Here is a 114,238-nt window from a genome sequence, read left to right as displayed (position 1 = left end):
TGTTTTGCTTGCAGAACACGCGCGGGGTGGCGGCTCGCTGATCCGTATCGATATTGTCCGCGCGGCACCCGTCGGCACGATGACCGGCTGGCGACCTGCGATGCCGGTGACACAATGGTCCTGGGTCAAACCATCAGAATGAAAAACGAGGTAGCGGAATGACGGTTCATTTCATCGGGGCAGGGCCGGGGGCTGCGGATTTGATCACCGTGCGCGGCAGAGACCTGATCGGCAAATGCCAGGTGTGCCTCTATGCAGGCTCGATCGTCTCGCCGGAACTCCTGCAATATTGCCCGCCCGGCGCCCGTATCATTGATACCGCGCCGATGTCGCTGGATGAGATCGAGGCCGAATATCTGAAAGCCGCCGCATCCGGCGAGGATGTCGCCCGCCTGCATTCCGGAGACCTCTCTGTCTGGAGCGCCGTTGCCGAGCAGATCCGCCGTCTGGAAAAACACGGAATTGCCTATACCTTGACCCCGGGTGTTCCGTCCTTTGCAGCAGCCGCATCCGCCCTCGGGCGTGAGCTGACCATACCAGCAGTCGCGCAAAGCCTTGTGCTCACCCGCGTCTCCGGCCGCGCCTCGCCGATGCCGAACAATGAAAGCCTGGAAAAGTTCGGCGCCACGGGCGCGACACTCGCCATTCACTTGGCGATCCATGCGCTCGGGCAAGCGGTCGAGGAGTTGACACCGCTTTACGGTGCGGATTGCCCGGTCGCGATCGTCGTAAAGGCCTCCTGGCCGGATGAGCGCATTCTCCAGGCTACGCTCGGCACGGTCGAGGCAAAGGTGGCGGCCGAGCCGATCGAGCGCACAGCACTGATCTTCGTCGGCCCGTCGCTTGCCGCCAGCGATTTCCGCGAAAGCTCGCTCTACGATCCCGCCTACCAGCGTCGCTTCCGGGGCAGAGAATAATGGGCGGCGCTATCATTCCATCAGAGCGCGGCTGGCATAGTCATCAGCAGTACTTGCACGATTGACCAACGAGACTTGGTGGTCTCGTTGGTCAATCATTTGTCAAACATGCGCAGTCAGGTATGCCATGCTTTCCTTCAGCGCCTCAATGGGCTCCTTCAGCGCATGCACCTCCGGCGCAAAGGGCTCAAAGGAGAAGGGGCCGGTATAGCCGGCTGACAGCAGCGCCCGCATCTGTCCGGCATTGTCGAGGCGGTCGTTGGCGTCGACCAGAACGCGATGCGGATCGCGCATATCGGAAACGGACACGGCGGCATCGCTGACACCGGAGATGTGGACCAAGCCCGTGAGATCAGGGAAAGTCGCTGCCTCGCCGGCGAGATGATGATGGAAGGTGTCGTGAACAAGGCGGAAGGTCGATTGCGCGCCGAGCTTTTCGATCGCAGCGGCGGCTTCGGTCTTCGAGCGCAACGAGCAGATCTCGAAGCCAAGCGGTTCCACGAGGCCAATGATCCCGGCGGCATCCAGCATCGGCTTCAGCGCCGTCAACGCCGTTACGAGGTTCTGCTTGCGCACCTCCGGCTCGCGGCCGCTACCGTCATTGACGGGAACGAGCACCAGCGCCTTTGCACCGCAATCCCGCGCGTAACCGATGAGTTCCGCCGCCTCCTTGGCGCGCGCTTCATTCCACTCGTTGAAACGCTGCAGTGCGTTGATCGAAATGATCGTCAGCCCATAACGCGCTGCGAGCTCCTTGACCGCTGCCGCCGGCGTGCCGTCCAGGATCGCATTGCCGGCCAAATCATTGCGGATTTCGACGCTGTCGATGCCGAGACTTTTAGCTGCGGCGAAGAATGATTCCAGGCTCAGGGCCGGGGTACACATGTGATTGAGCGCGAAACGAATGGAACTCATCGCGGGGCATTCCTCCTCTTAGCGGCCGGCCCAACGGGATGTTGATCGGCTGTGCACATTTGCGAATGACTAGCGAGAATTAGGCTGCCGATCCACAGGCAAGCGCCGGCCTCTTCCATCATCCATGATAGAAATATCGCCCACGGTGATGTGATTCCATCACCGCTAAAGCTCGTCGCGATCTTTCAGATTCGCTCCCACGCTCCTTGTTTGTGCATGTCGTTTTCACAAAACCGCTGCACACTTTTGCGCGACATGCATTAAATGTTCTCCGAGACGAAAATGTCGAAGGGCAGGAAGGATTGTCCCGGCATTGCCGCCTCGCCGCGTTCGATGGCATCGATCATCAAGCCGAACAGCTCCTTGCAGAGCGAAGGAAGAGGGGTGCCGATGACCATGGTGACGACATCGTCGGCGAGTGCGGCCTTCGATTCCGGTGTCAGTTCATTGACGACGACGGTCAGTTTGCCGGCAAGCCCTTCTTCGCGAATGGCGGAAATCGCGCCTTCCATGCCGCCGCCGCAGACATAAAAGCCAATGAGATCGGGATGTTTCTGTAAAAGGTTGAGCGTCGCCTCATGGGTGATTTCCGCAGTGTCCAGATTGATCAGCGTATCCAGCACCTCGAAATCGGGAGCATTCTCGCGAAAATAGGAGCGAAAGCCGATCTCGCGCAGTTCATGGCCATGAAAGCGATGGCTTCCGACGAAGCAGGCGACCTTGCCTCGACGATGGGCGGATCTCGCGATCGTCCAGGCAGCGGTGCGCCCGACCTTGCGGTTATCGACGCCGACATAGGTTTCGCGCACATTTGCCGCGAAATCGGACAGCAGCGAAAAGACCGGAATGCCTTTATCCTTCAGCTCCTCCACCGCCGTTGTCACCGCGGGATAATCGGGGGCGACTAGGGCGATCGCCTGGTTCCGCGCCGCCATGGCTTTCAGCTTTTCGACGATTGCCGTCGGTGTCGACGCGGTGACGAAATCGATCTGCGTATGGACGCGCGCGGTTGCGACTGTCTGTGAAGCCGCGCCGATCTCCTTGGCAAAAGACTGATAGAAGGGTTGGAATGGTTTCTGCAGCAGGAAGCCCAATCGGTATTGCGGCAGATCCTCAAAAACGCGCTGTCGCAGCAAGCCAACCGCATGGTAGCCGATCGATTGCGCTGCCTCGTAGACACGCCTGGCCGTCTCTTCGCGTACGCGATGCCGCCCGTTCAGTACGCGATCGATGGTTGCAACGCTGACGCCGGATGCTTTTGCGAGATCGGAAATGGTTGGTCGGCGCATGGTTGGTCCTGAGGTATTCCATCATGAATGAGATGGAGGATTGATGGAATATGATAGATTCCATCATTGCCGCATTGAGGCAAGCGAAAACTCGACCTATCCTGCTGACATCTGAGGCGGTGCGGCACTTGCGCATCGCGGGAGGCAGGAACAGCAATGACCGAGATCATCAAGCGCGATTACAGCCTGCTCGGCCCGAGCAGCCGGCAGGCGGTCGAAACCGGGCTGGCGGCGGCCGAGTGGTATCATACCGACATTGCCCGCAAGGAGATGAAGGCGCTGATGCAGCGCTCCGACAAGGCCGCCATCCGCGACACGATCGTCTGGCTCGGCAGCATGGCGGTCTTGGCCGGCCTCGGCATCGCTTTCTGGGGCTCCTGGCTATCCATCCCCTTCTTCCTGGCGTATGGCGTGCTTTACGGTTCGGCCTCCGACAGCCGCTGGCATGAATGCGGCCACGGCACGGCGTTCAAGACCCGCTGGATGAACGATGCGGTCTATCAGATCGCCTGCTTCATGATCATGCGCAATCCGGTGACCTGGCGCTGGAGCCATACCCGCCACCACACCGACACCGTCATCGTCGGCCGCGATCCGGAGATCGCCGTCATGCGGCCGCCGGATCTATTGCGGCTCGTCCTGAACTTCTTCGGCATCGTCGATGTCTTCCATGCGATGCTCGACATGATCCGCAATGCCTTCGGCATCGTCAGCGCCGCTGAGAAGACCTTCATTCCCGAACAGGAGCAGCCGAAGGCGATCCGCATCGCCCGCATCTGGCTGGCGATCTATGTCGCCACCATCGCCGCCGCTTTTTATATGGGTTCGCTCCTGCCGCTGGTGCTGATCGGCCTGCCACGGCTTTATGGCGCCTGGCATCATGTCTTGACCGGCCTGCTGCAGCATGGCGGCTTGGCCGACAATGTCACCGACCACCGGCTGAACAGCCGCACGGTGCTGATGAACCCGATCAGCCGCTTCATCTATTGGAACATGAACTACCATGTCGAACACCACATGTTCCCGATGGTGCCTTATCATGCGCTGCCGAAGCTGCATGCGATGATCAAACACGATCTGCCGAAGCCCAATCCCTCGATCTGGTCGGGCTACCGCGAAATGATCCCGGCCTTCCTGCGGCAGTTGCGCAATGAAGATTATTTCCTGAAGCGGGAATTGCCGCCGACGGCGCGGCCCTATCGCGAGGAATTCCACAATACGCTGGCCGAAGCAGCGCAATAACGACAGGCAAGAACAGCAAACGATAACAACAGCCAGGAACGGCACATACAACGGCATATACAGGGAGGCAGGAATGAGCGGCAACTGGATCAGGGTCTGTGCGGCGGATGCGATCGACGAGGAGGACGTCCTGCGCTTCGACCATGGCGGCAGAACCTTCGCCGTCTATCGCAGCCCGGAAGACGACTATTTTGCCACCGACGGTCTTTGCACGCACGAGCAGGTCCATCTCGCCGACGGGCTGGTGATGGACAATATCATCGAATGTCCGAAGCACAACGGCCGCTTCGACTATCGCACCGGCGAAGCCAAGGGCGCCCCGGTCTGCGTCAATCTCAAAACCTATCCAGTCAAGGTCGAAGACGGCACCGTCTTCATTGCGGTCTGAGGGGAAAGCCATGCTGCATTTCGTCATTATCGGGGCAGGAGAGTGCGGCGCCCGCGCCGCCTTTGCGCTCAGGGAGAAGGGCTTTGACGGCGACATCACGCTGATCGGAGCCGAGCCGGTTGCGCCTTATGAACGTCCGCCGCTTTCAAAAGAAGGCCTTATCCTAGCGCATGAGCCGAAGTTCGTGGCCGTCTTGGAACGTTATGCCGACCAGCGCATCGACCTTCGGCTCGCCACGCATGCAACCGACATTGATCCGATCGGCAAGGTCGCCACACTCTCGGACGGGCAGACGCTCAGCTATGACAAACTGTTGCTGGCGACCGGTGCATCTGCGCGCAGCTTTCCCGGCATCGCGGGGGGAGAGCGCATTCGCATGCTCCGAACCCATGCCGATGCCCTCGCTCTGCGGCCAGCGCTTCTCCCCGGCCGGCACATCGCTGTCATCGGTGGCGGCTTTATCGGTCTCGAGTTGGCGGCGACGGCGCGCAAGCTCGGTGCCGATGTCACCGTGATCGAGGGGCTGCCGCGCGTCCTGAAGCGGGGTGTGCCGGAGGCGGTTGCCGAGGTGATAGCGCAACGCCATCGGGACGAAGGTGTCGACATCCGCTGCGGCGAGACCATTGCGTCAATCGAAGACGGCGCAGCCAATGCGATTGTCCGCCTGGCGGGTGGTGAGGAACTCTCCGCCGATCTCGTGCTCATCGGCATTGGGGCGCAGCCGAACGTCGCGCTTGCCGAGAAAGCGGGCCTTGCGATCGAGAACGGCATCGCCGTCAACGAGCGGCTAGAAACTTCTGCAGCCGATATCTACGCCGCCGGCGATTGCTGCTCCTTTCCGCTGGCACTTTATGGCGGGCGACGGGTTCGCCTGGAATCCTGGCGCAACGCGCAGGAGCAGGGGACGTTGGCCGCGGCCAACTTGCTTAGCGAAGGCAACAGCATCTCGGCCGTGCCGTGGTTCTGGTCCGATCAATATGATCTGACGCTGCAGATTGCCGGCCTTGCCGATGGCGCGACGACGATGCTGAGGCGTGACCTTGGCGAGGACGCATTCATTCTTTTCCATCTCGATGAGGCTGGCCGGTTGCTTGCAGCCAGCGGCATCGGTCGCGGCAATGCCGTTGCCCGCGATATCCGTCTCGCCGAAATGCTGATCGCAGCGCGTGCTCATCCCGATCCGGAAGCGCTGACGGCGAGCCATGTCAAACTCAAATCGCTTCTCGCTGCGTGATAGGCCCATACCTACGGAGTTTTCAATGAAGAAACATAATCGTGCAACGGTCGCCGATCTCCTGGCGCTCAAAGGACAGCGGCAGCTCACCATGTTGCGCGTCACCTCGCTGGAGGAAGCCGAAGCAGCGGAAAAGGCCGGTATCGACATGCTGTCAGTGCCGCCGGCGCTGCTGGGTCCGGCATTCCGCGAAGCTGCCCCGAGCCCCTTTGCCATTCCTGGGCTCGAATATGGCGATTACGTCTCGGCGGAAGAGTACATGCGCGAGGCATTTAAGGCATTGAAGGCCGGCGGCGATGCCGTTTATTGCGCCGCCGGGCTGCAAACGATCCGGCGGATGCGGGACGAAGGCATTCCGGTCTGCGGCCATCTCGGCCTTATTCCATCCAAGGCGACCTGGACGGGTGGCTTTCGCGCTGTCGGCAAGACCGCTGCAAGCGCCTTCGAGATCTGGCGCCAGACCAAGGCGCTGGAAGAGGCCGGCGCCTTTGCCGCCGAGATCGAGGTGGTGCCTGGCGATGTCGCCGCCGCGATCAGCAGGGCAACGTCGATGCTGATGATTTCCATGGGCGCTGGAAGCGGATGCGATGCTCAGTACCTATTTGCCGACGACGTGCTTGGCAGCAATCGCGGGCACCGGCCGCGTCATGCCAAGGTGTACCGCGATTTTGCCGCCGAATATGATCGGCTGCAGAATGAACGCACCGCCGCATTCAAGGAATTTGCCGAGGACGTTCGCTCGGGCGCCTATCCGGCAAAGGGGCATCTCGTCGCAATCGACGAAGGGGAACTGCAGACGTTTCTCCGGCTGCTTGCCGAAGGTGATGGCCGATAGCCGGCAAACCGCGGCGTTTCATGATTTTCAATCGGACCACATAAGATGAAACAATATGTTCTACGGGTATCCTGCAAATCGACGCGTGGGATCGTTGCGGCGATAGCGAATTATCTGGCCGATCAAGGCTGCACGCTGCTCGACTCCAGCCAGTTCGACGATCTCGATACCGGCAAGTTCTTCATGCGCGTCTCCTTCATCTCCGAGGAAGGCGTCAACCAGCAGAAGCTGGTCGAAGGCTTCAAGCCGGTCGCCGAGAAATTCGAGATGGATGCCGAGATCTATGATGCCCAGAAGCGCATGAAGGTGCTGTTGATGGTGTCGCGCTTCGGCCATTGCCTCAACGACCTGCTCTATCGCTGGAAGATCGGCGCACTGCCGATCGACATCGTCGGCGTCGTCTCCAACCATTTCGATTACCAGAAGGTGGTGGTCAACCACGACATCCCCTTCCACCACATCAAGGTGACGAAGGACAACAAGCCGCAGGCCGAAGCCCAGTTGATGGAGCTGGTCGAGCAGACCGGCACGGAGCTGATCGTGCTTGCCCGCTACATGCAGGTGCTGTCGGATGCGCTGTGCAAGAAGATGTCGGGCAAGATCATCAACATCCACCATTCCTTCCTGCCGAGCTTCAAGGGCGCCAATCCCTACAAGCAGGCCTATGAGCGCGGCGTCAAGCTGATCGGCGCGACGGCGCATTACGTCACCGGCGATCTCGACGAAGGTCCGATCATCGAGCAGGACACGGCCCGCATCACGCATGCGCAGTCGGCGGAAGACTATGTGTCGATCGGCCGCGATGTCGAAAGCCAGGTGCTGGCGCGGGCCATCCATGCCCATATCCATTACCGCACCTTCCTCAACGGCAACCGCACCATCGTCTTCCCGGCAAGCCCGGGAAGCTATGCCTCGGAGAGGATGGGGTAGGCGATGGTTGAGATCATCGATGGCAAGCAGGTGGCTGCTTCGGTAATTGATGCGGTGAAGACGGCGACCGCAGTATTGGAAAAGAACACGGGTGTGAAGACCGGCCTTGCGGTTGTCATCGTCGGTGATGATCCGGCGAGCCACACCTATGTCGGCGCCAAGGGCCGCATGGCCAAGGAATGCGGCTTTACCTCCATCCAGCACACGCTGCCGGCCGAGACGACTCAAGGTGAGCTCGCAAAGCTGGTTCAGTCCCTCAACGAGGATGCGTCCATCCACGGCATCCTGGTGCAACTGCCTTTGCCGAAGCATCTGAATGCCGAAGCGATCATCCAGTCGATCCGGCCGGACAAGGATGTCGATGGCCTGCATGTCGTCAATGCCGGCAAGCTGGCGACCGGCGATTTCGCCACCGGGCTGATCTCCTGCACGCCGGCCGGCGCCATGCTTTTGGTGCGCCGCATCCATGGCAAGGACCTGTCGGGATTGAATGCCGTCGTCATCGGCCGTTCCAACCTGTTCGGCAAGCCGATGGCGCAACTGCTGCTTGCTGCCAATGCGACGGTAACGACGGCGCATTCGCGGACGAAGGACTTGGCCACGGTGGCCCGCGGCGCCGATATTCTGGTGGCGGCCGTCGGCCGGCCGGAAATGGTGAAGGCGGATTGGGTGAAACCGGGTGCGACGGTGATCGATGTCGGCATCAACCGCATCGCCGCACCGGAACGCGGCGAGGGCAGGAGCCGCCTGGTCGGCGATGTCGCCTTTGCCGAAGCATCGGAAGTTGCCGCCGCCATCACCCCGGTTCCGGGCGGCGTCGGACCGATGACCATTGCCATGCTGATGGCCAATACCGCCATTGCCGCCCATCGTGCCGCCGGCCAGACGCCGCCGAAATTCTGAAGCCGTCGGCGCATAATTCCGAAACCGATCAAGCGGCTTTCAAACAGGTTGTGCCAATCAAACCATCTTACTCGGCCGGCGCCACGCCGGTCGAGGCACGCACGATCAGTTCGGCTTTCCAAAGCTCCTGCTCGGGAAATGTCTCGAGCTGCTTGATTTCGCCGATCAGCCGCGCGGCGATTGTCTTTCACAATGATGAAGGCTGGATGCTATAGCTCCTTGTTTTTGCATGTCATTCTCACAAAAACCGGCGCAAACTTTTGCGCGACATGCATTAGACGCCGAATCGCGCGTCTGGATCGTTTTATGACGATTTGAAATTCGTAAGCGCTGACACCAAATTCTGTTGAGTAAAATGCGCAACCCGCCGCATTTCGCGGAGTGCTCTGACGGCGATGAAGCTGACAGTTGCATATTGGCCACAGCGGGCGAAGCTTGTGAGAAGGGTACCTTCACATAATTGACAAACATACGGTTGGTTTGTAAATAAAGCTCAGGACATGAACATGTCTTGCGGTCGAAGCATCGGCCGTATCGGTAGGGCGTTTCAGGGCCGTGTCGCGGGGCTGATTGGGCGGAACGAGAGGGAGCTCAAGTCAGTATCAAGCAGGGCAATCGCAGATCTGTTCGATCGCGTTGATGCGAGGTCATTCTGCATGGGGTTGGTGGATAAACCTCCATGCGTGCGGAATCTTTGAAATGCATATTACAACCAGGAGTTTAAGATGAATTTGAAAAGCCTTCTGATCAGTTCTGCTGCATCGCTTGCCGCAGTTTCCGGCGCGCATTCCGCGGATGCTATCGTCGCCGCCGAACCGGAGCCTCTTCAGTATGTTCGCATTTGCGACGCCTATGGCACGGGATATTTCTTTATTCCGGGTACCGAAACTTGCTTGAAGATCGGCGGCCAGGTTCGTACCGAAGGCGAATGGTATGATGCCTATAGCCCGACGAACAAGACCGGTACTTTGTGGCACACCCGCGCCGAGCTCAATCTCGACACCGCAACGGATACCGAATACGGCCCCCTGAAGACCAATATGGTTCTGCGTTGGGACTGGAGCGAAGGCAATTCGACGAGCACCAAGCTGCTGTTTGCCAATATCAGCCTCGGCGGCTTCACGGTCGGCAAGCTCGATTCGCAGTATAACCTCTACGCAGGTTATGCCGGCGACGTCATCAACGACGACGTGGTCTATGACGGCCCATACGAACTCAACCAGATCACCTACAACTACGATGCCGGCAACGGCTTCACGGCTGTGATCTCGCTCGAAGATTCCAACTCCAGTGGCTCGGACGCATCTTACGGCGCAAGCTGGTGGAGCGATGACAAGGCAGATCACTACGCTCCTGACGTCGTCGCCGGTGCTGGCTTCAAGTCCGGCATCTGGGGTGTCAAGGTCGTCGGTGGCTATGACTCGATTGTCGAAGAAGGTGCTATCAAGGCCCGCGTCGACGCCGACTTCGGTGCCTTCTCGGCCTTCTTGATGGGCGGCTGGAACACGGACGGCGACAAGCTGAACAAGTATGCCGGTACGAACCTGGATCGTTCCGCTTGCCCGGCAGGCCGTCCTGATCTTTGCGGCTGGGGCGATTGGGCCGTTTGGGGCGGCGTTGGCGTTCCGATCAACGACAAGCTCAAGTGGAACCTGCAGCTCGCCTATACCGACTCCAAGATCTTCGCCGCTACGACGAACGTCAAGTGGAACCCGGTCAAGAACCTGCTGATCGAACCTGAAATCTCCTACACCGATTGGGATTCGGTCGATCAAGACCAGTGGGCCGGTATCCTGCGCTTCCAGCGTAGTTTCTAATTTAAAGTTATCCGGCTCGTGCCGGATAGGAGAAGCCTGGGGTTTCCAATCCCTCGGGCTTCTCACACTGATCGGTTGACCTCCGATCAAATAGGGAAAGGGTTCGGTTTTCCCTACCGAACCCTTTCTAACTATGCATTCATGTAGCCTCGACTATGCTCATCGCATTCTCAATGCGTCGGAAACCAGGCGGCGAGGATCATTTTGATCAGAGCTTGGCCGCAGGGAACCAATTGAAAATCGCCTCTATCGAGAGCCCATTCTCCGACCAACCCTCCAATGATCGCGGTCAAAGCGTTCGCCGCAGTATCTGCCGTCCAGGGGGGAGGCAACGGCTTAACGGCATCCATGGAATGAAAAATTCTTACGAAATGCTCCCGCATGTCATGCCTGAAAGAATCCGCACTGCTTCCGACCTCCTCACAAAATGCCATGTCGAGATACATGATGACTTTCAGTAACCCGCGTTTACGCGGCTCGTGCTGAAGCTCTGCGAACGTCGCCGAAATCGTCTCCGCCAGCAGTTCCAGTGGATTGGGCGCGTGTCCTTCTGCAATTCGCTCCGCAAGTTCCTTAAACGGCTGCTGCGCCTTGTCGCGGATCGCAAACAACAGGCCTTGCTTGTTCTTGAAGTGCCAATGGACTGCTCCGCGCGTAACCCCGGCTGTCGTTGCTATTTCGTCCAGCGTGACATTTTCATAGCCGTTGTCGAGAAACAACGCTTCCGCCGCGCGCAATATCTCGCGTCTGGTTTCAGCGGCTTCCTCCTTTGTACGTCTCATTTATTTGTTCCCCTCCGATTTCCGAGCTGCGCCCCTTCAGCCCTCCCACATAGTCATAACGTCGATTATCGTGCTTACAACACTATTGCCTGCGTGAAGCTTTTCCTTGGTTATTCTACGGCTGTTATTGCGCACGGTCACTGGCGGCCGCGAGAGCGGCTTTTTCTTGATCAAAACGGCCCGCTTGCTGAGGAGCAAGCTTGCAACTGCCACGTCGCGAGCCCTTCTGCAACAGGCGGACTACCCGGCGGATTTCTGCGTGCCGGTATAAGTCCGCCCAATGTCGGTAAAGCCGCTCGACGATTCGAAATCGAACATTTTTTGGGTGACCAGCGCGGCTGCGCCGCGGGCCCAGGAATTGTCTTCCCAATCCGGAAGTAGGGGAGGTGCTGTTCTGAAAGTCCTTGCGGCCAGGGCATCTCGTAGGGGTCCGAGAAAATGGTCGCCGAGCGAGACAGCTTCGCCGCCAGCAACGATGACTTCCGGATCGGTGATGTTGACGAGATTGGCGAGCGCTGTTCCTATGCTTTTACCGGAGTGTTGGACAAGCGCGACTGCCGCCGGGTCGCCTGCAGCCAACGCACCGCGGAGTTCGGCAGGGCCTTTATCCTCGCCATACCCGGTTGCCTCGCGCCACCGTCTCAAGATCGACACTTCGGAATGATATGCCATGAGACAGCCACGCTTGCCGCATTCGCATACGCGACCATTTTCTTCATAAAGCGTATGACCGAACTTGCCGGCCGCACCATTTGCGCCGCGGTAGAGCTTTCCCTCGATGACGAGCGCGCAGCTTATGCCGACACCCACCGCGAGGACGGCCATATTGTGATGTTGTCTTCCCAATCCAAAAAGCTGCTGAGCAATGGCATAGGCGTTGGAGTCGTCTTCCAGCCAGGCCGGGACGTTTGCGCGCGTTGCCACTAGCGAGGCGAGGGGAACATTGTCCCACTTGAAGCGATGACTGCGGACACACGCGGTCTGCTCATCATTGATGACGCCGGGCATGGAGATACCGATACCCGCAAGCTTGGCATGCGGGCGTCCGGCGAGCTTGACCATTTCGGGAACGGTGTTGGCCAAGAGGTCGGCGACATAGTCGGGCTCGCGACCGGCAAGGGGTATCCGCATGGCCGCCACGGGATTTGTCGCAAGGTCCGTTGCAACGCATTCGACCGAATCCGTCATCAGCTTGAACCCGACAGCGAGCCCATGCTCATAGTTGATCTGCACCGGGATCGGGCGTCTGCCGGTGAGGCCGGTCACGGCCTGGCCTTCCACAACGATGCCTTCCTCACACAGATCGCTGACAACGAAGGTCACGGCTGCGGGGCTTAGCCCTGTAATTGTTGCAATATCGGCGCGACTTCTCGGCCCCTCTCTGCGCAAAAGATTAAGGATCAGGCGTCGATTTAGCGCCCTTGCCGTGCTCTGGTCGCCCTTCAGCTTCACTTTTAGTTCCTTAATTTTGTAAATTAATTATTGCAGGCTCTATCGATCTATGCATAACTCCACCCGCCGATCAACTCCGGATGCGGTTTCCGTCCTGAGAATAAGCGACAAATCGGCGCGTTGAATGCCTGACATGCATCTCGAGGGGAGGGCTTGCCGGGCCGTGTTGATCGATCAACTGGGAGGAGGAACTCCATGGTGCATTTTAAGCAAATCTTTCCGGCCACTCGCCGTAACTTCCTGAAAGGCGCAGGTGCCGCATCGGCGGCAGCTCTGGCAGGCGGCCTATCCGCGCCAGCAATTGCTCAGGCGCAGAAAGTCACGGTGATCTCGGCGGAAAACAATGCCGAGGCGCTTGCGGCGCTGAAGACGATCGCCGAGAACTTCGGGAAGGAAGCGGGGGTCAGCGTCGTCATCAACAACATGGATCACGAGGCCCACAAGACGGCCATTCGCAACTACCTTGTCGCCGGCGCGCCCGACATTTGCACGTGGTTTTCGGGCAATCGCATGCGTGCTTTCGTAAAGCGCGGCCTCTTCGACGATATTTCCGATCTGTTCGAAAAGGAAAAATACAAGGATGTGCTCGGTGCGACGGCGGGAACGGTCACCGTCGACGGCAAGCAATATGGCCTGCCGACGGGCGGCACCCTTTGGGGGATGTTCTATCGTAAGGATGTATTCGATCAGCATGGCCTGACGGTGCCGACGACGGCAGAGGAATTTGTGGCTTACGGTGACAAGTGCAAAGCCGCCGGTCTCACTCCGATCGCCATGGGCACCAAGGAGCTTTGGCCGGCTGCCGGTTGGTTCGATCAGATGAACCTGCGTATCAATGGCCTCGACAAGCACATGGCGCTGATGAACGGCGAGATGAGCTATCTTGATCCATCCTTAAAGCCGGTTTTCGATCAATGGGAAGGGATGATCAAGAAGGAGTTCTTCACCGCCAACCATACGTCGTTCGGCTGGCAGGAGGCCGCAGCACTGCTTGCCCAGAAAAAGGCCGGCATGATGAATCTGGGCGCCTTCCTGAAGTCCGCCTTCACCGCCGAGGACCTGCCGCAACTGTCTTATGCCACCTTCCCGGTTCTGGACCCGAAGGTCGGTCACTTCGAAGAGTTCTCGGTCAATTCGATCCACATTCCTGCCAACGCGAAGAACAAGCAGGGCGCTCGCGAATTCCTCGCCTACTTCTACAAGCCGGAAAATCTCGCGTCCTATTTGGAGCCAGGCGGAAACGTGCCGCCGCGCAACGATCTTCCGCCGAGCAAGGATCCGCTCGTCAACGTGGCGGTCGAGACGTTGAAGAAGCTGCAGGGAGCTTCACAATATTACGATCGCGACAGCGACCCCGATATGGCCCAGGCCGGTCTCGTCGGCTTCCAGGAATTCATGGCGAAGCCAGATCGGCGCGACGCCATTCTTCAGCGCCTCGAGGGCACCCGCAAGCGCATCTACAAACTCTAGTTCTCCTCCCGGTGGCTAGGGAGCGGAAGCGCGCTTCCGCTCCCTCATAACTCCAATGAGGCTCTGGATATGTTGATGATTTGGCGCCGCCAACGTTGGTGGCTCACCCCTACTTTGCTTATTGCACCGGCGATCATACTCTTTTTCACGGTCATCCTGCTGTCAGCCGTGCGGAGCGTCTGGATCAGTTTTCACGAGTGGGACGGCTTCGGACCGATGAACTGGATCGGTTTTGGAAATTACATCGAGCTTTTCAACGACCCGCAATTTTACATTTCGCTGAAGAACAATCTGATCTGGCTGATCATGTTCATGGCCTCACCGCCGCTCGGGTTAGCCATAGCATTGCTGGTCAATCAGAAGATAAGGGGCATGCGCTTCCTGAAGTCCCTGTTCTTCATCCCGCTGGTCCTGGCTTCGGTCACGGTGGGGGTCGTGTTCACATGGGTCTACACGCCGGAGTTCGGACTGCTCGCCCTGATCTTCAAGGCATTCGGCGCAACCGCACCGGCCGTTCTTTCTGACGAGCATTTCGTGACATTTGCGATCGTCATCGCAGCGCTTTGGCCGCAGGTCACTTTCTGCATGGTTCTCTATCTCGCCGGGCTGAACAATCTGAGCGAGGAACTTATAGGTGCCGGCCGCGTGGACGGGGCGAGGGGATGGAACATGTTGTGGCACATCGTCCTGCCGCAACTGACGCAAGTAACCTTCATCGCCATAGCGGTGACGGTCGTCGGTGCGCTTCGATCCTTTGACATGATCTCGGTCATGACGGCCGGCGGCCCGTTCGGCTCGTCTTCGGTGCTTGCCTATCAGATGTACGAGCAGTCGATCTTCTCTTACCGCTTCGGCTACGGAGCGGCGATCGCATCCGTTCTTTTCGTGATCATGGCCGTCTTCATCACCTGGTACCTGTCACGCATCATTCGCACAGAAGAGAGAGGTGGCTGATGTATCCTCGTCCTATTCCGGAAACGGCCATCTGGCAGCGACGGTTTTATGTCCTGGCGGTGCTACTTGTTCTCCTGCTCTGGCTCTGCCCTCTGTTTGCGATCATCCTGACGTCGTTCCGTTCAACGACCGATGTCATGAGCGGCAATCTGTGGGGATGGCCGACCGAAATCGGCGTGGTCGACAACTACACGGCGGTCTTCACCCAGACCCCGATGGCCCAGTATTTCCTGAACAGCCTGACGATCACTATTCCCTCGGTAATCGGCGTCCTTGTCCTGAGCACGCTCGCGGGCTTCGTTCTCTCCCGCTACCGCTTTCCGGGCAATATGCTGATCTTTGCCCTCTTCGTTGGCGGCAATTTCCTGCCGCATCAGATCATGATGATCCCTGTGCGCGATCTTATGGTACGGCTCAATCTGATCGATACGACCGCGGCGCTGATCATCTTCCATGTTGCTTTCCAGACGGGATTTGCAACGCTCTTCATGCGGAACTTCATCGCTGCCTTGCCCGATGAACTCTTTCAGGCCGCGCGCGCCGAAGGCGCAACGCCTTTCCAGACACTGATCCACGTTGCCGTGCCGCTGGTCCGGCCAGCTCTCGCTGCGTTGGCCATTCTGATCTTCACCTTCATCTGGAACGATTATTTCTGGGCGGTGGTGCTGACGGTCAGCGACTCGGTGAAGCCTGTGACTGCCGGTCTTGCCAATCTGCGCGGAGAATGGGTTTCGGCATGGAACCTCATCTCGGCAGGCACGATCGTCGTCGCCGTACCGCCCGTCATCATGTTCTTCCTCATGCAACGGCATTTCATCGCCGGTCTCACTATGGGGGCGGTCAAAGGATGAGCGAAACGGGCATTTCCTTTCCCAAAACTCAAGAGTCCAACAGCAGAGAGCCAGGAAGCATGACCAGTCTCGAACTGCGACAGATCAACAAGAATTACGGCGGATACCATGCTTTGCGCGGGATCGACCTTACCGTCGAGCAGGGTGAGTTCATCGTCATGGTCGGGCCTTCCGGCTGCGGCAAGTCGACCTTGCTCAAGACGATCGCCGGCCTGGAAGGGATTTCGTCCGGCCAGATCCTGATCAATGGCCGCGACGTCAGCAAGGAAGAGCCGGGGGATCGCGGCATCGCCATGGTCTTCCAGTCCTATGCGCTTTACCCGCATATGACGGTGGCGGAGAACATGGGGTTTGGCCTGCGTATGGCCAAACGACCCAAGGCCGAAATCGATGCCGCCGTTGCACGCGCCGCCAAGATCCTGCGCATCACCGATCAGCTTGAAAAGCGGCCGAAGCAACTCTCCGGCGGTCAACGGCAGCGCGTTGCCATCGGCCGTGCCATTACCCGCTCTCCGGATGTGTTCCTCTTCGATGAACCGCTTTCGAATCTCGATGCGGCGCTCCGAACGCAGATGCGCGTCGAGCTCAGCAGCCTGCACGCGGAACTCGGTGCAACCATGGTCTACGTGACCCACGATCAGGTGGAAGCCATGACCATGGCGAGCCGCATCGTGGTGTTGAACCAAGGCGTGATCGAACAGGTGGGCTCGCCCCTGGAGCTCTATAGAAATCCCGAAAATCTCTTCGTTGCGGGCTTCCTTGGAGCCCCGAGAATGAACTTCCTTGCCGTAACCGTGGACGAGGTCTCGGGCCGGGACGTTCGGGTCTCTGCTCCCGGCATCGTGCCGTTGACGGTCGAATTGTCCGATGGCGTGACGCTGCAAAAGGGCGCCGATCTGACGCTGGGTGTCCGGCCGGAAAACATATCGATCGTCACCGATGTAGCCCACGGCGGCGCGATCGAAGGGCAGGTGCAACTGGTTGAGCACCTCGGCCGTGAAACCATCCTCTACGTCGACGCTGGCAGCCTGCGTACCATCGCCTCGGAAAGCGGCACCGGAAATATCACGGTGCAGCTCAGCTATGTCGCTCCGTTCACATCCGGCCAATCCGTGGCTTTGAAGCTCGACGCCAGGGAGCTTTATCTCTTCTCACCCAATGGCGGACGCACGATCAGCGCCCGCAAGACGATCATCGACAAATGAATTCGGGAAATAAGACCGTGTCTGACAAGAATATTGCTGCGATCCCATCTGTTTGGAATACCGTCAAGACCGACCGCTTTCTGGTCGGCGCTCCCCATTATCCCGAGCATGTCGACGAGAGCTATTGGGAGCGCGATGCCGAGCGCATGGCGAAGGCGGGCTTCAATGTCGTGCGAATGGCGGAATTCGCCTGGCACATTCTCGAGCCCAGGCTTGGCACCTTCAATTTCGATCTGTTCGACCGCGCCATAGCCATGCTCGGGCGCTACGGGATCGATACGATCATGTGCACGCCGACGGCCACTCCGCCACGCTGGCTGACCGTTGCCCACCCCGAGATCCTGCGCGTTGACGGCAAGGGCCGTCCGATGAGCCATGGATCGCGTCAACACTGCGATACGGCAAGTCCCGTATTCCGCGAACACAGCCGCCGCATCACTAAGGCCATGGCCGAACATTATCGAGACAATCGGCATGTTGTCGGCTGGCAGACCGACAATGAACTGAATACGAGCATGCCGGAGAGCTACTCGAAGGCGACATTGAGCGAATTTCAGATTTTTCTCGCCGAGAAATACGGCACCATCGGCAAGCTGAACGCTGCATGGGGCGGCGATTTCTGGGCGACTGCCTATGACAATTTCGACCAGGTCGTACTTCCGATCGAATTCGGTCCGACCTTCCCCAGTCCCGGCCATGTGCAGGATTACCACCGCTTCCTCGCATTTGCGACGGCACGGTTTCAGCACGATCAGGTCGAGATCCTGCGGGCAGCGAACCCGTCATGGTTCGTCTTCCACAATCTCGGCGGCCTGCGGGATATCGATTTTCGCGGTCAGTTCACCAAGGATCTCGATTTCGTCGGCTACGATATCTATCCGATGCTCTATGACGAGTTTCAGCGCATCGGAAATCACGCAAAGGTTCAGGCCCTGCACCTTGATATATGCCGTGGCTTTTCGGGTAACTACATCGTGCCGGAACAGCAATCCGGCTTTGGCAGTCAGCCGGGTTTCTGCACGTTGACACCGGAGCCGGGCGAACTTCGGCGTATGGCCATGTCATCGGTCGCGCATGGTGCTGACGGACTGATGTTCTTCCGCTGGCGTCCAGCCCATTTCGGTGCCGAGATCTACTGGATGGGCATCATCGACCACGACGATGTCGGTCGTCATCGCTATGACGAGGCCAAGCAGTTCGCCACTGAAATGATGGCGCTGAAGGATAAGATTCTCGGTACCTATGTGCGCATGGATGTGGGTATCGCCGGTTCGGATTTTGACAACCAGGAAGCCCATAAGACCTATTCGATTGGACTGCCAAGCCCCCAGGATGACGCGGTTCTCCTGCACCAATATTGTTACGATCGCGGCATCGCCTGCGGCTTCATTCATCCCGAGGACGATCTTTCGAAGCTGAAGCTGTTCTACGTTCCGCATTGGGTGATGTGGAAGGATGAATGGACTGAAGAACTTGAAGCCTTCGCGGAGCAGGGCGGCACGGTCGTTATCGGTGCTCGTACGGGCACGCGGGATGAGAACAATCACGTCATCAGGCAGACGGCCCCCGGCACCTCCCTTTCCAAGCTCGCAGGCGTGCGCGTCGAGGACTTCGGCCGTCTCGCAGCACCCGGCGCAAGCGGATTGTTCGACGTGATGGAGCGGTCAGGTGGCCTGGTGGTGCCACCAAACAGGCCGGCGGAATCGCAGCGCAGGACGCGCCGTTTCAAGATCGGCAACCAGGAACTGACTGCCGGACACTTCTACGAAAATCTTTCGGTCGACGCGGATACGGAGATCGTTGCCGCCTGGTCCAATCGTTATGCGGACGGTCAGCCGATGGCGACCTCGCGCAAGGTCGGCAAGGGTCAGGTCGTCTATGTCGGCACCTATCTTACGCCCGAACTGACGGCTGCACTGTCCGAACGGCTGTTCCCAACGGCAGGTGTGCAGCCGTTAGTGGACGACCTTCCGGCTGGCGTCGAGGTCACAATGCGCATGAATGACGACCGCAGGCTGCTGTTCATCCAGAACTACACCGATCAGCCGGCGAGCCTCGCCGCCGTGCCGCCAGGCAATAACCTTCTCGACAATGGAAAGGCCGTTGCCGGCGGGCTCAAGCTCGATGGCTATGGCTGCGCAGTCATCGAGTTGGAGCGCTGATCCGGTTTACGCGCGCGGATTATCGGAAAGGACACGTGGGGTCACTGCGCGGCATTCGAAGTCGAATGCCGCCGCTTCCTGCCACGGCGATATCAACGTGTCAGGTTCTCAATCGGAACCTGCAAATGAATTCGCAGCCCTTCGGGTCTCCATTCCCGAGTGATTGATCCGCTGAGCGAGCCTTCGACGGTCACCCGCTCAAGCTGCGATCCGAAGCCGGTGCTTTCCCCTGGCGCTGTAACAGCAGGGCCGCCGGTTTCCGTCCAGATCAGGCTGAGTTCGTCGTTCATCGTCACGTCGATTCTGATCTGCCCCTGCGGGAGGGAAAGCGCCCCGTATTTGATCGCGTTGGTGGCGAATTCATGTAATAGCAATGCCAGCGATGTCAGTGCGGAGCCTCCAACCGGGGCATCCGAGCCATGAATCTGTATCCGCTGCCGGTCATCCTCCCGATGAACGGCAAGAACCGCATCAAAGAGGGAAAAGAGAGTCGTCGACGGTCGGGCGGTGACATCTCCCGAAAGATCCGGCAATGTCAGATCATGAGCGCGAGCCAAAGAGACGATCCGTCTGCGCAGATTGTCGGCAAGATCTTGGGCGCTCGTAGCCGATCGCAGGCTCATCGTGATCAGCGCATTGGTGATTGCGAACACGTTCTTGATGCGATGATTCATCTCCCGCAGGAGCAGTGTCTGGCGTTCGCGCTCACGTTTGCGCTCGGAAATGTCGCGCGCGATCTTCGACGCTCCGATAATCGATCCGTCCTCGTTACGGATCGGCGATACGGTGAGGGAGACATCGACAAGGCTTCCATCCTTGCGCCGGCGCACCGTCTCATAGTGATCGATCCGTTCGCCACGACGGATTTGTCCGATGATCGTTATTTCCTCGTGAAGCCGCTCATCCGGGATCAGAATGGTGATCGGTTGGCCCATCGTTTCCGCCGCCGTAAATCCGAAGAGGCGTTCGGCGCCCCTGTTCCAGCTTGTGATGATGCCGTCAAGGGTCTTGCTGATGATCGCGTCATCGGAATTTTCGACAATGGCGGCCAGCCAGGCGTCTGCCGAAGGCGCATGCAGTCCAAATTGCTGGGTAAGATTTTCGCTCAAGCTTCTACTCTGAGTGGGTTCTTCTTCGTTCGCTGCCCCCTCGGAATCTGATGCAGATGCGGAGGCTAAAGAGTCCGTTTGGTCAGCGGCCATTGCTTTTACTTTCCCCATCGTCATCTCCCGGAAAGCATAGGTCGCAATGGACCCATCCCATCCACCTGCCGAGATAGTCATAGCAAATCTCACCGTCTCCCGACAGCCCACCCCATCAGTTGCCGTCAGGCATCGGGGCTCCCTCAGCAATCGCGCGATCTCCAGGTCGATGCGATGGGCTCTGGCGACTGACCGATTTTCTCATTTCGCTTGGGAACCTTCAATGCGGCTGTGGGTTCGAAAGCCGGATCGCGTGGAATTTATCCCTTCTGCTAATGCCCATCGCCGTCTGCGCGGTCCACCTTTCCTTTCAAAACTCGCCACGCTCAACGGAAACGTTTCGGTATATTCCATCGCGGCTATCAAATGGCGGCCTCGCGCCGGCCTCCCGCCGTTTCGATATGGCCGATCGCGATCACATTACGCCTCTCAGGGAGAGCCTTTGTCGCTTATGGACATGACAAGCGCGGATCCGGCGACTTTGGTTGCATGGATCGCCGTCAAAATGTCGAGGAGCGGGAACAATGGCGGGCCTGTCGGCTTAGACGAGTAGTCATTACAAAGAGGAGGCTGAGATGAGCACATCTCAAACGACGACGGAACACGACAAAATCCGCAATTGGGTCCAGGCCAGGAACGGTCATCCAGCCCGGGTCAAAGGGGCGAAGAAGGGCGGCATTTTGCGGATTGATTTCGGCAAGCCGGAAGAATCGCTCGAAGAGATTTCCTGGGAGGAGTTTTTCCGGATATTCGACGAGAACGAGCTCGCCTTTCTCTACCAGGATAGGACCGAAAGCGGCGATACCAGCTGGTTCACAAAATTCGTCAGCCGCCACTAAATGCAAGATCTGCGCGGATCGCGCAGGAGAGGGAAGCTATGGAAGGCGGGGATATGAAAACCGCTCCCGGTACCGGGAGCAGGATCGGAACCTATGGTCCGGGCTCAATTTAGTAAAGCGGCATGGAAAGGGCCACGGTAATCCCTAATAGCAAAAGGAGAACGTCATGGCTTTGACATTGATCAGCAAGGCCTTTGCGCAAGATCAGCCGATCCCTAGGAAATATGCGCGAGCGGGCGAGAACCTCTTTCCGCCGCTTGCCTGGAGCGGCGCTCCCGATGGAACCAGGAGCTTTGCTCTGGTTGTCGAGGACCCAGACGCTCCAAGCGGCACCTTTCGCCACTGCGGTATTGCCAACATCCCGGCGCAGTGGACCGATCTTGCCGAAAGCGCCGATACCGCGCCCGATCGAGCGCCGCGGTTCTACAAGAACGATTTCGGCAATGCGCGCTATGACGGCCCGCAGCCGCCACGCGGCGATCGTCCTCATCACTACATTTTCCGCCTTGCCGCTCTGGACGTTCCAAGGCTTTCGATCCCGGATGCTGCCGGCATAAGCGCGATGTGGACAGAGGCGAAGAAGCATGTGCTCGCGGAAGCGAGCGTCACAGGCACGTACCAGACGCAATAGCCAAAAGGAGACGACAATGCATTTGGATAGCGGGGCACAGCAATGTGTCGAGAACTGTCTGCGCTGCTACAGCGTTTGTCTGTCCACGGCGATGAACCACTGCCTGGAAGTCGGCGGCGAACATACCAAACCGCAGCATTTCAGGCTGATGATGGCGTGTGCGGAGATATGCCGCACGTCAGCACATTTCATGCTGATCGGTTCGCGTCACCATCCGCATGTCTGCCGGGAATGCTCGGAAATCTGCAGCGAATGTGCTGCCGATTGCGAGCGGATCGGCGATATGGCGGAGTGTGTCGATGCATGCCGCAAGTGCGCCGAGACCTGCCGGCAGATGGCGGCCGCGTAAGATCGCGGCTTCGCCGGAGCATAGGTGACGCGGAAATGAATGACGAGAAGAAGAGCGACCAGAAGCGCGCGGAACCTCCGACATTTGCGGCTCAGGATGTCCGTCAGGGCGAGATCATCCTGAAGCGCCGCTGGCAGCGGCTGGTTTTCATCGGCGGTCTGGTTGCATTAGTCCTCGTGATCTTGCTGTTGCGATTTGCCGGGTGAGCAGAAACACATCGGGCGCGGTGTCCCGGGCAAAGGAGATGCCTGTAATCGATGCCTGACGATTCTCGTGTTGGAAAGATGTCGTGCTTTCTGACAGAGGCAAAGCGCAGCATTCAAAGGAGAGGGGCAGTCAATCATCCACCAAGCGTAAGGGAAAGCCGGAACATGCCTCGAGTCCTGAGCCGGACAACGCCTCAAGGACGCCCTGACGAAGCCTTCATCGGTTCGCAAGAGCGACAAACTGCTCACTGATGGGTGCCGCCATGAAGTGATGACGCGTCTGCCCGTGATGTCACAAATGTCGCGGTACCTTCGATCGCTCGCGTATACCTGCAATGTCCGCCATAGGTCCGATCGACGGCTACTTCAGTTTTTCCAGCCAGTGCAGCACTGCTGCCTCGTCTTCATCCAGCCACCTTAGTATGCTGGACCTTTTCCTCACCTTCATCTTGGCGATCCTCGCCAGGCTGCCCTCTTCGAAACTTGCGAACACGCCTGGATGTATGTAGGACCCTCGGCAGACGGCCCGCGTATTCACCAGTTTCGCAGCCACCGTATCGATGATTTCGTTTATCTGCCTTGTCCGCCCTGCAGCAGTGGCGGCCGGCGGTATCGCAGCCAGCGCCGAAGCTGCCATCCGCGTGGCTCCCCAGATCCGGAATTGCCGTGAGCTGAAGTCACCTCTTGCGGCCTCGCGAATATAGGCATTGACGTCTTGCGAGCGGATCGGGTGGAGAACGCCGTTCTCGTCGAGATATTGGAACAGATGCTGGCCGGGCAGCTCCTGCAGCATTCGTATGGCGCGTATGATCCGGCGGTCGGTATAGCTCAATCGCCATTCCTTGCCGGATTTTCCCTTGAAGCGAAATTGGAGGCGCGATCCAACTAGCTTGACATGCTTGCTGCGCAAGGTCGTCAGGCCATAGGAGCCGTTTTCTATCGCATAGGCCTCGTTGCCGATGCGGATGAAAAGCTTGTCCATCAGCCAGACGACAGTGGCGAGCGCCTTTGCCAATCCGGGCTTCCTGCGGCGAAGATCGATATCGATCTGCTTGCGGATATCTGGCAGTGCGCGAGCGAACTCCACAAGCTGCGCGAATTTTTCCCGATCGCGCTCGGCGATCCAATCCGGATGGTAGCGATACTGTTTCCGGCCCCTAGCATCGCGGCCGACCGCCTGCAGATGCGATCTCGGATCTGGCGAAATGATGACGTCAGTATAGGCAGGGGGAATAGCGAGCGCGGAAAAGCGGTCGAGTTCCGTCTCATCGGTGATCCGGTTTCCCTGCTGGTCGTAGTAGAGGAAGCCTCTCCGGCCTTTCCTGCGGGTAATACCGCTGTCTAATGCGGCAAGGTAAACGATTCCCGGCCGGATGGCTGGCGAAGATTTTGAACTGGCTGTCTTTGACTGGATCTGGCCGGCGGCAACCGGCGACCGTCCTTGTGCGAGCTTGGTTCCCGTGCATGCCGTGTCGGTATCGCTGCCACCGTTGCTTGGTTCCGGTTCTAATTGCAGTCCGCTCTCAGTCATCGCCCTTTTGCTTCAGTGCGTCGGAAACCTTCCGCTTGCGCGGATGATTGATGTTCTCGTCATTGGCGTCTCGCGCTGCTTCCCCGCCATCCTTGGCAGGAAGATAGCCGGCGGGCTTGGAACCGGCCGGGCCTTCCCATCTCGGAGACTGGTCGGTCGTTCCCGGCGCGCCGCTACGTGGTTGCTGATGCTTCATCGCTGATCTCCTCTCGAACATGACGGCGTTTCGCCGATCCCACCGTCGGGTGAGCAGCGCTCCATGATCCCGACTTGGTGAATGTAACCCATGGCCCGAATAGATTGTTCCATCGGTCGACGAAGGCGGGAACGTGCGGGTGGTTGCGGATCAAAACCGCCGGCGGCGGGGCGGGAACTTTCGTTCTGACTCCGCGTTTGACCCCGTTATACAGACAACTCAGGGGAATTCGGTGGCGCAGATTTTCACGGCTTCTGCTGATACCAGACTGCGCGCCTTCCTGCTCGCCGCCGCCATTCTGATATTTCTTCTGGTGCTCTTTGTGGGCGGCTATGCGAGTTCCAGCTATGGAACTCTGATCGGCTGGGTCCAGGATCAGCCCATTCCCTTCAGCCACGAGCATCACGTCGCCGGACTCGGCATCGACTGTCGTTATTGCCACACGTCGGTCGAAACGAGCGCACGTGCCGGTTTGCCGGCAACGCATATCTGCATGAGCTGTCATTCGCAGATATGGACCGGCGCGCCCATGCTGGCGGCCGTCAGGTACAGTCTGACGGCGAATGTGCCGCTGCAATGGAATCGTGTGTCGCGGCTGCCGGACTATGTCTATTTCAATCATTCGATCCATGTTGCCCGTGGCGTTCCTTGCGTCACCTGCCATGGCCGCGTCGATCAGATGCCGCTGATGTCGCGTGCACAACCCTTTCAGATGCAGTGGTGTTTGGGCTGTCATCGAAACCCCGCGCCGAACCTCCGCCCGCCTGATGAGGTGACGCGCATGGACTGGTCCGACTGGGACGCTCATCCCGAACAACACAAGGATTTTGGCGCGCTCGTGGTGAAAGCCTACGGCATTGAGCCGGCCAAGCTTGTCCAATGCAACATCTGTCACAGGTGATTTGATGGCCAACCGCCCATCCTCCAGGGAGGCAATCCGCAAGCGGCTCGCCGGCAAGGCGGGGCGGCATTTCCAGTCGGTTTTGGAAGAGCTCTCCGAAACGGAGGCTTTCAAACGGTTCGCAAGGGAAGAGTTTCCGGCGCTTCATAGCCGCCCAATTAGCCTCGATCGCCGTTCACTGCTGAAGGTCATGGGCGCATCGCTCGCCCTTGCAGGCCTATCGGCCTGCAAGGGCGAGGCGGACGAAACGGCGTTTCCTTATGTCGAGGCTCCCGAGGGGGTCACGGTCGGCGTGGCGAAATGGTATGCGACATCCGTTACCTTTGCCGGCTATGCGCAGCCGGTTCTCGGCAAGACGTTTACCGGCCGCCCTGTCAAATTGGAAGGCAATCCGGATCATACCGCATCGAAGGGGACAACGGATGCTTTCACCCAGGCAGCTCTTCTCAGCCTCTACGATCCGGGCCGTTCGCAAACCCCGCTTCATTTCGGCAAACCGGTGGACTGGAGCACCTTCGATGTGGAGATGGTCGCGAATGCGAACAGGTTGGACAAGGTGCATGGGGAAGGCTTCCGTCTGCTGACAGGTCCCGTCAGCTCGCCAACCATGCTTCGGCAGATAGATGTGATGATGCAGCGCTGGCCGCAGGCGCGCTGGCACGTCTGCGATCCGGTCTCGGACGCGCTTCGGCTCGCAGCGACCGCCCAAGTGTTCGGCCGGCCCTTGGTCATGCATCCGGCCTTCGATACCGCCGAGACGATCGTCAGCCTCGATGACGACTTTCTCGGCCCTGGTCCAAGGCAGACGGTCAACGCGCGCCTCTTTGCCGATCGCCGCCGATTGCGTCAGGCCCGACAGGGGCAATCCCGCCTCTTCGTCGCGGAACCCACTCCCTCGACGACCGGCTCCGTTGCGGACATGCGGCTCGTCGCATCCGTCTCGATGATGGATCGCCTGCTGCGGGCGCTCGGGAGGCGGATCGGAGTGGAAGGTCTCGGCGACGTCGATCTCTCTGAAAGGGAACGTCGATGGATCGATGCCGCCTCGGATGCGCTCAAAGCCTCACCGCATAATGCATTGCTTCTCGTCGGCGCACACTACGATCAGAATATCCAGGCGCTTGGACTGCTGCTGAATGAAAAGCTCGGAAGCCTCGGCACCACACTGCGCTTCTCCGACCCTCTCATTGCGATGCCGCCGGACGGTGCACAATCGCTCGAGGTTTTGGCCGCGGATATGCAGGCGGGCAAAGTCTCGACGCTTGCGATCATCGGCACCGATCCCGCCTATATGGCGCCGGCTGATCTCGATTTCCGCAAGGCTTTGGGAAAGGTGAGGCTCTGCATCCATGCGGGACTGCATGTCGAAGAGACTGCCTCCTTCTGCCAATGGCATGTCCCGCTTCAGCACGATCTCGAAAGCTGGAGTGATGCACGCGCGGTCGACGGCGCGATCAGCCTCGTTCAACCGCTCGTCCGGCCGTTCTACGACGTGCGTTCGGCGCATGTGGTGCTGGAAAACTTGATGGGACGCTCGTCGTTGGATCGGGATGTCGTGCAACAGACCTGGAAGACTGCATGGGGAGCCGATTTCGACAGTCGCTGGCGCGGCAGTCTCAACCGGGGCTTCGTGGAGGCCAGCGCGCCGCCGCTCATCGCGCCGCCGATCACAGACCGAAAAATTCCCGCCTCTGCCGATGCTGCCGATGCTGCCGATGCTCTGACGCTTGTCATCCGCCCCGACGCCGGCGTCTGGGACGGCACGCTTTCGGAGAACGCCTGGGCACAGGAGACGCCCCGGCCGCTGACCAAGATCACCTGGGGCAATGTTATTCTCATCAGCCCACAGGTTGCGGCTGAAAGAGGGCTGAAGAATGGTGACGAGGTTCGGCTGGCGGTAGACGCCGTTTCGATGACCGGTCCGGTGTGGATCATGCCTGGTCAGGAAGCGCATACGCTCACGGTCACGCTGGGTTATGGCCGAAAATTGAAGGACTCGATCGCCGCGAATCTCGGTTACGATGCTTACCCGCTGCAGCAAGCGAACGAGCTTTGGCACCGGAGCAATGTCGGGATCGAGCCGACAGGTAAGACGCTGACAGTCGCGACGACGCAAGTGAACCAGGCGATGGATGGCTTCGATTTCGTCCGCAGCGTGGATGTCAGCCAGCTCGACCCGCAATCGCGAAAGCACGACAAGAAGGAACAGCCCTCATTCTATCCGGACAAGCCGAAATCCGACCCTTCCTGGGGAATGTCGATCGACCTTGATCTCTGCATCGGCTGCAATGCCTGTGTGACCGCCTGTCAGGCCGAAAACAATATTCCGGTCGTCGGCAAGGAATTGATCGCCGAAGGCCGGCAAATGCATTGGATTCGCATCGATCATTACTATGAAGGCGATGTCACGGAGCCGAAATCCTATTTCGAGCCAGTTCCTTGCATGCATTGTGAGCAGGCCCCTTGTGAAATGGGCTGCCCTGTCAACGCCGCCGTCCACAGCATCGACGGGCTGAACCTCCAAGTTTATAACCGGTGCATCGGCACACGCACCTGCTCGTCCTATTGCCCCTACAAAGTCCGCCGTTTCAACTGGTTCGACTACACCGGAAACGATGCGGAATCCGTGAAGGCCATGCGCAATCCGGATGTGACCGTCCGAAGCCGCGGTGTCATGGAGAAATGCACATACTGCGTACAGCGCATCGCCGAAGCCCGCATTACTGCCGATAAGGAGGGTCGGCCGATCCGCGACGGCGAGATCGTCACCGCCTGCCAGCAAGCCTGTCCAACTCAGGCGATCGTGTTCGGCAATGTCGCCGATCCCAATTCCGCCGTCAGCCGCCGCAAGGCCGGATCGCGCGATTATACGTTGCTTGAGGAGGTCAATACCCGACCCCGGACCACCTATCTTGCCCGCATCGAGGACAAGAGCATCCTCCCGAAGGAGGCCACGGGATGAGCGATGCAACGGCAGGTCGCAACGCCGCGGCCACGGCGAAGATCACCCGGATTCCACTAAAATATCCAGCCCCGAGGGCATGGTGGGTCTGCTTTTTGATGTCTCTACTGCTGCTTGCAAGCTTCGTCGTTTCGGCAGCCGTCCTGCTCACCTATGGCGTCGGCGTCTGGGGAAACAATATTCCCGTCAATTGGGGATTGGCGATTGCCAACTACATCTGGTTTCTCGGCATCGGACATGCGGGCACGCTGATCTCGGCGTTGCTTCTGCTTCTCAGTGCCCATTGGCGCAACTCGCTGAATCGCTTCGCCGAGGCGATGACCCTTTTTGCCGTCATCTGCGCGGGTCTCTATCCGATCCTGCATCTCGGGCGTCCCTGGTTCTTCTATTGGATCGCGCCCTATCCGAACACCATGACGATTTCGCCACAATTCAAAAGCCCTTTGAGCTGGGATTTCTTCGCCGTGCTCACCTATCTCACCGTTTCGATTCTCTTCTGGTATATTGGAATCGTCCCCGATCTCGCCACCGTCCGAGACCGGGCAAAAAAACGCTGGCAGCAGGTATTCTACGGCCTCGCAGCACTTGGCTGGCGCGGTTCGGCCAGGCATTGGGCACGCTGGAACCAGTCCTATCGACTGACCGCCGCCATTGCGGTGCCTCTGGTGGTTTCGGTCCACTCCGAGGTTTCGCTGCTTTTTGCGGCCGGGCCGATACCCGGTTGGACATCGACGGTCTTCCCGCCATATTTCGTGCTTGGTGCCGCCTTTTCCGGTTTTGCCGTCGTGGCGATGATTGCCGTCACGCTGCGCCATGCATTGGGACTTGGCGATCTCGTCACCAGCCGCCATCTCGATCTTCTCGGATGCTTTATGCTGGCGACGGGATTGATGACGGCCTACGGCTATGTGGCGGAAGTCTTCGACAGCCTTTATGGCGGCGATCTGCAGGACGTCGGCACGATGATGGATCGGCTGACCGGCGCCTATGCCTTCAGCTACTGGGGCGCCGTCATCCTCAATTTCGTGCCGCTGCAGCTTTTATGGTTCGGCACCGTTCGCCGTCAGCCGGTCATTCTGTTCCTGATCGGCCTTTCGGTTACCGTCGGCATGTGGTTCGAGCGCTATATGCTGCTGACGACGTCGCTCTATCGCGATTATCTCGTCTCCTCCTGGGGCGTCTACCATCCAAGCATCTGGGAGTGGGGTCTTTTTGCCGGCATGCTCGGCGTTTTCTTCACGCCCTTCCTGTTGTTCGTGCGCTTCCTGCCGGTCATCTCGGCCTTCGAAGTCAAAGAGGCGCTCAGGGAAACGGGGGATTTGAGCCATGCGTGAACCGAGTCCGGAAAGTGCGGTGTTCGGTCTGCTCGCCGAGTTCGACAGGCCAGAGCGGTTGGTGGAGGGCGTGAAGCGCGCACGCAAGGCCGGCTTTCGTGCCTTGGACGCCTATTCGCCCTATCCGGTGCAGGAACTGACCGAAGTGCTGGCTATTAACGAAAATATCGTGCCCTGGCTGACCCTTGCTGGGGGAATAGTCGGCGCCGCCATCGGCTATGGCCTTCAGGTCTACACTAATCATGCCTATCAGATCGATATCGGCGGACGCCCGCTCTATGCCTGGCAGTCCTTCATGCTGATCACCTTCGAGCTGACCGTGCTCTTCTCGGTGCTGTTTACGGTTTTCGGCATGCTTCTGCTGAACCGGCTGCCACGCCTTCACCATCCGCTGTTCGATGTCGAGGCCTTTCATCTGGCGAGCTCGGACAAGTTCTTTCTCGTCCTTTTCAGCAACGATGCGCGGTTCCATCTGAAACGCACGAGGGCTTTTCTGGACGGCCTCGATCCGGTGCGCGTCGAAGCCGTAGAACATACGGAGCAACCGGAATGAGAAGCGCGCCGCTCTATCTCGTGCCCGTTCTATTGCTCGCAGGCTGCGACAACATGAACCATCAGCCGCGCTACGATTCCTATGAAAAGAGTTCGCTCTTTGCCGATGGCAAGGCGCTGCAAGCACCGCCACAGGGGACGGTCGCGCGCGACGATGCCCGAGAGGACGCTGCCCTTGCAAATCGTCCGATGATTACGACCGAATTGCTGCAGCGTGGGCAGGAGCGCTTCGGCATCTATTGCACCCCCTGCCACGACACCGATGGCGATGGCAATGGGACAGTGCCGGCGCGTGGCTTTCCGCATCCGCCGAGTTTCCATATCGACCGGCTGCGCAATGCGCCCTCGCGCTATTTCGTCGATGTCATGACCAACGGCCATGGTGTGATGTATTCCTATGCCGACAGGGTTTCTCCGGCTGACCGCTGGGCGATCGCAGCCTATATCCGTGCGCTGCAGCTTAGCCGAAATGCCCCTGTTGCCACTCTCCCACCGGAAGATCGAGCGCGGTTGGAAGGGACGGGATCATGAGCCGCGTCGAAGCCCTGCCGACCAACTTGCTCGCCATAAGCGGTATCGTCTTTTGCCTGATGGCGCTGGCGATGACGCTGTTCTCGCCCCAAGCCGCATTGATCGGCTGGCTGGCGGCCCTTGTTTTTATGAGCGCACTGCCGCTCGGCGCCCTCTGCCTGACGATGATGATGCGCATCATCCCCGGCATCTGGCGCGACGAGCTTCTTACTGTCGCGGAGCCGGCGCTGCTGCTGGTGCCGCTCGTTCTCCTCGCCTCGCTGCCGATCATGATCGGCCTCCCCTGGACCTATGAATGGGCGCGAGGGGCTCCGCTTGGAGCTTTCAAGAAGGTCTATCTGACGCCGCTTTTCTTCGATATTCGCACCCTGGCGATCCTTTCAGGCGCCTGCTGGCTCGCATGGGCGCTGGTCACGAGGCCGCGCCGTTCCCTGCCGCTGGCGGCGATGGGACTCATCGCCTTCGTGTTGTTGCATGGGTTGCTGTCGGTCGACTGGTTGATGTCGCTCGATCCTCAGTTCCATTCCTCCGGCTTCGGCCTCTATATACTGGCGGGCCAGATGCTGACGGCGCTGTCGCTTCTGCTCATTCTCCGGCTATCGGCCGGCCCCGTCGGCAGGCCTGGTGTGCTCGGCGCTCTGCTGCTGACCGCGATCCTCTTCTGGGTCTATCTCGCCTTCATGCAATATTTCATCATCTGGTCGGGCAATCTTCCAAAGGGAGTTGCCTGGTATCAGCGGCGCGGCGACGGCATTTGGGCGGTTGCCGAATATCTATTCACGCTGTTGCACCTTCTGCCGCTGCTGCTGTTGTTTTTTCCGCCAGTCCGCACGTCTCCGGCATGGCTGATCACGCTGTCGCTTGCTGTGCTCATTGGCGCGCTGCTGGAATATGCCTGGCTGACGATGCCGCAGTTGACGGGGCATCTTGGGCCCGCAATCACGGCCTATCTCCTTTCACTGATCGGTTTCACGCAGATTGGCCTCGCGATCCTTTCCCGCTCGACCATCCTGCTTGCGCGATTGAGGTCGAGCTATCAGGCAGAGGTCTCGCGATGAGCCCGAACTTTCGCAGACGGCGGCAACGAACGAAGACAAAGCCGGCTTATGAGGCGCGCGACGTCTCGCCACGCATCATCCTGTCGTGGACTTCAGCGCTCTTCATTGGTGTGGGGCTATCGATCCTGATTGCCTTCGGCATTCTTCGCCGGGTCGAGCCTGCGGCACAGTCCTCTCTCACGAACACCCAAACCCAGGAACGAAACGGTCCTCGTCTCGAAGTTTCTCCCTCTGCCGATCGCCATGCGTTGCAGCTTGAAGCCCAGAGTCGGCTGCAAGGTTATGGCTGGAACGACAGGGCGGCGCAGACAGCACATATTCCGATCGATCGCGCTATGGCAATTCTCGCCGCCCGCGGTTGGCCGGATCAGGACAATGGGGAGGCGGTCAAGCGATGATGCGCCATGTACTGCCACTCGCGTTCGCGTTGCTGGGCTTTGCCGTCGGTCAGGCCGCGGCGGCACCCTTCGATCCATTTGCCGTCACCGGTATCGAACACAAGTCGGATGCGAAAATTCCGCTCGATCGGCCTTTCACGGACGAGGGAGGCCATCGGGTGACGCTGCGCGGACTTGCCGGCGACAAGCCGATCCTGCTGGCACCGGTCCTGCACAATTGCCCGAACATCTGCGGGGTGACCTTGTCGGGCCTCATGGAGGCGGTAAAGGAGCAGCCGTTCCGGCCGCCTGGTGATTTCACCATCATCGCTTTCGGCATCGATCCCCGCGAAGGGCCCAGGGACGCGCAAAACTCACTCGATCAATTGCGCGGTCGCTTTCCCTCGCTGACCGCTGGGGGTGTGCATGCGCTGACAGGCACGGCCTCCGATATCCATGCCGTGACGGATGCACTCGGCTATCGCTACGCCTGGGACCCCAACATCGGTCAATATGCGCATGACGCAGCCGTCGCCGCCCTGACACCGGATGGGCGATTGAGCCGCTGGCTCTATGGGCTTTCGCCTGAGGGTAATGATCTGAAGCTGGCGTTGACGGAGGCGGGGCAGGGGCAGATCGGGAGTTGGGGCGATCAGCTCCTGCTGCTTTGCTACCATTATGATCCGGCCACCGGACGGTACTCTTCGCTCATTCACATGGCCCTGCAGATGGCCTGTGGGGTGACGGTGCTGGCCGGCGGCGGGCTGTTCGGATTTGCCCTCCTGTGCGAGAGACGACGTGAGAAGGCATCGGCCAAGGGGAGGGAAAATTGACTTTCATCCCCCTTTGGCCTCAGAGCGTTTCCGATTACAGCCATCAGGTGGATCTGCTGGTGATCGCTTTCACGGTACTGATCGTGGCCCTCTCGGCACCGGTCTTCATCCTGATCGTCGTCTTCGCGGTCAAATACCGACGCGGCAGGCCGGCGGACCGGAAACATTCTCCAAACCGGAACATCCCGCTCGAAATCTCCTGGTCCGTTATTCCGTTCGTCGCGCTGGTGGGCTTCTATGTCTGGTCGACCGAATTGTTCGCAACGCTACGTCATGCTCCGGCCGATGCATTGCAGATCGACGTCGTCGCCAAGCAATGGATGTGGAAATTCCAGCATCCGCAGGGCCAAGCCGAAATCAACGAGCTTCATGTGCCGGCTGGAGAGCCGGTCAAGCTTACGATGGCCTCTCAGGACGTGATCCATAGCCTCTTCATTCCCGCCTTGCGTATCAAGCAGGATGTGGTACCGGGCCGCTACACGACGAGTTGGTTCACCGCCGACAAGCCAGGCACCTACCGCATCGCCTGCTCGCAATATTGCGGCAGCAACCATTCCGAAATGACGGGCAGCTTCGTCGTTATGAAGCCGGCGGATTATGCCAAATGGTTGAGTCAATCCTCCAACGATCAAACGCTCGCGGCGGAAGGAGCGGCACTTTTCCGCAGCCGTGGTTGCAGCGGTTGCCATGATCCCGCGTCGACCGTGCATGCACCTTCGCTGGTGGGACTCTATGGCAATCCGGTGCCACTACAGTCCGGTGAGGTCGTGATCGCCGACGATGAATATATCCGCGACAGTATTCTTCTACCGCAGTCTCAGATCGCGGCCGGGTATCAGCCGATCATGCCGACCTTCCAGAACGTGCTCAGCGAAGAGGATGTCCTGAAGATCGTTGCTTATATCAAGTCATTGCAGCCAGGGGAGGCGACCCAGTGACGATCACCAGGGAACAGCGCCCGAACCCCGCCAATCTCGATGACCGCGGCCTGTCGGAAACGGCAACCGAACGCGTCAGCTATCTGCGCGCCGGCCATAGTCTCAAATCCTGGCTGCTGACGACAGACCATAAGCGCATCGCGATCCTCTATGTGCTGTCGATCACCTTCTTCTTTTTCGTCGGGGCGATTGCCGCGGCGCTGATCCGCCTCGATCTGCTGACGCCCGCGGGCGATCTATTGACCAACGACGGCTATAACCGTGCTTTCACCATCCATGGAGTCGTCATGGTTTGGTTCTTCCTGATCCCGTCGATCCCCAATACGTTCGGCAATTTTCTCCTTCCGCTGATGATCGGTGCCAGGGATCTCGCCTTCCCAAAACTCAATCTCCTGAGCTGGTACATCTACATGATTGCCGGTCTCTTCACCGTCTTCGTGCTGATCGCCGGCGGTGTCGATACCGGTTGGACCTTCTATACGCCGCTGTCGACCATGTATGCCAACGGCAATGTCATCCTCGCGGCAAGCGCTGTCTTCATCGTCGGCTTTTCCTCGATCCTCACCGGGCTGAATTTCATCGTGACCGTGCACAAGCTGCGTTGCCCCGGCATGACCTGGGGCCGGTTGCCACTCTTCGTCTGGTCGATCTACGCCACCTCATTGGTCCTGGTGCTGGCGACGCCGGTCCTTTCCATTACGCTCGTGCTGATCTCGCTGGAGCGGCTTTTCGGCCTCGGCATCTTCAATCCGGCACTTGGCGGCGATCCGCTGCTCTACCAGCACCTCTTCTGGTTCTACAGCCATCCGGCGGTCTACATCATGGTGCTGCCCGCGCTCGGGGTCATCAGCGAACTGGTGGCGGCCGGAGCACGCAAGCCGATCTTCGGCTATCAGTTCGTCGCGGCCTCATCGGTCGCGATTGCCGCTCTCGGTTTCTTCGTGTGGGGACATCATATGTTCGTCTCTGGGCAATCGGCCTATGCGAGCGCTGCCTTTTCGTTCCTGAGTATCGCGGTGGCAATTCCCTCCGGCATCAAGGTCTATAACTGGACTGCCACGCTGTTTAAGGGCCATATTTCGCTGGATCCGCCCTTTCTCTTTGCCATGGCCTTCATCGGTCTCTTCGTGTTCGGCGGCTTGACCGGCCTGATGCTGGCGATGCTGGCCATCGACGTCCATGTGCATGATACCTATTTTGTCATCGCGCATTTCCACTACATCATGGTCGGCGGTACGGTGTCGGCCTTCTTCGGCGCTCTGCATTACTGGTGGCCGAAGATCGTCGGACGGATGTATTCGATCGTCTGGGGGCGGCTGGCCGCCATTTTCATCTTTCTCGGCTTCAACCTGACCTTTTTCCCGCAGTTTCTGCTTGGCTATCTTGGAATGCCGAGGCGCTACCATGTCTATCCGCCGGAATTTCAGGTGCTGAACGTCTTCTCCTCCGTCGGGGCTACATTGCTCGGCGCCGCCTACCTCATGCCCTTCATCTATTTCATTCATTCGCTGCGTTACGGAGCGCCCGCCGGCGACAATCCATGGGGCGCGACCGGGCTCGAATGGACGACACCGTCACCGCCGCCAAAACATAATTTCGACAGCGTACCGCTCGTCGATAGGCCGCCTTACGACTATGAGGTGGAGATGGAGGGTGACAATGCCTGAGACCTTGCCCGTCACCGAGCCCTACCGAGATGCCCGCCAGCAGCACGAAGCGGCGATGATGGGCATGTATATCTTTCTCGGTAGCGAGATCATGCTGTTCGGCGGTATTTTCTCCGTTGCCGCCGCGCTTCGATTGGCGCATTCGCCGGAGATCATCCAGGCGTCGCATGCGTTGCATTTCGGCATTGGGGGCATGAATACGGCAGTGCTGTTGACGTCGAGCTTGTTTGTGGCGCTCGGTGTCGAAGCGGGCAGGGGCGGCAAAGCGAATGCGGCTGCCGGTTGGGTCACCGCCGCTGCTGTCCTCGGCCTCTGCTTCCTCGCCGTCAAGGCCTACGAATATCGACTGGAGTTCAGCGAGGGGCTGCTGCCCGTGCCGGGCGTGCAATCGCGCTACGTCACCGGCGTCCAGCATCTTTTCATGGATCTCTATCTGGTTGCCACCGCTCTGCACGCCTTGCACCTGACGATCGGCGTCGTGCTTTTAGCGACGCTGGCAGTTCAAACGGCACGCGGAGCGATACCGGTGCCGGAGCGAGCCATCGTCCTGATCACTGCCGGACTCTACTGGCACCTGGTCGATGTCGTCTGGGTCTTCCTTTACCCGGTCTTCTATCTGGCGAGGTGAGTGGAATGTTGCGCCTTGCTAATCCGCTCGTTCTGATTTGGATGATCCTTGTGCTTCTGCTGGGGACGACCATCGGCGCCAGTCTTGTGCTGAGCGGCGCGATCGGCCTTTCAGTGAGCCTGTCGATAGCCTTGGTCAAATCCGCCCTGATCTACTGGCGCTATATGCATCTGAACGAGGAGACGGCGCTGTCTCGGATGGCGGCACTCGCCGCGGCCGTCTGGCTGTTGATCTTGCTGGTGTTTCTCTGCGTCGACTATCTTACGCGCTCCTTTGCATGACCGCGGCGCTGTCCTCCGCAGCATTCAAGTAATCGGAGCTGTGGGGTATGCGGTTGCTTATAGCTCGATGAGTGCGATTCCAAGATCTTTGTGATGCCGGCGGTGCATGTATGCGGGCGTCTCGATGATCGTGACTTCCAATGTCGGATGGACGATGCCATCAATGAAGTGCCCGCCGCGCGTGGAGCCGTCCTTCAAACCCAGAACGGCGTGAAGGTGCAGGCTCGCCTTGCCGTCGTCGCCGGTCGCTATATCGCCAAGAAGGCTCAGGACCTCGCATTGCTCTTCGACCGGAATACTGCGGTACCTGCGAGTGGCGAAATCGAACCAGCCGACGGTCGCCTTTTCGAACGCACCGATGGCGGTGACCGATGCAGCTGTCATCTCATAGGTCGTGGCGAAGTTGCTGAGGGTGGAGAACGCTTCTTCCTTCGCATCGAGCACGACGACATAGGTGCGCTGACCGCTTATCTCGTTTATCTGTTTGAAATTCATGGCAATAACCTCGTTAACCACGTGCGGGTTGTCCGTTCGAGGCGGAGACGCCTCCGTCCACTGGGATATTGGCTCCGGTTATGAAGCTGGCATCGTCGCTCGCCAGAAAGGCGATGACGGCTGCTACCTCTTCTGGCTCGCAGACGCGGCCAAGCGGAATGCGCTCCTTGAACTTGGCGATCAGTGCTTCGTCCCCGAGCATCTCCTCGGTCATCCCGGTGCGTGTCAGGCTCGGACAGACGGAATTGACGCGAATCCCCTTTTTTCCGAGATCGAGCGCCAAAGCCCGGGTCAGATTGACGACAGCGCCCTTGGCGGCGTTATACGGGCTCATGCCCCAGTCGCCGCCGGTGCCGGAAACGGAAGCGGTGTTGATGATGACGCCCTTGGTCTTTTCGAGGTGCGGAATGGCTGCGCGGCATCCGAAGAAGACGCCGCCGGCATCCGTGTCCATGACCTTGTGCCAGCGTTCATCGGAGATTTCGGTCGGTTCGCCGGCCTCGTGCACGCCGGCATTGTTGACGATGACGTCGAGCTTGCCGAACTTGGCGATCACCATCGAAACCATCGCGTTGACGGCAGAGGATTGGGAGACATCGACCACCTGCACCATGGTACGCTCGGCCGGAAGCTCCGCCGCGACCTTGTTGACGTTTTCGGCATGATAGTCGACGAGAACGACATTCGCGCCTTCCTCGGAAAATCTGCGCGCCGTCGCCTCTCCCATGCCTGATCCCGCACCCGTGACGATGACAACCTTCTCGTGGAAACGATGCATTGAGATGTCCTTTCGAATGAGCGGACGAATGGCCGCACAGGCCTGCAACCCGGTTTTAAAACTGCAGCGGGACGGGAAAGGTTCCTGGAAAACGGTAGTGTCATTTTCGTTTGTCCCATGCTGATTTTGCCCTTTTCGGGAACCAAGCGGGAGGCGGGTGGTTGAGAAAGAGAGTTCACCGATAGCAAGGAGGACGCCGTGGTCACGCATCCCACGCCGTCATTGCCGTCACAAAAGCCGCTGCCCGGCCATACCGCGGCCATCCAGCCGGTGCCGGATCATGGCGAAAAGTCCTGCCGGGGATCGGGCCGGCTTACCGGCGAGAAGTCCGTCGCCGTGACGGCAGGCAAACCGATCCTGTAGGGACCGGTCCGCGGCGTAGTGAGGAGGTACAAATGGAGACCTATCGACAATATCGCAAGGATGCCGCTCCGCCCGGCTCGGTCGTCATCAAGTTCTATCATTCCGGTGGCCAGATAAGAGGATTTATCTGGAGGGTCGCGCGGCCCGGCGAGGACGATGCCATATTTCCCGGCGAGGAAATGGAACCGGACGATGCCTTTCGGATCGCTCGAAACAAGATGGTGGGTGACGAAACCTTGCCCATCTATGTGGAGTTGTCCGAGGGGGTTCGCTGGAACCCGGCATGGGGCAGGCTTCAATAATGCTGCGTAGAATGAGGATATAGCCTCAGAAAAACTAGACCAGGAGGCCGTTATGAGCAGGACCATTGATCTATCCGACTTTTCCGACGAGGAACTGACCTCGCTGATCGACGATGCAACTGCTTTGCGAAAGGCCAGACGCGAGAGCCGCGATCGTGAGCGTGCAATGGGCGCGGATGGTTCGAAGGGACAGGATGTAAGGGATCCCGACCACGGCGCCATTACTACGCCGACGCCGCGTGAGGTTAAGGAAGAAGGTCCGGCTCATGGGGCGCCGGGTAAAGCCCCTAGCGCCTGACGGCCCGTTTTCCAGTCAGGATATGACTCTAAGCCAACAAGCGCCAACGACGGCGCTGTTGATGCGCGGTGACCCCGGGGTTCATCCACGACCGAACCATAAAGGCTTCACAACCACGGTGCCTGGTTTCGTATCTCGGCTATTTCACGATTTCGATAATCTTATGCGTGTGAGGGTTTACGATAACCCGCTTCTTGTTGATGATCGTATATGCGTAGTCGTTATTGCTGGGAATAGTGTGTACTTCAACTGAACTCGGCAATTCGGCGCCGACTACAACATCGCCGTCATAGGTTGCCGATGGAACTTCTTGTTCGGTCACATACGTCCTTACGTCTCCGGGGACAGCCACGGTGTCGGAACTATCCGGTGTTACGACAACGCTGCTTTGAGCAAAAGCTGTCCCGGATGCGAAGAGTGCCGCACTCACGGCAACGAGAATCCTTTTCATCACAACCTCCGTTGGTTCAATGGTGTTCCTAACTGTCATCGGATGCGAAGGTTCCTGAGTAGCCGGATCGGGCGCGCTGTGGCGCATGGGGACTATTGCAAAATTGGTTGGATATGATTCCCTGTTGTTGAACGGGGACGATTAGCATGGCGATGAAACGGACTGGTCAGTTCAGTTTTGCGGATGCGTTGATGCCGGCGAGTGGTGGCAATCAGCGTCTGGATCGGTTATCGGGACTTGTAAAATGGTACCGGTTCGAGAAGGTGCTGCAGCGGCTGCGCAATGACGTGGCTGCGGGCCGCCCGGCCTATCCGCCGCTGATCATGTTCAAGGCGCTGCTTTTGCAGTCGCTGTACGGCCTATCGGACATGGAGCTGGAGGAAGCACTGTACGATCGGCTGTCGTTCCGCCGCTTTGTTGGCCTAAGCTTGGGAGAAGCTGTTCCCGATCACACGACTTTGTGCCGGTTCCGCAACCATCTGATCGAGGCGCGACTTCTGGAGGTGCTGTTTGCGGAACTCGACAGTCAATTGGACAAAGCCGGGTTGATTCTGCGGCGTGGCACGATGCTGGATGCGACCATCATCGAGACGGGAGCCGCTCGGCCGCCGAGGGAGCGCCTGCCCGGACAGCAGGTTGGCGAACCAGCAGGAGATGACGATGACGTGGACACGGCGCCGCTGGTGAAGCTGAGCGACCCGGATGCCCGTTTCACACGGCGCAAGGGCCGGCAGGGCTCGTCTTACGGCTACAAGGCCCATGTCGGTGTCGATGAGGGCTCGGGCCTGATCCGCCGGCTGATCACCACCCCGGCCAATGTCAACGACACGGTCTGCGCCGATGATCTGATCTGCGGTGACGAACAGGCGGTATTGGCCGATAGCGCTTATCATACCCATGCCCGCGAGAAGAAGCTGAAGGCCAGAGGCATCAAGGCGCGGCTGATGCGCCGGCCCAACAAACATCACCGCACACTGCCGCCGAAGCTGCAACGCTTGAATGATCTGATCGCCCGCCGGCGCGCTGCCGTCGAGACGACTTTTGCCACATGGAAGCGCCGCATGGGTCTTTCGGTCATTCGTTATCGGGGACTAATCAAGGCGCAAGCCCAGGTGCTGATGACGGCAATCGCCTTCAACATGCGTCGCTGGGTGACGCTCAGCGCCTGAGCCAGGGCTCGGACTCCGTCCGCCGCCCACTCAAACCCAAAACAGCCACCCAAAATCAGCCCGCTAACCAACATAGCGGACCCCAAAACACGACCCTATCCCTCAAGCCGTGTCCTTTCACTCTATTATGCAACGGTCCCGCATGGGTAGAGGCCAAGCCGAAAGGATTGGCTCGAACCGCCTGCACGACTGCTTCCATCACCAATCAGGATGCAGGCGCTCATATTCTGGGGATCAAAGCGGGAAGCAGGCCCTGTCGGGCCGAAGGATGGCAATTTCAGATAATTACTCGATCGTTCCGATCTGAAGAATCCTATTGGAACTATTTGGCTTTTTACAGCTTCTTTCAGCACGCCAGCGCCGGCAGTTGAAAAGTCCGACACTATGTTTTCTGCGCTTGGCTGAAGAAGCGGGAGCATGTCTGTGACTGAGACCACGGAGCGACAAGGGTCAAAGGCGGGGAATGGAGCCTTTCGCCGGTTCCTGAGAATTTTAGGCCCGGGCTTTATCACCGGTGCTTCGGACGATGATCCCTCCGGAATAGGAACATACAGTCAGGCGGGGGCTCAACTTGGGTATGGCATCGGATGGACAATGCTGCTGACATATCCGCTGATGTCGGCAATTCAGGAGATTTGCGCGCGGATCGGGCGCACGACCGGGCATGGCATCGCGGGAAATGTGTGCCGGCACTACCCCGCCTGGCTGCTCTATTTCATTGTGGGACTGCTTTTCATAGCAAACACGATCAATATCGGAGCTGACCTCAGCGCGATGGCTGATGCATTGAAACTTCTTGTTGGTGGACCTGAGACGCTTTATGTCGTCGGCTTCGGAAGCGCTTGTGCCATAGCCAGCGTTTTTGTCGAGTACGATCGTTACGCCGCGGTGCTTAAATGGATGACGCTCAGCCTCTTTGCTTATGTTGCTGCCGTGTTTGCGGTCAACATATCATGGGGCGCGGCCATGGCAGGCCTTGTCCTGCCCAAGATCATCTGGAATGCTGAATTCTTCACGACCATCGTCGCGATTTTGGGTACTACGATTTCTCCCTATTTGTTCTTCTGGCAGGCTTCCCAGGAAGTCGAGGAGGAGCAAGTCGATCGTCACAAACATCCGCTGGTCGAAGCGCCGAGAGAAGCACCGGCCGAGCTCACGCGCATCCACGCCGACACTTTGATCGGCATGGGATTTTCAAACATCATAGCTCTCGCGATTATCGCGACGACTGCGGCAACACTCCATGCGGCCGGCGTTACGGCGATCTCATCTTCGGCGCAGGCAGCCGAGGCATTGCGACCCATCGCGGGCGATGTCGCGTTCATCGTGTTCGCCGTCGGCATATTGGGCACCGGGTTGCTTGCAGTTCCGGTCCTTGCCGGCGCAGCCGCCTACTCCATTGGCGAGGCTTTCAAATGGCCGGTCGGCCTCTCAAGGAAACCGAAGCATGCAAAAGCATTTTATGCGACTTTGATCACGGCCTGCATTCTCGGAATGGGCATATTGTTTACACCGGTCAATCCCATTTCCGCTCTTTATTGGAGCGCAGTAATCAACGGGATCGTAGCCGTACCCGTCATGACCATCATGATGCTCATGACTGCGAAAAAGCAGATTATGGGAAAGTTTACGGTTACCGGCTGGCTGCGCTGGCTCGGGTGGGCGTCGACGGCAGTCGTGGCCGCATCCGTTGTTGGAATGGTCGTGACATGGTTCCTTTAAGTCGGTTTTGAATGATGCGGTCGGAAAGTCAAGCCAGAGCCAATTTTGAACTTTTTCCGGCAGTGGCGGGATTTGCCAATCCAAGCTTTGCGGCAAGCGCTTGCGCATCCGCAGGGCTCGCACTTTCGCGTCGTTGTCGAAATAAACATAGACATCGCGACCGTCGCGGGGCTGCTTCAGCGGCTTAAGCACGCGGTTGGCATTTTCCGGCTCGCGACCGTGCGCCCCAGTCATCGATCCTGTCCGCCCAGATATCCAGTGCCTTGTCGTCTAACCACTGACATAGAGTTCTTCAGAGCCATGGAGGCGGCAATGGACAAAGTCGGCCGTCACATCCATCAGCAGTGGCCACTCGACCGTGTCGGCGCAGACAAGCGCGATGCCATGCTCGCGAAGCAGGTCGATGAAATCCGCGCCGACGAAACTAACCACCAGATCAAACATCCTTCGGCGGAACCTTGGCAAAATCCAGGCGTTTGCGTTTCGGTAGGGCGAAAGCGACAAGGACCTGTCGGAGCACGATCGGCTGTCGGAAACAGAAAGGAGCAAACGGTTCTGCCATGTCGCTGAAAGCCGAAGATGTGCGGTTGGAAGGTATTGCGGCAAGGACGGCCTTCCTCATCAACGGCAGTGCTTATTTCTCGCGGTTGGCGCACATTTTACGTCATGCGCGAAAGCGGGTCTGGATCATCGGATGGGACTTCAATCCCGATATCTGCCTGCAGCCTGAAAATTCCAAGGAAACGCTGGGTGATCTCCTGCATGCTCTTGCGGATGCCAATCCCGATCTTGAAATCCGAATTTTGATCTGGGCCTTGGGACCGCTTTATTCCGAAAAATCCTTGAAAGTGTTGCGCAAGAAAAGTTTCCCCAAGAACAATCGCATCGACCTGCGCTTTGCCATCCAGCCCGCCATACGCGGATGTCACCATCAGAAACTTGTCTGCGTCGACGATTCCGTCGCCTTCATCGGTGGGATCGATCTGATGTCACGGCGCTGGGACACCTGCGGCCACGGGGTTCGCGACAAGCTGAAGTGCGATTCCCAAGGTGTATTCTACGAGCCGCTTCACGACCTCCAAGCCATGGTTACGGGGGATGCGGCAAGGCTCATCGCCTCTGTGGCGAGGCGACGATGGATGGATGCCACCGGCGAGGAATACAGGGCCCTGCCGGCGCAGGCGGCTGTTGGCTGGCCCGACGATCTCATGGCATCGCTGGAGAATGTGCCGGTCAGACTTGCGACAACCGAACCGGCGACCTTCTTCAGGAGGGGGCTCCGCCAGGGAATTGCCGTGACAAAGGAGGTGATCGCCAAGGCGAGGCGTCACCTTTATATCGAAACGCAATATCTTGCCTCGTTCAATGTCGCGGAGGCCATTGCAGCTCGCCTGCAGGAAGGCAGCGGGCCGGAGGTCGTCATCGTCTGCACGCGCAAGTCCCATGGCTTGATCGAGAACTTTGTCATGGGAAGGAATCGCGACAGGATCATACGGCGTCTCACGAATGCGGATCGTCATGGCCGGCTGCGCGTCTTCTACCCGGTGGTTCCCGACGGTGAAAAGCAGGTCGAACTGCTCGTTCACTCGAAACTTCTGATCGCCGACGACGATGTGCTCCGCATTGGTTCCTCCAATCTCAACCATCGATCCGAGGGGCTCGACACCGAATGCGATATTCTCTTTCAGGCACTTAAGCCCACTCACCGTTTGGCAATCGATGAGCTGCGCAACACGCTCGTGGCGGAATACCTCGGCTGCGCTGCCGGCGCAGTTCGAAATGTCTTTCAACGGACCGGATCGTTGATCGAGGCGATCACAGAGCTGAATGTCGGGCCTCGGTGCCTCAAGCCATTTGCAACGACCTGTGAGAAGACGACGCCGATTGCGGGAACTGCGCTGTTCGATCCCGTGCATCCGTTAGGGCGACTGGGATCTTATCACCTTGTCGGTCACCTTCGCCGCATCCTTCGTTCGAGCTGAGCGATGCCGAAAACCAGTTCGCAGGCCATGCCCTACGGAAGATCGATCAGAATTCTGACCTATAACGTACACAGTTGTATTGGTACGGACCGCAAGATCGACCCTGCGCGCATCGCCGCCGTTATCGCGGGGGCGCAGGCGGATATCGTGGCGCTGCAGGAGATCGATGTTCGCCGCCACAGAACCGGCGGTGTCGATCAGGCGAGAATGATCGCCTCTTTGTTGAAGATGGAGGCGCATTTCAATCCGGCTTTGACGATAGCCGACGAGCAATATGGAGACGCGCTCATAACGGATTTGCCGACAAGGGCGATCAAGGCCGGGCCTTTGCCTTCGCTGGGCGAACCGCGTGGGGCGCTTTCCGTCGAAGTCATGGTTGGAAACAGGCAGTTGCACCTCGTCAACACCCATCTCGGCCTTCGGGGCCGTGATCGCATGCAGCAAATGACGGCGCTTCTCGGGCCAACATGGCTGCCGGGTAGCGGCAAGGATCTGGTTTCAACCATTCTCTGCGGGGATTTCAATGCCGTTCCCGTCTCAGCGGCCTATCGGCTCGCCACCCGCACATTGAAGGATGTCCAGCTTTTCGGCAATCAGCCGGCGAGGCCGACCTTTCCCTCGCGTTATCCGCTGATGCGGCTGGATCATATTTTCGTCAGCGCCGATCTGGCCGTTCTCGGTACGACCGTGCCTCGAAATCGTCTGACGAGCCTGGCTTCCGACCATCTCCCGTTGATTGCGGAAATCGGCCTTGGCAAGTGATGCCATGAGCCTGAATCCATGTCCCGACCTATGCCGTTTACCGGCCGGTCTGGCATCGGTGCGGCCTGCCGGATTGACGTGATCGTCGGCGTCTAGGTCGCTGACGCTCTATCGCCACGCGCTTTCGTTCTTCTTCTCATAGTCGCTGAAGGCTTTTCTCAGTCCTCCGAGCACTTCCGCGGCGGTCTCGAACATCGCCTTGAGCTGCGGTTCATCGACTTTTTCAATGTCCGCGCGCAAGTGGTCCATCGTTTCCTTCAGTCGCGCCTGCATCTTTTGCGTGTGATGGCGCGGGTCGCCGTCTGCCTTCGTGGTCATGACGTGTCTCCTTCGTGAAATGGCATGCGATTCGGCCGTCCGCTTCGCTTGCACTCAGAGAGTCTCTCCCGGTCGCGCCGAGTCTTTCCCCGTCGCGCTATGCGCTACGCGCCATTCGACCGTCGGCATATGCTGAGGCTAACCCGTGTCGAGTGACAAATGTTCCGGCAGCCCATCGACGCTTACGAAAGGTCGGCTGCCGGCGGCGACCGGCTAATAATATCGAGGCCATGCCGATACTTGCCAGTATCGCCGCCGATCTGCTGCTGCTGCCATAAGTTGTCCTCAAGATCGGCCTTCTTTACCGGCCTTGCGATGGCATTTGCGATCGCACGGCGGACAAAGGCATTCTCATCCTCGTCAGTCCGTTTGGTGAGGGCATCGACGGCTGCGAGCACTGAAAGGGAGAAACCTTCCTGCCGAAGGCGATCGATGCTCCAGCCTGGACCCTTTTCCACGACATCATGCAGATATGCCACGATCTTCTCGTCCTCACCCGAAACCGCCAGCGCCACGCGACGACAATGCTCGACATAAGGATTGCCGAGTTTATCGGTCTGGCCCGCATGCGCTCTGATCGCGATTTCCATAGCGTGGTCCGGGTCGGTCGATAACATCGTGATACCTCATCGGTCGCCGCAATGCTCTCAAAATTGAGCATCGTGATTCACGTTTCGAATAATCAAACTGAACGGTGGAGAGCGCTGGAAGTTCCCCCTGCGGCTGGTGAGATTTCTGACGTCAAGCAGGAACAAGCCGAGGATCGAACTCGTTTAAAAAATGCCTCGCAGGTGGAGGCCTCGAGAGAGGGGCGGAACAATCGTGTGAGTTAGTGAAAGAGAATATCGTGACGGGTATTTCGCGACACTATCGATTGCAGGCCGAAATAGAGGAGCTTATGCCGACGCTTCGATCATTGCGGAGGCGATCTGCAGCCAGAAGGAATAAACGCCATTTTAGGAAGGAGACGCGACGAGCCTCAGAGGATTGAATTATCTGAGCCAGGAGCCCAAGGAAATTACGCATCTGCTACTCATGCGGCGGAAGCTGCTGGATTTGAGCCATAACTGAGTTCATGATGCATGGAAATCTCCTTGAGGAGGCGACCATGCGCAGACGCGAGGAACTTGCAATGGCAGTCGGCCATGTTCGCGATGGTGAAAAACGCGTTCTGAGGCAAGAGGCGCTGATCAGCAGGCTGGAGGCCGGCGGTCACTCGAGTGAGCAGGCTTTAGAATTGTTGGACACCTTCAACATCACCTTGGATCTGATGAGAGGCCACCTGCGTATCATTGAGGGCGAAATCGACGCGGAACGGCACCTTCGAAAGCTGGCGCGTCAGGCCTAGATCAGGGCCGCCGTTAAAGCAATCTAGGACGTCCATGTCTCATGAGTAAACAACCATCGGAGCAACCAGTCGTTTTGGTCGTGGAGGACGAGTATTTGCTTGCCTTCGATCTTGCAGATTCACTTGGCGACCACGACCTTATTGTTCTTGGGCCGGCGCCTACCATTCCTCAAGCTTTGTCTCTTATCGCTGCGACCGATAAGATCGACTGCGCCATTCTCGACGTCAGAATCAAGGGCGAAATGGTCTTTCCCGTGGCTGAGGTGCTTTCAAAGCGAGGCATACCGTTCGTATTTACCACCGGATATGAAAAATCCGTTTTTGGCGACCGGTTCACTGATATCGAGATTTATTCAAAGCCGCTCGATATCGAACGCGTTGTGGCGGAAATCGCCACCTTGGCTCATAACCATTGTGTCAAGCGCGCGAATGGGTAGCGGCCAGCTCTTCACGGTCTCTCCCTCTTCTGTTAATCCATTTTCAGACGGAAACTGCTTCGCCTAGCCTGAGAATGCGGACAAGATGCTCGTTAAGAATCCCGTGACCGCGGGCCAAAAAGAGCTCGCGCAATGTGCTCTATCTCGATCGGCTTTTCGCAAAGCACAAAGCCGGTGAAGCGCGCGGGAATGATCGACGGATCATAACCCGTCGCAAAGACATAAGGAATATTGAGTTCATCCAGTCTCTCGGCCACGGGAAACACCATTTCGCCGCCGAGGTGGATATCGAGGATCGCTGCATCGACACCTTTGTCCTCGATCAGTTCGAGAGCTTGGTCGACCCTTGCCGTCGGTCCGACGACGATAGCCCCGAGCTTCACCAACTGACGGCGTGCCTCGTTTGCGAGAAGATACTCGTCTTCGACGATCAAAACCCGTCGGCCGGAAAAGAAGCGGCTGTAATTCATCTCAGCAGACCGAACGTTTTTGAACTGCGGGGGGAGGGCAAAGATCCTCTGACATGGTCTCTGCCGCGGATTGATATTTCAATGGCTTGCCTCATGCAGTTTGATGCTCTCTGAAAGAGGAAGTTCGATGGTACAGATCAATCCTTCCGGCGTGAATTCAAGCCGTCCGCTGCCACCGAACTGATACGGCACGACATTCTCGATCAGCTCGGACCCAAATCCGCGTCGGGCCGGCCTCTTCGGCAACCCCGTCAACCCTGTCTCTTGCCAGACCAGCTTTAAAGAACGTTCTTTACCCTCACCATGATTATGGAAGGATATGTGCAACTCTCCACCGTCTCGCGACAATGCGCCGTATTTCACGGCATTGCTGGTCAGTTCATGAATCGCGAGGCTCATGTTCTCCGCGACTTTCCCGAACAGGGCCGCATTCGGACCCGTTATCGTCACCAGGTTTTCGTCCCTGCCGGTCTGCGCGGATATTTCGCTTTCGATCAGCTCTCTCAGGTCCATGGCGGCATCCGGCGCGCTCGTCAGCAAGGTTTGCGGTCTTGCCATTGCATTGATGCGGCCTTCCAGATGGTGGGCGTACTCCGCCACCGTTTCGCTCGTCTCTGCCGTATGGGCGGCAATCGAGCGGACGATCGCGAGCGTATTGCGTACGCGGTGCTGAAGTTCATGCAGCAAGATTTGCTGATGCTCCTGAAGAAGCTGCATTTCATGCACGTCGGTCGCGGTCCCGAACCACTCGGCCACCTTGCCGGCATCGTTCTTCACCGGCCGGGCGCGAAGATGCACGGTCCTGTAGGCATTCGTTTCGGCATTGAAGAGGCGATGCTCCAATTCGAGCATTCCGGTGCTTTCGGCTTCCTTCAAGGCTTCCACGACCTTCTTGCGATCATCGGGATGAATGGGTTCAAGCCAGCCTCTGCCGAGCGATGCAATCTCGGTCTGACCGGTATAAGCCGTCCATTGCGGACTGCACCAGGTCCAATTGCCTTCCGCTGCTGCGCGCCAGACAAGCTGCGGAATGCCTTCGACGACGGAACGCAGAAGCGCCTCGCGATCACGTAGACGCTCCTCTGCTCTTACGAGCGCCGTCACGTCCAGGAAGGTCAAGACGGCGCCTTCGATCACATTGTCGACGCTGCGATAGGGGAGCACGCGGATGAGATATTGTGAGCCGGTTTGCGGGTTTTTCGTCTCGCGCTCGATGCTGCTCAGCGTTCGGATAACACGCCGCGCATCCTGCTCCAGATCGTCATAGGCAATTCTAGCAGCGATGTGATGGATCGGTCTGCCGAGATCCGTATCGATCAGATGGAATATGTCGGTGATCGCGGGGGTGAAACTTTTGATGCGCAGGTCATTGTCCAGAAAGACCGCGGCAATCTGCGTGCTGTCGAGCAGGTTTCTAAGATCGGAATTCGCGCGCGCCAGCTCTTCCACACGATGAGCTAGTTCGCCATTGACCGTCTGAAGCTCTTCGTTGAGCGACTGGAGCTCCTCCTTGGACGTCTCCAGTTCCTCGTTCGACGATTGAAGTTCTTCGTTGACGGATTGGTATTCCTCGTTCGAGGCTTTCAACTCTTCGTTGGTGCTTTCCAGCTCTTCGACTGTCGCCTGCAGCCGGTCGCGCGCTTGACGAAGCTCGTCCTCCAGACGCCGAACATGTTCTTCCTGACCGGCGGATGGAATGACACTGCCGGCTTCATCTTCGCCGACCACCTGACCGTCCTGGAGGATCACCATGAAACGCGGCGGCTGCCCCGGCGCGGGGTCGATTGGTTCGATCGACATGGTCACCACTAAAGCGCTGCCGTTCTGGCCCACTTTCAAGCCGCCGACCTTGACGTTCGCCTTGTCGGTCTCCGCCTTATGGAGTGCTGCGCGCAGATCTATGCGCAGATCGCGATGAATCAGATTGAAAACATTGAGGCTGGCATGGCCCGAAGGCGGATCGATGAACTTGCCGGTGCGTCCGGAAAAATGCAGCACGTCATGATTTTCGTCGACGATCATATAAGCTGGCGCATACCGCTCCATGATCCGCTCGGCCTGCTTGGTAAGCGCGGACACATTGTTGACAGCGGTGCGTACTCCATTCGGCATGCCGGGGGGCACGTTGCGCTCCGTTGCCGCCGACAACGGAAAATCCGGCAGCAGACGGGTCATGGTTTCGATTTGACGGAATATTCGGAAGCGACGATCCACCGGCGTAAAGAGCTTGCCATGGCGGCTGACATTCTCGGAATTTCCAAGGAACAGGTAACCACCCGGCCGCAGGGCGAAATGGAAGAGCGGAATGACCCTGTTCTGAAGTTCCGCGCCCAGATAAATCAGAAGGTTGCGGCACGACACCAGGTCGAGCCTTGAGAAAGGAGCATCCTTGATGAGATTGTGCTGCGAAAACAGGCAAATTTCCCGCAGTTCCTTGACCACGGAATAAGTTTCGCCCTCCTTGACGAACCAGCGTGCCAACCGTTCGGGTGTAACGTCCTTGATGGCGGAGGCGGCGTACCGTCCGACACGTGCCTGCGCCAGCGCGCGATTGTCGATATCGGTCGCGAATATCTGGATATGCGGCACAATGTCGAGCCGTGCCATCTGTTCACGCAACAGAATGGCAATCGAATAGGCTTCTTCACCCGTGGCACAGCCAAGTACCCATACACGGATGTGATCGCTCGCTCCCTTGCCTTCAAAGAGTTTGGGAATGACCTCCCGTTCGAGATATTCGAACTCTTTCGTATCCCGGAAGAAATGCGTCACGCCGATCAGCAGGTCGTTGAACAGGCTGTTTGCTTCCTCGGGTTCGGAACGCAGATATTCGAGATAATTTTCGATGGTATCGGTCTGCGTCACCTGGATGCGGCGCTGCACGCGCCTTAGGAACGTATTGGGCTTGTAGCCGTGAAAATCATGACCTGTCCGGTTGCGAAGCACGGCGGCGATGCGTGTCAATTGCGGGCTGACCTGGACGACCAGTTCGTCGAAATCCTGCGCCAACGTCTGGCGTTGCAGGCTGCGGATCTGAGTCTTTACGCGATTTGCCAGCTCCTCAGCGGACAAAACCAGATCCGCCACCGCAGCCGCGCTCTTCGGCTGTGAGGAAGGGTGGGAAATATCGACGGATTCCTGGCCGCTTTCAGCAAGCGCCAATCCGCCCTGCTCCTTGACGGCAATAATACCGAGAGTTCCGTCCGTTCCGCAGCCGCTCATGATAAGCCCGATGGCCCGCTTTTGCTCCTGTTCGGCTAGGGAGACCAGGAAGCTGTCCATGGTCCCGCGTTCACCGGATGCGTCGGGGGCATGATGTATCAGCAGCCGATCATTTTTCAGGCTGGCCGCCATACCGGCCGGGACAATGTAGACGCGCTCGGATTCTATCGTTTCTCCATTCGACGCCGATCGCACGGTACGGCCGCTGACGGCCGCCATACGAGCCTGGAATGCATCCTGATCGAAAGCGTCGCGGTATTGCATGACGACGACAAATGCGGCTCCCGGAGAAGAGTGCATGTGCTCGAAGAAAACTTCGAGGCTGCCGGTCTCCATTGAGGAAGCTCCGATCCCCACGATGACCGGCGACCGCAAGGGGGCACTTTCGTGGATATCAACTCCGGCATTCGTTGAAAGCTCGTCGCTTTTTTTTACCCGAGATTTCTTCGTCACGTCTGGCGTTCCATGCTATCGGGCCGCCGCGACGGCCCATTACGATTTCGGCTTCGTTCCCGCGTGCATTTCCAGGTCAATGACATCAGACCCGCTCTCGTGAGGAGCCTTATCTTCCATGCCCTGAAGTATGGCCTTGCGCAAGACATCTACGTGCTTTCGGTATTCCCTGGCCCGCTCTTCATGCATTTCCGCCATGCCCAAACGGTGGGCCTGTTTCGCCTCCTTCGCCATGCGGCTGACCAGAGAGGCGCGTTCCTCGAGGATTCGCAGTGCCACGCGCATGGCCGTGTCGACGGAATGGCGCTGTTCGGCAATCAATGCCTTGGCGGTATAGGCATGTCCGATCTGGCAGCGAAACCGCAGGGGCTGCGTATCCCGTACCTCCGACAGAACACCGCCGCATTCCGGGCATGTCAAGGGGGAAGGGTCGGCTAGTTCCTTGATTTTAGGGGTGTCCGAGGGGCCGCCTGCTGCGATCTCCACTTCAATCCTGATGCCTGCCGGCAATGGCAGCGCCGGTCCTGGCGGCTCTGATGCAAAGTGAATGATCGCCTGCGCCAATTCTCCGGATGTGGCACTGAGATCGACAGGGGTGGCTTCCAATGCCGACATCGGCATTTCAGGCGTCATCGCATCCGTCGGCGCCTGAACCAGGGCGATACCCCCGGCTTGCTTTATCGTCGCAAGGCCGGATGCGCCATCGTTCATCTTGCCGCTGAGAACGACACCAATCGTTCTGGGGCCACAGGAAAGAGCGGCCGAGCGGAAGAGCGAGTCGATGGAGGGACGAGCGAGATTTTCGCGAGGCCCGTTTCCGAGAGCCAGCTTGTCCTTTATCACCAGCAGATGGTGGTTGGAGGGAGCAAGGTAGATTTGGCCGGGTACGATGGGATCGCCATCTTCGGCATTCTTGACGGGCAAATTGCTGGAAGCGGAAGTCACCAGCCTGAATATCCCGGCGCTGTTTGCGGGGATATGAACAATGATGAGCACTGCCGCCCTAAAATTGCGGGGCAGGGCGGCCAATATGGTTCTCAGAGGGTCCGACGATCCCGCCGATCCGCCAATGACGATGATATCGCGATTAGCCATCACACCTCACATTAGGGGAGGAACCAGCGGCGGCAGTCTTTGTTCCATTAGCCGCAGGCCAATAAAGTAGACGCTGCGGGAGGTCGGAAAGAAGAACTGTCAGTTCATCTTCGCGCATTTTGGCCTCGGATTGCCCATCTCCTTTCGGCCACCAGCGCAATGACGGCAAGAACGGAGATCAATGCGGCGAAGGAGATATGCGCGACAATCGAACTGGTGAGAGTGGAGAGCAATCCAATCCCGATGACGGGAAGGGCATTGCCGGTGTAGACGGCGATCAGGTAGCTTGAAACAACTTCGCTGCGCTGATTTTGCGGTGCGATCGTGTTAATCAAATCGAGACTGCCGCGATACCCCAAAGCTCCTGCAATGCCGCCGAGCGTCGTGGCGAGGAACAGGATCGGCAAGGATTTCATCAACTGTGCCATCACGAGCAGCCAGGTACCGACGGGTAGCAGCGCCAACGCAGTCAACATGGCCGTCCGGCTTGCCAACCCTCCGGTCAGCCCCACCGAGATGACCGCAACGGTGAATAGCTGGAAAACCACAGCGCCGGACACAGCGGGGGAGGTCTGGTGCAGGCTTTCCGACAACAGGCTCGGGATCAAGGCGGCGTAAAAGCCGATCAGTGCAAATATGACGAATCCGGTTACGGCCGGCGATATGAACTTCTGCCTGATCTCCCGCGGCAGCCCAAGTCTCGGCTTCAGCGAGATTTCGCGCAGCCGGCGTTTTGGATTTGCCACGGTTTCCGGCACGAATATGATGACGCCGGCGATCCCGAGCAGGAGAATGAGATATAGGACGTAGGAGAGGCGCAGGGGCCAGGGCGCAAACTCGGCGAGCAGTCCGGAGGCAAGTGGTCCGATGGCAAGGCCGGCAAAATTGGCGGCTGAGGCAATTTTCGCGGTAGGGAGTTTGTTCTTGCCCGCAGATAGCTCAGCGATCCATGCTGTGGCGGCGCCTGCGGCAAGCCCGGTGGCGATTCCGCTGAGGATCCGGGCGGCGAACAGCCATTTGACGCTGCTCGCAAAAGCAAAGAGGATCGTACTTGCTATGCCGAAGGCGATTGCCGGCAGGGTGATTTTCTTGCGGCCGATCTGATCGGACAGGCGACCGAGGATCAGCAGTGCCACCAGGTTTCCCAGAACATAGACCGAATAAATCAAGGTCAGGACAAGGCCGGAAAAAGCGAATGCCGTTCGATAGAAGGGGTAGAGCGGGGTCGGCAAGGTTGCGCCGACGAATATGATGGCGAGCTCTGCTGCGACTGCCCATACTGCGATGAACGGCGTGAACTCTCGATCTCTTACGTGATCCATAAGAGCCATCGGTTGAATCCTTTTGGCTGCTGTCACGAGATGGAAACGCATCAGGCGGCTCGTGAGCGTCGGCGTGCGCTTTTCTCATGCAAAAGCTCGATCAGCGGCGACCATGCGTTCTTCGCGAATGGCCTGCCTCTGAAACGGCGTCGAACGTCTCACGTCGGAAAATGTTCCCGAATTGATGGATTGTTCGACCATTTTCCATCGCTCAAAATAGTCCCGGCTTGCCGATGAAAGCGTGGTCGGCTGGGGAAACCGATCGGCGCCAGACGCCGAAGAATTTTAAGAATCTGCGCGGAACAAGCTGAAGACAGAGCCGTTCCTTACTGGATGCGAAAGCGCTTGAAAAGGTCTGAAGGGCTTCGGGCGTCATCGCGGCAACTCGATCAATAAAAGATTGTTGGATTGATCCGACCGGCATCCGCGAGGAGGCTGAGCCGGTAGCTACGACGTTTGCATTAGCGGGGCGATGCAAACATCGCGTCAATGACGCGGCTAAAAGGAGAGCGTTGTGTTCGACATGTCCCGATCCGCCGACTTAGAGGCAGAAATCGTAAATCTCATCCCGGCTCTTCGCGCCTTCGCCAGGACCTTCCATAGGAACTCCGCCGATGCTGATGATTTGGTTCAGGAAACCTTGGCCAAGGCGCTCGCCAATCTTGGACAGTTCGATCGAGGTACGCGGCTGAAATCCTGGTTGTTCACCATTATGCGTAACACGTTCTGCACGAAGTTCCGCATAGCCAAGCGCGAGTCGCCGGGCAGCAAGAAGTGCGTCTCTGGCTTTGGCGTGGAAGCGCCGTCGCAGGAATGGACGATCCGTGCGAAGGAACTGGAGCGGGCCTGCAACATGCTGCCGGAGCCATATCGGGCGGTGTTGGAATATGTGGTCATCGAGGGCCGCTCATATGACGATGCGGCAGAAAAATTCGGTTGCGCGATCGGCACGGTGAAGAGCCGCATCAACCGGGCCCGCCAACAGCTCGCCGCGCAGCTCGATGAGGACTTCGGCTGACATCGTCAAACCATCGCAGCTCCATTTTCCGGACCGACCTGACGCGAAGTCGCCCGTTGGTTCTTTGCGGTAGAGAAGGATCTTCGTCATGCCTACGCAGCCGAGAAACGAACCAACGAAAGCATCCGGCAAACCCGCAGCAGGTGGGTGGGGTTCCGCAAAGTCGGTGAGCAGTATTCTCCTTCGGGAGCATATTCCGATCGCAGGCCCATCTCTCTTGGCCCATCAAAACAAGCCGGACGGGTACATGTGCGTCAGTTGCGCGTGGGGCAAGCCTGCGAAGCCTCATCCATTGGAGTTCTGCGAAAACGGTGCCAAGGCCACCAGTTGGGAGGTCACCAACCGACGGGCGGATCGTGCCTTCTTCGCGGCACATACGCTCGCCGAGCTTGAAACCTGGCCCGACCATAATCTCGAAGAACAGGGGCGTCTGACGCATCCCATGCGTTGGGATGCCGAAAAGGACAAATACGTACCTATCACTTGGCATGTGGCTTTTGAGGAGATCGGCCGCGAATTGAGGGCGCTATCTCCCGAGCAGGTCGATTTTTATACGTCCGGCCGCGCATCGCTCGAAACTGCCTATATGTATCAATTGTTCGCACGCATATACGGCAGTAACCATCTGCCGGATTCGTCAAACATGTGCCACGAAAGCACATCCGTCGCACTACCGGAAAGCATCGGCGCTTCGATCGGCACGGCCATTCTGTCCGATTTCCAAAATTGCGACTGCATCTTCTATCTTGCGCAGAACGTTGGTACGTCCTCGCCGAGAATGCTTCACGACCTGCAGGACGCGGTCAACCGGGGCGTCAAGATCGTCACCTTCAACCCGCTTCACGAGCCGGGGCTGCAGCGCTTCGTCAATCCTCAGATGCCCGGTCAGATGCTCACCGGCAAGGAAACGCCGATCTCGTCGGAATATTATCAGGTCAGGAACGGCGGCGATATCGCGGCACTATTCGGCGTGTGCAAGGCGCTGATCGAGGCTGACGATGCGCTCAAGGCGTCCGGGACCAGCAAGGTTGCGGGAACCGATGCGATACCGGACGATGTCTCCGATGCCGGAACGGTGGCCTTTGCCGCAGCGATGGCCGCCGCCGACAAAAAGCATGTCCTCGATCACGATTTCATTCGCCAACATACCGCGGGTTTCGAGGAGTTCGCTGCTGCCGCCCGGAACTACGATTGGGCCGAGCTGGAGCGGGTCTCGGGCCTGACCCGGGCTCAGATGCAGCAGGCTGCTTCGACATACGCCAACTCGAATGCGGTTCTGATCGTCTACGGCATGGGCCTTACGCAACATGTTATGGGCGTTCAGAATGTGCACATGGTCGTCAATCTAGCGCTTCTCCGCGGCAACATCGGCAAGCCGGGAGCCAATATCTGCGCGGTACGCGGCCACTCGAATGTTCAGGGCCAACGCACGGTCGGAATCACCGAAAAGCCGGGTCTCGTGCCGCTGGACAAGCTGGCCGCGCTTTATCAGTTCGAGCCGCCGGAATGGACCGGCCATACCACGGTCGAGACATGCAAAGCGATCCTTGAGGGCGAGACGCGGGCGTTCGTCGGTCTCGGCGGAAATTTTCTGCGGGCTATTCCTGAAACCGTCGCGATGGAGAATGCATGGCGGAAGCTGCGCCTGACCGTACAGATCGCCACCAAGCTCAATCGTAGCCATGTCATTCATGGCGAAATCGCCTATCTCCTGCCATGTCTCGGCCGGATCGAGATCGATGAACAGGCGAGCGGTCCGCAGGCGGTCTCGGTGGAAAGCTCAGTCGCGCATTTTCATGGTTCGCGTGGAAGAGCCCGGCCCGCCAGTCCGGAATTGCTTTCGGAACCGGCGATCGTTGCCGGCATGGCAAAGGCGACGCTGACCAAAGGGGTCGTGCCATGGGATCGCTGGGTTGGTGATTATTCAAAGATCCGCGACGCCATCGAGCAAACATACCCGGAGACATTCAAGGACTTCAATAAGCGCATGTTCCAACCGGGCGGCATAACAAGACCGCTGCCGGCGCGAGAGCGCAAATGGGTCACCCGCAATGGCAAGGCCAATTTCATCACCCCCGACCGCCTGTTTCCGGAGTTTTCGCTCGGCGCACAAAGCGGCGATGTCCTTCATCTCGCCACGTTGCGTTCCAACGACCAGTTCAACACGACGATTTATGGTTTCAGCGACCGCTATCGCGGTGTCGAGGGAACCAGGCGGGTCGTCTTCGTCAATACAGCCGACATTGCGCGTCTTGGTTTCAACAACGGTGATGCCGTTGATCTCGTGACGGCGATCGATCAGGAGAGGGAGCGCCGGGTTTCAGGGTTCACCATTATTGCCTACGACATTCCGGAGGGATGTTGCGGCACTTATTATCCGGAAGCCAATCCGCTGTTTCCGTTGGATCATCATGACGCCAAGTCCAAAACGCCGTCCTATAAGCTGTTGCCGGTGCGCCTTGTCCGCTCCGGCAAAGCGCCTGCTGGTTGAAGCCCGCACAGGCGCATCAAACAGGTCGTGGAGGCAGAAGTGCGGCACATGTGCATCGCAGCAAAAAACTTCAGCCCAAGGGGTTTACAAGCATTCCCTTGAATGGGACTCTGTTCGTCGAGAGTTGTTGAGGCGCGGAGCGTTTGTCTCGCGCGACAACGGTTCGAGTGCCTAAAAGGCAGGCCGCTGGATCGGCGCCAACCAACCAAATCAATCCGAAGCTGAAAATGCGTTTTCGCATCGTCTTCGGCTGTCAATGCAGCGCTCTCGCGCGGGCATTGATACAAATGCAATTGGGCTTTTGTGATGAGATTCATTTCAACGGGTATTTTTCTTGGCGTTCTCGCAGGTGCTGTTCCGCTTTCGCATAAGGCTCACGCCGGCGATCTGGTGATCTGGTCGCCGGTCAAGGTTGCCCCGCGGACCTATCAAACGACGATCGGCTTTCGGCTGCCGATGGCCTGGGAAATGAGCGCGGGTGCCGACATCGGGCTCGGAGGAGCGGCTGGTGGAACGATCCTGACCGGTTCCGAACTCGCCACGCTATGGGGAAGAATGGTGGAGGATCGCCGTAATTTTGCCGGCAATTCGCGCCGGGAAGTGGCGGTGCGGGTGGACGCGCTGAGGGGCAGTGGAATGATGTATCTTGGCCGCTCTCGGAACTGGATATTCTCGAAAGATATCGACATGCAGATGGTGCGGTCGTTGAACGTCAGCTATGCGACGACGCAGACTGCCTCTACCTCCATCACCGCCTCACAGGCGGTAACGATGATCTTTCCGTGGACCGGTACGTCGATCTCGGCGCGCGGAGAGGTGAACGACACTAAGGACGCCTTCTCGAGTAGGTTTGCCTTCAACCAAGCGATCGCGCCCAATCTCAGTCTTACCGCTTCACTTACCGATCCGCTGACGTTGACGCCGGCGGGCAATGTGCGGGTCGATTATCGGATCAAGTGGTAACAGGTGTAGTCTAAGAGAGGCGCGACCCGACTACCTCAGCGGTCGCAGATGGATGGCTTCGACGACTGCTGCTAAACGATCGGCGTTTCGCATTCGATATCGTAGATTTCGCTGGTGGTATTTATGGCTTGCGGTCGTTATCGGATGCCCCGGAAATGAGATCCCGGCCCAGGGCGCTGCCGAGGCCGGGATATCTTTCGCGGACATCTTGGGAAGAATGTGCGTCGGCCTATCAAGCGGTGAGCACAAAGACGATCGTAAACGTGTCGGGATCGACGATTACGATGCGACCGTCGTCAAGGACAAAGTACCGATACGACTTGTATTGCGGCACGATCTTGACGATCCGCGGCGGAAGTACCTCGAGCCTTATAGAATGCGGAATAGTGGCACCCACGGACACCGTCTTGACTTCCGACACATGAACCGGCGTGACGTGAGATTCCTTGATTACCTCACGCACCTGCGTTTGCTGCTCGACGGTGATGTTGGTATTGGAAGTATTGTTCTGGGTGGTATTCGTCTGGGTGTTGGTACTGCCAGTCTTCGACGTGTCAGTGGATTTCGATTGATCCGTCTGCGTCTTGCCGGATGTCGTCGATTGTTGAGTCTCCTGGGTGTTGGGCTTTTGAGTCTCGGTGCTCGTTCCGGATTTCTGGGTTGTATCGGTCTGAGTTTTGCCAGTCGTGTCGGATGATCCGCTGTTTCCAGTGGTTTGCTGCTTGGTCGATGATTTTGATTTGTCCTTCGGCAGTATGGTTTGAGACGAATCGTCGGAAGTGCCAGACGTGCCTTGTGCCGTAGTTCCGCCTTGTGTCTTCGTCTCACCCTGCGTCTTAGTCTCACCCTGAGTTTTCATTTCACCGGAGCCGCTCTTGGACGTGCCGGTTTTCGGTAGGACAGTTGAATCCTGTGAATCCTGTGCAGTCGCAACGGAATGAGCCACTGGGGAGAGGCTAAGGGCAGCGGACGCCAAGAGAATGTAGAACAGATTGCGAGGCATATTGAACTCCTTCCGGTGCACTGATGCCAATCAACGGCAAAAGCGCTGTTGCTTCACGACGGGCCGGCCATGACGATGTGTTTTCACGGCGCACGCCGGCCGCGGCGCCTCAGGGGCGCCGGGTTCTGTGTCCCTATTTATGAAGAATGATCGGAAAGCCCTCAGGCTCTCCAATGGCTCCTTTGTATTTCCTAGTTGTCCGCGAGTAACGGAGCTTTGATAAAACAACTGGGAACCGGGTCTGTTCCTGTTTTGGGGCTTCAGTCGCGGCAGGGTAAGACGTTGGTCCTATGCGGTTCGGGACTAAGGTCCCATAGAGTTTCACCAGCCATCGAAAGAAGGTACTTCGGATGCGATGCGGCAGCGGGAGCCAATAGGAAAGTGATCCCCACCACCGGCGGTTTGGGCGGTGATACTCACGTCGTTATCTGGAACAAATGCCTTTAATGGCAGTTGGAATGCCGGCGAGGTGGTCATCCTTGCTAAAAATGCCGCACTTTTTATGCGGCCATGGAAGCCTGCCGTTGGTAACTGTTCGCCTCTGCCGACGGCGGGCCGGTCGCCGCTTTCGCGGTCCGCTGCGCCTCAATGGACGCTCGGAATCCTTGCGACCGCGGCGAAATCCTCCGCCACCAATTCGCTGATTGCGATCAACACCTCCTCGCGCGAGAAACCGGAGCCGATCGTTCGTTCGATCAGGTCTTGCAAGTCGGGCTCAATGACATCGCGGCAATCCTCAAGCCGTTCTTCGGAAACGGTCATGCTATACAATTCGTCCATCATTCAACCTTTCCTTCAGCCGTGAGCCGCCATATCGAAGAGCGGCTCCAGCGATATTTCTCTATCGCGCCGATGATCTTCGTTTGGATGCGGCGACAAGGCCTTCGCGCTGCATCTTCTTCCGGGCGGCCTTGCGCTGTCGGCTGATTGCCTGCGCTTTTTGCCGGGTACGGCGTTCAGAGGGCTTCTCGTAGGCCCGCCGTTCCCTCATCTCCCGGAACAACCCTTCGCGCTGCATCTTTCTTTTAAGCGCTCTCAGCGCCTGCTCGACGTTGTTGTCTCTGACCAGAACGTGCATTTTGTTCTCCTTGTTGTTGCGTTGGTAAATATTTGCAGATCAGCCGAGCTGTTCGGCGATCAATTCCTGCAGTTCCCGGCGGGTGAGAAGGCAGGGATACGGCTTCCAGTTCTTGTCGGGCCGGTTTACGGCCTCATCGCGCTCGCGCGGCTTCACCGCCGCGGGCGCGACAGCGATGTTTGGTTTGTTCAATAGAGATCCTCTGCCGACCGTTCGGTCAGCGTAAGCGATATGGAATAGTGGGAGTGCCCATCACGCAAATGCTCGATGAGCACGTTGGCTACGGACTGATGTTCTTGCCACAGTTCTGGCGAAGCATCGGCTTCGGCGCGATATCACGCCACGCGGCTCCGGAGCCTCACGTCAATAAATGGGTAGTTGGCTAAGCCTTTGCAAGGTGGAGACGGCGCCTCATCCCGCCTCGATCTGCCTTCCGTTCCTATTGCCATGCGGAAAAGCTACGGCCTCATCGACTCCAGCTCCTTTTGGAGACGGTTCCGTTCGGCAATATGCATCAATTGCAGTTCCTCAAAGGTCGATAGGAGCTGGCGGGCCTGCGAGGTGTCGTGTTTGCCTCGCGTAAGATCGGAAATGATTTGCTTTTGCCGCGTGATATGTCTGCGACCCTGAGCCACGTGCTGTTTCGCCAATTTCAAATGTTGTTCTACGAGTTGCTTATCCATGCATAATCATACGCCTGGGATGATGTTCATGCATCTGTTTCGTTAAATTTCTTGGCAGACGAGGAACGTGGGGCGACTGATAGCGAGCGGGTAGACGTTGGAAGGCGTTTGAGGCCGCGAGCATTCGCCCGCGCGGTCTCAAACGCTAAGATCAATCCTTGAGCCGTGATTACATCTGGTCATGTATGCGGCGGGAAACATTACCGCCAACGAGGTTGTTTCGGCGGAGCGTTGGCATGTAGTTCATGCAGCGGAGCGTGGCGACCCAACAACTTGACCAGCTTCTTGGTTTCGGCCGCGTCGACGCCGTGTTTCTTGCAATGTTTTTCCACGTCCAGCTCACGTGGGCCGGGCCTTTTAACCTGACGGTTTTGCATGCTCTTCATGGGATATTCCTCCTGGCGGAGAAACGTTCCGGGGATGCTTATTGTTCATAAGTTATTCTAGATAGGATACCCATCCGATCCACGCAGACCCGCCGCTGGCGTGCGCCTCAAGCGCGATAAGGAGGCTTGCCGACCGGCGAATTTGTTAAGTACTCACCTCGGAAACATCGGGTCGAACGTAAAGCAACAGGCAGAAAACGATGATGCCGAGGCCAAGCGCAAGGGACCAGATCGCAATCAATGCGGCGGCCAGGAACAGGACGATTGTCACCAGCGATCGCATTCGCATCATTCGCCTGATGCGATCGGAGGGATGTTCGTCCGAGGGGCGGTCGACGGCTTCCCAACATATCGCAAGGTAGGTCACGTTCACGGCGGCAAAGACCAGGGCGTAAAGCGTTACCGGCGCTGAGCCGAGGTCGCTATCGGCGATCCACGCGGTCGTGAAAGGAATGAGGGAGACAGAGAACAGATGGGCAAAATTGCTCCAGATAAGCCGCGGAGTCGCGCTCTCGGCAAAGCGCAGCACATGATGGTGATTGATCCACACCACCGCCAGAAACCAATAACTGACCGCATAGCTCAAACCCTCCGGCCAAAGTTCCTTCAATGCGGTGAAGCTGGCTTCGTGCGGCGGCCGAAGTTCAAGAACGAGAATGGTGATGATGATCGCAAAAATGCCATCGGAAAAGAGGCTGAGCCGCTCGGCGGTCGGTTTTCGCTCTACCATTGGCTTTCTCCATATGGCTCAAAATGCCCGTCTGGCAAAAGAATAGGTGTCAGACCGAAACGGTATCGACAGTAAACAATAATAACCATTTTACTGGATTTTAAAAGGTTATTGCGCTATTTGAAAATCAGCGATGCGCAGCGAAGAATGGGCGGAGCGATCATAACATGAATAAACTTCAAGTGAGATAGGACATGGCCGAACGCAACCCACCAGCAATCTTCGTCGGGGATGCCGCTGGTCTTGATTTTCTAAATTCAGTGGCAACCCCGGTCGACGCGCCTTTCGAATGGCTGAATGACGGCGAGGGATTTATCCAGTGGCTCCGCGAGGCTGGTCTCGTTCCGGAGCGCAGACTGCAGTCCATTATCCGGAATGCAATGCCCGGAGAGCTCGAATCGCTGGCGGCACAAGCGCGTTCGTTGCGTGAATGGTTCCGCGGTTTCGTCCGGGAACACAAGGGAAAGCCTCTCGATGCGAGCGCGCTCGATCAACTCGAACCATTAAACCGCCTGCTGGCGCGGGATGAGCAATTCCGCCAAATCGTCACCGCGGACGAGGAGAAGGGGGCGACCCGATTGCGCTGGAGCATGGAGCGCCAGTGGAAATCGCCTGACGCCCTTTTATCCCCCGTGGCGGAAGCGATGGGTGAACTCGTCTGCACCGAGGAATTCTCGGATATCAAGGCGTGCGAAGGTCACAATTGCACGCTTCTCTTCATCGATCGCACCCGCGGCAAGAAGCGCCGGTGGTGCAGCATGGCAGTTTGCGGCAACCGCGCAAAGCAGGCCGCTCACCGCGCCCGGGCAAACTAAAGCCGCATAACCCTATTGATGGCTGTTGACAGGTTATGCGTCCTATGTAACCATTTGAATGTCATTAATTAGGTTACGAAAAGGAGTGGTTCCATGACGAAGGTGCATTACCGGAAGGTGGATGTAGACGGCCTCGGCGTTTATTACAGGGAAGCGGGTGATCGAAAGAAACCGACACTTCTGCTGCTGCATGGGTTTCCGAGCTCCGGTCATATGTTTCGCGACCTGATCCCGGCTCTGGCCGCGGATTTTCATCTGGTGGCTCCTGACTTGCCGGGTTTCGGCCAGACAGATCTGCCGCCGCGTTCCGAATTCTCCTACTCCTTCGACAACGTCGCCAAAGTGATTGACCGCTTTACGGAGGTGATCGGGCTGAAACGGTTCGCGATTTACGTGTTCGACTACGGCGCGCCGACGGGCTTCCGGCTGGCTACCTGGCATCCCGAGCGGATTGCGGGGATCATTTCGCAGAACGGCAATGCCTATGAGGAAGGATTGAGCGAAGGTTGGAACCCGATCAGGGCATACTGGAACGATCCGTCTCCTGCCAATCGCGACGCGCTGCGATCATTCCTGGAGCCGGACGCGACGGTGTGGCAATATACCCATGGCGTGACGGATACGACGCTGATTTCGCCTGACGGTTATTCCCTCGATAACTACTATCTCGCGCGGGAAGGGGTGATCGACGCCCAGCTCGATCTCTTCGGTGATTATAAGAGCAACGTCGCTCTCTATCCGGAATTCCAGGCGTATTTCAGAACTTGTCAGCCGAAGTTCCTGGCCGTTTGGGGCAAGAACGATCCGTTCTTCCTGCCGCCTGGCGCCGAAGCGTTCAAGCGGGATATCCCGAACGCGGACATCAGGTTCTTCGATACGGGTCATTTCGCCCTTGAGACACATTGCGAGGAGATCGCAGCCGCGATCAAGGATGTCTTCTCAGGTGCCGAGTGAGCTTCTGATTGGGCTCGGGCGACCGGGCTCCCGTCAGCGATATACCAGGAGGTCGTATGGACGCGCGCAAGCCAGGGCGGCGAGGCGAAAGTTATAGGAGCACCGGGCATGAAACAGTCAAAGCGCAGATGGAGCGTGATATACGTAAACCTGGGTATGATGGTGGTCCCGGTAACCGGACCACCATCGCTATACCGTCCCACAGTCGAGGATAACGGCCCTGGCATGTCGGCAGGATCGCTGCTGAAGATCGGGCTAAATTTTCTTGCATCGCGCTTACGGCTGAGATCGCATCTCAGGTCAACACAACGCCTTGTTAGATCGGTGGGATCGGCCGTTGTGCCGCACTGGTCCAGGTAACCTGAAATATTCAGAGCGGCTGCGTCGCAGAGCTACGTTTTCTTAACGAGTTCATTTCATGCGATATTGTGATTTTCATGGCACAAGCACCCCAAAAGGCGAGGTGACCTATGAAAGAACTCCCGGTTTCATCGAAAATCATTAAGTCCGTATTTTTCCATCCGAACGACGGCCGCCTTTATATTCGCTTCAAAAACGGCGAAGAGCGTCTCTTTGCAGGTGTACCGGAAGAGGCTGCCTTGGCGATGGTGGCGGCTTCCTCTCCCGGCCAGCATTATATCGAACATATCCGTACCCGCTTCGAACGCGTCGCTTAGAGGAATTCCGGGAAGCCGCGCAGCGGCTTTCTGTTCGGAATAGCGAAGGAAAAAGAAGGGCGCGGCGATTCTGCGATTCCCTGAAGGCCGGACCATTCTCGGCGTTCGAGATATGTGACGGGCTATAGCACCATGCGTCATCCTCGGTGAAGATCTCTACGAACGGTGTGTACCCATGCCTGTCTTTACATTTGAGTACAATCTTAGATTGAAAGTTTGACAGAATTAATTTCATAAGCGTAATATAAAATGAGTGTTTGATGGAGCGCTCACAAGTAGGAGGAGTGTTGCCTGAAGCCGATCAGACGCAGCGGCTTAAATTCGGCAATTGTTAAATTATTTATGCGTAATATAGAAAGCAAAGCCATTCGGTACTTGTGGAAGGACAAGTATCTGGATTCGGGCCGCTAAAATTCTAAGACGACAGGAGATTGAAAGCGATTACGAAGCCTGAAATTTCCCAGAACGGGACGGAGACCGGAATGGCAGCCAGTAGCGTCATTAAGTTCGACATACCTTTGCCGACCAGCAACGCGCCTGACGTGCTTTTTTCATTTTACGACTCCGATTTGAATCTCATAATGTCGTCCGAGAGGTTTAGGGCTTTCTACGGCGACGACAAGACCTCTCAAGCCACGCTTTTCGGAATATATCCGGAGCTGGACGATCCGGAGATGACCATATTCACGGAGCAGACGGGCAACACCGGATCGCTGCGGAATGTGCAGTTCCAAAGAGCGGGCGAGGCATTATGCGATCTTATCATATTTCGACCGGCCAACGGTTTCGCGGTTATTGAAACGAGGAGCCTGCTTCGGCGGGAGCCGTCACCTGAGGAGGCAGACAGGGCCCTTCTGCTGCACGAGGCCAATCATGATGCCTTGACCGGTCTGCCGAACCGGCGGCAATTCGCCGCACAGCTGCACGAGGCTTTATCAGGCGAAAAGAACGGTATCGCGCTGATGCAGTTGGACCTCGATGAGTTCAAGCCGATCAACGATACGCTGGGACATGCCGCAGGTGATATCGTGCTGCAGCAAACGGCCGAACGCATACGCAATGTGCTGGGAGCGGGAGAGACCGCATACCGGCTGGCGGGCGACGAGTTTGCGATCATTCAGCTCCGCAATGACCAGCCGGCTGAGGCCGAGCGACTGGCGGATTCGTTGGTGAACGCTTTCAAAAAGCCATTCCTAGTCAATGGTATCGCGGTGTTTTCAGGCGCAAGCATCGGCGTGGCGCTTGCCCCGCGCGATGGCAGCGAAGAAGATCAGCTCATGCGTGCCGCCGATATTGCTCTTTATGCCGCAAAAAGTGAGGGAAGAGGCCGCGCGCGAACGTTTGAGCCAGCCATGATGATGGTGCTGGAGCAGCGGGAATTGCTGAGGCGAAGCCTGCGCGTGGCGCTGCAGCACGGTGAGTTCTTTATCGAATATCAGCCGCTGATGGATTGTTCCGGTTCCGTCGCAGGCTTCGAGGCGTTGTTGCGGTGGCATCATCCGATGATGGGTATCATTCCACCTTCCGCATTCATCCCAATGGCAGAGGCCGACGGAATGATGCCGGAAATCGGCCAATGGGTCCTGGAAGAGGCCTGCCGGCAGGCCATGAATTGGCCGCCGCATTGCATGGTCGCAGTCAATCTCTCGCCCGCTGAGTTCTTGACCGGAAGCTTCACCGATCAGGTATCCCAGACGCTCGATATGGTCGGATTTCCGGCTGAACGTCTTGAGCTTGAAATTACCGAAGGTGTTTTGCTTGAGCGCACGATCAACAATCTCGATACGTTGAATACCCTCAATGTCCTCGGTATCCAAATCTCGCTCGATGACTTCGGCACCGAATATTCCTCCCTGAGTTATTTGAAGAACTTTCCCTTCGACTCCATAAAGATCGACAAGTACTTCATAAAAGATCTGACGAACGACCCTAAGAGCCAGACGATCGTCCGCTTTATCGTCGCTTTGGCGCATGGGTTGGGAATGAAGGTCACTGCTGAAGGCGTGGAGGACCAAGCGCAAGCCGAGTGGCTCATTGCCGCCGGCTGCGATCGTTTGCAGGGATATTTTCTTGGTCGGCCTCTGCCTGCGTCCTCGGTGCTGGAGTTCCTCCGGCGTAATGATACGGCAAACCGGCAGAACCAAAAAAAATAGGTGGTGGGAAGTTGGCGGGACAAGTCGGGTCTGTTCCGTAAGCAGTCGTCGCAAATACCGGAATATCTGCTTTCAGAAAGCAGATGAGATGCTCCGGAAACAATTCCCGGAAAGTGCGCAGCGTTTTCCTTCCGGAATTGTGAGACCATAAAGATAGAGCGGTTCTGCGCATCCATGAGAAGCTGACCGTTCCGGGCAATTTAAGGGGATCGGCGTTGAGCGAAAAAAACGCAGGCCGCACTGAACTACCATTTCATCCGATGCTGGAGCTGGAAATGGAAATGGAAGTTTTCACGTCGGATTGGCTCCATTGCAATCAGCTTTCGAATTACATGGCGCGGATGGTGAGCCACGACCGAAGCGATCCGATCAGGCACGCCAATTTGCTTTCGTCGGCACTGAACGAGCTTTTTGAAATATCGTTTCGTTCCGGCTGCACTTCCGGGCGACTTCACTGCAATGTTTCCCGAGGGGATGGTTCGGAACGGATTGCCCTGACCTTTCCCTGTGCTCCCGCGCAGCAGCACCTATACCGTGACGCAACCGCAAGAGCGTCGAGAAGCGGGGCTCTGCAAATATATCTCGACGCTCTCGCAGATGAAAATTCGGTCTCGGAAGCGGACGTCATCCTGCTCGGCCTAGCGATCAACTATGACGCATCGCTGTCGCTGCGACAGGTGGAAGATCGAGCTCTCACGGTGGTATTGGATATTCCAGTGGAGGGATTACTGAATTGAGTTCGCACGAACCGGTTCCGCTGTTTTCGGCTCAGTTCGACCAAAACAGTCAGGAGTTTTCACTTTCAGGCATCCTGCGGCCGTTGTCACCTGTCGAGATCGCCGACACGACCGCCCTACTCGAAAAGTGCATCAATCAAGTCAGAGGCGTGCTCTACATCAATGTCAAGCGCCTCATTCATATGAATGCGACGGCCTATCACGCCTTGGCACGGCTGTTGGTCAATGCGAGCCGGAGACGCGGGGACATTCGCTTTGTCATCGTGACGTCCAGTGTCGTTGGTTGGGCGACAAGGACATTCCGTCATCTCAGTGCCATCGAACCGAAGATTGTCGTCGAGGCGTATGACGCCGCCTTTTATCCGGGGCAGACCTTTGTCGAAGATCAGAGCTTCATTCCCATCTTGCGGACCCAGACGAAAATGACCTGGCGCCATGAACGCGAGATTTTGCCGCGTCACGGCATGAGCGCCGGCATTGCTATGGCTGACATTTGCTGCGGGATCGGTGATTTCGCCGTCTTGGCCTATAAGGAATTCAAGCCGGCAAGGATCGTGGCGCTTGATCATTCGGTGGCCAGTCTCGAATACGCACGAAAGGTCGCGTCCGATTTCGATATCCGCGATATCGAATATACCTATGGCGATGCATCGGAGATGCTGCTCGAAGATAATCAGTTCGACCTCGTGACCTGTCGCCATTCGCTGCAGATATTCAATCGGCCCGACATATTGCTGAGGGAACTCTACCGCATCTGCAAGCCCGGTGGCCGTGTCTACATAACCAATGAGAAGAACTCTCATTGTCTTGGCGAGCCACGAGCGGCAAGCATACAATGGACCTACAACGAGGTGGCGACGTTGTTCGCCCATTTCGACATGGATGTCGAAATGGGGCCCAAAAGCCGCCGGCTGCTGTTGGATGCGGGCTTCGAGGACATCGAGGTGGAAAGTTTCATGGTCTCTAACCTCGATGGCGATCCGCAGGATTTTGCCGATGTCATTGCCGCTTGGGAAAATGTCTATGCCGGCGAAATGTCGGTTCGCCGGGGCGACACGCCGGAATTCATCAAGCGTTTCCGCCAAGGATTTCAGGATCATATGTTCGCAGCCCTTCATCCAAAAGGCTATGCCGGCTGGCCTATCTGGGCGGCATCCGGGCGGAAGCCGCTATGAGCAAAAAAAACGGTCGATTTTTCATTCCTGGCATCCGCTCGTTTCGCGCGAAGTTTGTCCTCGTGGTTGGCGGAGCCGTCCTTTTCGACCTTCTCGTCAGCGGTGGGTTGGCGTTGTGGAACGTGCAACGATTGTCCCGCGACGCCACATCCGAAGTGGGGCAGGGTCTTGAACGCGCGAGCCAAGATTATATCAGGTCCTATGCGGATTCGACGGCTGCCCGCGTCGGGCTGCTTCTCAATCAGGTGCATTCCGACGTCAAAACGCTCGCGGGTGTTCTCCAGTCGCAGATAGATCATCCCAACCGGAACAATGCGATCGCCGAGGCGCTGGCGCGGTCCGAACCTGGCGCCAACAAGCTCACTTATGATCCAAAAGGCCGATGGGCGCAGAACCTTCCCGGTTCGACGTCCGTCATCAGCGTTTGGGGTTATCTGCTGGATCAAAATCACCAGCCGCTGCCTGAGGTGCAAAAAGACATCGAGACCAGCACGGTCATCGATCTCGTCGCGCCGAACCTGCTGAAGAGTGGCTACCCCAAACTACAGATGTATTACATCGGCCCCAAAGAGCGGCCGATCTTCAGGACGGTGCCTTATACCGACCAGGCGCAGACCTTTGATCGTCTCTATCCGGGTCATAACGACGCCAATTTCTGGGATTTCTTCTTTCCGGGCCTATACGAATCCTGGCAACAATGGGCACGTGAACCGGGTTCGCGCCCTGTCGCGGACGATATCACGCAGACGGCACCCTATACCGACGCGATTACGGGCAAGCTGATCGTCAGCTTTTTCAATCCTCTCTGGTCTCCCGATCGCAAGGAGGTTGCCGGCATCGGCGGGGCCGACATCACCCTGGACCAACTGGCCGGAATCGTCGAAAGTGTGAAGGTCGCCGATACCGGCTTCGGCTTCCTGGCGATGTCGAATGGCAATGTGGTTGCCATCAATCATGCCGGTGAAAAGATCATCGGCCTGCGCTCCTCGAGCGACACCGGCGATAAGGGCGTGACCGGCCTCGACCGCTCCTTCCGCAACAGCACGCAAAAGGCGATGGCAACACTCCCCTTGGACCGCGATGGCGTCATCCAGCATATTATGCTGGACGAACAAGGAGAGAAGATCCCGTATCTAGTTGTCGTCAAGCAGATAGCGCCGACGAATCTTTGGGTTTCCGGGCCGGTTCAAAAGGAAGCAATGTCGCTCGGAATTGTGGTGCCGGAGCGGGAGATTTATGCCTCGCTTTTTGCGGCGCAGGAAGAAATATCGCGAGCGACAAACCGCATCCTTATCTATCAGATCCTTGCCATCTCCATATCGCTGATGATCGTCACCGCGGCGGTGTTTGCGGTTTCCAAGCGTATTACCAGCGGCATCAGCGCGCTTGCAGGCGCGGCGCGGCGCATTCAGGCGAAGGATTATTCGGTCAGGGTCGATATCCCGTCGCAAGACGAGGTGGGCCAGGCCGGCGTTGCATTCAACCGCATGGCGGAGGAGATAAGCTTCCACACGGAAAACCTCGAATTGCTTGTCGATGAAAGAACCAAGGAAATCGAAGAGGCGAAAGAGGAAATCTCGGCGCTGAACACGCAATTGAAGAGCGAAAACCTTCGGCTCGGCGCCGAGCTGGCCGTCGCTCAGCGGATACAGCTCATGGTCTTGCCGCGCCAAAACGAACTTGCGGCCATCGAACAACTTGAAATCGCCGCCTTCATGCGACCCGCCGATGAGGTCGGTGGCGATTACTATGACATTCTGCAGGACGGCAAAAGGCTGAAGATCGGCATAGGGGACGTTACCGGCCATGGGCTTGAAAGCGGCGTGCTGATGCTGATGGTTCAGTCCGTCGCGCGTGCCTTGCAGGAGGCCGGTGAGACCGATCCGGCAAAGTTCCTGACCGACCTCAACCGCACGATCTACAAGAATATCGAACGAACCAAGACCGACAAACATTTGACCCTTGCCTTTCTCGATTATGACGGGGAGCGCTTGACGCTCTCCGGTCAACACGAGGATCTGATTGTCGTGAGACAAGGTGGTGCGGTTGAGCGGATTGAAACCGCTGATCTCGGACTTCCTGTGGGGCTCGATTCAGATATTTCCGAATTTGTCGATACCAGAGATGTCGCTTTCAAAAGCGGCGACATGATCGTTCTGCATACGGATGGGGTTACGGAAGCCGAGAACCGAAACGGCGAATTGTATGGAATTGAGCGGCTTTGTGAATCGGCTCGCCGTTTTTATGGCGGCAGTGCCCAGGACGTCATGAACGGTATCCTGGAAAATCTCATGACTTATATTGGGTCGCAAAAGATTCACGATGACATAACTCTGGTTGTAATGAAGCATAGGTGATAACATGGCGACCGTCGTGTTTGGGCTTGCAGATATTGTAGCGGAGGGTAGCGGAGCCGGCGCTATCTTCCTCCGATTGCTTGACGGACCACTCGCCTTAAGCTGGTCCCATTGTTCGATGACATCTGATTTTATCGCCGAGATAACGGCTTTGCGTTACAGGAGCTTACGTCAGGTCTATCATCAGGTGCGCCATGACATCGGTTACGTCGCCAACGAACTCATTGAAAATGCCGTGAAGTTTCGTGTATCCGGTGAAATCGGCATTTCGGCTTCGATAGTAGGGGAACGGTTTCGCATGAGGGTCTCGAATTTTATCGATAATGAAAATGCGGCGCGTTTTCAGCATCTGCTTGCGCAGATAACCAATGATGACCCCTCGGATCTCCTCATTCAGCAAATCGAGAAGAATGCGGCGTTGACTTTCGGCACGGAGTCCGGCCTTGGCCTGTTGACGCTGATGAGTGACTATGAAGCCGAGTTGGCGTGGACTTTTGATGCGAACCGGCCGAACGGTCCGACTCATCTGGAGACATATGCCTCTTTACCGATCCCTTCCGTCCAAGATCGCTGAGTTTTGACCATGGAAATCAGAGGAGAGGCATTTCGGGTTTGGACTGAAGGGCATGTCATATTCTTCGACGGTTCCATGCGTCTGGCGGGATCGGAGGCCTATGCTCCGATCTTCCAGTTGGCTATGGATTTGCTCGAGAAAAAACCTGAGCGGCTGACGCTCGATCTGACAGGGCTTCAATTTCTGAACTCGTCGGGCATAAACCTGCTTGCGAAACTGACGATAGAGGCCCGCAAACGCGCCGACGTGCAGATGACGGTGCGCGGTTCCAAACAGATTTCGTGGCAGCTAAAATCATTGCCGAATCTAAAGAAGCTTTATCGCGAGCTCGATCTCCGGCTCGGTTAATGCATGTAACGGATAGGTGCGGCCTTTCAATGCAAAATGGGGGTTGTATAAAATCCCGCAATGATTGAGGATTTGACACCATTAGTCGTCCCGATGTACTTATAAGTTACTAACATATGAAATTCAATTAATCCGACAGCGCCGGTCGGTTGTAGGGTTCCGTGTCAGGATACGCGCGCCAACGGCGTCCTGCCTGCAATCGAAAACAATGACTGAGAATAGCATCGCTGGAGGTGTTTCTCATTATGTCCAAGGCTGTTTCCGATCGCGGACTAAGTTTCGCCGCACAAAAGGTCAGCCAAATCGATGTTCCGGAAAAGGTGCTCTATTGGGAGTGCTTCGCGCGGATCGCGGACGCTCGCGGCGTTGTTCACAGCGCCAGCGCTTTTGCACCCTATCTGGAATCCTCCATGGCTTCCTTCGATCTCGATGCGCGCATGCTGGACCTCATTCTGTCGCATTTAGCCAAGGATCAAAACCTCGTTCTCGGATGCAACATTTCCGCAGCGAATCTCGCCGCTCCGGATCATTGGAAGCAGATTTGTCGGCAGATCGAGCACCATCCGGAACTTGCGCCGCGGCTCGTCCTTGAAATTACCGAGACCTACCCTCTGGTAAATGCAGGTGTCGCCAGGCTGACGGCCGTTCGCTCGCTTGGCTGCCGGGTGGCCATCGATAACTTCGGCGCCGGTATGGCCACGCCTGCGCGACTGCTGACGGTCCCGGCCGATATCATCAAGATCGACGCCTCGCTGGTGCGGAATGTCCGGACCTCTCAAAAGGGACAGAGCAGCCTGCATTATCTTGTCGGATTTGCGTCTTGCGTCGCCCCGATCATCGTCGCCGAAGGCATCGAAAAGAAAGAGCATCTCGATGCCGCGCGCGACTCAGGCGCGACTCACGTGCAGGGTTTTCTGTTCGGAAAACCGGCCTCGCTATAGACTCAGTGAGCCAATCCGAAGACCATCTATCCACATTCTCGCCTGGTGCGTGCTCAACCCCGATGACTTTAAAGCTGGGGTAGGGGTAGCCTGATCTCGTTTTCAAAAAAGGGTACCAGATCAAGGTAATAGAGGGGCCCGGCAAGGCCGCGTTAACTTTTTGTTAACCATGTCGGCGATAGACATAATCAACGAAATATTTACATAGATGACCAAAGTGCTAACAGACGCTCGCTCGATCCGCATCAAAGGCCGTTCTTTCCTGGCGGTCATGCTTTCCCCGGATCTACCCATCGATGATTGGTTGATCAGGCTGGATGACCTCGCCGCGCGTTCGGCGGGCTTCTTTTTAGGACGGCCGGTCGTGCTCGACCTAACGGACCTGCCGATCGACCGGTCGCAGTTGAAGGACCTGATCGGCGAACTTGCCCAGCGCAATGTGAGCATCATGGGGATCGAGGGCGCGCGCCCTTCAATCCTGGGGCCAGGCATGCCTCCCGCACTCAAGGGCGGTAGGCCGGTTTCCGATATCGAGGTGCCGGTAAACGAAGTTCCGGTACAGGAGCCGGTCGTCGATGTGCGCAGCAGGCCGACGGCTCCCGAGGCCAGGCCGGTCACGCAATCCATCGTCATCCGGGAGCCGGTGCGTTCGGGTCAATCGGTGATCTTCCCCGAAGGTGATGTCACCATTATCGGATCGGTCGCTTCGGGTGCGGAGATCATCGCCGGCGGGTCGGTGCACATCTACGGCACTTTGCGGGGGCGGGCCATGGCGGGATCAATTGGAAACGCATCGGCGCGCATTTTCTGCCGAAAGCTCGAAGCCGAGCTGGTGGCGATCGACGGTATCTACAAAATGGCAGAAGACATGGCCCCCAACCTTCGCGGACAGGCAGTTCAGCTCTGGCTCGAAGGTGATGCGATCATGGCAGAGAAACTTATCTGAGCCGGCAGCCGGCCACGACAGAGGAGAGCAAGATGGGGAAAGTCATCGTAGTCACGTCAGGCAAGGGCGGGGTTGGCAAGACGACCTCGACCGCCGCGCTCGGAGCGGCCCTGGCACAGAGAAATGATAAGGTCGTTGTCGTCGATTTTGACGTCGGCCTAAGGAATCTCGACCTTGTCATGGGGGCAGAGCGAAGGGTCGTCTACGATCTGATCAACGTCATACATGGCGACGCCAAGCTGCCCCAGGCGCTGATCCGTGACAAGCGGCTGGATACGCTGTTCCTGCTGCCGGCCTCGCAAACCCGGGACAAGGACAACTTGACGGCGGAAGGTGTCGAGCGGGTCATCAACGAATTGAAGCAACACTTCGACTGGATCATCTGCGACAGTCCCGCAGGGATCGAGCGCGGCGCTACTCTGGCCATGCGCCATGCGGATACGGCTGTCGTTGTCACCAATCCGGAAGTCTCGTCGGTGCGCGATTCGGACCGTATTATCGGTCTGCTGGACGCCAAGACGGCGAAGGCCGAGCGCGGCGAACGGATCGAAAAGCATCTGCTCTTGACCCGCTACGATGCCACCCGCGCCGAGCGCGGGGATATGCTCAAGGTCGACGACGTGCTGGAGATCCTGTCCATCCCGCTCCTGGGGATCATTCCGGAAAGTACGGATGTTCTGCGGGCCTCCAACATCGGCGCCCCCGTCACCCTGGCCGATAGCCGCAGCGCACCTGCCATGGCTTATTTCGATGCCGCACGCCGGCTCACTGGCGAGATTCTGCCGATCACAATTCCCGGCGAAAAGCGGAACTTTTTCGGTAAGATATTCGGACGGAGGGCGGCATGAACATTTTTCGTCTTTTCGGCAAACAAAGAACCGCACCGGCGGCTCGAGAGCGCCTGCAGGTGCTTCTCGCCCACGAACGGTCGTCGGCGGGCTCGGATCTGGTATCGCTGCTGCGGGAGGAAATCCTCGGCGTGATCGCAAAGCATGTGCAGCTCGACGGCGACAAGGTGCAAGTCAAAATGGACTGCAACGAACACGTGTCGACCCTGGAAATCGATGTCGAAATCCCGCTGCACGCGGTCGTCCAGGCCGCGTGACGAGAGCGCTTCGATAAGCTGCTCGACACCGGGCTTTGATCATCTGGGGCGCGGATAGATAACAATCCGCGTCCCCAGACGGAGTAAGTTCGGCCGCCAGCGCCATGAATCGGCTGCTATGTAGTGCTGAATATTGTAATGAAACAATAATCAGATTGACATGATCTATTGTCTCTTTCACGCTGATGTCATGAACATCGGCTGCGAAAGAGATATGAAATCGTGCTGACATTTGTCACGGCATTTCCAGAGCGACGGACCGCGCGATGACCGCGATGGTGACGTTGCCCGATATTGAAGAGGCACGGCGGCGCATCGCCGGACACGTTGTCCGCACGCCGTTGCTTCGCTCGCAGGCGCTCTCCCGCCAATCCGACACGCCCGTATTCCTGAAGCTGGAAAACCACCAGAAGACCGGCAGTTTCAAACTTCGCGGAGCCACCAACGCGATCCTGTGCCTGAACGAGGAGGCACGTTCGCGCGGGCTGGCAACGGCCTCTACGGGCAATCACGGCAGAGCGGTCGCGCATGCCGCCAGAACATTGGGTGCGCGAGCGACCATCTGCCTTTCGGCGCTCGTTCCTGCGAATAAAGTTGGGGCGATCCGCAGCCTCGGGGCTGAAGTCCGTATCGTTGGTCGCTCACAGGACGATGCCATGCTTGAGGTCGAGCGCCTGGTGAGCGAAAAGGGCATGAGCTTCGTGCCGCCCTTCGATGATGCCGGCGTGATCACCGGTCAGGGAACCATCGGACTCGAGATCGTCGACGACTTGCCGGAGGTGGCGCTTGTCCTCGTGCCGCTATCGGGCGGTGGACTGGCGTCCGGCATTGCTGCCGCGATCAAAGGCCGGCGACCGCAAACTAGGGTCATCGGCATATCGATGGAGCGGGGAGCGGCGATGGCGGCAAGTCTTGCGGCCGGTAAGCCCCTTGAAGTCCAGGAGGTCGAAACCCTAGCGGATTCGCTCGGCGGCGGCATCGGGCTCGACAATCGCCTGACCTTTGCGATGTGCCGCGATCTTCTCGACGATGTGATCCTGGTCAGTGAAAACGAGATAGCGGCAGGCATCCGCTACGCGGCGACGGTCGAAGGCGAGATCGTCGAGGGAGCGGGTGCGGTCGGCATCGCGGCGCTGCTTGCCGGCAAGATCAAGCCAGTCGGCCCCACGGCGATTGTCGTCTCCGGTGGCAACATCGATCCGGCGGTCCATCGCCAAATCGTCAACGACATCAAATCGGGAGTGGCGTGATGGCGCGCGTGCTTGTGCTGACGGAAACCGATTTGCGCAAAATCGTGCAGCTCGATGCCGATGCGGTGGATTGTGTTGAGCAGGCCTTCGCGGCCTTGGCCACCAAGGCAGTTGAGATGCCGCCCATCATGCGGCTGGATATTCCCGCCCATCGCGGTGAAGTCGACGTCAAGACCGCCTATGTGCCCGATCTCGACAGCTTTGCGATCAAGGTGAGCCCCGGCTTTTTCAACAATCCATCGCTCGGCCTGTCCAGCACCAACGGGCTGATGATGCTCTTGTCGGCGCATACCGGACTGGTCGAAGCGCTTTTGCTGGACAACGGCTATTTGACGGATGTGCGCACGGCGGCCGCAGGCGCGGTTGCTGCAAGGCATCTGGCTCGCCCGGCTGCCCGGGTCGCGGCAATCCTTGGGGCCGGTATGCAGGCGCGCTTGCAGCTCCGCGCGCTGACTTTAGTCCGGCCGATCGAGGCTGCCCGTATTTGGGCGCGCGATGAGGAGAAGGCGAAACGGGTTGCCGTTGAGCTTACCGCGGAGCTCGGTTTTCCGGTTTCGGCCGAGACGGAGGCCGAACAGGCCTGCCGCGGGGCCGACATCATCGTCACAACCACGCCTTCCGACAAGCCGATCCTCGACGCTTCCTGGCTGGAGCCGGGTCAGCACGTCACAGCCATGGGCTCGGATGCCGAGCACAAGAACGAGATCGACCCGGCGGCGATCCTGCGCGCCGAACCCTATGTCGCCGACAGCCTGAAGCAGACCCGCCGGCTCGGCGAGCTGCATCATGCCGTCGCCGCGGGACTTGTCAGAGAAGATGCGGCCTTCCCCGAACTGGGCGCCATCATCTGTGGTCAGGCGGCCGGCCGCCAGTCGAACGAAGCGATAACCCTTTGCGATCTGACAGGCACCGGCGTCCAGGACACGGCCATTGCCACGCTTGCCCATCGTCGCGCCGTCCTTGCCGGCGCGGGACAAGCCATTGAAACGACAAAAGCACCAGGAGATCCAGCGTGAGCGAACCGACCCTCAATTTCACCCGCTCCGAATATGCCGATCGGCTCGCCAAGACGCGGCGCGCCATGGAGAAGGCCGGTGTCGATCTCGTTATCGTGACCGACCCGTCCAACATGCATTGGCTGACGGGTTATGACGGCTGGTCCTTCTATGTGCATCAATGCGTGCTGGTGCCGGGTTCCGGCGAACCGATCTGGTATGGACGCGGCCAGGATGCCAACGGTGCGAAACGCACCGCCTATCTCAGCCACGACAACATCATCGGCTATCCCGATCACTACGTACAGTCGACCGAACGCCATCCGATGGATATGCTGTCCAAGATCATCGAGGAGCGCGGCTGGGCCAAGGCCTCGATCGCCGTCGAGATGGACAATTACTGGTTCACCGCCGCGGCCTATGCCTCTTTGGTCAAGCATTTGCCCAACGCACGCTTCAAGGATGCGCAGGGGCTCGTGAACTGGCAGCGCGCCGTCAAGAGCCCGACGGAACTCGACTATATGCGTAAGGCCGGCCGCATCGTCGAAGCCATGCACAAGCGGATCGTCGAAAAGGTCGAGCCAGGCATTCGCAAATCCGATCTCGTTGCAGAAATTTATGACGCCGGCATTCGTGGCGTAGACGGCTTCGGTGGCGACTATGCCGCGATCGTGCCGCTGCTGCCGTCAGGTGCCGATGCCTCCGCACCACATCTGACCTGGGACGACAAGCCGATGAAGAGCGGCGAGGGCACCTTCTTCGAGATCGCCGGCTGCTATCGCCGCTATCATTGCCCGCTGTCGCGAACCGTTTTCCTCGGCAAGCCGACCCAAGCCTTTCTGGATGCGGAGAAGGCGACGCTCGAAGGCATGGAGGCCGGTCTGGCCGCCGCCAAGCCCGGCAATGCCTGTGAGGACATCGCCAACGCCTTCTTCGCGGTGTTGAAGAAATACGGGATCGTGAAGGACAACCGCACCGGCTATCCGATCGGCCTGTCCTATCCGCCGGACTGGGGCGAGCGGACCATGAGCCTGCGCCCCGGCGATCGCACCGAGCTGCAGCCCGGCATGACTTTCCATTTCATGACGGGTCTATGGCTGGAAGACATGGGCATGGAGATCACCGAAAGCATCGTGATCACCGAGACCGGAGTCGAGTGCCTGTCCAACGTACCCCGCAAACTCGTCGTGAAGTGATCTTGTAGCATGAACAGCATGACGATGATCACACGCCCTTCACCCATAACGCCGACCGTCGATTTCGATCAGGACGGCGTCCAGCACGGTCATTTACGCCTGCCCTGGTCGCGCGACGATTCAGCCTGGGGCTCGATCATGATCCCGATCTGCATCATCAAGAATGGCGACGGCCCGACGGCGCTTTTGACCGGCGCCAACCATGGTGATGAGTATGAAGGTCCGGTTGCGCTCTTCGATCTTGCCCGGGCGCTGAAGGCGGAGGAGATCAAGGGGAGAGTGATCATCGTCCCGGCGATGAACTATCCAGCCTTTCAGGCGGGTACCCGCACCTCTCCGGTCGACAAAGGCAATCTCAACCGCAGTTTTCCCGGCCGGCCCGACGGCAGCGTGACGGAAAAGATCGCCGATTATTTCACCCGACATTTGCTGCCGCTTGCAGATATCGTGCTGGATTTCCATTCCGGCGGCCGGACGCTCGATTTCCTGCCCTATGCCGCAGCGCATGCGCTGCTGGACAAACGGCAGGAAAAAGCCTGTTTCGATGCGGTCGGCGCGTTTTCCGCGCCCTATTCCATGCGGATGATCGAGATAGACGCTGTCGGCATGTACGACACGACTGCCGAGGACATGGGCAAGGTTTTTGTGACGACCGAGCTTTCGGGTGGCGGAACCATATCGGCGCGTACGGCTTCCATTGCCAAGCGCGGGGTTTTGAACGTCTTGAAACAGGCCGGTATCGTGGCCGGCGCGCCGGAGACGCAAGCAACACAGTGGCTCGACATGCCGTCCTCCGATTGCTTCGTCTTTGCCGAAGCCGACGGGCTTTTCGAACCCATGAAGGACCTTGGCGACATGATTGCGGCCGGGGAGATCATCGCCCGTGTGCATCCGATCGGCCGTACCGGGTCCGTGCTGTTTGAACATCGGGCGGCTCTCGGCGGTGTCCTTGCCGCACGTCATTTCCCCGGCCTCATCAAGACCGGGGACTGCCTCGCTGTCGTCGCAACCTTGACGGAGGCCCCCTGAATTGCCGCGCCGCGGCAGCGCGGCGCGGATCACCACCCCGTTGCGGCAAAGATCCGGAAAACCGGACGGCCGATGACGGATTTCAACCACAGAGGAGTGAACCATGAGATCGAATTTTTACCGCAGCCTTGCCGCCATGGGTCTGACCATCGGCCTTGCCGCCTCCGCCCATGCCACCAGCCTCGAGCAGATCAAGAAGGATGGCTATATCCGTGGCGCCAGCGCCAATGAGGTTCCCTACAGCTATATGGACGAGAGCGGAGCGGCCAAGGGTATCGGTCCGGATGTCGCCGCAGCCGTGCTGAAATCGATGGGCGTGAAGGAAATCGACTGGACCGTCACGCCGTTCGGCTCGTTGATCCCGGGCCTGAAGGCCAAGCGCTTCGATTTCGTCGCTGCCGAGCAGAACATCTTGCCGGAACGCTGCAAGCAGGTGCAATTCACCACGCCGAATTCAAGCTATGGCGAAGGCCTGCTGGTGCCGAAGGGCAATCCAAAGAAGCTGCATTCCTATGAAGACATCAAAAAGGATCCGTCTCTCAAGGTCGCGATCGTATCGGGTGCCGATCAGCTCGACTTCTTCCACGGTCTCGGCATTCCGGACTCTCAGATCGTCATGATCCAAGCCAATGCCGATGCGCTTTCGACCATCCAGACCGGCCGTGCCGATGCCTATGCGGCAACGGAACTGACAGTCGCCAAGCTGGTCCAAGGCGGCACGAATGTCGAGCAGGCAGCCCCCTTCACCGATCCGGTCATCCAAGGCAAGTCCGTCCGAAGCTATGGCGGTTTCGATTTCCGGCCTGAGGACAAGGATCTTTACCAGGCGTTCAATACCGCGCTCACCGCCTTCAAGAAGACGGATGACTATAAGAAAATCCTGATGTCTTATGGGCTTAGCGCCGAAAGTGTCGAGGCCGCGCGGACCAAGAACACGGAAGACCTGTGCGCGGGCAAGTGAGGTTGGTGATAGCCGGATCGGCTTGCTCTTTGCCTGCGGGCAAGGATCGGGCCGATCAGCCCCTTGCATCTTGCGGACGGAGGTGACCCGGACATGAGCTGGACCCATTATCTTCCGGCGCTGCTGAAGGGCGCAGAGGTGACGGCGATCATCGCCGTCGCATCGATGCTGCTCGGCGCAATCTTTGCCTTCGCGGCCGGGCTTGCGCGGTTCGCCGGAGGGCGGCTGCTCTCCTGGATTGCGCTGGTTTACATAGAAATATTCCGGGGCACATCGCTTCTGGTGCAACTTTTCTGGCTCTATTACGCGCTGCCGCTGATCGGAATCTCCTTCGATCCCATCACGACGGGTATCGCCGGGCTGGCGCTGAACATCGGTGCTTACGGCGCCGAGGTGGTGCGCGGCGCGCTGCAGTCGGTTCCCGATACGCAGCACGAGGCGGCACGCGCCCTGAACTTCGGGCAGGGGCAGACGCTCTTTCATATCGTGCTGCCTCAGGCCGTGGTGGAGATGATGCCGCCCTTCGGCAATCTCGCCGTCCAGAACCTGAAGGACACGGCGCTGGTGTCGCTGATCTCGATCAGCGATCTGACCTTTCAGGCGCAGCAATTGCGCAACATCACCTTGGACAGCGTCAGAATCTATTCGCTGACGCTGATGGGATACTTCATCATGGCGCTTATCCTTGTTGTCTTCATGCGCTGGCTTGAGACGATCCTTCGTCGCGGCGCCGCCTTTCCGGGGAGTGCGCCGGCATGATGTATGGCTTTACCTGGGATACGTCCTCGACGCTCTCCTTCGCACTGTCGATCCTGCCGATCCTCGGCATCGGATTGATCGTGACGCTGGAGGCGGCGGCGGCCGGTTTTGCGATCGCCCTGGTCCTCGGCCTGGTGTTCGCGCTGTTGCGGCGCAGCCGCTTCGTGGCGATTTCCTGGCCGACGGCGCTTGTCATCGAATTCCTGCGCGACACGCCGCTGCTCGTTCAGCTCTTCTTCCTCTATTACGTCCTGCCGATTTACGGGATCGTCCTGCCGGCCTTTCTGACGGGAGCACTGGCTCTCGGCCTGCAATATTCGGCCTACACCTCGGAAGTCTATCGCGGTGGCCTGGACGCCGTGCCGCGCGGACAATGGGAAGCGGCGACGGCGCTTAATCTGGGGCGCGGCCTCACCTATCGGGATATCATCATCCCGCAGGCGATCCCGCGTATCATCCCGGCCATGGGCAATTATCTCGTCTCCATGCTCAAGGAGACGCCGGTTCTGTCTGTCGTCACCGTAGTCGACATGCTGAATCTGGCCAACCTCATCGGCGATCGGACATTCGAATATCTGGTGCCGCTGTCTCTCGTCGGCCTGATCTTTCTCATCCTCACGCTCGTCTGCTCGGCGGCCATTCATTGGCTCGAAAAGACGCTGCCGAAAAACGGAATTGCTTTGAGATGACCGAATCCCTGATCCGCTTTCACGATGTCACCAAGCGCTACGGCAACTTCACCGTGCTCGATGACTTCTGTTTCAATGTCGCGCCCGGCGAGAAGGTGACGTTGATCGGCCCCTCCGGCTCGGGCAAATCGACGGTGCTGCGCATCCTGATGACGCTCGAACCTTTCCAGGAGGGCACATTGCAGCTTGCCGGCATGTCCTATCACCAGGAAAACGGCAGGGGACGATTCCGTGCCAGCGAGGCGCATCTGCGCCAAATCCGCACGCATGTCGGCATGGTATTCCAGAGCTTCAATCTGTTTCCGCACATGACCGTGCTGCGCAACATCGTCGAGGCGCCGACACGCGTGCTCGGCTTGGGACGAGCCGAAGCGGAGGCCCGCGCCATCGAGCTTTTGCGCATGGTCGGTCTTTCCGAGAAAAAGGATCACTATCCAAGCCAACTCTCCGGCGGCCAGCAGCAGCGCGTGGCGATCGCCCGCGCCCTTGCCATGCGCCCACGGGTCCTGCTGTTCGACGAGCCGACCTCCGCGCTCGATCCGCAGCTCGTCGGCGAAGTGCTCGGCGTCATCCGCGATCTTGCCCATGAGCACGATTTGACGATGTTGCTGGTCACCCATGAAATGCGGTTCGCGCGCGAGGTGTCCGATCGCGTCTGCTTCTTCGATAAGGGCCGCATTTGCGAAGAGGGCAAGCCCGAACAGATTTTCAGTACCCCGAAGGAGGACCGCACCAAGGAGTTTCTGCGCTCCGTCCTGTGACTGAAAAGAACCTCCTTTGCCGACCTGTCCCGGCATAGGGTTGCTTTAAGCGATCGATCCCACATCGAAAATCGGTGGCAATTGTTCGAAGGCGCTGCGGACCGTTTCCAGCGCCGAGCGAAGCGCCGAATGCGACAGACGGCCGCCGAGGCAGATGCGAATTCCGCCGCCCGGCCGTTCTCCGCCGGCGACGAATGGATCTGATGGTGTGACCGCGACACCCTTGCGGGCGAGAACGCGAACGAGTCCCTCCTCCGTCCAGCGCTCGGGCACCGAGAGCCACGCGCACAGCGATAGAGGATGGCTGCCAGCGACGAAGGGACCCATCACTTCCGATACGATTGCCTGCCGGGCCTGGGCCTCCGTTCTCTGAACGGCAATCAAAGCATCGGCGGTGCCATCCAGAACCCAGCGCGAGGCCATTTCTGCCACGACATTGGTGGCGCTCCATCCGGTGACGCGCAGGATCGAGGCAACACGGATGGAATAATTCGCCGGGACGACGAGATAGCCGGCGCGCAAGCCCGTCATCACTGATTTCGTAAAGCTGGTGACGAAGAAGCCGAGTTCGGGCAGCAGGTCCGGCATGGAGGGAAGGGGCTCTCGCAACAGCGGCTTATAGACTTCGTCTTCGATGACGAAGATGCCATGTCGGCGCGCAATATCGGCAATGGCACGACGACGCTCCGCGCCCATGACATGGCTCGTCGGGTTGCTGAGCGACGGAATGACGACCAGCGCTGACACGTCGCCGACTGCGCAGGCATTCTCGAAGGCGTCCGGCAAGATGCCTTCGCGATCGGTCGGCAGACCGCGAAGCGTGAAACCCAGCACATTGGCAAGGCCGATAATGCCGTGATCGGTGAGGTTTTCAGTCAGAACGACCTCGCCGGGCCGGACAACTGAGGCCACCGCCAGGAAAAGGCCGTGAGCGGCGCCGTTGGTGATGAGGATGCGATCGGGATCGGCATCGACGGACAGGCGCGCCAGCCAAGATTGCGCCGCTGCGCGATGGGCGTCGAGGCCTGCGATCGGACGGCATGGCCGCATGAAACTGCTGTTGTCGCTTTCGGCGAGAGCGTGCATCAGCTCACGTGCCGATCGCTCGTGCGCTTCGGTGTAGACGGCCCGGATGATGGAAAGATCGGCGCTGCCGCTCGGATCGCGGTCGAGCATGAAGCTGTCGGCGCGTTCGGTAACGCGGCTGCGCACGAAGGTGCCGCGACCGACTTCGCCGCGCAGATAGCCGCGCCGTTCCGCTTCCTTGTAGCTGATGCTCACGGTCTGCACCGAAATCCCCAGCGCATGGGCGAGATCGCGATGGGTCGGCATCCGTGTATGGACCGGAAGGATACCATCATCGATATCGGAAATGATCTTGTCGGTAAGCAGCTTGTGCTTGGTCACGCCCTTGCGATGCTGAAGGACGGGTTTCCAGACATGGTTGTGCTGGCCTATTGAATCATGACGAAGCATGGATTGATCCGGTACAATTGCAGGATATCCATGTACACCATTCAATGCGGCATGGCGATGACTAAGCCGATATGCTCAGTCCGTTGTCAACAACGGACTGAGCAATCCTCGTACGAGCCTGCACCGGCTATTGGCGGCCGCTACGTCAAAGATTTGAGAATACGCTTTTTATCGCATCCGCCGCAGCCTTGACGACGATATTGGCTTCGTCGCGCGTCAGGCATAGAGGCGGCGCGAAGCCGAGAATGTCTCCCTGCGGCATGGCGCGTCCGATCACGCCACGCTCAAGCAGAGCCGACGCCACCTGCGGGCCGATCTTCTTCGCAGGATCGAAGAACTTGCGGTCATCTTTGTCTTCGACGAATTCGACCGCCGCCATCAGCCCATCGCCACGGACCTCGCCGACATGCTTGTGATCGCCGACAGCCTTGGCGAGCTCGGAGCGGAAATAGGCACCGGTCGAAGCGGCGTTTTCCACGATGCCGAGTTCATCGATCAGTTCAAGATTGGCAATACCGGCGGCCGCACAGATCGGGTGGGCGGAATAGGTCCAGCCATGGCCGATGGCGCCGAGTTGATCGGAACCCTGTACGAGCACCCGCCACATCTTATCGGAGACGATACTGCCCGACAGAGGCGCATAGGCCGAGGTCAAGCCCTTGGCGATAGTGATCAGATCCGGCTTCATGCCGTAATGGTCCGAGCCGAACATGGTTCCGAGCCGGCCGAAACCGGTGACGACCTCGTCGGCGACGAGAAGGACGTCGTATTTGTCGAGTACGGCCTGGATCTTCTGCCAATAGGTCTTCGGCGGCGGAACGATGCCGCCGGTGCCGAGGATCGGTTCGCCGATGAAGGCGGCCACCGTTTCCGGACCTTCGGCCAGGATCATCTCTTCCAGCTTGTCGGCACAATATTGGGCGAATTGTTCTTCATTCATCGACCGATCGGGGCGCCGGAAGAAATAGGGTGCTTCCGTATGGCGAATGGGTTCCCGCGGCAAGTCGAAAGCCTTATGGAAGAGTTCGAGGCCGGTAAGGCTGCCGGTCATGACCCCTGATCCATGATAGCCGCGCCAGCGCGAAATGATCTTCTTCTTTTCCGGCCTGCCGAGAATATTGTTGTAGTACCAGACGAGCTTGATGTTTGTCTCGTTCGCGTCCGAGCCGGAGAGGCCGAAATAGACACGGCTCATGCCCTTGGGCGCCCGGTCGATGATCATCTTGGCAAGCGTGATCGACGCTTCCGTGCCGTGTCCTACATAGGCGTGATAATAGGCGAGGTTCTTTGCCTGCTCGGCGATGGCGTCGGCGATTTTCTGCCGGCCGTAGCCGACATTGACGCAGTAGAGGCCGGCAAATGCATCGAGGCTCTTCTTGCCGTTGGTATCGGTGATGTAGACGCCTTCGCCGCCGCCGATGACTCGGGTCGGCGTTTCGCCGCGTGCGTGCATTCCCATATGGGTCGAGGGATGAAAGAAGTGATCCCTGTCCCACGCGTTCAGTTCGTTGCGCTTGTCCAACATGATATTTTCCTTTGCTGAAAGTTTGTGGCCCGTCAGGCAGCCGTGTCGATGCAGAGATATTTGAGCTCGGTGAAGGCCTCGATGCCGTGGCGCGAACCTTCCCGGCCAAGGCCGGATTGCTTCCATCCCCCGAAGGGAACCGGCCCACCGGTGATCTTCACACGGTTGATCGCCACCATCCCGTAATCCAGCGCCCGGCCGAGGCGCATCTGACGTGCGCCGTTTTGCGTCACGACATAGGCGACGAGGCCATATTCGGTATCGTTGGCGCGAGCGATGACTTCGGCTTCGGTATCGAATGATGTTACCGCGGCGACCGGCCCGAAGGTCTCCTCACGCATGATCAACGCATCCGGCGGCGGATTTACGAGCAGTGTCGGTTCGAAGAAGAGCGGCCCTGCCGCATGGCGTTTGCCGCCGACGGCTAGTTTTGCGCCGCGTTTCAGCGCATCGGCCACATGTTCCTCGACCTTCGCCAGAGCCCGCTCGTGCATCAGCGGACCAATGTCGACGGCGTCCATCAGTCCGTCACCGACCTTGAGGGCTGCGATCCGTTTCGCAAAGGCAGCGACGAAGGGCTCCAAGATCGAGCGCTGTACGAACATGCGATTGGCAGCTAGGCAATCCTGGCCGGAGGTCGCAAATTTGGCATTGATCGCGATATCCACGGCACGATCGAGATCGGCGTCGTCAAAGATGATCAGGGGCGCGTGCCCGCCGAGTTCCATCACCAGCCGCTTCATGGTCGGAGCGCATTGGCCGGCAATCAGTTTGCCGATTTCCGTCGAGCCGGTGAAGCTCAATGCCCGCACCCGGGCATCCTCGCAGAGAGCGCCGACGATCGTCGCAGCATCGCCGGTGACAATGTTGAAGACACCGGCGGGAAGGCCGGCACGTTCCCCGAGCTCGGCGAGGGCAAGCGCGGACAGCGGCGTTTCCGACGATGGATGGGCGACGACGGTGCATCCGGCGGCAAGAGCCGCGACCGCCTTGCGCGTGAGCATGGCGGAAGGAAAGTTCCAGGGCGTGACGATCCCCACGACACCCAATGCCTCTCGGCGCACGATCATTTCGGTGTCCGGCAGATGGCTGGTGACACTCTCGGCATTGATCCGCTTGGCTTCTTCCGCATACCATTCGATGAAGCCTGCGGCGTAGTCGATCTCGCCGCGGGATTCGGTGAGCGGCTTGCCCTGTTCCAGCGTCATGATCAGCGCCAGATCCTCTTTCGCAGCGAGCATCAGCTCATACCACCTGCGCAGGATCGATGCGCGCTGCTGCGGCAGAAGCGAACGCCAGGCTGAAAAGGCATGCGCCGCCGCGTCGATCGCCTCCAACGTCTCATCCCTGCCGAGGCTCGAAACCCAGGCCAGCGTTGTGGCCGAGGCGGGATCGCTCACCTCGAAGCTCGCGCCGGTCTTGGCGGCGACCCAGCGACCGCCGACGTAGGATAGATCCCTAAGGAGATGCCGGTCGTTCAGTCGTGACAGGGCTTCATGATAGTCGGGGCGGGCGCATACTGCAGGCATCGGCAGACCTCTCTTTCCGGGTGCCGCAATGCTCTCACGGAACGCCGCGAGACATTGTCCATTGCTCGCCGCTGAAAGAGAGAGAGGGCCTAAAGAGAAAGGCAGCCGTAGAGAGAGTCTCTATTCATCGCCCGGAGACTCTGCGGAAAGAAGATTGGCGATCGGAAGCACGGTCTCCTCCTTCACGGTCTTCGTCACGATATAGGTAAAATAACGTTCGATGCCGAGGTCGCGATCCAGAAGGCCATCGATCAGCCGCTGATAGGCATCGATATTGGGCGTCATGATCTTCAGAATGTAGTCGACGCCGCCGCCGACCGACCAGCAGGCGACGATTTCGGGAACGGAGGAGATTGCCCGCTCGAAGCGCTCGAAGTCGCTCTGACGATGGTTGGCGAGTGTGAGTTCGACCATCACGCTTGCAACTGCTGCAAGCCGGCGCGGCGACAGATGGGCATGATAGCCGGTAATGATCCCGGCCTTCTCCAGCTTCCGCAGCCGAAGCCAGCATGGAGTCGGCGAAAGTCCTACCTTTTCGGCGAGCGCGAGTTTGGTGATGCGGCCATCGCGTTGAATGGCATCCAGTATGCGCAAATCGATTGCATCGAGTTTCATTTGCAGAACTGCGTGTGAATGAGCTGACTATTTAATCGACCAATGACATTCGAGACCGGGACTGACAAGCGCATATCCGGGAATTGGTTTCTCGCGGCCGCGTCGGGGATCGCATGTTGCAGCAAGAAGGGTCTGGGCGCATCCCACGAGGAACAATATCAACGTGGAATGGATTTTATTGATTGATCAAAAGAGCACCGTCGCGAGAAGCGTATTTGCTTCAGGCGTGCCTCCGGCTTTTCCCGTTGACGGTTTTTGGAGTGTGCCATGGCGATCTACTTGCTCCAACTCCTGGCATGGTCGGTCTTTATTGCAGCCCTGCTGCTGTGGCCGGCGGGTACGCTGGCTTTTCCGGGCGCCTGGGTTGTAATAGCCTTCTTCGTGTTCGGCGGCTTGGCGATGATCCTTTGGTTGTCGAAGCGTAGCCCGCGCCTGTTGCGTGAACGTATGGCATCTCCGCTGCAGCGTGATCAGAAGCCATGGGATCGCGTCTGGTTGACGTTTTTCGTTTTGGCCTTCTTGGGCTGGCTGTACTTCATGGGTTGGGACGCGGCCCGGATGGGTTTTCGGGCGGTGCCGCCATGGCTTCAGGTACTCGGCGGCCTTGGTATGGCGGTCAACATGCTCGGTACCTGGTGGACGTTTCGCGAAAACGCCTTCGCTGCGCCGGTGGTAAAGATCCAAAAAGATCAGAAGGTGATCGACACCGGTCCCTATGCTGTTGTTCGCCATCCGATGTATGCGAGCGCGTTGTTTTTCCTCATTGGCATGCCGCTATTGCTCGGTTCCTGGTTCGGCATCGCATTCTCCGTGGTGTTCATCCTGGGTGTCGCCTGGCGTGCGGTGCATGAGGAGCGCGCTTTAAGCGCGGAGCTGAGCGGCTATCAAGCCTATGCGGCGCGCGTGCGATATCGGCTCATCCCATATGTCTGGTAGAATCGCTCGCATGGCCACTGCGATTTCAAGTTCCATAAGGCAATCGCGTCAGAGTTCCCACGTTCAATGAACAATCCAGAAGCCATTCGTTTCTGAAAACGCGAGATCAGCGTCCGCACTGGCGCTGATCCCGCGTTCCTGTCGATACCCCCTGCCTTGAGGTCGGTCGAAAGCTCAGGAGAAGAAGCGCCGGAGTGGCGGCACGAAGCGCACGACAATCTGATCAAAGAACAGCATGACAAGGACGGCTAGGCCGGTCAGCGGGAAGGCCGCGCCGAAGATGATCACGATCAGCCATAGGCCGATATAGACGGATTTCTGCGGCGGCATTGGCGGCACGCCGAGACGTCCCGTCGGCCGGCGCTTCCACCACATGACGATGGCCGTCACGCAGGAAAGGACGATCGCCAGGCAGGTGATGAGCATCAGGAGCTGGTTGAGCAAGCCCCATTCCTGGCCCTGATGGACGTTGATGCCCCATTCGATTGCCTGACCGAGCGCCGGGTATTGGTCGAAGGAAAGATCGACAAGCGGCTTGCCGGAATATTGGTCTATGTGGACGGTGCGCTCCTCGCCGAGATCGCCTCCGTAGTGGCTGGCAGTATAGACGCCTGTCTCATTGGCAGGGATCGCGAGATCGGATCCCGGTGCCATGCCCAGCCCATGCATGATCTCGGCAGCCTTGTTCAGATCGATAGGCTTTGCGGCTCGCGAGGCGGCGATGTCGGACAGGGGAACGGGCGCGTTCTCGACAATCCAGCCGGCCGGGTTGACGATATCCTGCGTCACCTTCGTTGACTTCGGCACATTGTCCCAAAGCGCGGCCGGCGTGCCGAGATCATGGGCCGTCAGCCAGGCATTGACATTGGCGCCCCAATAGCCAGACCAGGGCATGCCGCTGAAGGCGAGGAAGAAGATGACGATCCCGGCGATGGCGCCCGTGACGGCGTGCAGATCCCGCCAGAAGACACGACGCGAAGGTGTGCCGCGGACGCTGAGGACGCCGCCGGTCTGCTGGCGCGGCCACCAGAGGTAAATACCGGTGACGACGAGCATAAGCGCGAAGCCGCCGACGATCTCAACGATGCGGTTGGTCCATTCTCCAAAATACTGCAGGCTGTGGATGCGTTTGACGACCCAACTGAATTCCTGCTTCGAGCCGACCGAACCGAGCACCTCGCCGCTATGCGGATTGACGTAGACGATGCTCGACTGTCCGTCTTTCGATACCGTGACCACTGCGGAGCGATTGCCTGATGGCGCTTCGCGATAGGAAGCTGGCTTGGAGCCTGGGATCGCGGCAACTGCCGCATCGACGATCTGCTGCGGCATCAGCATCGCCCCCGCGTCCGCGACGATATTGCGGTGGGCGTAGAAGGTATCGGCGATCTGATCTTTGAATAGATAGAGCGATCCGGTGATCGCCAGATTGAGCATGAAGGGGATGACCAGCAGGCCGGCGAAGAAGTGCCAGCGCCAGATCGCGCGGTAGAGCGATATATTGTGGGAGGTTGTTGCCGCGGGTTCTGCGGCGGTGAAAGCAGACATGGGAAATCCTCTGGAAATCGGCTGGCGGCCCGGGAAGTCATGTCTGCGGGAAGGAGCGGCCATTCTGGTCGCAGCCTGATGCGGATGTGCCACGCGCAGGGGACGCCGAGGCGGCCCGTTCACGTCGCAGCGATCAGCATGGAGACAATCCCCCCGCAGCCGGCACGATCAGGTGTCGTGCATTTCCGGCAGCCATTGATGACAAGCGTCACGGCTCGCGCCGCGAGGCAGGCTCAGACAAGGATTTGGAGGACGGGCGGTGCTCGGGGGCCGGTGTTCGGCGGATAGAGCTGGCGATGGAAAGCTTCTGTTCTGGGCGCTAACTCATCCTGATCTGCAGCAGCAAGATGCTCGCAGACGTCCGTCGGCGGCGTGGGAAGCAGGGCTGCTGCAGCGCTCCGGCATGCTTCGCAACCCGGCGCTTGCGTCTTGCTATGTTCCTTGCCGTCGGAGCCTCTATAGGTGATGCACAAGACCGGTAATGTGCCATCTGGCAACTGGTATTGCGCCAGCGCCGCGGGGGCGAGTTCATCGGCATTGGAAATCGGCATCTGATGGGCGAAGCCGACAAACGCCAGCGCGAGGGCGCACATGATGCGCACCATCCACTGCGTCGTGCCGAAGCGCTTCTTCTCCACCGTCGTCTCGTCCCCTCTTGCAGACAGATCCCTACGATGTTCGGCGGGCAAGCTCGATGCGGCAATTTGCAGCCATTTGAGATGTTGCTATCCCGCCCGCCGTCCGTCGCTGTCGAAGACGTGCAGATGCTGCGACGGGAATATCACATTCACTTTCGGCCCCGCTTTCAATACCTCGCGATTGAGCGTGAAGACCTTGAAGGGCAGGCCGTGCAGCGAAAGGTGGAGAATGATGCCGAAGCCGGTCGGCTCGATAAGCTCCGCGTCGGCGCTGATGCCGGAGCCGTCCGTGGACAAAACCACGTGTTCCGGTCGGACGCCGAGTGTCACCTTGGCGCCGGCCGGCAGGTTCGGTACTGCCGAAAGCGGGACGATGGTTCCGTCCTTCAGCTTCAGACCGCCTGTTTCATAGGTCGCGTCGAGGAAGTTCATCCCCGGAGAGCCGATAAAGCCGGCAACGAAGAGATTGGCGGGGCGATCGTAAAGCTCGAGCGGACTGCCGACCTGCTGGACCACCCCGCCATGCATGGCGACAATCCGGTCCGCCAGCGTCATCGCCTCGATCTGATCATGCGTCACATAGATCGAGGTCGCCTTCAGATCGCCATGCAGTTTCTTGATTTCGGCCCGCATCTGTTCGCGCAGGCGCGCGTCGAGGTTCGACAGCGGCTCGTCGAAGAGGAAGGCCTTCGGTTGGCGTACGATGGCGCGGCCCATGGCGACGCGCTGGCGCTGGCCACCGGAAAGCGCCTTCGGACGGCGTTCGAGCAGGGGATCGAGACCGAGCTTCGATGCTGCTGCGGCGACGGCCTTTCCGATCTTATCCTTTGCCATCTTACGAAGCTTGAGGCTGTAGCTCATATTGCCGGCGACGTTCATATGCGGATAGAGGGCATAGGATTGGAACACCATGGCAATGTCGCGATCCTTCGGATGCAGCTCGTTGACGCGGTTGTTCGCAATGCGGATCTCGCCGCCGCTAATGTCTTCAAGCCCGGCGATCATCCTCAGCAGCGTGGACTTGCCGCAGCCGGAAGGGCCGACGAGAACGACGAACTCGCCATCCTTGATCCTGAGGTCGATATCGTGCAGCACCTGCACGTGGCCATAGGCTTTTTTAACGTTCTGGATATCGATCGATGCCATGTGACTAACCCTTGACCGCGCCGGCCGTCAGACCCTGCACGAGATAACGCTGGATGAGCAGGAAGAAGAGGCCGGCCGGAATGAGCGCCATGACGCCCGCTGCCATCATCTGCCCGAAATCCACGGAGAACTTCGAAACGAAGGTGAGGAGCCCGACGGGGAAGGTCGCTGCCTGATTGCCGTTGATGAGCATCAGGGCGAACAGCAGCTCGCTCCAGGCGGCGGTAAAGACGAAGCCGAGCGTCGCGGCGATGCCGGGCAGCGTCAGTGGCAGAATGATCTGCCGGAATGCGGTGAACTGCGTCGCGCCGTCGATCATCGCCGCCTCTTCCAGGTCCTTCGGGATGCCGTCGAAGAAGGACTGCATCAGGAAGGTGGCGAAAGGCACGTTGAACGCCGTGTAGACGATGACGAGGCCGGTCAGGCTATTCGTCAGATGCAGCGGCGTCAAAATCTTGAAGATCGGCGCGACCAGCATGACCAGCGGGAACATTTGCGTCAGCAGCATCAAGGCCACGATCCAGTATTTGGCGCGGAAGGTGAAGCGTGAGAGAGCGTAGCCGGAAAGCGATGCGCAGATAGTCACTGCGATCGCCGTCGATGCGGAAACGATCAGACTGTTTTCAAAAAATGTCGGAAAATCACTGTGTTGCAGCACGAAAGCATAGTGCTCCCATGTCGTGCGCGACGGCCACATGCGTACGCCTTCCGTATAGAGCAGGTCATTGGGCGTGACCGAGACCTTGAGCAGCCAGAAGAGCGGGAAGAGCGCAAAAACCACATAGCAAAGGATTGCCAGGCGATGCGCGATGGTGGGGATGACGGATCGTCTCATGGCTCAATCCTTGTTCAGCAGGGTCTGCCGCAGCAGGATGATCAGCATGGAATAGGCAAGCAGCAGCAGGAGCAGGACGAGGGCTATGGCGGACGCATAACCGAAATCCAGCCGCCTGAAAGCCTGGGTAAAGATGTAGCTTGCAACGATCTGGGTACGATCGGCAGGCCCGCCCCCGGTCATCACGACGATCAAATCGGCGAAGTTCGAGATCCAGACTGTGCGTAGCAAGACGGTGATGGCAATCGTCGGAGCCAGGAATGGGAGCGTGATCGAGCGGAAGCGCTGGAACCAGCCGGCACCGTCGATCGAAGCGGCTTCATAGAGATCGCGCGGGATCGCCTGGAGGGCAGCCAGCAGCGTGATGGCAAAGAAGGGGATGCCCCACCAGACATTGGCAACGATCGGTCCCCACATCGCATATTGCGGGTCGGAGAGGATGTTGCCGGGCTCCTTCATCAGGCCGAGAGCGAAGAGCCAGTGCGGGATAGGCCCGATCACGGGATTGAAGAGCCAGGCCCAGTTGAGGCCGGCAAGGAAGGAGGGGACCGCCCATGGCAGAAACACCAGTGCCTGCACGATCGCCCTGCCGAAAAACGGTTTGTCCAGCAACAGGGCAAGGATCAGCCCGAAGACGAATTGCAGCGCCACGGAAGCACCGGTCCACCAAAGCGTATTCTTCAGTGCCCAGTAGAAAGCCGTGTCCTTGGAGAGATCGCGAAAATGCTCCAGGCCGATGAAGCCGCCGGAAAACGGATTGAGCAGTTGAATATCGCGAAACGCGTAGGAAATGCCGATCACCAGCGGCACCAGCATGACGGCGACAATGAGGATGAGCGCGGGGGCGCTGTAGAGATAGGGCTCCGAGGCATCGGCAAGGCGCTTTGGCCACGGCCTGCGGTCGTGACGCCTGTCGAGCGTGTCGGCGGTCATGGTCATCGGCCAATGTTCCCGTTCGCGGCGTTCGGACGCCGTCTGTTTCATGTGCAGAAATGCGGCGGCGGATTGCTCCGCCGCCGAGAGATGGACTTATTTCTTGGCAAGGAATTTCTTCTGCGCCTTGGTTAGATAATCGGCCCATTGATCAGCCAGATCCTTGGCTGAGATGTCGCCGAGCAGCGCCTGTTGCGACGTCTTGATGGCGAGCGAGTCCTTGAAGAAGGCAAATTCCTCGAGATAGGTCGGCATGACGGTCGGAACCGTGTTCTTGTCGGCCAGTTCCTCGAACCAGCCCTTGAACTGATCGCCGGCATAGAAGGGGTCCTTCTCAGCCGAGGTATAGGCCGGCAGGGCGCCGATCTTCTTGTTCCATTCGAGATTGCCTTCCTTGCCTTCAAGGGTTGCGATCAGCTTCCAGGAGAGATCCTTGTTCTGGCTCGTCGAGAACATCGACCAGCCGGCATAACCGATCGTCGGGAAAGACTTGCCGGCCGGCCCCTTCGGCAATGGCGTGACGCCGAAGTCATCCTTGTTCATGCGTTCGGCGATCGCGATCAAGGCATCCGGATCCTGATCGAGGAACGCGCAAGTGCCGGAATAGAAGCCGGCGACGACCTCGTTGAAGCCCCAGTTGACGCTATCCTTCGGCGCATAGCCCTTCTTGTAGAGATCGACCATCCATTCGATGCCCTTCTCCCAGCCGGGGCTGTTCATCGTCGAAGTGCCGTCGTCCTTGAAGTACTTGTTGTCGCCGGCCATGGAGGCCGCAAAGATCATCCAGCCGTTCAGGCCGCCGGGGCCGCCGCGCATGCAGTAGCCGTATTTGCCCGGCAGCTTGGAGATCGCTTCCGATGCCTTGACGAAATCGTCCATCGTCTTCGGCGGCTCGGCGATGCCGGCATCCTTCAGGATTTTCTTGTTGTAGAACATGGCGCGCAGATAGAAGCCGTAAGGCAGCATATAGGCCGTGTTCTTCACGTCGCGGCCGAGTTCGAGGGCCCGCGGCGTCAGTTCTTTCGTCTGATCCCATTTCGCGAGATAGGGCTCGAGGCTTTCGAGCATGCCGTTATTGCCGTAGAGCGACAGCCAGGTGTCGGGCATTTCCATTACGTCAGGCGTATCGCCCGCCGAAACCATGGTCGCGAACTTCTGGAAGGCCTCGTTCCAGGGCAGGGAAATGATATCGACCTTCGTGCCCGGATTGGCCGCTTCGAACTTGGCGACGATCGACTTCAGCGTCTCGGTGCGCTCCGGGCTGGTAATAACTTCGACGAGTTTCAGCGTGGTATCGGCAAAGGCCGTGCCCGCCATCATCGTGGCGAAAAGTGCTGCCGTGATCAGTGTTTTCATGCTCAGTTCCCCCTTTTCGGTGTTTCTTTCAGGTTGACGATCTTATGAGGCGGCGGCGATCGCCTCCTCGATATCTCTCCACAGCGCCTCGGTTCCTTCGAGACCGACATGGAGACGTACGGACCGCGGGTTGATACCAAAGGTATGCGCGGAATTCGGCTGTGCCTTCTGCTGCAGCACGACCTCGCCCGGTACGATCAGGCTTTCGTGCCCACCCCAGCTCACACCCAGTTTGAAGAGCTTGAGGTGATCGGCGAAGGCGCGGATGTCGACGCCCTCGCGGAAAATGAATGAAAACAGGCCCGAGGTGCCGTTGAGCCCGGCGGGCAAACGGTTGGCAAGGCCCGGATGGCAGACCTGCTCGACGACATCGAGCTCCTGCAGCCGCTTGGCGATCGTCATCGCGGCTGCCTGATGCGCCCTCATGCGGATCGGCAGAGTGCGCAGGCCGCGGATCAAAAGCCAGGCGTCGAAAGGCGAAAGCTTGCCGCCGAGATAAGGATATGCCTCGGCTTTCAGCCGCGCAATCATCGCTTTCGAGCCGGCAACCACGCCGGCGACGACATCGCTGTGACCGCCCAGATATTTGGAGGCGGAATGGATGACGAGATCGACGCCGAGCGTCAGCGGCCGCTGGAAATAGGGACTGGCCCAACTGTTGTCGATCATGGAAACGGCTCCATGCTGCTTGGCGAGGGCGGCGAGCGCCCCGACGTCATGGGCTTCCATTACCCAGCTCGTCGGGCTTTCCAGATAAAGGACCTTTGCGCCGGGAAGCGCCTTGGCGACGGCTTCCTCGTCGCGGCCATCCACATAGGTCACCTCGACCTTCATGCGTTTCAGCACCGTGCCGAAGAGGCGGAAGGCATCCGGATAGACATGCTTGACCGCAACGATCCGATCGCCGGGCTCGACGAAGCTCAATATGGCCGAAGAGATTGCTGCCATGCCGCTGGCAAAGCCGAGCGCATCCTCGCCGCCTTCGAGCTTCGCCAGCATCTCCTCGAACATACGCACGGTCGGATTGAGGCCGCGTGTATAGATCGGCCGCACCTTCTCGCCACGATAGGAGGCGATCATCTCGTCGTAATTGGCAAAGGTGAAAAGCGATGTCTGAAAAATCGGCGGCACCACGGCATCTGCGTAATTGCCGTCATCATGGGCAGTGATGAGAGAAGCGAGATCGAACGGCTCTAGCCCGTCAGTCATTTGGACATTTCCTTGATGTCTTCCTCGACGACGTCGAGAATTTTCAATGTTTCGGCGCGCGCCGCCTCAGGATCCCGGGCGACGATCGCGTTGAACAGCGTGCGGTGAAATGGGAAGGACCGGCGGGCAAAATCCTGCCGGTCGAAGGGGTGGCTCCAGAACCGTTCAAAGGTTTCGCGCATCTGTTCGAGGAGCTGCCTGAACAGCGGATTGTGGGTGGCGTCATAGACGGCGAGGTGAAACGCCAGATCTTCCGGGCCGGAGGTGCCCTTTGCGATATGGACGCGCTCCATCTCGTCGAGCTTCTCCTCGATGATCGCGATATCTTTGCTCGTGCGCCTCTTGGCGGCAACCATTCCGGCCTCGCATTCGATGCCACGGCGCACCTCCAGGGTCTGCAGCAGCGCATCGCGCAGATGCGCCGTATCGAGCGACAAGGGCATATGAATGGTCGCTTTGGAAATGGGCTTCAGCAGATAGGTGCCGCTGCCCTTGCGGGTTTCCACGACACCCAGAGCTTGAAAATGCGTGACGACCTCCCGGATCGTCGAGCGCCCAACAGAGAGGGCCACCATCAATTCGCGCTCGGTCGGCAGCCGGTCGCCTGCCTGGAGCTTCGAAGACTCGATGAAGTCGGACAGCGCGTCGATGACTTGCTGCGTCCGGTCGATCGATGGGAGAGGGGTGAGCATTGCCTTCGTCATGACCTTAAATTGGTCTGACATCTGCCATCAGGTCAATCCATTTTTATAGGTTGGCCTGTTTTTCACATCGGTTGGCCCCGTTCCTCCACAATGTCCCTTTGCAAAACAACTTTACCTAGCACTCGCAATCCAGTTTCAGCCGCGGTGATGGCGGACAAGGCTTGGGCAAAGGGGACCACGAGGCCAACGGTTGGTCGCAACACACCTTCGCTCGCGAGGTCTGCGATCGCCGACAAGTGTTTGATTCCGATGGTCGCGAAGGCAAGCTTGTAGCGTCTGGAAAGCATTCCCCGGATAATCCTGCGCGGGGTTGGATTGATGTCGACGAGAGCGGATCTGATGTGAGCATGCCGGAAACGATACCTTCCTTCAGAGGTCACTGGGCTCGTATAGAGATGCACGGCGGTGTCGCGGATCGGCCCGGGAATGAGTGGGAGACGATCCGAACTCCGCCTATGCCTTTCACAGCATCAAACTGCCGGTGCCTCCTTTTTCAGAAGGAGAGGCACCTACAGGGTCTGGCAGGACGCGCAGGCGGCTTCATGCCGCCTGCGTGGGGTATACGTCCCGCGGTCTCGTTCCGGATGGGGGCGGAAGAACGCGACCGAAGAAGTCGCCGTGAGCGGCGAAGTATTGCGTCTGTTTGGCAGGGATGCATCCGGGCGATCACTTGGCGAAAGAAGATCATCGATGACCCTGCCCCTTTGTCGAATGGAGTGGTTTGAAAGCGACCGCTTCATGGTCATTGGATGCATGCGGCGTCTGGTCGTCGACACTGTCGTGGCTCAGCCCGAGTTGACGCAGGAGCCGCTTGAGCATCTGTTCCAGATCGTCGACGAAGGTGAAGATGACCGGGATGACGATGAGGCTGAGCACAGTCGACATCATAACGCCGCCGATCACCACGATGGCCATCGGCTGGCGGAAGCTTGAATCCCCACCCATCAGGCTGAGCGCAGCCGGGAACATGCCCGAGGCCATGGCTATGGTGGTCATGACGATCGGCCGCGCCCGCTTGTGACAGGCATCGACAAGGGCATCGAACCGCGACATGCCCTGCCGGCGCGACATGATCGCATATTCGATCAGCAGGATTGAGTTCTTCGTCACCACGCCCATCAGCATGAGCAGCCCAATGACCGCCGGCATGGAGAAGCTGGTGTCGGTCACGACGAGCGGCACCAGCGCGCCACCAAGCGAAAGCGGCAGGGCCATCAGCAGGGTGAGCGGCTGCAGGAAATCATGGAAGAGCAGGACGAGCACCGCATAGATGCAGAAGACGCCGATCGCCATCGCAAGCGCGAAGCTCTGGAAAAGCTCGGAGCTGCGCTGCAATTCGCCCTGTTCTACAAGGGTGACGCCCGGCGGCAGATGCTGCAACGCTGGCAGCGCGCGGGCCTCGCGGTTGACGTCACCCAGAATTCGGCCGTTCAGTTCGACGGAGACCGTGACATTGCGCATCCGGTCGATGCGGTCGATCTCCGAAGGGCTGCCGCCGATGTGGATATCGGCGATCGATCCGAGATCGACATTGCCATTGGTACCGGCCACCCGCATGGTCTTGATATCGTCCAGGCTGGTGCGGGTCTCCGGCGAGAAGCGGACGACGATCGGGACCTGGCGCTGTGGCAGGTTGAGCTTCGGCAGGTCGGAAGAATATTCGCCATTCGTCGCCACGCGCACGGCACTGGCGATGGCATTCGACGTTACCCCGAGTGCTGCGGCGCGCGCAAAGTCAGGCGTGATCTGGATTTCCGGCGCCTGCCTCGTCGCCGTCGATGTCACCGCGCCGATGCCCTGCAGCGTGCGAAGCTGCTCCTCCAGCGCCGTGCTGGCACTATCCAGTGCACCAGCGTCGTCACTGGCAAGCGTGATCTCGAGCTTGGTGCCGTTACCGCCGCTACCGACCTCCACGCGCACACCGGGAAGGACGGAAAGCGCCTGCCGAATGTCATTTTCGATTTCCGACTGCTGACGGTCTCGATCGGCGATCGGGGTCAGGACAGCCACGATCGTAGCCGATCCGACATTGCTCGTGGTGGTGCTGTCTGGCCCGCCCCCTGAGGAGGTCGAACCCACCGAGGAGAAGACATGCGTCACGTCGCGCAGCTTGCCGATGAGATCCGCAGCCTTCCGGGTCTTCGCGTCCGTCTGCTCGATAGTGGCGCCGGGCTGCATGGTGAGCGTGACCTGGGTGCGCGCATCGTCCGAAGCCGGCAGGAAGCCTGATTTCAGCAAGGGGATGGTGGCGAGCGAAAGCGCCACGACGACGGCTGTTGCGGCAATCGTAGTCTTCCTGTGGCTGAGCGCCGCCTTGGCGATCGCCATATAGGCACGCATGATCCGGCCGTCCTTATCCTTGGACGGATGGGCCTTCATGAAATAGGCGGCCATCATGGGCGTCAGCAGACGCGCCACCACGAGCGAGGCAAGGACCGCGACAGAGGCGGTTATGCCGAACTGGCGAAACACGAGGCCTGGAATGCCGCTCATGAAGGCCGTGGGCAGGAAGACGGCGACCAGCGTGAAGGTGGTCGCGATAACGGCAAGCCCGATCTCGTTGGCCGCTTCCATCGCGGCATCCATCGGGCGCTTGCCCATCGTCAGGTGGCGGGCGATGTTCTCGATCTCGACGATGGCGTCGTCGACGAGGATACCGACCACCAGCGACAGCGCAAGTAGCGTGACGATGTTCAGGCTGAAGCCGGCGAGATACACGACGAGGAAGGTGGGTATGACCGACAGAGGCAGCGCCACCGCCGACAGGATCGTCGCGCGCCAGTCCCGCAGGAAGAGCCAGACGACCACGACCGCCAGGACCGCCCCTTCGTAGAGCATGTGCATCGAGCCGTCATAATTATCGATGATCGGCCCGATCGTGCTGTAGGCCTCATCGATCTGCACATTGGGATGCTTGGCCGCGAATTGTTTGATTGCCGTTCCGACGTCGGATGCCACACCGCTGTCCGAAAAGCCGTTCGAACGCTTGATCTCGACCGCGATCACCGGCTTGCCGTCGAGATAGGCGATCGAGGAACGCTCCGCGAAGCTGTCCTGGACCGAGGCGATCTCATCAAGGCGGGCCTGCTGGCCGTTTGCCAGGGGGATCCGCAACCCCTTCAGCGCTTCGACCGATGGCAGAGCGCCCAGCGTGCGCAAGGTCTGGCGGGTGCCGCCGACTTCGCCAAGGCCGCCCGACGTATCGGCCTGCACGGCCTTGAGCTGCGACGATACGGTGGCGGCGGTGACGCCGAGCGACGCCATGGTCTTCGGGTCGAGATCGACATGAATTTCACGGTCGACGCCGCCGATGCGGTTGACCTGCCCGACGCCCTGCACCGACAGCAGCGCCTTGGTCAGATCATTGTCTACAAACCAGGAGAGCTCGGTTTCGTTAAGAGAGGTCGAGCGAATAGCATAGGTGACAAGCGCCGAGCTTTGCACCGTGACCTTGGTGACGCTCGGAGATTCCATCTGCGAGGGCAGATCGGCCTTGACGCTGTCGACGGCATTACGGACCTCATTGAGGGCCACTTCGCTGTCTTTCTCCAGCTTGAAGGAAACCTTGATCGAGACGGTACCGTCAGCGATCGTGGTGGTGATATGATCGAGATAGCTGAGGGCCGCGAGACTATCCTCGATGGTGCGAGCTACCTCGGTCTCGAGCTGTGTCGGCGCGGCGCCGTCGAGGGTGGCGGTGACGCTGATGGTCGGAAGGTCCATATCGGGGAAATTCTGGACCGACAGATGCTTGAAGGCCAACAACCCGCCGACAGCAAGCATGACAAACAGCAGGATCGCAGGAACTGGGTTACGGATCGAGAAAGCGGAGAAGTTCATCAGTTCGTCTCCGCAATCTTCACCAGGTCATTATCGGATAGAAAAGCACCGCCCGACGTCACGACCTTCGCCGACCGGTCGATGCCGGAGACGATCTCGACCTCGCCGTTGTTGCGGCGGCCGGTTTCCACCCGGACCCGCCGCACCCGCTGGCCGTCGCCAGCGGTGAAGACGTAATTAAGGCCATCGCGGAAGACGATCGCCGTCTCGGGGACGGTGAGCGCCGGTGTGGTCTGCAGCTCGATGTTGCCGGTGACATAAAGGCCAACCCGCGGACGAACGTCGGCCGGCAGTGCGACATAGACGATCGCCCGGCTGGTGTCGGTGCTGACAGAGGGTCCGACAAGCCGCACTTTGCCGGCAATGGCGTGGCCGTCCGGTCCGTTGATCGCAACGCCCAAGCCTTCCGAAATGCGCGGTAGATAACGCGCCGATACTTCGGCCTGCCATTCGACACGCTGCTGGCGCACCATGCGGAACAGTTCGGTGCCGGTGGAGACGACAGCGCCGAGGTTGGCGGAACGAGAGGTTATCAGGCCATCGTCGACAGCCTTGATGGTCGTCTGATCGAGCTTGATCTTTTCGCTGTCGAGCGCGGCTTCCTCGGATGTCAGGCTTGCTGTCGCCGTCTGCTCGTCGGCGAGATATTCGGTAATCTTCTCGTCGGAAAGAGCGCCGGAGGACCGAAGCTGCCGCGCCCGATCCGCATTCGTCGTGGCCTTCGTCAGGTTTGCCTTGGCGGTTACGACGGCCGCCTCCTGCTTGCGAATGTCGGCGAGCACGCTGTCCTGCGAGAGCCGCGCCAGCGTCTGCCCCTTGGTGACCACGGACCCGACATCGACCAGGACTTCGGTGATACGCAAGCCGCTCGTCTCGGAGGCGACAATTGCCTCTTGCCACGGTTTCAGCCAGCCGCTCGCAGGAACGGTCTCCGGCCAGTCCCTTTGGGCCGGCGCCGTCAGAGAGACGGTGAGCGCAGGTGCGGGCGCGGCGGCCTGCTGGGCTGCAGCATTGCAACTGTGAAGTAGAACGGCCACGGTGATGCGGGCGGCGGTGAATGTTCTGAACGGCTTTTTCAACGATGCATTCCTTACGAGTCCCGGCATGGGCGCAGGCTTTTCCGCCGCGCGACCGTGGTCATGCTCATCCATAGCCCGCCGAACGTTAAGTACGGTCAAGTTAGTGTTAAGCTGGGTAAAGTTGCGTGGAGCCCCGGGAATTTGTGCTGCATCACGACGGATAGGGGCGGTGGGCGACATCACTCAGAGCGCCCTCGCACACAGGAATTCGGATCCGGCCCCGCGGTAGGGGGACTTCCCCGAGAGCGACTTCGGCCAACGCTTCTCCGGAGCGTTCGGGTGTACCAACGACGTATTCGGGACGGAAGAAACCGACAACACGAAAAACTGTATGCGTTAGGAGCATGACGAACGCGCGCATTGCGCGCGGGCTTTCACGGCCGAGCGATCTGCCGCCGGTGAGTCCGGGGCTGAAGGCGATCACAGTGATCTGGCGGGTTTTCACCTCCTCCAAGGCGGCAAAGGACTGTGCGGTTCTGGCCGCTCGTCTCGGAGGCGACGATCGCCTCTTGCCACGGCTTCAACCAGCCGCTTGCCGAAACGGTTTCCGGGCAATCAGGCTTCGTAGGCGTGGTCAACGAGATGGACAGCGCTGGCGGCGCGGCCTGTTCCATCATGGGGCCGAGGATGGCGTAGAGAAGAGCAGCCACAATGGATGCTGCGGCGAACGTCACAAGCCACTTTTTCAACGATGCATCCCTTGGGTTTCTGACGGGGCGCGGCAATTCCCGCTGCATGGGCGATGCCGCCATGCCTATCAGTAGCCGGCCGAATGTTAAGTGCGGTCAAGTTAGTGTTAAGCTAGGTAAAGTTGGGTGGAGAGTTTGGATTTGTGCTGTATGACGGCCGATATGAACGACGGACGGCACGAATGAACAAGGTCCTACTCATCGACGACGATGTCGAGCTGACGACACTTCTGCAGGAATATCTGACGGAGGAAGGATATGATGTCGCGACGGACACGGATGGCCGCGCGGCTATTGCGGCTGCCGCCGGCAATACGGTCGACATCATCGTACTCGACATCATGATGCCCCGGATGAACGGGATCGAGGTTCTGCAGCGAATCCGGAAGCTGAGCCAGGTTCCCGTGCTGATGCTGACGGCCAGAGGCGACGACATCGACCGGATTTCGGGCTTGAACCTTGGCGCCGACGACTATGTGCCGAAGCCATGCTCGCCTGGAGAACTTGCGGCACGCCTGCGTGCGATCCTGCGTCGGGCGGGCCAGCCTGCGGCCGGCGCGACGACCGATACGCTGAGAGCGGGCCAGCTCGTGATCCATCCGCGCAGTCGAACCGTTGAGTGGCGCGGCGAGGTTTTGGAGCTGACTGGAACGGAGTTCAGTCTCCTCGAAATTCTCGCCCGCAACGGCGGTCAGCTCGTGTCGAAGCAGGATATTTCGAAGCTGGCGTTCGGAAAGCCGCTCACGCCATTCGACCGCCGCATCGACGTCCATATCAGCAGCGTTCGCCAAAAGCTTGGGCTCCGGGAGGACGGGCAATCCTGGATACGGTCCATTCGGGGCCAAGGCTATCAACTTCTCGTGGATTGACCATGCCCCAACTTTTCTGGAAGTTTTTCAGAGTCATCTGGCTGACATTCGCAGTATCCGTTGCGATCATCATCCTGATCGTCAAGCTCCTGCAGGCCGCACCCTTTGAGCGAGAGATGGCGGAAGAGCGGCGGGCCCTCGTGTTGAACCTGGCCGCGAACATGCTTTCGAAGGACGGCGAAGATGCCGCCTCGCGCTTCGTGCGCACCAGCGAAGAGACTCTGCCGCTCGGGCTATCCATTTCGAAAGTCGCCGACGCAGGAGAGTGCGCGAAGAAGAACGCCGCCGACACGAAAACCGTTCAGAGAGATGGGGCATGCTATCGAATCTCGATACCGAACCCAATTAGCTTCAGCTTCAAGGATCTCGCTCCGCTGATACCCTGGTTAACCACGCTGGTCGCGAGCACGCTGTCGGCGGGTGCACTGGCACGTTACCTCGTTCGTCCGGTCGTGCATCTGCGCGATGGCCTGAGCGCGCTTGCACACGGCCGCTTCGACGTCCGTATCGGCGACAAGATGGGTCGTCGTAAGGATGAGGTCACTGCCCTTGCGCATGATTTCGATTCCACAGCAGCCAGACTGCAGGAGCTTCAAGAGGCGCAGCAGAGACTCTTTCACGATGTATCCCATGAACTGCGCTCGCCTTTATCGCGCCTCCAGGCCGTCGTGGGCGTCCTGCGGCAGAGCCCGGCAAAACTCGGTGCCATGCTGGACCGCATCGATCGAGAAGTCGAACGGCTTGATGAGTTGGTGGGTGAGGTCCTGACGCTTGCCCGGTTGACGGCTCGATCCGCCAGCCCGCTGAAAACTCAGACACTGGACGTCATAGAGCTGCTGAATGAAATTCTCGGTGATACGGCGTTCGAGGCAGAGGCCAAAGACATCTCGATCACTCCGGATGTCGACGGTGTCTTCCCAGCCGAAGTCGAGGGCGAGCTGATCTACAGGGCTCTCGAAAACGTCCTCCGAAATGCGGTCAAGTACACTGCCGAACATTCGCATATATCCGTACTATGCGAGCCTACGGCCGATCTCCTGAAGATCTGCGTCACCGATCAGGGACCGGGTGTTAGTCGAGACGAGCTCGAACGCATCTTCCAGCCATTCTCCCGCGGCAATGACGCAATGCCGAAAGGCGGATACGGCCTGGGCCTTGCGATCACCAGGCAGGCGATCGAACGTCATGGAGGGCGCGTGTACGCGTCGCTACCGACCAACGGTGGCCTCGCCATTACGCTCGAAATTCCCCGAAAGGCGGCAAAAAATGGTGCGTTGAGCGGCCACGGCTGATTGAGAATCGTTCCATTAATCGACGGTCGCGTCGCTCGCGACATCATGCTCGGACCGAACGCTCGATATCTCCTTTACTGCTATCTCGGCGGCCGACTTGGCTCGGAAGCCGACAGGGCGTTGCGGGGAACTGCTCAACACCGTGAATCACGCTGGCGCTGCTAACCTATGTTCTTTTCGCTATCCGTCTCGACTGCACAGGCTCACTGCCAAATCGGAGCCTATTCCACGGCTTCAGCGTGTTTGCTGGACTGGCTTGAGGAGCGGCTCTGAGATTGCGAGCCCGGCGCACGGATTCACCGGGGATCCCGTGCGCCGGGCCGCGTTGCAACGGGCAAATTATTGAGATCAGCGCGCTTTCATCGAATGGCCGTCGAACACGCCTTTCCACCGCAACAGTCTCATTGCGTTTGCGGTGACGAGCACGGTCGCGCCGGTATCGGCGAGAATCGCCGGCCAGAGGCCGGTGATGCCGGCAATCGTGGTCACCAGGAACACCGCCTTCATGCCAAGTGCCATGCTGATATTCTGGCGGATATTGCTCATCGTCGTCCGTGACAGCACGATCATGTTAGCGACATCGGTGACGCGGCCATGCAGAGTGGCGGCATCGGCTGTCTCCAGCGCCACGTCGGTGCCGCCCCCCATGGCGATGCCGACGTCGGCGGCCGCCAGGGCGGGCGCATCGTTGATGCCATCACCGACCTTGGCGACGATCTGCTGCTTCGTCTGCAGTTCGCGCACGATGCGTTGCTTGTCTTCCGGCAGTAGCTGCGCGCGGGGTTCGATGCCGAGACCCTTCGCGATTGCACCGGCGGTACGGGCGTTGTCACCGGTCAGCATGACGGAACCGACGCCGGCTGTCCGCAATGCCTCGATCCCGGCGCGTGCATCGGTGCGGGGTTCGTCGCGCATGGCGATCAGGCCGGCAATCTTGTCGTCGACGACGAGAACGGAGACGCTTTTGCCTTCGTCGTTCATCGTTTCGATCTGCGCGTTCTGTTCGGCCGACAATGGCTCATTCTGCCGCGCCGCCTGCGGAGAGAGGAGGGACATGGTCTCGCCACCGACACGGCCACTGACACCCTTGCCGGGCAGGGCCTTCGCTTCGGCGGCAGGCGGAACCGGAACCTTATCGGATTTCGCCCGCTCCAGAATTGCGAGCGCCAGCGGGTGGCTCGACCCGTTTTCGAGAGCGGCTGCCCGCGAAAGAACCTCCGCCTCGGTGTAACCAAAGCCCAGGACGTCCGTCACCTTTGGCTTGCCCTCGGTGAGAGTGCCGGTCTTGTCGAAAGCGACCATCGTCACCTTGCCCATCGTCTCGAGAACAGCGCCGCCTTTCAGCAACAATCCGCTGCGGGCGCCCGCCGACAGGGCCGCGGCGATCGCCGCCGGCGTCGAGATCACCAAGGCGCAGGGGCAGCCGATCAGCAGGATGGCGAGGCCTTTGTATATCCATTCCAGCCAGCTTGCGCCGGCCACCAGAGGCGGCGTCACCGCGACCAGTGTCGCGACGGCGACCACGCCAGGCGTATAGTAGCGCGAGAAGCGGTCGATGAAGCGTTCGGTCGGCGCCTTGGATTCCTGCGCCTCCTCGACCAACTTCACCACACGGGCAATCGTGTTGTCGGCGGCAGCGGCGGTGACTTTGACGCGCAGCAAAGCATCCGTGTTGATGGTGCCTGCGAAGACCTTAGCATCCACGCCCTTGCGCAGGGGTGTGCTTTCTCCGGTGACCGGCGCTTCGTCGATCGCGCTCTCGCCTTCGATGATAGTGCCATCGGCGGCGATGCGGTCGCCGGGACGCACGAGAATGACCGCACCCACCTTAAGGCTCTCGGCCTGGACTTCGCGGGTCTCGCCATTGTGTTCGATCAAGGCGGTTTTCGGGACCAGCGTCGTCAATGACTGGATGCTTGCGCGCGCCTTTCCGGCGGCAACACCTTCCAGCAGTTCGCCGACGAGGAAAAGGAAGACAACGGTTGCCGCCTCTTCGCCGGCATTGATGACAACCGCGCCGACGACCGCAATCGTCATCAGCATCTCGATGGAGAAGGGAGTGCCCGCCAGGGCCGCCATGACGGCACGGCGTGCGATCGGCACGAGACCGACCAGCATGGCAACGATAAAAGCATAGGATGCGATCGAAGGCACGAGATGGCCGACGGTATAGGCGGCAACCAGCGCCACGCCCGAGACGATGGTCAGCCGACCCTTCTTGCTCGCCCACCACGGACCATCCATGGGCTTATAGTCGTGACCATGCAGTCCCTCGATTTCCTTTGCGGCATGGTCGTAATGACCATGATCGGCATGGTTGTGCGATGAATGATCATGGCCGTCGTGATCGTGATGATGATCTTCATGGGCATGATGGTCATGAAGATGTTCGGAGGGCGCGCGCTTGGCCTTGCCGGTCAGCGGGGCGAGGGAATAGCCGAGGCCCGCCACTTTCTTTTCGATCGCAGTGAGATTGCTGGTCTCGTCGTGGCGAACTGTCATCGTTCCCGAGGCGACGGAAACGGAGACATCCTCCACGCCCGGCATCCGCCTCACAGCCGTATCGATCTTGGCCGCGCATGATGCGCAGTCCATGCCGCTCACTCTGTATCGTGCTTCCCCCGTCGCTGCCATGATCCGTTCCTTGTCAAACCATGACACCTCTCCTACATCCTCTAGTGGCTAGAGGTGCAAGAGGAAAATCATGAAAAAGATCACGATTGGCGAAGCGGCCCGGCAAAGCGGCGTGAAGGTGCCGACAATCCGCTATTACGAAAGCATTGGACTTCTGGCGGAGCCGGACCGAAGCGAGGGCAACCAGCGATCCTACGAGCAATCGCACGTTCACAGGCTGGCTTTCATTCGCCACGCCCGCGAATTGGGCTTCGAGGTCGATGCGATAAGGACGCTTCTGGCGCTTCAGGACGATCCACATCAATCCTGCGCCTCCGCCGACGCCATCGCCAAGGCCCGTCTGGTCGAAGTCGAGCAACGGATACGCAGCCTGACGGCATTGAAGGCGGAGCTGGAGATGATGGTCGAAAGCGGCGGCCACGGCCGCATCGACCAGTGCCGGGTGATCGAAGTTCTGGCCGATCATGGGCAGTGCATGCATCCGCGTCATTAATAAGGATTCAACCTTTCATCGATGTGCTCGATCCTTTTGTCTGTACGCGATTGCAAGCTTGATCGGATGAAAGGAGAAGACTTGCGACGTTGCGGGCCATTCGATGTGGGACTAAAATCGGCCGATTGGACCAGGAGCGATACGGAAGCATCGCGAAAGGAGGTCCGATCTGATGAGCCCGCCAACACATGGAAGTGACGCGAAACCGCCACCGCAAGGAGTCGGTCTCATGTTGGCCGATAGTGTGCGTGAAGTGACCGTCCATGCCGATGTTCTCGCGCTGCTGCCCGATCCCGCCACTGTCCGGAACTGCCTGGATATTGCCGAGGACGCCGCACGCGCCGTTCACGGCAGCATGGCGGCAGCTCATATCGGTGCCGATCCCGAAAGGATGATCGCCGCGCCCGAGGAAGTCGACCTGCAGATACTGCGAGACATGGACGAAAACTCTCCGAACCAAAGATTCGAGAGGGTTGCGGGTGCTTTTGCGGACTGGAAGCGGGACCGGCCCGACCGCGAAAGCCTGTTGCTGGATGATTGCCGCGGCGACCTAGACCGCTGTGTGACGGCCGAATGCCATGAGACGGCGCTGGTCGTCGCTCCATGCCACGGCAACATGGATGCCCGCGACGCGTTTTATGATCTCCTGTTCAAGGAACACAAGCTGGTGTTGGTGCCGCCTTCCGGAGCGTATGCCGGCAATCTGCTGGGCCATGTCGTGATCGGCTGGAAACCGCATGAACATGCGCAACGCACCGTCGTCACGGCAAGACGCTGGCTAGCTGCCGCCGATCGCATCACGGTTCTGTCTGTCAAAGATAAGGCTGACGGAAGCTACCAGCGCACGGCGAGGGAGTTGCTTGATCGGCTCGGCCTTGAGGGTGAGGTGGTCGCGATCGGTTCCGGAGGCCGGTCGGTCGGAGAAACGATCCTCGACTTTGCCGGGTCCGCGAGCGCGACATGCCTACTGATCGGCGCATTCAAACACGGATATCTTCTGGAACTGCTTCTCGGCCGTGTCACGCGCCACCTCCTGTCGCATAGTGCGCTTCCGCTGATGATGAAGCACTAGCCCTTGCGCCCTGCTGGAAGAAAAGGACGGTGTTCGCCGCTACAGGCGCTCCAGGATGATGCCGTAGTGATAGGGCGGTAGTTCCTCGATGCGGGCGGTACGAAATCCCGCTGGCTCGACGATCTTTCGCACGGCGTCAGGCGACATGCGCATGTCCGTACTCGGGCCGCGCGGCTGACCCACCACGACCGTTTGCTCCCTGGGGATCGGATGCCAGTTGACGATCGTAAACAAGCCTCCCGGCCGCAAAATATGCCAGACTGCCCGTGCCAGACCCGGTTTGTCCGGCACGCCATGGAATGTATTGGCCATCAACACATAGTCGACCGGCTCCGGCAGCAGCGATGCGATCTCGCGCGCATCGGCGTTGATCCATTGGCGGACAGTCCCGCCAAGGCGTTCGACCTCGATTTTTGCCTGCTCGATCATCCCCGAATCCAGATCAAGGGCATAGACACCTCCATCGACGAGACGGGCAAGCGGCGCGGTAAAATAACCATCACCGCAACAGAGGTCGAGCACGGTCATGTCGGGCCGGATGCCAAGACTAGTCAGAACCTCCGCTGGCCGCGGCCAAAGGGCCGCCCACCAATCCCGGTCGGGCATCGAGGTCGCGGGGAACAGATCATCCATTGTTCTTCTCTTTCGACGCTGAGGCCATTTCCGGCTCCGGGCAGAATTTGCAGAGTGCCAACCGCTTCGATCGTAGGCGAGACGGGCTCTTTCCGGAACCCGTCCAGACACTTATTTGTCCGCCTTCGTGGCAGTGGCTGAGGCCCCATCGGAAGAAATGGGATGCCCCGGAAGGACGCTCTGCCGGGCTTGATCGCTCCAATGCCGCCGCATCATGGGAGCGTATCGAACTGAGCGCTGTGAAGCCCGGCATAGCCACCGCCGCGAGCCAGCAGCTCCGCGTGCGATCCCTGCTCCGCAATGCCGTTCGGCCCCATGACAATGATGCGATCGGCATTGCGGATGGTCGTCAGCCGATGCGCCACCACCAGGGTCGTGCGTCCCTTCGAGAGGTCCGCCAGCGCCTGTTGGATGGCAAACTCGGTTGCCGTGTCGAGCGCGGACGTTGCCTCATCGAGGATCAGGATCGGCGGGTTCTTGAGGAAGATGCGCGCGATGGCAAGACGCTGCTTCTGCCCACCCGACATTTTCACACCGCGTTCGCCGGTCGACGTGTCCAGGCCGTCGGGCAGGGAGCGGACGAATTCGTCGAGCGATGCGCGACGCAGCGACTCCATGATGTCCTGATCGGTCGCGCCGAGCTTTCCATAGGCGATGTTCTCGCGAATGGTCGATCCGAACAGGAACACGTCCTGCTGCACGATGCCGATCTGGCTACGCAAGGAGGCCTGCGTCATATCGCGGATGTCGATGCCGTCGATGGTAATGCTGCCGCCCGTCACATCGTAGAAGCGCGGCAGCAGCGAGCAGATCGTCGTCTTGCCAGTTCCCGAAGCGCCGACGAAGGCGATGGTCTCTCCAGCCGATATAGTCAAGTTCAGGCCGTCGAAGATCGTACCCTGATCCGAATAGCCGAAGCTCACGTTCTTATAGACGATATCGCCTTTGAGATGGTCGACCGCAATCGCGTTCGATCGGTCGGCGAGATCGGGCTGTGTGTCAATCAGCGACAGGAAGCGTCTGAAGCCGGCAATGCCCTTCGGATACATTTCAAGCAACGAGGTGATCTTGTCGATCGGGTGGAAGAAGACGTTGATCAGCAGCAGGAAGCTGACAAAGCCGCCATAGGTCAGCTCGCCGGAAACGACGAACCAGGTTCCAGCCACCATCACCACGAGCTGCACGAGGCGCGTGCTGAAATAGCTGAGCGCGATGCTCGCCGTCATATAGGCATAGGCGTTGAGCTTGGTGGCCTTATAGTCCTCATTGTTGCGGGCAAACAGCCGGCTTTCGTAATCCTCATTGGCGAAAGCCTTGACGACACGGATACCGCCGACGCTCTCCTGTACGCGGATGTTGAAGTCACCGACCTTGGTGAACAGGCTCCGCCAGTTCAATGTCATCTTCGCGCCGTAGCGGCTGACCAGCCATGTCATGAACGGCACGATGACGGTCGTCAGCAGCGCCAGCTTCCAATGCACCGAAAACATCAGCAGGAAGGCGCCGATGAAAGTCATAATGGCGATGAAAACGTCCTCGGGTCCGTGATGGGCGATTTCGCCCACCTCCTCGAGATCCTTGGTGACATGAGTGATCAGATGCCCGGTTCTGTTGTTGTCGAAATAACGGAATGAGAGCTTCTGGATGTGGTCGAAGGCCTGACGACGCATGTCGGATTCAATCGAGATGCCGAGCGCATGGCCCCAATAGTTGACCACGGCCATCAGGGCGGTGTTCAGCGCATAGACGACCAGCAGCAATGCAGCGGTCGTTGCAATCAGACCCCAGTCACGACTTGGCAGCAGCTCATCGACAAAGAGCTTGACCGCCAACGGAAAGCCCAGTTCCAGGAGGCCGGCGACAACAGCGCAGCCAAAATCCAAGAAAAATAAGGTTTTATAGCGCGCATAATAGGAAAAGAAGCGACGAAACATGAATGCCCTCCAAGGGCACGAGAGATCATATTGTTAGACAAGGATGGACTGAACAGCAGTCCGCATTCGGCATCGCTGTTCAGCGTTGATTGGTGCCGAAATGTCTCATCTAATCGATCTCCCTCATGGGTCGCAGGAACCTTATAATCGACGAACCAGGCGTTGTCATCCCCAACGGCAAATTGGTGTGGCGATGCAGGGCGATTTACGCGCCGCGTGCCGCTCGGAGAGCCACGACACACGACGGCAAATCAATGCGCGTTATATTTCGCGTCGACGTCGTTGATTGCCTTGACGTTTCCGGCCGAGCGGCCCTGCTCGTCGAATGTATGCGCCAGGAAGGTGTCGGCGATGGCCTTGGCAAGTTCCGGTCCGATGACGCGCGAGCCCATCGTGATGATCTGCGCGTTGTTCGAAAGTGCTGCACGTTCGGCCGAATAAGTGTCATGTGTCAGTGCTGCGCGGATGCCGGGCACCTTGTTGGCCGAGATGCTGACGCCGATGCCGGTGCCGCAGACGAGGATCGCCTTGTCATAGGTGCCATCGATGACGCCCGAGGCGACGCGATCGGCAAGGTTCGCGTAGAAGGCATCGGGACCGGTGTCGGTACGCGAGACTTCCTGCACGTCGTAGCGGTCCTTCAGATGTTCGGCGAGAATTTTTGCCAGGCCTTCGCCGGCGCTGTCTCCTGCGATTGCAAGCTTCATCATTTGTCTCCTTGGAGTTTGGCGGCGCATTGGGCAAGGATGCCGAGATAACCCTCAGCGCTCCAGGCAGAACGACCGATGAAAAGCCCGTCGATATGCGGGCACGATATGAGTTCTTCGCAGTTCTCGGGATTGACCGATCCCCCGTAAAGACAGGGGATTTTGCGACCGAGCACATCCTGCGCGACCGATATGATCTCGGCATGGCGTGCATCGGCATAGTCTGGCGAGGCGGGAATTCCTCTTTCGCCGATTGCCCAGACAGGTTCGTAGGCAAGAAGGATCTGTGCGGCCTTCTGCGCCTCGGACAGCTTCGAAAAAGCGCCGAGAACCTGGGTTTTCAAAATATCGGTCGCCCGGCCGCTTTCCCGGTCGGCCAGCGTCTCGCCGATGCAGATGAGCGGGATCAGGCCGTGGCGTATAGCGGCTTCGGTCTTCAGGCCGACGGTCTCGTCGGTCTCGCCAAAATGCTCGCGGCGTTCGGAATGGCCGAGCTCGACGATATCGAGATTGCAATCCCTGAGCATGAGGGGAGAAATCTCGCCGGTCCAGGCACCCTCATCGGCCCAGTGCATATTCTGCGCACCCACCTTGACCGATGTGCCGGCAAGCAGAGCCTTGACCTGCCGCACCGCCGTAAACGGCGGAATGATGAAACGCTGGATCGCCGGATCCCTTTCGCTATCGGTGGCGCGTAGCGTCTCCGCATAGCTGCTGGCTTCCGCCAGCGTCTTGTTCATCTTCCAACTGGTTCCAACCCAATATCGAGGTGCGGCGCTCATGTCGTCTTCTAATCCGAGGCGATGATCAGGTTGATGTTGGCGCGTTCGAGCTCTTTGGCGGCGGCGGGCTCGGGTGCGCTGTCGGTAATAATGGCGTCGAAAGCGGAGAGATCGGCCATGACATGCAGGGCGGTGTGTCCGATGCGCTGGTGATTGACCAGCAGGCAGGTCTTGCTCGCAGATGCGATCATAGCGCGTTTCGCGCGTACGACATTGTCGTCCATGTGATAGGCGAGGGTGCCGGAAACGGCCGGCGTCGAGATAAAGGCGATATCCGCCCTGAGGCGAAACAGCGCTTCCTCGGTCACAACCCCCAGAAACGCGTTGAATTTCTGTGAGTATATGCCCCCTAACGCGATCAGCGTGATGCCGCTTTCGTTCTTCAGCCTCTCGATGATCGCGGCATTGTTGGTGATCAGCGTCAGCGGACGCTTCTGCAACAACATCTCGCCGAGAACGGCGGCCATGGAGCCGTCGTTGACCATGACTGTCATGCCCGGCTCGATAAGTTCCAGCGCGCGACGCGCCATTGCGATCTTGGCCTCATTGCCTTGGCGTTCGCGGATGCGGAAGTCGCTTTCGAACTGCATCCCCGCATCGATCGTCGCGCCGCCCCGGATCTTACGGACGACGCCGGCCTGTTCGAGGTCGTCGAGATCGCGATGAATGGTCATCTTCGACACAGCAAAGCGATCGGCTAGGTCGTCGAGGTCGACGCTCTTATGCTCGACGAGCAAGTTGATGATCGATTGTTGCCGTTCTTCTCGTTTCACCCTGATGCTCCAGATCGATGCCGCGGAATGTAACACGTTTATCACACAGTTCCACATTAGTTTTGTTAATTTGTTATAATTTCATGTGGCGTGAGAGGTTGCAGAAGCGCCTGCGCGGTTCGTTCGTCGGTAATCAGACAGTAGAGGCACCTGCTCTTGAGGACTGCGCGAATGGCCTCTGCCTTCGCAACGGCGTCAGCCGGGGCGAAAAGGCTTGGGCGACATGGGTGTAATTGCCCCCGAAGCGCTTGGATGGACGGAACAAAGGCCTTACGGCTGAGATCGAAGACGTCGTCACGATCATGTCGACATTTCATGGCCGACGGCCGGACGACGGGCCGCGCGGCTGTTTCCGGAAGCCAGAACCACAGTCGGCCCGGCTTCCGGTTGACGAACATCTGATCCGGCCCAGCGAGGGCTGAGCCGGCGCATCTCTGAGCAATTCAGCTCTGAAAATCGCTCCGCGGCTTTATTGGAATGGCTTTAGGAGAAGACCGGATCGAGCGCACCGGACTTGTAGCGCTTGGCCATTTCCGAGACCGATAGCGGCTGGATGCGTGTCGCATGACCTGCCGTTCCAAACTGCTCGAAGCGTTCCTTGCAAAGCTTCGTCAGCGCCGCCATTGCGGGCTTCATATATTTCCGCGGGTCGAACTCGCTCGGATCTTCCTGCAGCACGCGGCGAATCTGGCCCGTCATCGCCATGCGGCCGTCGGTATCGATGTTGATCTTGCGCACACCGTTCTTGATGCCGCGCTGGATCTCTTCGACCGGCACGCCCCAAGTGGGCTTCATCTGACCGCCGTACTTGTTGATGATCTCCTGCAGTTCTTCCGGAACGGAAGAGGAGCCGTGCATCACCAGATGC

The 114,238-nt window shown here is 58.8% G+C and carries 112 protein-coding genes and 4 pseudogenes (2 of these 116 cut by a window edge); 68 read left to right on the top strand and 48 right to left on the bottom strand.

All coding sequences use genetic code 11. The features are described 5' to 3' along the window. Positions 1-142, top strand: partial view of a precorrin-6y C5,15-methyltransferase (decarboxylating) subunit CbiE gene (gene cbiE / locus QA646_RS23220; RefSeq protein WP_283059094.1) — the 3' portion only. It extends 1,091 nt beyond the left edge of the window; 142 of the gene's 1,233 nt are visible here — the last part of the coding sequence; its start codon lies off the left edge, out of view; the stop codon is at positions 140-142. A 16-nt stretch (positions 143-158) separates the two neighbouring features. Continuing rightward, positions 159-917 carry a precorrin-4 C(11)-methyltransferase gene (cobM, locus tag QA646_RS23215; RefSeq protein WP_283059093.1) on the top strand — a complete coding sequence of 253 codons (759 nt, stop codon included), beginning with the start codon at positions 159-161 and terminating at the stop codon, positions 915-917. A gap of 102 nt (positions 918-1,019) precedes the next feature. Here cobM and QA646_RS23210 read toward each other — a convergent pair whose 3' ends face one another. Both QA646_RS23210 and QA646_RS23205 read right to left on the bottom strand, forming a co-directional pair. Then, the gene (locus QA646_RS23210) at positions 1,020-1,832 is read right to left on the bottom strand and encodes a TIM barrel protein (RefSeq protein WP_283059092.1); all 813 of its coding nucleotides are present in this window, start codon (positions 1,830-1,832) and stop codon (positions 1,020-1,022) included. Between the two features lie 260 nt (positions 1,833-2,092). Continuing rightward, positions 2,093-3,121 carry a LacI family DNA-binding transcriptional regulator gene (locus QA646_RS23205; RefSeq protein ID WP_283059091.1) on the bottom strand — a complete coding sequence of 343 codons (1,029 nt, stop codon included), beginning with the start codon at positions 3,119-3,121 and terminating at the stop codon, positions 2,093-2,095. A 156-nt stretch (positions 3,122-3,277) separates the two neighbouring features. On the opposite strand from QA646_RS23205, the gene QA646_RS23200 reads away from it, so the two are divergent. From QA646_RS23200 to folD, 6 genes are all read left to right on the top strand, one after another. Continuing rightward, positions 3,278-4,363: a fatty acid desaturase family protein gene (locus QA646_RS23200; RefSeq protein ID WP_283059090.1), complete on the top strand. Its 1,086-nt coding sequence runs from the start codon at positions 3,278-3,280 to the stop codon at positions 4,361-4,363. Between the two features lie 73 nt (positions 4,364-4,436). Continuing rightward, a complete protein-coding gene (locus QA646_RS23195; protein WP_283059089.1) occupies positions 4,437-4,751 on the top strand; it encodes a MocE family 2Fe-2S type ferredoxin in 315 nt (104 codons plus the stop codon). A gap of 10 nt (positions 4,752-4,761) precedes the next feature. Then, positions 4,762-5,985 carry an FAD-dependent oxidoreductase gene (locus tag QA646_RS23190; protein WP_283059088.1) on the top strand — a complete coding sequence of 408 codons (1,224 nt, stop codon included), beginning with the start codon at positions 4,762-4,764 and terminating at the stop codon, positions 5,983-5,985. Positions 5,986-6,010: 25 nt separating this feature from the next. Then, positions 6,011-6,820 (top strand): 3-methyl-2-oxobutanoate hydroxymethyltransferase, encoded by an 810-nt coding sequence (locus tag QA646_RS23185; RefSeq protein WP_283059087.1) that lies wholly within the window; start codon positions 6,011-6,013, stop codon positions 6,818-6,820. 45 nt (positions 6,821-6,865) lie between these two features. Continuing rightward, on the top strand, positions 6,866-7,750 hold the full coding sequence (gene purU, locus QA646_RS23180; RefSeq protein WP_283059086.1) for a formyltetrahydrofolate deformylase: 885 nt from the start codon (positions 6,866-6,868) through the stop codon (positions 7,748-7,750). Between the two features lie 3 nt (positions 7,751-7,753). Then, on the top strand, positions 7,754-8,653 hold the full coding sequence (gene folD / locus QA646_RS23175) for a bifunctional methylenetetrahydrofolate dehydrogenase/methenyltetrahydrofolate cyclohydrolase FolD (protein WP_283059085.1): 900 nt from the start codon (positions 7,754-7,756) through the stop codon (positions 8,651-8,653). A 67-nt stretch (positions 8,654-8,720) separates the two neighbouring features. Here folD and QA646_RS23170 read toward each other — a convergent pair. After that, positions 8,721-8,834, bottom strand: a pseudogene (locus QA646_RS23170) (transcriptional regulator); the annotation flags it as partial. Between the two features lie 544 nt (positions 8,835-9,378). On the opposite strand from QA646_RS23170, the gene QA646_RS23165 reads away from it, so the two are divergent. Then, positions 9,379-10,470, top strand: coding sequence for a porin (locus tag QA646_RS23165; protein ID WP_283059084.1), 1,092 nt, complete (start codon positions 9,379-9,381; stop codon positions 10,468-10,470). Between the two features lie 170 nt (positions 10,471-10,640). Here QA646_RS23165 and QA646_RS23160 read toward each other — a convergent pair whose 3' ends face one another. Further along, positions 10,641-11,252, bottom strand: a complete 612-nt coding sequence (locus QA646_RS23160; protein ID WP_283059083.1) for a TetR family transcriptional regulator — start codon at positions 11,250-11,252, stop codon at positions 10,641-10,643. 240 nt (positions 11,253-11,492) lie between these two features. Next, positions 11,493-12,704 (bottom strand): ROK family protein, encoded by a 1,212-nt coding sequence (locus QA646_RS23155; RefSeq protein WP_283059082.1) that lies wholly within the window; start codon positions 12,702-12,704, stop codon positions 11,493-11,495. 195 nt (positions 12,705-12,899) lie between these two features. Between QA646_RS23155 and QA646_RS23150 the strand changes: the two genes are divergently transcribed. The 5 genes from QA646_RS23150 (at position 12,900) to QA646_RS23130 (ending at position 19,346) form a co-directional block, all read left to right on the top strand. After that, on the top strand, positions 12,900-14,174 hold the full coding sequence (locus QA646_RS23150) for an ABC transporter substrate-binding protein (protein ID WP_283059081.1): 1,275 nt from the start codon (positions 12,900-12,902) through the stop codon (positions 14,172-14,174). Between the two features lie 69 nt (positions 14,175-14,243). Continuing rightward, the gene (locus QA646_RS23145) at positions 14,244-15,128 is read left to right on the top strand and encodes a sugar ABC transporter permease (RefSeq protein ID WP_283059080.1); all 885 of its coding nucleotides are present in this window, start codon (positions 14,244-14,246) and stop codon (positions 15,126-15,128) included. Beyond that, on the top strand, positions 15,128-15,979 hold the full coding sequence (locus QA646_RS23140) for a carbohydrate ABC transporter permease (RefSeq protein WP_283059079.1): 852 nt from the start codon (positions 15,128-15,130) through the stop codon (positions 15,977-15,979). The genes QA646_RS23145 and QA646_RS23140 overlap by 1 nt, the downstream gene beginning before the upstream one ends. Before the next feature lie 59 nt (positions 15,980-16,038). Next, the gene (ugpC, locus tag QA646_RS23135) at positions 16,039-17,184 is read left to right on the top strand and encodes a sn-glycerol-3-phosphate ABC transporter ATP-binding protein UgpC (RefSeq protein WP_283059078.1); all 1,146 of its coding nucleotides are present in this window, start codon (positions 16,039-16,041) and stop codon (positions 17,182-17,184) included. A 17-nt stretch (positions 17,185-17,201) separates the two neighbouring features. Next, the gene (locus tag QA646_RS23130) at positions 17,202-19,346 is read left to right on the top strand and encodes a beta-galactosidase (RefSeq protein ID WP_283059077.1); all 2,145 of its coding nucleotides are present in this window, start codon (positions 17,202-17,204) and stop codon (positions 19,344-19,346) included. Positions 19,347-19,438: 92 nt separating this feature from the next. Here QA646_RS23130 and QA646_RS23125 read toward each other — a convergent pair whose 3' ends face one another. Further along, the gene (locus QA646_RS23125) at positions 19,439-20,455 is read right to left on the bottom strand and encodes a PAS domain S-box protein (RefSeq protein WP_283059076.1); all 1,017 of its coding nucleotides are present in this window, start codon (positions 20,453-20,455) and stop codon (positions 19,439-19,441) included. A gap of 668 nt (positions 20,456-21,123) precedes the next feature. On the opposite strand from QA646_RS23125, the gene QA646_RS23120 reads away from it, so the two are divergent. The 4 genes from QA646_RS23120 (at position 21,124) to QA646_RS23105 (ending at position 22,573) form a co-directional block, all read left to right on the top strand. After that, complete coding sequence (locus QA646_RS23120) at positions 21,124-21,387, top strand: hypothetical protein (RefSeq protein WP_283059075.1); 264 nt, start codon at positions 21,124-21,126, stop codon at positions 21,385-21,387. A 166-nt stretch (positions 21,388-21,553) separates the two neighbouring features. Then, a complete protein-coding gene (locus QA646_RS23115) occupies positions 21,554-22,018 on the top strand; it encodes a YbhB/YbcL family Raf kinase inhibitor-like protein (RefSeq protein ID WP_283059074.1) in 465 nt (154 codons plus the stop codon). A gap of 16 nt (positions 22,019-22,034) precedes the next feature. Beyond that, on the top strand, positions 22,035-22,367 hold the full coding sequence (locus QA646_RS23110) for a four-helix bundle copper-binding protein (RefSeq protein WP_283059073.1): 333 nt from the start codon (positions 22,035-22,037) through the stop codon (positions 22,365-22,367). A 35-nt stretch (positions 22,368-22,402) separates the two neighbouring features. Beyond that, positions 22,403-22,573, top strand: a complete 171-nt coding sequence (locus QA646_RS23105; RefSeq protein WP_283059072.1) for a hypothetical protein — start codon at positions 22,403-22,405, stop codon at positions 22,571-22,573. A gap of 361 nt (positions 22,574-22,934) precedes the next feature. On the opposite strand, the gene QA646_RS23100 is transcribed toward QA646_RS23105, so the two are convergent. Beyond that, entirely contained in the window at positions 22,935-24,104 is a 1,170-nt protein-coding gene (locus QA646_RS23100) for a DNA topoisomerase IB (RefSeq protein ID WP_283059071.1), read from the bottom strand. Further along, positions 24,097-24,300: a hypothetical protein gene (locus QA646_RS23095; protein WP_283059070.1), complete on the bottom strand. Its 204-nt coding sequence runs from the start codon at positions 24,298-24,300 to the stop codon at positions 24,097-24,099. Before QA646_RS23095 ends, QA646_RS23100 begins: the two co-directional genes overlap by 8 nt. A gap of 232 nt (positions 24,301-24,532) precedes the next feature. Between QA646_RS23095 and QA646_RS23090 the strand changes: the two genes are divergently transcribed. The 12 genes from QA646_RS23090 to QA646_RS23035 are packed head-to-tail and all read left to right on the top strand — an operon-like array spanning position 24,533 to position 36,362. Further along, on the top strand, positions 24,533-25,201 hold the full coding sequence (locus QA646_RS23090) for a cytochrome c3 family protein (protein WP_283059069.1): 669 nt from the start codon (positions 24,533-24,535) through the stop codon (positions 25,199-25,201). A 4-nt stretch (positions 25,202-25,205) separates the two neighbouring features. Continuing rightward, positions 25,206-28,163: a Fe-S cluster-containing hydrogenase gene (locus QA646_RS23085; RefSeq protein ID WP_283059068.1), complete on the top strand. Its 2,958-nt coding sequence runs from the start codon at positions 25,206-25,208 to the stop codon at positions 28,161-28,163. Further along, the gene (gene nrfD, locus QA646_RS23080) at positions 28,160-29,497 is read left to right on the top strand and encodes an NrfD/PsrC family molybdoenzyme membrane anchor subunit (RefSeq protein ID WP_283059067.1); all 1,338 of its coding nucleotides are present in this window, start codon (positions 28,160-28,162) and stop codon (positions 29,495-29,497) included. Before QA646_RS23085 ends, nrfD begins: the two co-directional genes overlap by 4 nt. Next, positions 29,490-30,050, top strand: coding sequence for a DUF3341 domain-containing protein (locus QA646_RS23075; protein ID WP_283059066.1), 561 nt, complete (start codon positions 29,490-29,492; stop codon positions 30,048-30,050). The genes nrfD and QA646_RS23075 overlap by 8 nt, the downstream gene beginning before the upstream one ends. Continuing rightward, on the top strand, positions 30,047-30,580 hold the full coding sequence (locus QA646_RS23070; RefSeq protein ID WP_283059065.1) for a cytochrome c: 534 nt from the start codon (positions 30,047-30,049) through the stop codon (positions 30,578-30,580). Before QA646_RS23075 ends, QA646_RS23070 begins: the two co-directional genes overlap by 4 nt. Continuing rightward, positions 30,577-31,638: a hypothetical protein gene (locus QA646_RS23065; protein WP_283059064.1), complete on the top strand. Its 1,062-nt coding sequence runs from the start codon at positions 30,577-30,579 to the stop codon at positions 31,636-31,638. The genes QA646_RS23070 and QA646_RS23065 overlap by 4 nt, the downstream gene beginning before the upstream one ends. Then, a complete protein-coding gene (locus tag QA646_RS23060; protein WP_283059063.1) occupies positions 31,635-32,036 on the top strand; it encodes a hypothetical protein in 402 nt (133 codons plus the stop codon). Before QA646_RS23065 ends, QA646_RS23060 begins: the two co-directional genes overlap by 4 nt. After that, positions 32,033-32,848 carry an SCO family protein gene (locus tag QA646_RS23055; protein ID WP_283059062.1) on the top strand — a complete coding sequence of 272 codons (816 nt, stop codon included), beginning with the start codon at positions 32,033-32,035 and terminating at the stop codon, positions 32,846-32,848. The genes QA646_RS23060 and QA646_RS23055 overlap by 4 nt, the downstream gene beginning before the upstream one ends. Further along, positions 32,845-33,786, top strand: a complete 942-nt coding sequence (gene coxB / locus QA646_RS23050) for a cytochrome c oxidase subunit II (RefSeq protein ID WP_283059061.1) — start codon at positions 32,845-32,847, stop codon at positions 33,784-33,786. The genes QA646_RS23055 and coxB overlap by 4 nt, the downstream gene beginning before the upstream one ends. A 50-nt stretch (positions 33,787-33,836) precedes the next feature. After that, on the top strand, positions 33,837-35,453 hold the full coding sequence (gene ctaD / locus QA646_RS23045) for a cytochrome c oxidase subunit I (RefSeq protein ID WP_283060543.1): 1,617 nt from the start codon (positions 33,837-33,839) through the stop codon (positions 35,451-35,453). Beyond that, positions 35,446-36,081 (top strand): cytochrome c oxidase subunit 3, encoded by a 636-nt coding sequence (locus tag QA646_RS23040; protein ID WP_283059060.1) that lies wholly within the window; start codon positions 35,446-35,448, stop codon positions 36,079-36,081. Before ctaD ends, QA646_RS23040 begins: the two co-directional genes overlap by 8 nt. Before the next feature lie 5 nt (positions 36,082-36,086). Beyond that, on the top strand, positions 36,087-36,362 hold the full coding sequence (locus tag QA646_RS23035) for a cytochrome C oxidase subunit IV family protein (protein WP_283059059.1): 276 nt from the start codon (positions 36,087-36,089) through the stop codon (positions 36,360-36,362). Positions 36,363-36,419: 57 nt separating this feature from the next. On the opposite strand, the gene QA646_RS23030 is transcribed toward QA646_RS23035, so the two are convergent. Together QA646_RS23030 and QA646_RS23025 are read right to left on the bottom strand one after the other, a co-directional pair. Then, on the bottom strand, positions 36,420-36,857 hold the full coding sequence (locus QA646_RS23030) for a PPC domain-containing DNA-binding protein (RefSeq protein WP_283059058.1): 438 nt from the start codon (positions 36,855-36,857) through the stop codon (positions 36,420-36,422). Positions 36,858-36,870: 13 nt separating this feature from the next. Continuing rightward, complete coding sequence (locus QA646_RS23025; RefSeq protein ID WP_283059057.1) at positions 36,871-37,635, bottom strand: SDR family oxidoreductase; 765 nt, start codon at positions 37,633-37,635, stop codon at positions 36,871-36,873. A gap of 198 nt (positions 37,636-37,833) precedes the next feature. Between QA646_RS23025 and QA646_RS23020 the strand changes: the two genes are divergently transcribed. The 3 genes from QA646_RS23020 to QA646_RS23010 are packed head-to-tail and all read left to right on the top strand — an operon-like array spanning position 37,834 to position 38,598. After that, positions 37,834-37,998 (top strand): hypothetical protein, encoded by a 165-nt coding sequence (locus QA646_RS23020; RefSeq protein ID WP_283059056.1) that lies wholly within the window; start codon positions 37,834-37,836, stop codon positions 37,996-37,998. A gap of 32 nt (positions 37,999-38,030) precedes the next feature. Continuing rightward, positions 38,031-38,300: a hypothetical protein gene (locus tag QA646_RS23015; RefSeq protein ID WP_283059055.1), complete on the top strand. Its 270-nt coding sequence runs from the start codon at positions 38,031-38,033 to the stop codon at positions 38,298-38,300. Between the two features lie 52 nt (positions 38,301-38,352). Then, the gene (locus tag QA646_RS23010; RefSeq protein ID WP_283059054.1) at positions 38,353-38,598 is read left to right on the top strand and encodes a hypothetical protein; all 246 of its coding nucleotides are present in this window, start codon (positions 38,353-38,355) and stop codon (positions 38,596-38,598) included. Positions 38,599-38,737: 139 nt separating this feature from the next. Here QA646_RS23010 and QA646_RS23005 read toward each other — a convergent pair whose 3' ends face one another. Further along, a complete protein-coding gene (locus QA646_RS23005; protein WP_283059053.1) occupies positions 38,738-39,049 on the bottom strand; it encodes a DUF1236 domain-containing protein in 312 nt (103 codons plus the stop codon). A gap of 146 nt (positions 39,050-39,195) precedes the next feature. Between QA646_RS23005 and QA646_RS23000 the strand changes: the two genes are divergently transcribed. Together QA646_RS23000 and QA646_RS22995 are read left to right on the top strand one after the other, a co-directional pair. Further along, positions 39,196-40,218: an IS5 family transposase gene (locus tag QA646_RS23000; protein ID WP_283059052.1), complete on the top strand. Its 1,023-nt coding sequence runs from the start codon at positions 39,196-39,198 to the stop codon at positions 40,216-40,218. A 417-nt stretch (positions 40,219-40,635) separates the two neighbouring features. Then, positions 40,636-41,940 carry a divalent metal cation transporter gene (locus tag QA646_RS22995; protein WP_283059051.1) on the top strand — a complete coding sequence of 435 codons (1,305 nt, stop codon included), beginning with the start codon at positions 40,636-40,638 and terminating at the stop codon, positions 41,938-41,940. Positions 41,941-41,968: 28 nt separating this feature from the next. On the opposite strand, the pseudogene QA646_RS22990 reads toward QA646_RS22995, so the two are convergent. Then, positions 41,969-42,348 (bottom strand): annotated as a pseudogene (locus tag QA646_RS22990) (DUF72 domain-containing protein); the annotation flags it as partial. A gap of 152 nt (positions 42,349-42,500) precedes the next feature. Between QA646_RS22990 and QA646_RS22985 the strand changes: the two are divergent. After that, complete coding sequence (locus QA646_RS22985) at positions 42,501-43,922, top strand: phospholipase D-like domain-containing protein (protein ID WP_283059050.1); 1,422 nt, start codon at positions 42,501-42,503, stop codon at positions 43,920-43,922. Between the two features lie 27 nt (positions 43,923-43,949). Continuing rightward, entirely contained in the window at positions 43,950-44,684 is a 735-nt protein-coding gene (locus QA646_RS22980) for an endonuclease/exonuclease/phosphatase family protein (protein ID WP_283060542.1), read from the top strand. A 108-nt stretch (positions 44,685-44,792) separates the two neighbouring features. On the opposite strand, the gene QA646_RS22975 is transcribed toward QA646_RS22980, so the two are convergent. After that, positions 44,793-45,002: a hypothetical protein gene (locus tag QA646_RS22975; RefSeq protein ID WP_283059049.1), complete on the bottom strand. Its 210-nt coding sequence runs from the start codon at positions 45,000-45,002 to the stop codon at positions 44,793-44,795. A gap of 182 nt (positions 45,003-45,184) precedes the next feature. Further along, on the bottom strand, positions 45,185-45,619 hold the full coding sequence (locus QA646_RS22970; RefSeq protein WP_283059048.1) for a metal-dependent phosphohydrolase: 435 nt from the start codon (positions 45,617-45,619) through the stop codon (positions 45,185-45,187). Between the two features lie 491 nt (positions 45,620-46,110). Here QA646_RS22970 and QA646_RS22965 point away from each other — a divergent pair, with 491 nt between their 5' ends. After that, positions 46,111-46,350, top strand: coding sequence for a hypothetical protein (locus tag QA646_RS22965; RefSeq protein WP_283059047.1), 240 nt, complete (start codon positions 46,111-46,113; stop codon positions 46,348-46,350). Positions 46,351-46,391: 41 nt separating this feature from the next. Further along, positions 46,392-46,787, top strand: a complete 396-nt coding sequence (locus QA646_RS22960; protein WP_283059046.1) for a response regulator — start codon at positions 46,392-46,394, stop codon at positions 46,785-46,787. Between the two features lie 92 nt (positions 46,788-46,879). Here QA646_RS22960 and QA646_RS22955 read toward each other — a convergent pair whose 3' ends face one another. From QA646_RS22955 to QA646_RS22940, 4 genes are all read right to left on the bottom strand, one after another. Then, the gene (locus tag QA646_RS22955; protein ID WP_283059045.1) at positions 46,880-47,257 is read right to left on the bottom strand and encodes a response regulator; all 378 of its coding nucleotides are present in this window, start codon (positions 47,255-47,257) and stop codon (positions 46,880-46,882) included. Positions 47,258-47,335: 78 nt separating this feature from the next. After that, positions 47,336-50,854: a CheR family methyltransferase gene (locus tag QA646_RS22950; RefSeq protein ID WP_283060541.1), complete on the bottom strand. Its 3,519-nt coding sequence runs from the start codon at positions 50,852-50,854 to the stop codon at positions 47,336-47,338. Positions 50,855-50,971: 117 nt separating this feature from the next. Further along, positions 50,972-52,027 (bottom strand): chemotaxis protein CheB, encoded by a 1,056-nt coding sequence (locus QA646_RS22945; RefSeq protein ID WP_283059044.1) that lies wholly within the window; start codon positions 52,025-52,027, stop codon positions 50,972-50,974. A gap of 104 nt (positions 52,028-52,131) precedes the next feature. Next, positions 52,132-53,358: an MFS transporter gene (locus QA646_RS22940; protein WP_283059043.1), complete on the bottom strand. Its 1,227-nt coding sequence runs from the start codon at positions 53,356-53,358 to the stop codon at positions 52,132-52,134. 514 nt (positions 53,359-53,872) lie between these two features. On the opposite strand from QA646_RS22940, the gene QA646_RS22935 reads away from it, so the two are divergent. The 3 genes from QA646_RS22935 to QA646_RS22925 all read left to right on the top strand — a co-directional run bounded on the left by QA646_RS22935 (position 53,873) and on the right by QA646_RS22925 (position 57,821). Next, positions 53,873-54,367 carry a sigma-70 family RNA polymerase sigma factor gene (locus QA646_RS22935; protein ID WP_283060540.1) on the top strand — a complete coding sequence of 165 codons (495 nt, stop codon included), beginning with the start codon at positions 53,873-53,875 and terminating at the stop codon, positions 54,365-54,367. Positions 54,368-54,455: 88 nt separating this feature from the next. After that, positions 54,456-56,858: an FdhF/YdeP family oxidoreductase gene (locus QA646_RS22930; RefSeq protein WP_283059042.1), complete on the top strand. Its 2,403-nt coding sequence runs from the start codon at positions 54,456-54,458 to the stop codon at positions 56,856-56,858. Positions 56,859-57,164: 306 nt separating this feature from the next. Next, positions 57,165-57,821: a hypothetical protein gene (locus QA646_RS22925; protein ID WP_283059041.1), complete on the top strand. Its 657-nt coding sequence runs from the start codon at positions 57,165-57,167 to the stop codon at positions 57,819-57,821. Between the two features lie 232 nt (positions 57,822-58,053). On the opposite strand, the gene QA646_RS22920 is transcribed toward QA646_RS22925, so the two are convergent. From QA646_RS22920 to QA646_RS22895, 6 genes are all read right to left on the bottom strand, one after another. Next, complete coding sequence (locus tag QA646_RS22920) at positions 58,054-58,824, bottom strand: DUF1236 domain-containing protein (protein WP_283059040.1); 771 nt, start codon at positions 58,822-58,824, stop codon at positions 58,054-58,056. A 585-nt stretch (positions 58,825-59,409) separates the two neighbouring features. Continuing rightward, entirely contained in the window at positions 59,410-59,604 is a 195-nt protein-coding gene (locus tag QA646_RS22915) for a hypothetical protein (RefSeq protein ID WP_283060539.1), read from the bottom strand. A gap of 61 nt (positions 59,605-59,665) precedes the next feature. Continuing rightward, entirely contained in the window at positions 59,666-59,902 is a 237-nt protein-coding gene (rpsU, locus tag QA646_RS22910) for a 30S ribosomal protein S21 (protein ID WP_283059039.1), read from the bottom strand. 39 nt (positions 59,903-59,941) lie between these two features. After that, positions 59,942-60,094, bottom strand: a complete 153-nt coding sequence (locus tag QA646_RS22905) for a hypothetical protein (RefSeq protein WP_283059038.1) — start codon at positions 60,092-60,094, stop codon at positions 59,942-59,944. Positions 60,095-60,785: 691 nt separating this feature from the next. Next, the gene (locus tag QA646_RS22900; RefSeq protein WP_283059037.1) at positions 60,786-60,971 is read right to left on the bottom strand and encodes a hypothetical protein; all 186 of its coding nucleotides are present in this window, start codon (positions 60,969-60,971) and stop codon (positions 60,786-60,788) included. Positions 60,972-61,116: 145 nt separating this feature from the next. Further along, entirely contained in the window at positions 61,117-61,701 is a 585-nt protein-coding gene (locus QA646_RS22895) for a TMEM175 family protein (protein ID WP_283059036.1), read from the bottom strand. Between the two features lie 194 nt (positions 61,702-61,895). On the opposite strand from QA646_RS22895, the gene QA646_RS22890 reads away from it, so the two are divergent. The 21 genes from QA646_RS22890 (at position 61,896) to ehuA (ending at position 82,123) form a co-directional block, all read left to right on the top strand. Further along, complete coding sequence (locus tag QA646_RS22890) at positions 61,896-62,516, top strand: ABATE domain-containing protein (RefSeq protein WP_283059035.1); 621 nt, start codon at positions 61,896-61,898, stop codon at positions 62,514-62,516. A 93-nt stretch (positions 62,517-62,609) separates the two neighbouring features. Beyond that, entirely contained in the window at positions 62,610-63,470 is an 861-nt protein-coding gene (locus QA646_RS22885; protein WP_283059034.1) for an alpha/beta hydrolase, read from the top strand. 470 nt (positions 63,471-63,940) lie between these two features. Further along, complete coding sequence (locus QA646_RS22880) at positions 63,941-64,147, top strand: KTSC domain-containing protein (protein ID WP_283059033.1); 207 nt, start codon at positions 63,941-63,943, stop codon at positions 64,145-64,147. A gap of 482 nt (positions 64,148-64,629) precedes the next feature. Then, entirely contained in the window at positions 64,630-66,300 is a 1,671-nt protein-coding gene (locus tag QA646_RS22875; RefSeq protein WP_283060538.1) for an EAL domain-containing protein, read from the top strand. Between the two features lie 215 nt (positions 66,301-66,515). Continuing rightward, a complete protein-coding gene (locus tag QA646_RS22870) occupies positions 66,516-67,037 on the top strand; it encodes a ubiquinone biosynthesis methyltransferase UbiE (RefSeq protein WP_283059032.1) in 522 nt (173 codons plus the stop codon). Beyond that, on the top strand, positions 67,034-68,212 hold the full coding sequence (locus QA646_RS22865) for a class I SAM-dependent methyltransferase (RefSeq protein WP_283059031.1): 1,179 nt from the start codon (positions 67,034-67,036) through the stop codon (positions 68,210-68,212). Before QA646_RS22870 ends, QA646_RS22865 begins: the two co-directional genes overlap by 4 nt. After that, positions 68,209-70,569 (top strand): SpoIIE family protein phosphatase, encoded by a 2,361-nt coding sequence (locus QA646_RS22860; protein ID WP_283059030.1) that lies wholly within the window; start codon positions 68,209-68,211, stop codon positions 70,567-70,569. The genes QA646_RS22865 and QA646_RS22860 overlap by 4 nt, the downstream gene beginning before the upstream one ends. Before the next feature lie 4 nt (positions 70,570-70,573). Next, the gene (locus QA646_RS22855; protein WP_283059029.1) at positions 70,574-71,143 is read left to right on the top strand and encodes an ATP-binding protein; all 570 of its coding nucleotides are present in this window, start codon (positions 70,574-70,576) and stop codon (positions 71,141-71,143) included. 9 nt (positions 71,144-71,152) lie between these two features. Further along, positions 71,153-71,491 (top strand): STAS domain-containing protein, encoded by a 339-nt coding sequence (locus QA646_RS22850; RefSeq protein WP_283059028.1) that lies wholly within the window; start codon positions 71,153-71,155, stop codon positions 71,489-71,491. 245 nt (positions 71,492-71,736) lie between these two features. Then, positions 71,737-72,432 (top strand): EAL domain-containing protein, encoded by a 696-nt coding sequence (locus QA646_RS22845; RefSeq protein WP_283059027.1) that lies wholly within the window; start codon positions 71,737-71,739, stop codon positions 72,430-72,432. Positions 72,433-72,640: 208 nt separating this feature from the next. Then, positions 72,641-73,378: a septum site-determining protein MinC gene (gene minC / locus QA646_RS22840; protein ID WP_283059026.1), complete on the top strand. Its 738-nt coding sequence runs from the start codon at positions 72,641-72,643 to the stop codon at positions 73,376-73,378. Between the two features lie 32 nt (positions 73,379-73,410). Then, the gene (gene minD / locus QA646_RS22835) at positions 73,411-74,226 is read left to right on the top strand and encodes a septum site-determining protein MinD (RefSeq protein ID WP_283059025.1); all 816 of its coding nucleotides are present in this window, start codon (positions 73,411-73,413) and stop codon (positions 74,224-74,226) included. Beyond that, positions 74,223-74,483: a cell division topological specificity factor MinE gene (gene minE / locus QA646_RS22830; protein WP_028750328.1), complete on the top strand. Its 261-nt coding sequence runs from the start codon at positions 74,223-74,225 to the stop codon at positions 74,481-74,483. Before minD ends, minE begins: the two co-directional genes overlap by 4 nt. Before the next feature lie 266 nt (positions 74,484-74,749). Then, positions 74,750-75,733, top strand: a complete 984-nt coding sequence (eutB, locus tag QA646_RS22825) for a hydroxyectoine utilization dehydratase EutB (protein WP_283059024.1) — start codon at positions 74,750-74,752, stop codon at positions 75,731-75,733. Beyond that, on the top strand, positions 75,733-76,749 hold the full coding sequence (gene eutC / locus QA646_RS22820) for an ectoine utilization protein EutC (RefSeq protein WP_283059023.1): 1,017 nt from the start codon (positions 75,733-75,735) through the stop codon (positions 76,747-76,749). The genes eutB and eutC overlap by 1 nt, the downstream gene beginning before the upstream one ends. Then, positions 76,746-77,924 (top strand): ectoine hydrolase DoeA, encoded by a 1,179-nt coding sequence (doeA, locus tag QA646_RS22815; protein ID WP_283059022.1) that lies wholly within the window; start codon positions 76,746-76,748, stop codon positions 77,922-77,924. The genes eutC and doeA overlap by 4 nt, the downstream gene beginning before the upstream one ends. A gap of 9 nt (positions 77,925-77,933) precedes the next feature. Next, positions 77,934-78,953, top strand: a complete 1,020-nt coding sequence (gene doeB / locus QA646_RS22810; protein WP_283059021.1) for a N(2)-acetyl-L-2,4-diaminobutanoate deacetylase DoeB — start codon at positions 77,934-77,936, stop codon at positions 78,951-78,953. A 103-nt stretch (positions 78,954-79,056) separates the two neighbouring features. After that, the gene (gene ehuB / locus QA646_RS22805) at positions 79,057-79,914 is read left to right on the top strand and encodes an ectoine/hydroxyectoine ABC transporter substrate-binding protein EhuB (RefSeq protein WP_283059020.1); all 858 of its coding nucleotides are present in this window, start codon (positions 79,057-79,059) and stop codon (positions 79,912-79,914) included. Positions 79,915-80,007: 93 nt separating this feature from the next. Next, positions 80,008-80,673 carry an ectoine/hydroxyectoine ABC transporter permease subunit EhuC gene (ehuC, locus tag QA646_RS22800; protein WP_283059019.1) on the top strand — a complete coding sequence of 222 codons (666 nt, stop codon included), beginning with the start codon at positions 80,008-80,010 and terminating at the stop codon, positions 80,671-80,673. Next, a complete protein-coding gene (ehuD, locus tag QA646_RS22795) occupies positions 80,670-81,362 on the top strand; it encodes an ectoine/hydroxyectoine ABC transporter permease subunit EhuD (RefSeq protein ID WP_283059018.1) in 693 nt (230 codons plus the stop codon). Before ehuC ends, ehuD begins: the two co-directional genes overlap by 4 nt. Then, positions 81,359-82,123, top strand: a complete 765-nt coding sequence (gene ehuA, locus QA646_RS22790) for an ectoine/hydroxyectoine ABC transporter ATP-binding protein EhuA (RefSeq protein ID WP_283059017.1) — start codon at positions 81,359-81,361, stop codon at positions 82,121-82,123. The genes ehuD and ehuA overlap by 4 nt, the downstream gene beginning before the upstream one ends. Before the next feature lie 45 nt (positions 82,124-82,168). On the opposite strand, the gene QA646_RS22785 is transcribed toward ehuA, so the two are convergent. From QA646_RS22785 to QA646_RS22770, 4 genes are all read right to left on the bottom strand, one after another. Beyond that, positions 82,169-83,599: a PLP-dependent aminotransferase family protein gene (locus QA646_RS22785; protein WP_283059016.1), complete on the bottom strand. Its 1,431-nt coding sequence runs from the start codon at positions 83,597-83,599 to the stop codon at positions 82,169-82,171. Positions 83,600-83,744: 145 nt separating this feature from the next. Next, on the bottom strand, positions 83,745-85,124 hold the full coding sequence (locus QA646_RS22780) for an aspartate aminotransferase family protein (protein WP_283059015.1): 1,380 nt from the start codon (positions 85,122-85,124) through the stop codon (positions 83,745-83,747). 32 nt (positions 85,125-85,156) lie between these two features. Then, positions 85,157-86,653, bottom strand: coding sequence for an NAD-dependent succinate-semialdehyde dehydrogenase (locus QA646_RS22775; protein WP_283059014.1), 1,497 nt, complete (start codon positions 86,651-86,653; stop codon positions 85,157-85,159). 120 nt (positions 86,654-86,773) lie between these two features. Beyond that, a complete protein-coding gene (locus QA646_RS22770) occupies positions 86,774-87,268 on the bottom strand; it encodes an Lrp/AsnC family transcriptional regulator (protein ID WP_283059013.1) in 495 nt (164 codons plus the stop codon). A 267-nt stretch (positions 87,269-87,535) separates the two neighbouring features. Between QA646_RS22770 and QA646_RS22765 the strand changes: the two genes are divergently transcribed. Next, entirely contained in the window at positions 87,536-88,204 is a 669-nt protein-coding gene (locus QA646_RS22765; RefSeq protein ID WP_283059012.1) for an isoprenylcysteine carboxylmethyltransferase family protein, read from the top strand. Positions 88,205-88,378: 174 nt separating this feature from the next. Here the strand turns inward: QA646_RS22765 and QA646_RS22760 are convergent, their stop codons facing one another. The 12 genes and pseudogenes from QA646_RS22760 to QA646_RS22705 all read right to left on the bottom strand — a co-directional run. After that, the gene (locus tag QA646_RS22760) at positions 88,379-89,752 is read right to left on the bottom strand and encodes a PepSY domain-containing protein (RefSeq protein WP_283060503.1); all 1,374 of its coding nucleotides are present in this window, start codon (positions 89,750-89,752) and stop codon (positions 88,379-88,381) included. A 233-nt stretch (positions 89,753-89,985) separates the two neighbouring features. After that, positions 89,986-90,390, bottom strand: a complete 405-nt coding sequence (locus QA646_RS22755) for a hypothetical protein (protein ID WP_283060502.1) — start codon at positions 90,388-90,390, stop codon at positions 89,986-89,988. Positions 90,391-90,477: 87 nt separating this feature from the next. Continuing rightward, complete coding sequence (gene ugpC / locus QA646_RS22750; RefSeq protein WP_283060501.1) at positions 90,478-91,536, bottom strand: sn-glycerol-3-phosphate ABC transporter ATP-binding protein UgpC; 1,059 nt, start codon at positions 91,534-91,536, stop codon at positions 90,478-90,480. Positions 91,537-91,540: 4 nt separating this feature from the next. Next, positions 91,541-92,371: a carbohydrate ABC transporter permease gene (locus QA646_RS22745; protein WP_283060500.1), complete on the bottom strand. Its 831-nt coding sequence runs from the start codon at positions 92,369-92,371 to the stop codon at positions 91,541-91,543. 3 nt (positions 92,372-92,374) lie between these two features. Continuing rightward, complete coding sequence (locus QA646_RS22740; protein ID WP_283060537.1) at positions 92,375-93,310, bottom strand: sugar ABC transporter permease; 936 nt, start codon at positions 93,308-93,310, stop codon at positions 92,375-92,377. Positions 93,311-93,400: 90 nt separating this feature from the next. Then, entirely contained in the window at positions 93,401-94,660 is a 1,260-nt protein-coding gene (locus tag QA646_RS22735) for a sugar ABC transporter substrate-binding protein (protein WP_283060499.1), read from the bottom strand. A gap of 42 nt (positions 94,661-94,702) precedes the next feature. Further along, positions 94,703-95,869, bottom strand: coding sequence for a PLP-dependent transferase (locus QA646_RS22730; RefSeq protein WP_283060498.1), 1,167 nt, complete (start codon positions 95,867-95,869; stop codon positions 94,703-94,705). After that, positions 95,866-96,594, bottom strand: coding sequence for a FadR/GntR family transcriptional regulator (locus QA646_RS22725; protein WP_283060497.1), 729 nt, complete (start codon positions 96,592-96,594; stop codon positions 95,866-95,868). The genes QA646_RS22730 and QA646_RS22725 overlap by 4 nt, the downstream gene beginning before the upstream one ends. A 41-nt stretch (positions 96,595-96,635) precedes the next feature. Then, a complete protein-coding gene (locus tag QA646_RS22720) occupies positions 96,636-96,860 on the bottom strand; it encodes a zinc-binding dehydrogenase (protein ID WP_283060496.1) in 225 nt (74 codons plus the stop codon). A 397-nt stretch (positions 96,861-97,257) separates the two neighbouring features. After that, a complete protein-coding gene (locus QA646_RS22715) occupies positions 97,258-100,413 on the bottom strand; it encodes an efflux RND transporter permease subunit (RefSeq protein ID WP_283060495.1) in 3,156 nt (1,051 codons plus the stop codon). Continuing rightward, positions 100,413-101,519 (bottom strand): efflux RND transporter periplasmic adaptor subunit, encoded by a 1,107-nt coding sequence (locus tag QA646_RS22710; RefSeq protein ID WP_283060494.1) that lies wholly within the window; start codon positions 101,517-101,519, stop codon positions 100,413-100,415. The genes QA646_RS22715 and QA646_RS22710 overlap by 1 nt, the downstream gene beginning before the upstream one ends. Positions 101,520-101,971: 452 nt before the next feature. Beyond that, a pseudogene (locus QA646_RS22705) lies at positions 101,972-102,229 on the bottom strand (hypothetical protein); the annotation flags it as partial. A 134-nt stretch (positions 102,230-102,363) separates the two neighbouring features. Here QA646_RS22705 and QA646_RS22700 point away from each other — a divergent pair. Beyond that, positions 102,364-103,050: a response regulator gene (locus tag QA646_RS22700; protein ID WP_283060493.1), complete on the top strand. Its 687-nt coding sequence runs from the start codon at positions 102,364-102,366 to the stop codon at positions 103,048-103,050. Positions 103,051-103,052: 2 nt separating this feature from the next. Next, positions 103,053-104,342, top strand: coding sequence for an ATP-binding protein (locus tag QA646_RS22695; protein WP_283060492.1), 1,290 nt, complete (start codon positions 103,053-103,055; stop codon positions 104,340-104,342). Positions 104,343-104,690: 348 nt separating this feature from the next. Here QA646_RS22695 and QA646_RS22690 read toward each other — a convergent pair whose 3' ends face one another. Then, positions 104,691-106,976 carry a heavy metal translocating P-type ATPase gene (locus QA646_RS22690; RefSeq protein ID WP_283060491.1) on the bottom strand — a complete coding sequence of 762 codons (2,286 nt, stop codon included), beginning with the start codon at positions 106,974-106,976 and terminating at the stop codon, positions 104,691-104,693. Between the two features lie 70 nt (positions 106,977-107,046). On the opposite strand from QA646_RS22690, the gene QA646_RS22685 reads away from it, so the two are divergent. Then, on the top strand, positions 107,047-107,469 hold the full coding sequence (locus QA646_RS22685; protein ID WP_283060490.1) for a helix-turn-helix domain-containing protein: 423 nt from the start codon (positions 107,047-107,049) through the stop codon (positions 107,467-107,469). Positions 107,470-107,698: 229 nt separating this feature from the next. Next, positions 107,699-108,541 carry a universal stress protein gene (locus QA646_RS22680; RefSeq protein ID WP_283060489.1) on the top strand — a complete coding sequence of 281 codons (843 nt, stop codon included), beginning with the start codon at positions 107,699-107,701 and terminating at the stop codon, positions 108,539-108,541. 39 nt (positions 108,542-108,580) lie between these two features. On the opposite strand, the gene QA646_RS22675 is transcribed toward QA646_RS22680, so the two are convergent. The 7 genes and pseudogenes from QA646_RS22675 to fba form a co-directional block, all read right to left on the bottom strand. After that, complete coding sequence (locus QA646_RS22675; RefSeq protein WP_283060488.1) at positions 108,581-109,174, bottom strand: class I SAM-dependent methyltransferase; 594 nt, start codon at positions 109,172-109,174, stop codon at positions 108,581-108,583. 212 nt (positions 109,175-109,386) lie between these two features. Beyond that, positions 109,387-111,108, bottom strand: a complete 1,722-nt coding sequence (locus QA646_RS22670; RefSeq protein ID WP_283060487.1) for an ABC transporter ATP-binding protein — start codon at positions 111,106-111,108, stop codon at positions 109,387-109,389. Positions 111,109-111,359: 251 nt separating this feature from the next. Continuing rightward, positions 111,360-111,815, bottom strand: a complete 456-nt coding sequence (locus QA646_RS22665) for an RpiB/LacA/LacB family sugar-phosphate isomerase (protein ID WP_283060486.1) — start codon at positions 111,813-111,815, stop codon at positions 111,360-111,362. Then, positions 111,815-112,597, bottom strand: coding sequence for a triose-phosphate isomerase (locus QA646_RS22660; RefSeq protein ID WP_283060485.1), 783 nt, complete (start codon positions 112,595-112,597; stop codon positions 111,815-111,817). Before QA646_RS22660 ends, QA646_RS22665 begins: the two co-directional genes overlap by 1 nt. 8 nt (positions 112,598-112,605) lie before the next feature. Next, positions 112,606-113,370, bottom strand: a complete 765-nt coding sequence (locus tag QA646_RS22655) for a DeoR/GlpR family DNA-binding transcription regulator (protein ID WP_283060484.1) — start codon at positions 113,368-113,370, stop codon at positions 112,606-112,608. A 65-nt stretch (positions 113,371-113,435) separates the two neighbouring features. Beyond that, positions 113,436-113,561, bottom strand: a pseudogene (locus tag QA646_RS22650) (sugar-binding domain-containing protein); the annotation flags it as partial. 292 nt (positions 113,562-113,853) lie between these two features. Continuing rightward, positions 113,854-114,238 carry the 3' end of a class II fructose-bisphosphate aldolase gene (gene fba, locus QA646_RS22645; protein WP_283060483.1) on the bottom strand. The gene runs 680 nt beyond the window's last position, so the window shows 385 of its 1,065 coding nt (coding positions 681-1,065); its start codon lies off the right edge, out of view — the gene reads right to left on this strand; its stop codon occupies positions 113,854-113,856.

Source organism: Rhizobium sp. CB3090 (assembly GCF_029714285.1).
Lineage (GTDB): Bacteria > Pseudomonadota > Alphaproteobacteria > Rhizobiales > Rhizobiaceae > Rhizobium.
Note: the sequence above shows the minus strand (reverse complement) of the source record. Positions and strands in the feature narration are given on the sequence as shown.

Bases quoted from the DNA above. Each gene is read 5' to 3' on its own strand.
- cobM (WP_283059093.1), top strand. From the start codon at position 159: ATGACGGTTCATTTCATCGGGGCAGGGCCGGGGGCTGCGGATTTGATC.
- QA646_RS23210 (WP_283059092.1), bottom strand. From the start codon at position 1,832: ATGAGTTCCATTCGTTTCGCGCTCAATCACATGTGTACCCCGGCCCTG.
- QA646_RS23205 (WP_283059091.1), bottom strand. From the start codon at position 3,121: ATGCGCCGACCAACCATTTCCGATCTCGCAAAAGCATCCGGCGTCAGC.
- QA646_RS23200 (WP_283059090.1), top strand. From the start codon at position 3,278: ATGACCGAGATCATCAAGCGCGATTACAGCCTGCTCGGCCCGAGCAGC.
- QA646_RS23195 (WP_283059089.1), top strand. From the start codon at position 4,437: ATGAGCGGCAACTGGATCAGGGTCTGTGCGGCGGATGCGATCGACGAG.
- QA646_RS23190 (WP_283059088.1), top strand. From the start codon at position 4,762: ATGCTGCATTTCGTCATTATCGGGGCAGGAGAGTGCGGCGCCCGCGCC.
- QA646_RS23185 (WP_283059087.1), top strand. From the start codon at position 6,011: ATGAAGAAACATAATCGTGCAACGGTCGCCGATCTCCTGGCGCTCAAA.
- purU (WP_283059086.1), top strand. From the start codon at position 6,866: ATGAAACAATATGTTCTACGGGTATCCTGCAAATCGACGCGTGGGATC.
- folD (WP_283059085.1), top strand. From the start codon at position 7,754: ATGGTTGAGATCATCGATGGCAAGCAGGTGGCTGCTTCGGTAATTGAT.
- QA646_RS23165 (WP_283059084.1), top strand. From the start codon at position 9,379: ATGAATTTGAAAAGCCTTCTGATCAGTTCTGCTGCATCGCTTGCCGCA.
- QA646_RS23160 (WP_283059083.1), bottom strand. From the start codon at position 11,252: ATGAGACGTACAAAGGAGGAAGCCGCTGAAACCAGACGCGAGATATTG.
- QA646_RS23150 (WP_283059081.1), top strand. From the start codon at position 12,900: ATGGTGCATTTTAAGCAAATCTTTCCGGCCACTCGCCGTAACTTCCTG.
- QA646_RS23145 (WP_283059080.1), top strand. From the start codon at position 14,244: ATGTTGATGATTTGGCGCCGCCAACGTTGGTGGCTCACCCCTACTTTG.
- QA646_RS23140 (WP_283059079.1), top strand. From the start codon at position 15,128: ATGTATCCTCGTCCTATTCCGGAAACGGCCATCTGGCAGCGACGGTTT.
- ugpC (WP_283059078.1), top strand. From the start codon at position 16,039: ATGACCAGTCTCGAACTGCGACAGATCAACAAGAATTACGGCGGATAC.
- QA646_RS23120 (WP_283059075.1), top strand. From the start codon at position 21,124: ATGAGCACATCTCAAACGACGACGGAACACGACAAAATCCGCAATTGG.
- QA646_RS23115 (WP_283059074.1), top strand. From the start codon at position 21,554: ATGGCTTTGACATTGATCAGCAAGGCCTTTGCGCAAGATCAGCCGATC.
- QA646_RS23110 (WP_283059073.1), top strand. From the start codon at position 22,035: ATGCATTTGGATAGCGGGGCACAGCAATGTGTCGAGAACTGTCTGCGC.
- QA646_RS23105 (WP_283059072.1), top strand. From the start codon at position 22,403: ATGAATGACGAGAAGAAGAGCGACCAGAAGCGCGCGGAACCTCCGACA.
- QA646_RS23100 (WP_283059071.1), bottom strand. From the start codon at position 24,104: ATGACTGAGAGCGGACTGCAATTAGAACCGGAACCAAGCAACGGTGGC.
- QA646_RS23095 (WP_283059070.1), bottom strand. From the start codon at position 24,300: ATGAAGCATCAGCAACCACGTAGCGGCGCGCCGGGAACGACCGACCAG.
- QA646_RS23085 (WP_283059068.1), top strand. From the start codon at position 25,206: ATGGCCAACCGCCCATCCTCCAGGGAGGCAATCCGCAAGCGGCTCGCC.
- nrfD (WP_283059067.1), top strand. From the start codon at position 28,160: ATGAGCGATGCAACGGCAGGTCGCAACGCCGCGGCCACGGCGAAGATC.
- QA646_RS23075 (WP_283059066.1), top strand. From the start codon at position 29,490: ATGCGTGAACCGAGTCCGGAAAGTGCGGTGTTCGGTCTGCTCGCCGAG.
- QA646_RS23070 (WP_283059065.1), top strand. From the start codon at position 30,047: ATGAGAAGCGCGCCGCTCTATCTCGTGCCCGTTCTATTGCTCGCAGGC.
- QA646_RS23065 (WP_283059064.1), top strand. From the start codon at position 30,577: ATGAGCCGCGTCGAAGCCCTGCCGACCAACTTGCTCGCCATAAGCGGT.
- QA646_RS23060 (WP_283059063.1), top strand. From the start codon at position 31,635: ATGAGCCCGAACTTTCGCAGACGGCGGCAACGAACGAAGACAAAGCCG.
- QA646_RS23055 (WP_283059062.1), top strand. From the start codon at position 32,033: ATGATGCGCCATGTACTGCCACTCGCGTTCGCGTTGCTGGGCTTTGCC.
- QA646_RS23040 (WP_283059060.1), top strand. From the start codon at position 35,446: ATGCCTGAGACCTTGCCCGTCACCGAGCCCTACCGAGATGCCCGCCAG.
- QA646_RS23035 (WP_283059059.1), top strand. From the start codon at position 36,087: ATGTTGCGCCTTGCTAATCCGCTCGTTCTGATTTGGATGATCCTTGTG.
- QA646_RS23030 (WP_283059058.1), bottom strand. From the start codon at position 36,857: ATGAATTTCAAACAGATAAACGAGATAAGCGGTCAGCGCACCTATGTC.
- QA646_RS23025 (WP_283059057.1), bottom strand. From the start codon at position 37,635: ATGCATCGTTTCCACGAGAAGGTTGTCATCGTCACGGGTGCGGGATCA.
- QA646_RS23015 (WP_283059055.1), top strand. From the start codon at position 38,031: ATGGAGACCTATCGACAATATCGCAAGGATGCCGCTCCGCCCGGCTCG.
- QA646_RS23010 (WP_283059054.1), top strand. From the start codon at position 38,353: ATGAGCAGGACCATTGATCTATCCGACTTTTCCGACGAGGAACTGACC.
- QA646_RS23005 (WP_283059053.1), bottom strand. From the start codon at position 39,049: ATGAAAAGGATTCTCGTTGCCGTGAGTGCGGCACTCTTCGCATCCGGG.
- QA646_RS23000 (WP_283059052.1), top strand. From the start codon at position 39,196: ATGGCGATGAAACGGACTGGTCAGTTCAGTTTTGCGGATGCGTTGATG.
- QA646_RS22995 (WP_283059051.1), top strand. From the start codon at position 40,636: ATGTCTGTGACTGAGACCACGGAGCGACAAGGGTCAAAGGCGGGGAAT.
- QA646_RS22985 (WP_283059050.1), top strand. From the start codon at position 42,501: ATGTCGCTGAAAGCCGAAGATGTGCGGTTGGAAGGTATTGCGGCAAGG.
- QA646_RS22980 (WP_283060542.1), top strand. From the start codon at position 43,950: ATGCCCTACGGAAGATCGATCAGAATTCTGACCTATAACGTACACAGT.
- QA646_RS22975 (WP_283059049.1), bottom strand. From the start codon at position 45,002: ATGACCACGAAGGCAGACGGCGACCCGCGCCATCACACGCAAAAGATG.
- QA646_RS22970 (WP_283059048.1), bottom strand. From the start codon at position 45,619: ATGTTATCGACCGACCCGGACCACGCTATGGAAATCGCGATCAGAGCG.
- QA646_RS22965 (WP_283059047.1), top strand. From the start codon at position 46,111: ATGCGCAGACGCGAGGAACTTGCAATGGCAGTCGGCCATGTTCGCGAT.
- QA646_RS22960 (WP_283059046.1), top strand. From the start codon at position 46,392: ATGAGTAAACAACCATCGGAGCAACCAGTCGTTTTGGTCGTGGAGGAC.
- QA646_RS22955 (WP_283059045.1), bottom strand. From the start codon at position 47,257: ATGAATTACAGCCGCTTCTTTTCCGGCCGACGGGTTTTGATCGTCGAA.
- QA646_RS22945 (WP_283059044.1), bottom strand. From the start codon at position 52,027: ATGGCTAATCGCGATATCATCGTCATTGGCGGATCGGCGGGATCGTCG.
- QA646_RS22940 (WP_283059043.1), bottom strand. From the start codon at position 53,358: ATGGCTCTTATGGATCACGTAAGAGATCGAGAGTTCACGCCGTTCATC.
- QA646_RS22935 (WP_283060540.1), top strand. From the start codon at position 53,873: ATGTCCCGATCCGCCGACTTAGAGGCAGAAATCGTAAATCTCATCCCG.
- QA646_RS22930 (WP_283059042.1), top strand. From the start codon at position 54,456: ATGCCTACGCAGCCGAGAAACGAACCAACGAAAGCATCCGGCAAACCC.
- QA646_RS22925 (WP_283059041.1), top strand. From the start codon at position 57,165: ATGAGATTCATTTCAACGGGTATTTTTCTTGGCGTTCTCGCAGGTGCT.
- QA646_RS22920 (WP_283059040.1), bottom strand. From the start codon at position 58,824: ATGCCTCGCAATCTGTTCTACATTCTCTTGGCGTCCGCTGCCCTTAGC.
- QA646_RS22915 (WP_283060539.1), bottom strand. From the start codon at position 59,604: ATGGACGAATTGTATAGCATGACCGTTTCCGAAGAACGGCTTGAGGAT.
- rpsU (WP_283059039.1), bottom strand. From the start codon at position 59,902: ATGCACGTTCTGGTCAGAGACAACAACGTCGAGCAGGCGCTGAGAGCG.
- QA646_RS22900 (WP_283059037.1), bottom strand. From the start codon at position 60,971: ATGAAGAGCATGCAAAACCGTCAGGTTAAAAGGCCCGGCCCACGTGAG.
- QA646_RS22895 (WP_283059036.1), bottom strand. From the start codon at position 61,701: ATGGTAGAGCGAAAACCGACCGCCGAGCGGCTCAGCCTCTTTTCCGAT.
- QA646_RS22890 (WP_283059035.1), top strand. From the start codon at position 61,896: ATGGCCGAACGCAACCCACCAGCAATCTTCGTCGGGGATGCCGCTGGT.
- QA646_RS22885 (WP_283059034.1), top strand. From the start codon at position 62,610: ATGACGAAGGTGCATTACCGGAAGGTGGATGTAGACGGCCTCGGCGTT.
- QA646_RS22880 (WP_283059033.1), top strand. From the start codon at position 63,941: ATGAAAGAACTCCCGGTTTCATCGAAAATCATTAAGTCCGTATTTTTC.
- QA646_RS22875 (WP_283060538.1), top strand. From the start codon at position 64,630: ATGGCAGCCAGTAGCGTCATTAAGTTCGACATACCTTTGCCGACCAGC.
- QA646_RS22860 (WP_283059030.1), top strand. From the start codon at position 68,209: ATGAGCAAAAAAAACGGTCGATTTTTCATTCCTGGCATCCGCTCGTTT.
- QA646_RS22855 (WP_283059029.1), top strand. From the start codon at position 70,574: ATGGCGACCGTCGTGTTTGGGCTTGCAGATATTGTAGCGGAGGGTAGC.
- QA646_RS22850 (WP_283059028.1), top strand. From the start codon at position 71,153: ATGGAAATCAGAGGAGAGGCATTTCGGGTTTGGACTGAAGGGCATGTC.
- QA646_RS22845 (WP_283059027.1), top strand. From the start codon at position 71,737: ATGTCCAAGGCTGTTTCCGATCGCGGACTAAGTTTCGCCGCACAAAAG.
- minC (WP_283059026.1), top strand. From the start codon at position 72,641: ATGACCAAAGTGCTAACAGACGCTCGCTCGATCCGCATCAAAGGCCGT.
- minD (WP_283059025.1), top strand. From the start codon at position 73,411: ATGGGGAAAGTCATCGTAGTCACGTCAGGCAAGGGCGGGGTTGGCAAG.
- minE (WP_028750328.1), top strand. From the start codon at position 74,223: ATGAACATTTTTCGTCTTTTCGGCAAACAAAGAACCGCACCGGCGGCT.
- eutB (WP_283059024.1), top strand. From the start codon at position 74,750: ATGACCGCGATGGTGACGTTGCCCGATATTGAAGAGGCACGGCGGCGC.
- eutC (WP_283059023.1), top strand. From the start codon at position 75,733: ATGGCGCGCGTGCTTGTGCTGACGGAAACCGATTTGCGCAAAATCGTG.
- doeB (WP_283059021.1), top strand. From the start codon at position 77,934: ATGAACAGCATGACGATGATCACACGCCCTTCACCCATAACGCCGACC.
- ehuB (WP_283059020.1), top strand. From the start codon at position 79,057: ATGAGATCGAATTTTTACCGCAGCCTTGCCGCCATGGGTCTGACCATC.
- ehuC (WP_283059019.1), top strand. From the start codon at position 80,008: ATGAGCTGGACCCATTATCTTCCGGCGCTGCTGAAGGGCGCAGAGGTG.
- ehuD (WP_283059018.1), top strand. From the start codon at position 80,670: ATGATGTATGGCTTTACCTGGGATACGTCCTCGACGCTCTCCTTCGCA.
- ehuA (WP_283059017.1), top strand. From the start codon at position 81,359: ATGACCGAATCCCTGATCCGCTTTCACGATGTCACCAAGCGCTACGGC.
- QA646_RS22785 (WP_283059016.1), bottom strand. From the start codon at position 83,599: ATGCTTCGTCATGATTCAATAGGCCAGCACAACCATGTCTGGAAACCC.
- QA646_RS22780 (WP_283059015.1), bottom strand. From the start codon at position 85,124: ATGTTGGACAAGCGCAACGAACTGAACGCGTGGGACAGGGATCACTTC.
- QA646_RS22775 (WP_283059014.1), bottom strand. From the start codon at position 86,653: ATGCCTGCAGTATGCGCCCGCCCCGACTATCATGAAGCCCTGTCACGA.
- QA646_RS22770 (WP_283059013.1), bottom strand. From the start codon at position 87,268: ATGAAACTCGATGCAATCGATTTGCGCATACTGGATGCCATTCAACGC.
- QA646_RS22765 (WP_283059012.1), top strand. From the start codon at position 87,536: ATGGCGATCTACTTGCTCCAACTCCTGGCATGGTCGGTCTTTATTGCA.
- QA646_RS22760 (WP_283060503.1), bottom strand. From the start codon at position 89,752: ATGTCTGCTTTCACCGCCGCAGAACCCGCGGCAACAACCTCCCACAAT.
- ugpC (WP_283060501.1), bottom strand. From the start codon at position 91,536: ATGGCATCGATCGATATCCAGAACGTTAAAAAAGCCTATGGCCACGTG.
- QA646_RS22745 (WP_283060500.1), bottom strand. From the start codon at position 92,371: ATGAGACGATCCGTCATCCCCACCATCGCGCATCGCCTGGCAATCCTT.
- QA646_RS22740 (WP_283060537.1), bottom strand. From the start codon at position 93,310: ATGACCATGACCGCCGACACGCTCGACAGGCGTCACGACCGCAGGCCG.
- QA646_RS22735 (WP_283060499.1), bottom strand. From the start codon at position 94,660: ATGAAAACACTGATCACGGCAGCACTTTTCGCCACGATGATGGCGGGC.
- QA646_RS22730 (WP_283060498.1), bottom strand. From the start codon at position 95,869: ATGACTGACGGGCTAGAGCCGTTCGATCTCGCTTCTCTCATCACTGCC.
- QA646_RS22725 (WP_283060497.1), bottom strand. From the start codon at position 96,594: ATGTCAGACCAATTTAAGGTCATGACGAAGGCAATGCTCACCCCTCTC.
- QA646_RS22720 (WP_283060496.1), bottom strand. From the start codon at position 96,860: ATGCTTTCCAGACGCTACAAGCTTGCCTTCGCGACCATCGGAATCAAA.
- QA646_RS22715 (WP_283060495.1), bottom strand. From the start codon at position 100,413: ATGAACTTCTCCGCTTTCTCGATCCGTAACCCAGTTCCTGCGATCCTG.
- QA646_RS22710 (WP_283060494.1), bottom strand. From the start codon at position 101,519: ATGCCGGGACTCGTAAGGAATGCATCGTTGAAAAAGCCGTTCAGAACA.
- QA646_RS22700 (WP_283060493.1), top strand. From the start codon at position 102,364: ATGAACAAGGTCCTACTCATCGACGACGATGTCGAGCTGACGACACTT.
- QA646_RS22695 (WP_283060492.1), top strand. From the start codon at position 103,053: ATGCCCCAACTTTTCTGGAAGTTTTTCAGAGTCATCTGGCTGACATTC.
- QA646_RS22690 (WP_283060491.1), bottom strand. From the start codon at position 106,976: ATGGCAGCGACGGGGGAAGCACGATACAGAGTGAGCGGCATGGACTGC.
- QA646_RS22685 (WP_283060490.1), top strand. From the start codon at position 107,047: ATGAAAAAGATCACGATTGGCGAAGCGGCCCGGCAAAGCGGCGTGAAG.
- QA646_RS22680 (WP_283060489.1), top strand. From the start codon at position 107,699: ATGTTGGCCGATAGTGTGCGTGAAGTGACCGTCCATGCCGATGTTCTC.
- QA646_RS22675 (WP_283060488.1), bottom strand. From the start codon at position 109,174: ATGGATGATCTGTTCCCCGCGACCTCGATGCCCGACCGGGATTGGTGG.
- QA646_RS22670 (WP_283060487.1), bottom strand. From the start codon at position 111,108: ATGTTTCGTCGCTTCTTTTCCTATTATGCGCGCTATAAAACCTTATTT.
- QA646_RS22665 (WP_283060486.1), bottom strand. From the start codon at position 111,815: ATGAAGCTTGCAATCGCAGGAGACAGCGCCGGCGAAGGCCTGGCAAAA.
- QA646_RS22660 (WP_283060485.1), bottom strand. From the start codon at position 112,597: ATGAGCGCCGCACCTCGATATTGGGTTGGAACCAGTTGGAAGATGAAC.